This is a genomic window from Amycolatopsis sp. NPDC003865, assembly GCF_053605345.1.
This window is the reverse complement of the sequence record NZ_JBSGJA010000002.1, coordinates 281,266-396,231: the sequence shown is the minus strand read 5'-3', so window position 1 is coordinate 396,231 and position 114,966 is coordinate 281,266. Positions and strand designations below refer to the sequence as shown.

General features: G+C 71.3%; 101 protein-coding genes and 1 pseudogene (1 of these 102 only partly in view). 55 read left to right on the top strand and 47 right to left on the bottom strand.

Annotated elements, in window-relative coordinates:
- Positions 1-29 precede the first annotated feature (29 nt).
- The 3 genes from ACWEVP_RS06755 (at position 30) to ACWEVP_RS06745 (ending at position 2,860) form a co-directional block, all read left to right on the top strand.
- On the top strand, positions 30-1,649 hold the full coding sequence (locus ACWEVP_RS06755) for an alpha/beta hydrolase (protein ID WP_452061641.1): 1,620 nt from the start codon (positions 30-32) through the stop codon (positions 1,647-1,649).
- 113 nt (positions 1,650-1,762) lie between these two features.
- Positions 1,763-2,035, top strand: coding sequence for a helix-turn-helix domain-containing protein (locus ACWEVP_RS06750; protein WP_452061640.1), 273 nt, complete (start codon positions 1,763-1,765; stop codon positions 2,033-2,035).
- A 9-nt stretch (positions 2,036-2,044) separates the two neighbouring features.
- A complete protein-coding gene (locus tag ACWEVP_RS06745) occupies positions 2,045-2,860 on the top strand; it encodes a GNAT family N-acetyltransferase (protein ID WP_452061639.1) in 816 nt (271 codons plus the stop codon).
- Here ACWEVP_RS06745 and ACWEVP_RS06740 read toward each other — a convergent pair.
- The 13 genes from ACWEVP_RS06740 to ACWEVP_RS06680 form a co-directional block, all read right to left on the bottom strand.
- Positions 2,857-3,435 carry an EndoU domain-containing protein gene (locus tag ACWEVP_RS06740; protein ID WP_452061638.1) on the bottom strand — a complete coding sequence of 193 codons (579 nt, stop codon included), beginning with the start codon at positions 3,433-3,435 and terminating at the stop codon, positions 2,857-2,859. The genes ACWEVP_RS06745 and ACWEVP_RS06740 overlap by 4 nt on opposite strands.
- A gap of 30 nt (positions 3,436-3,465) precedes the next feature.
- Positions 3,466-4,743: a hypothetical protein gene (locus tag ACWEVP_RS06735; RefSeq protein WP_452061637.1), complete on the bottom strand. Its 1,278-nt coding sequence runs from the start codon at positions 4,741-4,743 to the stop codon at positions 3,466-3,468.
- Positions 4,737-5,342: an ABC transporter ATP-binding protein gene (locus ACWEVP_RS06730; protein WP_452061636.1), complete on the bottom strand. Its 606-nt coding sequence runs from the start codon at positions 5,340-5,342 to the stop codon at positions 4,737-4,739. Before ACWEVP_RS06730 ends, ACWEVP_RS06735 begins: the two co-directional genes overlap by 7 nt.
- Positions 5,339-6,220 (bottom strand): LLM class F420-dependent oxidoreductase, encoded by an 882-nt coding sequence (locus tag ACWEVP_RS06725; protein WP_452061635.1) that lies wholly within the window; start codon positions 6,218-6,220, stop codon positions 5,339-5,341. Before ACWEVP_RS06725 ends, ACWEVP_RS06730 begins: the two co-directional genes overlap by 4 nt.
- A gap of 14 nt (positions 6,221-6,234) precedes the next feature.
- On the bottom strand, positions 6,235-7,077 hold the full coding sequence (locus ACWEVP_RS06720) for a TIGR03621 family F420-dependent LLM class oxidoreductase (protein WP_452061634.1): 843 nt from the start codon (positions 7,075-7,077) through the stop codon (positions 6,235-6,237).
- Between the two features lie 83 nt (positions 7,078-7,160).
- On the bottom strand, positions 7,161-8,984 hold the full coding sequence (locus ACWEVP_RS06715) for a phosphoenolpyruvate carboxykinase (GTP) (RefSeq protein ID WP_452061633.1): 1,824 nt from the start codon (positions 8,982-8,984) through the stop codon (positions 7,161-7,163).
- A gap of 349 nt (positions 8,985-9,333) precedes the next feature.
- Entirely contained in the window at positions 9,334-10,035 is a 702-nt protein-coding gene (locus tag ACWEVP_RS06710) for a hypothetical protein (RefSeq protein WP_452061632.1), read from the bottom strand.
- Positions 10,036-10,140: 105 nt separating this feature from the next.
- Entirely contained in the window at positions 10,141-11,979 is a 1,839-nt protein-coding gene (locus ACWEVP_RS06705) for a dynamin family protein (RefSeq protein WP_452061631.1), read from the bottom strand.
- On the bottom strand, positions 11,976-12,362 hold the full coding sequence (locus ACWEVP_RS06700) for a nucleotide exchange factor GrpE (RefSeq protein ID WP_452061630.1): 387 nt from the start codon (positions 12,360-12,362) through the stop codon (positions 11,976-11,978). The genes ACWEVP_RS06705 and ACWEVP_RS06700 overlap by 4 nt, the downstream gene beginning before the upstream one ends.
- A gap of 18 nt (positions 12,363-12,380) precedes the next feature.
- Complete coding sequence (locus tag ACWEVP_RS06695) at positions 12,381-12,995, bottom strand: TetR/AcrR family transcriptional regulator (RefSeq protein WP_452061629.1); 615 nt, start codon at positions 12,993-12,995, stop codon at positions 12,381-12,383.
- Positions 12,992-13,471 carry a YqeB family protein gene (locus tag ACWEVP_RS06690; protein WP_452061628.1) on the bottom strand — a complete coding sequence of 160 codons (480 nt, stop codon included), beginning with the start codon at positions 13,469-13,471 and terminating at the stop codon, positions 12,992-12,994. Before ACWEVP_RS06690 ends, ACWEVP_RS06695 begins: the two co-directional genes overlap by 4 nt.
- Before the next feature lie 45 nt (positions 13,472-13,516).
- Positions 13,517-14,164: a hypothetical protein gene (locus ACWEVP_RS06685; protein WP_452061627.1), complete on the bottom strand. Its 648-nt coding sequence runs from the start codon at positions 14,162-14,164 to the stop codon at positions 13,517-13,519.
- 59 nt (positions 14,165-14,223) lie between these two features.
- Positions 14,224-15,741: a dynamin family protein gene (locus tag ACWEVP_RS06680; RefSeq protein ID WP_452061945.1), complete on the bottom strand. Its 1,518-nt coding sequence runs from the start codon at positions 15,739-15,741 to the stop codon at positions 14,224-14,226.
- 191 nt (positions 15,742-15,932) lie between these two features.
- Here ACWEVP_RS06680 and ACWEVP_RS06675 point away from each other — a divergent pair, with 191 nt between their 5' ends.
- Positions 15,933-17,099: a sensor histidine kinase gene (locus ACWEVP_RS06675; protein WP_452061944.1), complete on the top strand. Its 1,167-nt coding sequence runs from the start codon at positions 15,933-15,935 to the stop codon at positions 17,097-17,099.
- Positions 17,096-17,752, top strand: a complete 657-nt coding sequence (locus tag ACWEVP_RS06670) for a response regulator (RefSeq protein ID WP_452061626.1) — start codon at positions 17,096-17,098, stop codon at positions 17,750-17,752. The genes ACWEVP_RS06675 and ACWEVP_RS06670 overlap by 4 nt, the downstream gene beginning before the upstream one ends.
- A 3-nt stretch (positions 17,753-17,755) precedes the next feature.
- On the opposite strand, the gene ACWEVP_RS06665 is transcribed toward ACWEVP_RS06670, so the two are convergent.
- Together ACWEVP_RS06665 and ACWEVP_RS06660 are read right to left on the bottom strand one after the other, a co-directional pair.
- Positions 17,756-18,667, bottom strand: coding sequence for an SDR family NAD(P)-dependent oxidoreductase (locus tag ACWEVP_RS06665; protein WP_452061625.1), 912 nt, complete (start codon positions 18,665-18,667; stop codon positions 17,756-17,758).
- Entirely contained in the window at positions 18,664-19,251 is a 588-nt protein-coding gene (locus ACWEVP_RS06660; RefSeq protein WP_452061624.1) for a TetR/AcrR family transcriptional regulator, read from the bottom strand. Before ACWEVP_RS06660 ends, ACWEVP_RS06665 begins: the two co-directional genes overlap by 4 nt.
- Before the next feature lie 197 nt (positions 19,252-19,448).
- Between ACWEVP_RS06660 and ACWEVP_RS06655 the strand changes: the two genes are divergently transcribed.
- The 6 genes from ACWEVP_RS06655 (at position 19,449) to trmB (ending at position 24,343) form a co-directional block, all read left to right on the top strand.
- Positions 19,449-20,387, top strand: coding sequence for an ABC transporter ATP-binding protein (locus ACWEVP_RS06655; RefSeq protein ID WP_452061623.1), 939 nt, complete (start codon positions 19,449-19,451; stop codon positions 20,385-20,387).
- A gap of 17 nt (positions 20,388-20,404) precedes the next feature.
- Positions 20,405-21,157, top strand: a complete 753-nt coding sequence (locus ACWEVP_RS06650; RefSeq protein WP_452061622.1) for an ABC transporter permease — start codon at positions 20,405-20,407, stop codon at positions 21,155-21,157.
- A gap of 91 nt (positions 21,158-21,248) precedes the next feature.
- Positions 21,249-22,154, top strand: coding sequence for an ABC transporter ATP-binding protein (locus tag ACWEVP_RS06645; RefSeq protein WP_452061621.1), 906 nt, complete (start codon positions 21,249-21,251; stop codon positions 22,152-22,154).
- Complete coding sequence (locus ACWEVP_RS06640; protein WP_452061620.1) at positions 22,151-22,912, top strand: hypothetical protein; 762 nt, start codon at positions 22,151-22,153, stop codon at positions 22,910-22,912. Before ACWEVP_RS06645 ends, ACWEVP_RS06640 begins: the two co-directional genes overlap by 4 nt.
- 174 nt (positions 22,913-23,086) lie before the next feature.
- Positions 23,087-23,638 carry a hypothetical protein gene (locus ACWEVP_RS06635; protein WP_452061943.1) on the top strand — a complete coding sequence of 184 codons (552 nt, stop codon included), beginning with the start codon at positions 23,087-23,089 and terminating at the stop codon, positions 23,636-23,638.
- A gap of 9 nt (positions 23,639-23,647) precedes the next feature.
- The gene (trmB, locus tag ACWEVP_RS06630; RefSeq protein WP_452061619.1) at positions 23,648-24,343 is read left to right on the top strand and encodes a tRNA (guanosine(46)-N7)-methyltransferase TrmB; all 696 of its coding nucleotides are present in this window, start codon (positions 23,648-23,650) and stop codon (positions 24,341-24,343) included.
- 39 nt (positions 24,344-24,382) lie between these two features.
- Here trmB and ACWEVP_RS06625 read toward each other — a convergent pair whose 3' ends face one another.
- Together ACWEVP_RS06625 and ACWEVP_RS06620 are read right to left on the bottom strand one after the other, a co-directional pair.
- The gene (locus ACWEVP_RS06625) at positions 24,383-26,626 is read right to left on the bottom strand and encodes an FtsX-like permease family protein (RefSeq protein WP_452061618.1); all 2,244 of its coding nucleotides are present in this window, start codon (positions 26,624-26,626) and stop codon (positions 24,383-24,385) included.
- Positions 26,623-27,324, bottom strand: a complete 702-nt coding sequence (locus ACWEVP_RS06620; RefSeq protein ID WP_452061617.1) for an ABC transporter ATP-binding protein — start codon at positions 27,322-27,324, stop codon at positions 26,623-26,625. Before ACWEVP_RS06620 ends, ACWEVP_RS06625 begins: the two co-directional genes overlap by 4 nt.
- 172 nt (positions 27,325-27,496) lie before the next feature.
- Here ACWEVP_RS06620 and ACWEVP_RS06615 point away from each other — a divergent pair, with 172 nt between their 5' ends.
- From ACWEVP_RS06615 to ACWEVP_RS06605, 3 genes are read left to right on the top strand one after another with little or no spacing between them, the layout of a single operon-like run.
- The gene (locus ACWEVP_RS06615) at positions 27,497-29,284 is read left to right on the top strand and encodes a sensor histidine kinase (RefSeq protein ID WP_452061616.1); all 1,788 of its coding nucleotides are present in this window, start codon (positions 27,497-27,499) and stop codon (positions 29,282-29,284) included.
- A complete protein-coding gene (locus ACWEVP_RS06610) occupies positions 29,281-29,931 on the top strand; it encodes a response regulator (protein WP_452061615.1) in 651 nt (216 codons plus the stop codon). Before ACWEVP_RS06615 ends, ACWEVP_RS06610 begins: the two co-directional genes overlap by 4 nt.
- A gap of 23 nt (positions 29,932-29,954) precedes the next feature.
- Positions 29,955-31,262: an amidohydrolase family protein gene (locus tag ACWEVP_RS06605; protein WP_452061614.1), complete on the top strand. Its 1,308-nt coding sequence runs from the start codon at positions 29,955-29,957 to the stop codon at positions 31,260-31,262.
- Here the strand turns inward: ACWEVP_RS06605 and ACWEVP_RS06600 are convergent.
- The 5 genes from ACWEVP_RS06600 to ACWEVP_RS06580 all read right to left on the bottom strand — a co-directional run bounded on the left by ACWEVP_RS06600 (position 31,259) and on the right by ACWEVP_RS06580 (position 37,468).
- Positions 31,259-31,936, bottom strand: coding sequence for an SDR family oxidoreductase (locus ACWEVP_RS06600; protein ID WP_452061613.1), 678 nt, complete (start codon positions 31,934-31,936; stop codon positions 31,259-31,261). The genes ACWEVP_RS06605 and ACWEVP_RS06600 overlap by 4 nt on opposite strands.
- Positions 31,937-31,949: 13 nt before the next feature.
- Complete coding sequence (locus ACWEVP_RS06595) at positions 31,950-33,545, bottom strand: DUF7850 domain-containing protein (protein ID WP_452061612.1); 1,596 nt, start codon at positions 33,543-33,545, stop codon at positions 31,950-31,952.
- A gap of 86 nt (positions 33,546-33,631) precedes the next feature.
- Positions 33,632-35,692: a PhoX family protein gene (locus tag ACWEVP_RS06590; RefSeq protein WP_452061611.1), complete on the bottom strand. Its 2,061-nt coding sequence runs from the start codon at positions 35,690-35,692 to the stop codon at positions 33,632-33,634.
- A 110-nt stretch (positions 35,693-35,802) separates the two neighbouring features.
- On the bottom strand, positions 35,803-37,020 hold the full coding sequence (locus tag ACWEVP_RS06585; RefSeq protein WP_452061610.1) for an MFS transporter: 1,218 nt from the start codon (positions 37,018-37,020) through the stop codon (positions 35,803-35,805).
- Positions 37,010-37,468: a MarR family winged helix-turn-helix transcriptional regulator gene (locus ACWEVP_RS06580; protein WP_452061609.1), complete on the bottom strand. Its 459-nt coding sequence runs from the start codon at positions 37,466-37,468 to the stop codon at positions 37,010-37,012. The genes ACWEVP_RS06585 and ACWEVP_RS06580 overlap by 11 nt, the downstream gene beginning before the upstream one ends.
- Before the next feature lie 67 nt (positions 37,469-37,535).
- Between ACWEVP_RS06580 and ACWEVP_RS06575 the strand changes: the two genes are divergently transcribed.
- Positions 37,536-38,174, top strand: a complete 639-nt coding sequence (locus tag ACWEVP_RS06575) for an HAD family hydrolase (RefSeq protein WP_452061608.1) — start codon at positions 37,536-37,538, stop codon at positions 38,172-38,174.
- Here ACWEVP_RS06575 and ACWEVP_RS06570 read toward each other — a convergent pair.
- The 4 genes from ACWEVP_RS06570 to ACWEVP_RS06555 all read right to left on the bottom strand — a co-directional run bounded on the left by ACWEVP_RS06570 (position 38,167) and on the right by ACWEVP_RS06555 (position 41,192).
- Entirely contained in the window at positions 38,167-38,865 is a 699-nt protein-coding gene (locus tag ACWEVP_RS06570) for a hypothetical protein (RefSeq protein WP_452061607.1), read from the bottom strand. The two genes, ACWEVP_RS06575 and ACWEVP_RS06570, sit on opposite strands and share 8 nt — an antisense overlap.
- Positions 38,862-39,392 carry an RNA polymerase sigma factor gene (locus ACWEVP_RS06565; protein ID WP_452061606.1) on the bottom strand — a complete coding sequence of 177 codons (531 nt, stop codon included), beginning with the start codon at positions 39,390-39,392 and terminating at the stop codon, positions 38,862-38,864. Before ACWEVP_RS06565 ends, ACWEVP_RS06570 begins: the two co-directional genes overlap by 4 nt.
- A gap of 96 nt (positions 39,393-39,488) precedes the next feature.
- Complete coding sequence (locus ACWEVP_RS06560) at positions 39,489-40,577, bottom strand: inositol-3-phosphate synthase (RefSeq protein ID WP_285457198.1); 1,089 nt, start codon at positions 40,575-40,577, stop codon at positions 39,489-39,491.
- A 69-nt stretch (positions 40,578-40,646) separates the two neighbouring features.
- On the bottom strand, positions 40,647-41,192 hold the full coding sequence (locus tag ACWEVP_RS06555; RefSeq protein WP_086679623.1) for a PadR family transcriptional regulator: 546 nt from the start codon (positions 41,190-41,192) through the stop codon (positions 40,647-40,649).
- Positions 41,193-41,437: 245 nt separating this feature from the next.
- On the opposite strand from ACWEVP_RS06555, the gene ACWEVP_RS06550 reads away from it, so the two are divergent.
- The 4 genes from ACWEVP_RS06550 to ACWEVP_RS06535 all read left to right on the top strand — a co-directional run bounded on the left by ACWEVP_RS06550 (position 41,438) and on the right by ACWEVP_RS06535 (position 49,636).
- Positions 41,438-41,836, top strand: a complete 399-nt coding sequence (locus ACWEVP_RS06550) for a DUF5318 domain-containing protein (protein ID WP_452061605.1) — start codon at positions 41,438-41,440, stop codon at positions 41,834-41,836.
- Positions 41,837-41,903: 67 nt separating this feature from the next.
- A complete protein-coding gene (locus tag ACWEVP_RS06545; protein WP_452061604.1) occupies positions 41,904-44,645 on the top strand; it encodes a transglycosylase domain-containing protein in 2,742 nt (913 codons plus the stop codon).
- Between the two features lie 323 nt (positions 44,646-44,968).
- On the top strand, positions 44,969-47,224 hold the full coding sequence (locus ACWEVP_RS06540) for a transglycosylase domain-containing protein (RefSeq protein WP_452061942.1): 2,256 nt from the start codon (positions 44,969-44,971) through the stop codon (positions 47,222-47,224).
- Positions 47,225-47,302: 78 nt separating this feature from the next.
- Complete coding sequence (locus ACWEVP_RS06535) at positions 47,303-49,636, top strand: transglycosylase domain-containing protein (RefSeq protein WP_452061603.1); 2,334 nt, start codon at positions 47,303-47,305, stop codon at positions 49,634-49,636.
- Positions 49,637-49,678: 42 nt separating this feature from the next.
- Here ACWEVP_RS06535 and ACWEVP_RS06530 read toward each other — a convergent pair whose 3' ends face one another.
- Positions 49,679-50,722, bottom strand: a complete 1,044-nt coding sequence (locus tag ACWEVP_RS06530; protein ID WP_452061602.1) for a Gfo/Idh/MocA family oxidoreductase — start codon at positions 50,720-50,722, stop codon at positions 49,679-49,681.
- Between the two features lie 56 nt (positions 50,723-50,778).
- On the opposite strand from ACWEVP_RS06530, the gene ACWEVP_RS06525 reads away from it, so the two are divergent.
- Together ACWEVP_RS06525 and ACWEVP_RS06520 are read left to right on the top strand one after the other, a co-directional pair.
- Positions 50,779-51,837, top strand: a complete 1,059-nt coding sequence (locus ACWEVP_RS06525; protein ID WP_452061601.1) for an ROK family transcriptional regulator — start codon at positions 50,779-50,781, stop codon at positions 51,835-51,837.
- A 49-nt stretch (positions 51,838-51,886) separates the two neighbouring features.
- On the top strand, positions 51,887-53,437 hold the full coding sequence (locus ACWEVP_RS06520) for a glycosyltransferase family 87 protein (RefSeq protein WP_452061600.1): 1,551 nt from the start codon (positions 51,887-51,889) through the stop codon (positions 53,435-53,437).
- Here the strand turns inward: ACWEVP_RS06520 and ACWEVP_RS06515 are convergent.
- On the bottom strand, positions 53,434-54,207 hold the full coding sequence (locus ACWEVP_RS06515) for a deoxyribonuclease IV (protein WP_452061599.1): 774 nt from the start codon (positions 54,205-54,207) through the stop codon (positions 53,434-53,436). The genes ACWEVP_RS06520 and ACWEVP_RS06515 overlap by 4 nt on opposite strands.
- 114 nt (positions 54,208-54,321) lie before the next feature.
- Here ACWEVP_RS06515 and ACWEVP_RS06510 point away from each other — a divergent pair, with 114 nt between their 5' ends.
- The 12 genes from ACWEVP_RS06510 (at position 54,322) to dnaB (ending at position 64,054) form a co-directional block, all read left to right on the top strand.
- Positions 54,322-55,113: a hypothetical protein gene (locus tag ACWEVP_RS06510; RefSeq protein WP_452061598.1), complete on the top strand. Its 792-nt coding sequence runs from the start codon at positions 54,322-54,324 to the stop codon at positions 55,111-55,113.
- Between the two features lie 121 nt (positions 55,114-55,234).
- The gene (locus tag ACWEVP_RS06505; protein WP_452061597.1) at positions 55,235-56,137 is read left to right on the top strand and encodes a hypothetical protein; all 903 of its coding nucleotides are present in this window, start codon (positions 55,235-55,237) and stop codon (positions 56,135-56,137) included.
- Between the two features lie 81 nt (positions 56,138-56,218).
- Positions 56,219-57,100: a hypothetical protein gene (locus ACWEVP_RS06500; protein ID WP_452061596.1), complete on the top strand. Its 882-nt coding sequence runs from the start codon at positions 56,219-56,221 to the stop codon at positions 57,098-57,100.
- A gap of 102 nt (positions 57,101-57,202) precedes the next feature.
- Positions 57,203-57,529, top strand: a complete 327-nt coding sequence (gene rpsF / locus ACWEVP_RS06495) for a 30S ribosomal protein S6 (protein WP_176173898.1) — start codon at positions 57,203-57,205, stop codon at positions 57,527-57,529.
- A gap of 17 nt (positions 57,530-57,546) precedes the next feature.
- Positions 57,547-58,056: a single-stranded DNA-binding protein gene (locus ACWEVP_RS06490; RefSeq protein WP_125309235.1), complete on the top strand. Its 510-nt coding sequence runs from the start codon at positions 57,547-57,549 to the stop codon at positions 58,054-58,056.
- Between the two features lie 43 nt (positions 58,057-58,099).
- The gene (rpsR, locus tag ACWEVP_RS06485) at positions 58,100-58,348 is read left to right on the top strand and encodes a 30S ribosomal protein S18 (protein WP_003098744.1); all 249 of its coding nucleotides are present in this window, start codon (positions 58,100-58,102) and stop codon (positions 58,346-58,348) included.
- 14 nt (positions 58,349-58,362) lie between these two features.
- Positions 58,363-58,821, top strand: coding sequence for a 50S ribosomal protein L9 (gene rplI / locus ACWEVP_RS06480; RefSeq protein WP_257926071.1), 459 nt, complete (start codon positions 58,363-58,365; stop codon positions 58,819-58,821).
- Between the two features lie 129 nt (positions 58,822-58,950).
- Entirely contained in the window at positions 58,951-59,304 is a 354-nt protein-coding gene (locus ACWEVP_RS06475; RefSeq protein ID WP_452061595.1) for a hypothetical protein, read from the top strand.
- Positions 59,301-59,903: a DUF3558 domain-containing protein gene (locus ACWEVP_RS06470; RefSeq protein ID WP_452061594.1), complete on the top strand. Its 603-nt coding sequence runs from the start codon at positions 59,301-59,303 to the stop codon at positions 59,901-59,903. The genes ACWEVP_RS06475 and ACWEVP_RS06470 overlap by 4 nt, the downstream gene beginning before the upstream one ends.
- A 1-nt stretch (position 59,904) precedes the next feature.
- Complete coding sequence (locus ACWEVP_RS06465) at positions 59,905-61,257, top strand: hypothetical protein (protein ID WP_452061593.1); 1,353 nt, start codon at positions 59,905-59,907, stop codon at positions 61,255-61,257.
- A gap of 87 nt (positions 61,258-61,344) precedes the next feature.
- A complete protein-coding gene (locus ACWEVP_RS06460) occupies positions 61,345-62,133 on the top strand; it encodes an ESX secretion-associated protein EspG (RefSeq protein WP_452061592.1) in 789 nt (262 codons plus the stop codon).
- Positions 62,134-62,635: 502 nt separating this feature from the next.
- Positions 62,636-64,054, top strand: coding sequence for a replicative DNA helicase (dnaB, locus tag ACWEVP_RS06455; RefSeq protein ID WP_452061941.1), 1,419 nt, complete (start codon positions 62,636-62,638; stop codon positions 64,052-64,054).
- On the opposite strand, the gene ACWEVP_RS06450 is transcribed toward dnaB, so the two are convergent.
- The gene (locus ACWEVP_RS06450) at positions 64,051-64,503 is read right to left on the bottom strand and encodes a MarR family winged helix-turn-helix transcriptional regulator (RefSeq protein WP_452061591.1); all 453 of its coding nucleotides are present in this window, start codon (positions 64,501-64,503) and stop codon (positions 64,051-64,053) included. The two genes, dnaB and ACWEVP_RS06450, sit on opposite strands and share 4 nt — an antisense overlap.
- Positions 64,504-64,570: 67 nt before the next feature.
- On the opposite strand from ACWEVP_RS06450, the gene ACWEVP_RS06445 reads away from it, so the two are divergent.
- Together ACWEVP_RS06445 and ACWEVP_RS06440 are read left to right on the top strand one after the other, a co-directional pair.
- Positions 64,571-64,951, top strand: a complete 381-nt coding sequence (locus ACWEVP_RS06445) for a MarR family winged helix-turn-helix transcriptional regulator (protein WP_452061590.1) — start codon at positions 64,571-64,573, stop codon at positions 64,949-64,951.
- A 68-nt stretch (positions 64,952-65,019) separates the two neighbouring features.
- On the top strand, positions 65,020-65,790 hold the full coding sequence (locus ACWEVP_RS06440) for a dioxygenase family protein (protein WP_452061589.1): 771 nt from the start codon (positions 65,020-65,022) through the stop codon (positions 65,788-65,790).
- Between the two features lie 189 nt (positions 65,791-65,979).
- Here the strand turns inward: ACWEVP_RS06440 and ACWEVP_RS06435 are convergent, their stop codons facing one another.
- Both ACWEVP_RS06435 and ACWEVP_RS06430 read right to left on the bottom strand, forming a co-directional pair.
- Positions 65,980-69,180, bottom strand: a complete 3,201-nt coding sequence (locus tag ACWEVP_RS06435) for a beta strand repeat-containing protein (protein ID WP_452061588.1) — start codon at positions 69,178-69,180, stop codon at positions 65,980-65,982.
- A gap of 186 nt (positions 69,181-69,366) precedes the next feature.
- Complete coding sequence (locus ACWEVP_RS06430; RefSeq protein ID WP_452061587.1) at positions 69,367-70,338, bottom strand: hypothetical protein; 972 nt, start codon at positions 70,336-70,338, stop codon at positions 69,367-69,369.
- 233 nt (positions 70,339-70,571) lie between these two features.
- Between ACWEVP_RS06430 and ACWEVP_RS06425 the strand changes: the two genes are divergently transcribed.
- Genes ACWEVP_RS06425 through ACWEVP_RS06415 form a run of 3 tightly spaced genes read left to right on the top strand, consistent with a single transcriptional unit; the run spans position 70,572 to position 73,560 of the window.
- Positions 70,572-71,771: an AI-2E family transporter gene (locus ACWEVP_RS06425; protein ID WP_452061586.1), complete on the top strand. Its 1,200-nt coding sequence runs from the start codon at positions 70,572-70,574 to the stop codon at positions 71,769-71,771.
- Entirely contained in the window at positions 71,768-72,904 is a 1,137-nt protein-coding gene (gene macS / locus ACWEVP_RS06420; protein WP_452061585.1) for a MacS family sensor histidine kinase, read from the top strand. Before ACWEVP_RS06425 ends, macS begins: the two co-directional genes overlap by 4 nt.
- Complete coding sequence (locus tag ACWEVP_RS06415) at positions 72,901-73,560, top strand: response regulator transcription factor (protein ID WP_364448436.1); 660 nt, start codon at positions 72,901-72,903, stop codon at positions 73,558-73,560. Before macS ends, ACWEVP_RS06415 begins: the two co-directional genes overlap by 4 nt.
- Positions 73,561-73,563: 3 nt before the next feature.
- On the opposite strand, the gene ACWEVP_RS06410 is transcribed toward ACWEVP_RS06415, so the two are convergent.
- Positions 73,564-74,442 carry a hypothetical protein gene (locus ACWEVP_RS06410; RefSeq protein WP_452061584.1) on the bottom strand — a complete coding sequence of 293 codons (879 nt, stop codon included), beginning with the start codon at positions 74,440-74,442 and terminating at the stop codon, positions 73,564-73,566.
- Between the two features lie 216 nt (positions 74,443-74,658).
- On the opposite strand from ACWEVP_RS06410, the gene ACWEVP_RS06405 reads away from it, so the two are divergent.
- A complete protein-coding gene (locus tag ACWEVP_RS06405; RefSeq protein ID WP_452061583.1) occupies positions 74,659-75,318 on the top strand; it encodes a DUF1707 SHOCT-like domain-containing protein in 660 nt (219 codons plus the stop codon).
- Between the two features lie 70 nt (positions 75,319-75,388).
- On the opposite strand, the gene ACWEVP_RS06400 is transcribed toward ACWEVP_RS06405, so the two are convergent.
- The 9 genes from ACWEVP_RS06400 to ACWEVP_RS06360 all read right to left on the bottom strand — a co-directional run bounded on the left by ACWEVP_RS06400 (position 75,389) and on the right by ACWEVP_RS06360 (position 84,816).
- Positions 75,389-76,801 (bottom strand): MFS transporter, encoded by a 1,413-nt coding sequence (locus ACWEVP_RS06400; RefSeq protein WP_452061582.1) that lies wholly within the window; start codon positions 76,799-76,801, stop codon positions 75,389-75,391.
- Between the two features lie 269 nt (positions 76,802-77,070).
- Positions 77,071-78,738 (bottom strand): phosphoenolpyruvate--protein phosphotransferase, encoded by a 1,668-nt coding sequence (ptsP, locus tag ACWEVP_RS06395; protein WP_452061581.1) that lies wholly within the window; start codon positions 78,736-78,738, stop codon positions 77,071-77,073.
- The gene (locus ACWEVP_RS06390; RefSeq protein ID WP_452061580.1) at positions 78,731-79,468 is read right to left on the bottom strand and encodes a hypothetical protein; all 738 of its coding nucleotides are present in this window, start codon (positions 79,466-79,468) and stop codon (positions 78,731-78,733) included. Before ACWEVP_RS06390 ends, ptsP begins: the two co-directional genes overlap by 8 nt.
- A gap of 28 nt (positions 79,469-79,496) precedes the next feature.
- Positions 79,497-80,366 (bottom strand): ribokinase, encoded by an 870-nt coding sequence (locus ACWEVP_RS06385; RefSeq protein ID WP_452061579.1) that lies wholly within the window; start codon positions 80,364-80,366, stop codon positions 79,497-79,499.
- A gap of 258 nt (positions 80,367-80,624) precedes the next feature.
- Entirely contained in the window at positions 80,625-81,716 is a 1,092-nt protein-coding gene (locus tag ACWEVP_RS06380; protein ID WP_452061578.1) for a hypothetical protein, read from the bottom strand.
- Between the two features lie 4 nt (positions 81,717-81,720).
- Entirely contained in the window at positions 81,721-82,797 is a 1,077-nt protein-coding gene (locus ACWEVP_RS06375; RefSeq protein ID WP_452061577.1) for a hypothetical protein, read from the bottom strand.
- Positions 82,794-83,951: a WXG100 family type VII secretion target gene (locus tag ACWEVP_RS06370; protein WP_452061576.1), complete on the bottom strand. Its 1,158-nt coding sequence runs from the start codon at positions 83,949-83,951 to the stop codon at positions 82,794-82,796. Before ACWEVP_RS06370 ends, ACWEVP_RS06375 begins: the two co-directional genes overlap by 4 nt.
- Before the next feature lie 3 nt (positions 83,952-83,954).
- Complete coding sequence (locus tag ACWEVP_RS06365) at positions 83,955-84,269, bottom strand: hypothetical protein (RefSeq protein ID WP_452061575.1); 315 nt, start codon at positions 84,267-84,269, stop codon at positions 83,955-83,957.
- Positions 84,270-84,291: 22 nt separating this feature from the next.
- Complete coding sequence (locus ACWEVP_RS06360) at positions 84,292-84,816, bottom strand: YbaB/EbfC family nucleoid-associated protein (protein WP_452061574.1); 525 nt, start codon at positions 84,814-84,816, stop codon at positions 84,292-84,294.
- Positions 84,817-85,246: 430 nt separating this feature from the next.
- Here ACWEVP_RS06360 and ACWEVP_RS06355 point away from each other — a divergent pair, with 430 nt between their 5' ends.
- The 5 genes from ACWEVP_RS06355 (at position 85,247) to ACWEVP_RS06335 (ending at position 89,182) form a co-directional block, all read left to right on the top strand.
- Positions 85,247-86,626: a hypothetical protein gene (locus ACWEVP_RS06355; RefSeq protein ID WP_452061573.1), complete on the top strand. Its 1,380-nt coding sequence runs from the start codon at positions 85,247-85,249 to the stop codon at positions 86,624-86,626.
- A complete protein-coding gene (locus tag ACWEVP_RS06350) occupies positions 86,623-87,366 on the top strand; it encodes an ESX secretion-associated protein EspG (protein ID WP_452061572.1) in 744 nt (247 codons plus the stop codon). Before ACWEVP_RS06355 ends, ACWEVP_RS06350 begins: the two co-directional genes overlap by 4 nt.
- Complete coding sequence (locus ACWEVP_RS06345) at positions 87,363-87,764, top strand: hypothetical protein (protein ID WP_452061571.1); 402 nt, start codon at positions 87,363-87,365, stop codon at positions 87,762-87,764. Before ACWEVP_RS06350 ends, ACWEVP_RS06345 begins: the two co-directional genes overlap by 4 nt.
- Positions 87,761-88,372: a DUF3558 domain-containing protein gene (locus ACWEVP_RS06340; RefSeq protein WP_452061570.1), complete on the top strand. Its 612-nt coding sequence runs from the start codon at positions 87,761-87,763 to the stop codon at positions 88,370-88,372. Before ACWEVP_RS06345 ends, ACWEVP_RS06340 begins: the two co-directional genes overlap by 4 nt.
- Before the next feature lie 72 nt (positions 88,373-88,444).
- A complete protein-coding gene (locus ACWEVP_RS06335) occupies positions 88,445-89,182 on the top strand; it encodes a TetR/AcrR family transcriptional regulator (protein WP_370969741.1) in 738 nt (245 codons plus the stop codon).
- On the opposite strand, the gene ACWEVP_RS06330 is transcribed toward ACWEVP_RS06335, so the two are convergent.
- From ACWEVP_RS06330 to ACWEVP_RS06320, 3 genes are all read right to left on the bottom strand, one after another.
- A complete protein-coding gene (locus ACWEVP_RS06330; RefSeq protein WP_452061569.1) occupies positions 89,179-89,916 on the bottom strand; it encodes an SDR family oxidoreductase in 738 nt (245 codons plus the stop codon). The two genes, ACWEVP_RS06335 and ACWEVP_RS06330, sit on opposite strands and share 4 nt — an antisense overlap.
- 90 nt (positions 89,917-90,006) lie before the next feature.
- Complete coding sequence (leuS, locus tag ACWEVP_RS06325; protein WP_452061568.1) at positions 90,007-92,853, bottom strand: leucine--tRNA ligase; 2,847 nt, start codon at positions 92,851-92,853, stop codon at positions 90,007-90,009.
- 155 nt (positions 92,854-93,008) lie between these two features.
- Positions 93,009-94,169, bottom strand: a complete 1,161-nt coding sequence (locus ACWEVP_RS06320; protein WP_452061567.1) for an esterase-like activity of phytase family protein — start codon at positions 94,167-94,169, stop codon at positions 93,009-93,011.
- Positions 94,170-94,234: 65 nt separating this feature from the next.
- On the opposite strand from ACWEVP_RS06320, the gene ACWEVP_RS06315 reads away from it, so the two are divergent.
- The gene (locus ACWEVP_RS06315) at positions 94,235-94,654 is read left to right on the top strand and encodes an SdpI family protein (RefSeq protein WP_452061566.1); all 420 of its coding nucleotides are present in this window, start codon (positions 94,235-94,237) and stop codon (positions 94,652-94,654) included.
- Here ACWEVP_RS06315 and ACWEVP_RS06310 read toward each other — a convergent pair.
- The gene (locus ACWEVP_RS06310; RefSeq protein WP_452061565.1) at positions 94,651-95,232 is read right to left on the bottom strand and encodes a YqgE/AlgH family protein; all 582 of its coding nucleotides are present in this window, start codon (positions 95,230-95,232) and stop codon (positions 94,651-94,653) included. The genes ACWEVP_RS06315 and ACWEVP_RS06310 overlap by 4 nt on opposite strands.
- Before the next feature lie 203 nt (positions 95,233-95,435).
- On the opposite strand from ACWEVP_RS06310, the gene ACWEVP_RS06305 reads away from it, so the two are divergent.
- The 10 genes and pseudogenes from ACWEVP_RS06305 (at position 95,436) to ACWEVP_RS06260 (ending at position 113,836) form a co-directional block, all read left to right on the top strand.
- Entirely contained in the window at positions 95,436-96,728 is a 1,293-nt protein-coding gene (locus tag ACWEVP_RS06305) for an MFS transporter (protein ID WP_452061564.1), read from the top strand.
- Positions 96,729-96,870: 142 nt separating this feature from the next.
- Positions 96,871-97,404, top strand: coding sequence for a YbaB/EbfC family nucleoid-associated protein (locus ACWEVP_RS06300; RefSeq protein ID WP_452061563.1), 534 nt, complete (start codon positions 96,871-96,873; stop codon positions 97,402-97,404).
- Complete coding sequence (locus tag ACWEVP_RS06295; protein WP_436383964.1) at positions 97,404-97,727, top strand: WXG100 family type VII secretion target; 324 nt, start codon at positions 97,404-97,406, stop codon at positions 97,725-97,727. Before ACWEVP_RS06300 ends, ACWEVP_RS06295 begins: the two co-directional genes overlap by 1 nt.
- Positions 97,728-97,736: 9 nt before the next feature.
- Positions 97,737-98,120: pseudogene (locus ACWEVP_RS06290) on the top strand (WXG100 family type VII secretion target); the annotation flags it as partial.
- A 2,631-nt stretch (positions 98,121-100,751) separates the two neighbouring features.
- A complete protein-coding gene (locus tag ACWEVP_RS06285) occupies positions 100,752-104,957 on the top strand; it encodes a toxin glutamine deamidase domain-containing protein (RefSeq protein WP_452061940.1) in 4,206 nt (1,401 codons plus the stop codon).
- Entirely contained in the window at positions 104,957-105,391 is a 435-nt protein-coding gene (locus tag ACWEVP_RS06280) for a hypothetical protein (protein ID WP_452061562.1), read from the top strand. The genes ACWEVP_RS06285 and ACWEVP_RS06280 overlap by 1 nt, the downstream gene beginning before the upstream one ends.
- Entirely contained in the window at positions 105,388-106,803 is a 1,416-nt protein-coding gene (locus ACWEVP_RS06275; RefSeq protein ID WP_452061561.1) for a TNT domain-containing protein, read from the top strand. The genes ACWEVP_RS06280 and ACWEVP_RS06275 overlap by 4 nt, the downstream gene beginning before the upstream one ends.
- The gene (locus ACWEVP_RS06270) at positions 106,804-109,047 is read left to right on the top strand and encodes an ADP-ribosylglycohydrolase family protein (protein WP_452061560.1); all 2,244 of its coding nucleotides are present in this window, start codon (positions 106,804-106,806) and stop codon (positions 109,045-109,047) included.
- Between the two features lie 16 nt (positions 109,048-109,063).
- On the top strand, positions 109,064-111,892 hold the full coding sequence (locus tag ACWEVP_RS06265; RefSeq protein WP_452061559.1) for an ADP-ribosylglycohydrolase family protein: 2,829 nt from the start codon (positions 109,064-109,066) through the stop codon (positions 111,890-111,892).
- Between the two features lie 36 nt (positions 111,893-111,928).
- Entirely contained in the window at positions 111,929-113,836 is a 1,908-nt protein-coding gene (locus ACWEVP_RS06260; protein ID WP_452061558.1) for a TNT domain-containing protein, read from the top strand.
- Here ACWEVP_RS06260 and ACWEVP_RS06255 read toward each other — a convergent pair.
- Complete coding sequence (locus ACWEVP_RS06255) at positions 113,823-114,665, bottom strand: class I SAM-dependent methyltransferase (protein WP_452061557.1); 843 nt, start codon at positions 114,663-114,665, stop codon at positions 113,823-113,825. The genes ACWEVP_RS06260 and ACWEVP_RS06255 overlap by 14 nt on opposite strands.
- Before the next feature lie 12 nt (positions 114,666-114,677).
- On the bottom strand, positions 114,678-114,966 hold the 3' portion of the coding sequence (locus ACWEVP_RS06250; RefSeq protein ID WP_452061556.1) for a sensor histidine kinase. The gene runs 1,040 nt beyond the window's last position; only the last 289 of its 1,329 coding nucleotides appear in the window; the start codon falls outside the window, past its right edge; the stop codon is at positions 114,678-114,680.

The window sequence follows — 114,966 nt, the reverse complement described above, 5'->3', positions numbered from 1 at the left end:
CACGCGAAAACCCGATAAGGGGCAACCGTATGACACGACTCCGCTACGCGGTGGTGATCCCGGCGATCGCCGGCACCCTGCTGGCCGGGTTCACCCCTGCGTTCGCAGGCCAGGATGCCGCGGCCGGCAAGCAGCCGCTGAACTCCACGAACATCCCGGCCCAGTACGCGAACCAGAAGCTGGACTGGCACAAGTGCGCCGTCCCCGCCGAACTCCCGACGGCCCCGCCCGCGGGCGCCGAGGACATGGAGTGCGCGACCTTCAAGACGCCGCGCAACTGGTACCAGGCGAACGCCCAGATCGACCTGACCATCGCGGTCAGCAGGCTGAAGGCGACCAAGGACGCGACGGCCAGCGTCGTCACCAACCCGGGCGGCCCGGGGGCGCCCGGGCGCAACTTCCCGGCCCGCCTGCGCAACCAGCCCAAGCTGCGCGAGCACCAGGAGATCGTCGGGTTCGACCCGCGCGGCACCGGCAAGAGCACGAACATCACGTGCGGTGGCGCCATCGGCACCGGCTCGGACCTCGACCCGCGTGACCGCAGCAAGCAGAACCTGAACCTGATCCTCCAGGCGACGAAGTACGCGGCGCTGTCCTGCCAGCAGAAGTCCGGTGAGCTGGGCCCGCTGATCAACACCGACCAGACGGTCAAGGACATCGACCTGCTGCGCGTGCTGCTCGGCCGCGACAAGATCAACTGGGTCGGCTACTCGGCGGGCACCTGGATGGGCGCGCACTACGCGCAGGCCTACCCGGCGCGCACCGGCCGGTTCGTCCTCGACTCCTCGACGGAGTTCACCACGACCTGGCAGAAGTCGTTCGACTGGCAGCCGCTCGGCTTCGAGCGCCGCTGGCGGCAGGACTTCCTCCCGTGGATGGCGAAGTACGACAAGCTCTACCACTTCGGCACGACCGGCGAGGCCGCCCGCCAGACCTACGAGCAGGTCCGCTACGCCCTGACCCAGGGCGCGGTCACCCTGCCCGACGGCTCGACCGTCTCGGCCAACGGCCTGGACTCCTTCATCGCGTCTTCGATCTATTCGAAGCGGTCGTTCCCGGGTCTGGCCGACTACCTGGTCAGCGTCCGCACGCTGACCCAGGGCACCGCGTCGGCGCAGGCCAAGACGTCGGCCGCGCAGAAGGTCAAGGCCGCCGACAAGAGCAACGAAACCTCCGGCGCGCAGCCGCTGATGGTCCCGACCGACGGCGACGCCTACGACGCCTCGTTCTGGACGATCCCGTGCAACGAGGGTCCGTGGACCGGCTCGACCCAGAGCGCCATCAAGCAGTCGCAGAAGCTGATCGACCAGCAGCTGCCCCTGCTCGGCGCGGGCTGGTTCATCCAGCCGTGCCTGTTCTGGAAGCGGCCGCCGGTTCCGCTGCCGGTGCTCAACGGCAAGGGTGTCCCGCCGGTCCTGATCGTCGAGTCGGAGCACGACCCGGCGACGCCGATCGAGGGTGCGCGGCGCGCGCACAAGGCGTTCGACAACTCGCGGATGCTGACCATCACCGGTGAGGGTGACCACGGCATCTACGCCGGCGGCAACGCGGGTGTGGACAAGGTCGTGGAGGCCTACCTCGTCGACGGCGTCGTGCCGAACGACCAGAGCCTGCCCGGCATGCCACTTCCGGTGCCCGCGGGCGCCTGAGGGCACTAGATGTGGTGGGGCCCCGCCGATCTCCGGATCGGCGGGGCCTTTTCCACACCTGTGCACAGAGTTGTCCACCACCTGTGGACAACTCTGGTATTAGAATCACGGTCATGGTGCGCGTACCGCTTACGGACGAAGAGCGCGAACGGGGCGAGCGCCTCGGCCAAGCGCTGCGGACGGCGCGGGCCGGCCGGAGCATGGTCGACGTCGCCGCGGAGGCCGGGATCTCGGTCGAGACGCTCCGCAAGATCGAAACCGGGCGGATCCCGACACCGGCGTTCTTCACGGTCACGGCCATCGCGGACGCCGTGGGCCTGCCGCTGGACGAGCTGCGCGCGGCGGTCGCGGAGACGGCGTCCCCACCGCTTTCCCAGGCGAGCTGATCCCGGGACATGAGCTGGCACTTCACCGAGGACATCGACGACTTCCTCGCCCGGACCGACGACTTCCTGCGCTCGCGGCCCGCCTTGCACACCTCGCAGCTCACCCGGCTCGAGAAGCTGCGGAAGCAGGCCGAAGAGGGCACGCTCTTCGGCCGCCTGGAACAGGACGGCGAGGTCCGCGCGATCTGCTACTGCCGCTCGGAGCAACGCCTGATCCTCACCGAAGTCGACCCCGCCCAGGCCGACGCCCTCGCCGCGGACCTGGCCGGCCGTCCGCTGTGCGGAGTGACCGCGCCGGACGATTCGGCCGCCGCGTTCGCCGAGGCGTGGCAGCGGCGCACCGGCGCCGCGCCGGTACCCGGGGTGCGGGTCCGCCTCCACCGGCTCGGCATCCTCGTCCCGCCGGAGCCGATGCCGGACGGCCAGGCCTCGGACGCGCCGGACCGTGCGGAAATCGTCCGCTGGTGCAGTGAGTTCGCCACCGCGGTCGGGCAGGCGCCCTTCGCCGACGAGCGGGCGTGGGCCGCTTCGAACTTCGCCGACAAGCAGTTCACGTTCTGGGCGACCGACGTCCCCGTCGCCATGGCCGGCGCCACTCCGATGGTGGCCGGCATGGTCCGGGTCGACCCGGTCTACACTCCGGCCCGCTTCCGCGGCCGGGGCTACGCGGGCGCGGTGACGTTCGCGGTGAGCCGGGCCGCGCTGGCGGCGGGCGCGACGGACGTCGTCCTCTACACCGATCCCGCCAACGTCACCAGCAACGCCCTGTACCGGCGCCTCGGCTACCGCCCGATCGCGAACTTCACCGGGTACGACTTCGGCTAGAGCGGGCGGAGCTGGTTCAGGATGTGCTCGCGGTCGTTGAGGAACGCGCACGCCGGGACCGGCAGGTCGTAGCTGTTCAGCAGCCGCTCGAAGTCGGAGAACTCGTCCGTCGAGAAGCCGAAGCCGATCTTGACCGCGTGGGCCGCCAGGACGTCGGCCAGCTCCTCCCACTCGCCGGACCACAGCAGCGTCCGGTAGTGCGTGTAGTCCGCCGGGGACAGGCGGTCGGCCAGCTGGGTCAGGACGCTGTCGCCGAAGAAGCTGATCCGGTTCTCCTTGAGGTCGGCCACCGTCGGGTTCGCCGGGTCACGGGCGGCGTCGGGGTTTCGGACGACACCGGGACCCGCCACCGGGTACGCCGTGTGGACGTGGCCGTTCTCCTCGACCAGCACGATCAGGTGCACGTTGTACCGCTCGCCCGCGCAGCGCCAGCGGCCGTTGGGCTGGCGGCGCCGGGCCTCGCTGGGGTCGTTCGCGACGTCCTTGACCACCGAGATGATGTGCTCGTCGGTCCAGCCGGGCGGGAACTCACTGGTCGCCCGCCGCCCGACGCCCGGTGCGTGTCCGCCGCCCACCGCTGCTCCCTTCGACGCAACGAGCGTAGGTCAAACGGCGGCCGACAGCACCACGATGCCGAGCACGAGCAGGTCGGGGCCGCGGAACAGCTGGCGGGTCAGGTTGGCCGGCATCGGCCCGACCGGGGTGTCCACGAAACCCGGATTCGCGTAGTCAACGGCGGTGCGCGTGACCGTGCGCAGGATGGAGAGCACCGCCAGCGGCACGGCGAGCCACGCGCCCGACCCGAACGACGTCCCACCCGCGAGGGTGACCACCGCGAGCACGCCCGCCCAGAGCAGGCCGGTGCCGGCGAGCACCACGCCGTGGGCCAGGACGAGGTCGCGGTCCGACGACCCGAGCCAGCGGCGGCGGCCCGGGTTGCGCCACAGCTCGCCGAGCCCGGCGCCGAACGGCGTCAGCGCGACGTACGCGCCGATGCCGGCCAGCACCGCGCCCGGCAGCGTCGGCAACGCGATGTGCGCGACGACGACCGCGAAGCCGACCAGCACCGCCGCGCCCGCGTACCGCGACCGGCCGAGCGTGCCCGCCACCGCCAGCCGCAGCGGCGTCGGCCGCCGGACCGAGAGCCCGATCGGCGCGGACGGCGGGAGCAGCATCATCGGGTCGAGGAAGGTGACGGCGACCGAGCGCAGCACCCGGCCGTCCCACCCGGCGAGCAGCGCGGACCGGCCCGCGCGGGAGACCGGCTCGCCGCCGAAGGCCAGCGGCAGCGCCGCGACCAGCACGCCCGCCGCGGCGAGCTCGACGGTCACCGGGCCGAGACCGAACGCGGCGATCGCCAGCCCGAAGACCGCCAGCACCAGCGGGCCGGACGCGTCCGACCGCAACGCCGTCCGACGTGCGGAAGCGAACGCGACCACCGCGGTCGCGGCGACGACGGCGACGCCCGCGCGCCACTGGTCCAGCCCGGCGCCGCCGACCGCGAGCAGCAACGCGGCCAGGTAGCCGGTCACCGCGACGACGCCGGTCCAGGCGCCGAGCAGCCGCAGCGTGACGACGCGGCCGCGGTCCACCGGCGCGAAGTCGAGCCAGGTCAGCTCCGCTGGTTCGACCCAGGCGAACCCGCGGCGCAGCAGGCCGCGCCAGCCCACCGCGCAGCAGAGCGTGAGCAGGCCGAGCACCGCCGGGAAGTTCACGTCCGCCGAGCCGTAGACGGCCTGGCGCCAGCCGTCGACGTGGAAGAACGCGGTGAACAGGAACCCGAAGGCGAACAGGAAGAGGAACGACGCCGAGTCGCCGCTGAAGATCCCGCCGAACCGCTTGCGGCCCGGGATCCGCATCCGGCGAGGCGTCAGAGTCACCACAGCTCGAGCGTGCTGTCCGCGGCTTCCAGCAGCGGCGGGTGGTGCGTCGCCACCACGACCGCCGCGCCGGCCGCCGTCGACCGGGCGATCAGCTCGACCAGCCACTCCTTGCCCTCGACGTCCAGCGCGCGCTCGGGCTCGTCGAGGAGCAGCAGCTGGTGCGGCCGCGCGGTGACGCCGAGCAGGAGCAGCCGGCGGCGCTGCCCCGCGGAGAAGTGCCCGGACGTGACGCGCATGCGGTCGCCGAGTCCCGCGTCGCGCAGCAGTTCCTCGTGGTCGCCGAGGTCGGCGCCGAACGAGCCGGACAGCAGTTCCAGGTGCTGCAGCGGCGTCAGCTCGGCGAAGAAGTCCGAGTCGTCGAACAGCACGGACACCTTGCGGCGGAACTCGACGTCCCGTTCGTCCGGCGCCTTGCCGTCGACGAGCACACGCCCCCGCTGCGGCTTCTGCATGCCGTAGAAGCAGCGCATCAACGTCGACTTGCCGACCCCGTTCGGCCCGACGATCGCGGCGCACTCGCCGGGGTCGACGGAGAAGTCCAGGTCGTCGAACAGCCACAGTTCGCCGGCCCGGACCCCGATGCCCCGCGCGTCGATCATCGGAGGTGCTCGAGCACCGGGGCGAACTCGTCGAGGAACATCTCGAGGATGGTGAAGTAGGTGAAGCCCCACCGCTCCCGGTGCCCGCGGAGCTGGTCGGCGATCTGCGCCGGCGTGCCGACGAGCGCGATCGGCAGCTCGCCGATCTGCTCGGCGCTCATCCCGCCCGGGACGAGCCGCTCGAGCTCGGCCAGGCCGGCCGCGCGGTCGTTCGTCACCTTCACGAACTGGCAGAGCAGGTTGAACTCCACTTCGGACGCGCGCTCGCCGAGCTTCCCCCGGACGAACGCCACCCGCTCGTCGACGTCCGCGGGGGTTCCCAACGCGATGGGCGCGCCGTCCGGCGTCTTCGCCGTGCCGGTGAAGCCGATGATGTCGGCGTGCTCGACGGCCAGGCCGAGCACGCGGTCGCCGCGGCCGCCGAGCAGCAGCGGCGGACCTTGGGGGCGAACGGGCGCTGGCTTGTGCTCGGGGTCGGCGTACAGCCGCTTCAGCTCGAGGATCGTGCGTTCGAGGTGGTCGACGCGCTCGCCGGCGGACGGGAACGGCATCCCGGCCGCTTCGAACTCCGCCTTGACGTACCCGGCGCCGAGCCCCAGCTCCAGCCGGCCGTCGGTGAACTGGTCGGTGCCCGTGACGTCCCGGGCCAGCAGCACCGGGTTGTAGAAGGGCGCGTTGAGCACGAACGTGTTCAGCTTGACGCGGGAAGTGGCCTCGCCGGCCAGCACCAGCGACGGGAACGGCGTGGCCATGCCGAGGTGGTCGGCGACGGACAGCACGTCGTAGCCGAGGTCCTCGACCCGGCGGCACTTCTCGACCCACGCGGTGCGGCTGTCCGGAACCACCATGTTGACGCCGAAGCGGAAATCCCCAGTCATGATCCCCAAAATACTCACCGCAGTTTTTCGATCACCGGCGCCAGCCGCGTCAGGTCGTCTTCGAGCACCGTGAAGTAGCTGATGCCGAACGTCTCGCGGGTGCGCAGCAGCTGTTCGGCGACGGCTTCGGCGGACCCGGCGAGGACGGTCGGGAGGTCGCCCAGCTCGTCGACGCCGAGGTGCGGCACGAGCCGGTGCGCCGCTTCGAGCGCCGTCCGCCGGTCACCGGTGATCCGGACGACGTGGACCATCAGGTTGAGCTCGGCGTCGCGGCCGCCGAGCGCCCGGTTCGCGAATCCGATGCGCTCGGCGAGCGCGGCGGGACCGGCCAAGGCCAGCCGCCCTTCGGCCGCGCCGGGCGCGGTGCCGGTGAAGGCGATGGTGTCGGCGTGCTCGGCGGCGAAGGTCAGCATGCGGTCGCCGCGGCCACCGAGCAGCAGCGGCGGGTGGGGGCGGCCCTCGAAGGCGCGCCCGATCTCGGCGACCGCGCGGACGACCCGCTCGTACCGCTGCCCGGGCGTGCCCCACTCGATCCCGGCGGCCTCGAACTCGGCGCGGACGTACCCGGCGCCGATGCCGACCTCGAGGCGGCCGCCGGTGAACTCGTCGAGCCCGGCGAGATCGCGGGCCAGCAGCACCGGGTTGTGGAAGCTCGCGTTGAGCACGTAGGTGTTCAGCCGGACCCGCTCGGTGGCCTCCGCGGCGAGCAGCAGCGCGGGCACCGGCGCGGCCCGCCCGAGGTGGTCGACCACGCCGACGACGTCGTATCCCAGATCCTCGGCCTGGCGGCATTTCGCCACCCACTCGGCGCGTGAGCCCGGCACGTACATCGCGACGCCGAAGCGGAACGGTCTCATGTTCGTGAAACTACCCCGGAAAAGGTAGAAGGGGACGCCTCCCGGATGCGGCCGGAAGGCGTCCCCTTCTGTCTCGGGGAGCTTTACGCGAGGCGCTGGGCCAAGGCGTCGAGCTCGTCACGCAGCGACGTCGGGACCTTGTCGCCGATCTTCTCGAACCACTCCTCGATCAGCGGCAGCTCCTCGCGCCACTCCTCGGGCTTGACGTCCAGGGCGGCCTGGATGTCCTCGATCGGCTCGGTCAGGCCCTCGGTGTCGAGGTCCTCGGCGCGCGGCACGAAGCCGACAGGCGTCTCGACGGCGTTGCCCTTGCCCTCGACGCGCTCGATGACCCACTTCAGGATCCGCGAGTTCTCGCCGAAGCCCGGCCACAGGAAGCGGCCGTCGTCGCCGCGGCGGAACCAGTTGACGTAGAAGATCTTCGGCAGCTTGTTCGCGTCGGCGTTCTTGCCCAGGTTCAGCCAGTGCTTGAAGTAGTCACCGGCGTGGTAGCCGAGGAACGGCAGCATCGCCATCGGGTCGCGGCGCACGTTGCCCACCGCGCCGGCCGCCGCGGCGGTGGTTTCCGACGACATCGTGGCGCCCATGAAGACGCCGTGCTGCCAGTCGCGGGCCTCGTTCACCAGCGGGACCGTCGTCTTGCGGCGGCCGCCGAACAGGATCGCCGAGATCGGCACGCCCTTCGGGTCGTCCCACTCGTCGGCGAGGATCGGGCACTGCGACATCGGCGTGCAGTAACGCGAGTTCGGGTGGGCGGCCTTCTCGTCCGAGTCGGGCGTCCAGTCCTGGCCCTTCCACGAGGTGGCGTGCTCGGGCTTGTTCTCCATGCCCTCCCACCAGATGTCGCCGTCGTCGGTCAGGGCGACGTTCGTGAAGACCGTGTTGCCCTTCTCGATCGTGCGCATGGCGTTCGGGTTGGTGTGCCAGTCGGTGCCCGGCGCGACGCCGAAGAAGCCGAACTCGGGGTTGACCGCGTAGAGGCGGCCGTCTTCGCCGAAGCGCATCCACGCGATGTCGTCACCGAGGGTCTCGGCGCGCCAGCCCGGGATGGTCGGCTGCAGCATGGCGAGGTTCGTCTTGCCGCAGGCGCTCGGGAACGCGGCCGCCACGTAGTGGACCTTGTCCTCGGGCGAGATCAGCTTGAGGATCAGCATGTGCTCGGCGAGCCAGCCCTCGTCGCGGGCCATCACCGAAGCGATGCGCAGCGAGTAGCACTTCTTGCCCAGCAGCGAGTTGCCGCCGTAGCCCGAGCCGTAGCTCCAGATCGCGCGTTCCTCGGGGAAGTGCGAAATGTACTTCGTTTCGTTGCAGGGCCAGGAAACGTCCTTCTGGCCCGGCTCGAGCGGGGCGCCGACCGAGTGCAGGGCGGGCACGAATTCACGCTCGGTGCCGTCGGGCGCGATGAACTTGTCGAGGGCCGCCTTACCCGCGCGGGTCATCACGCGCATCGAAGCGACAACGTAGGCGAAATCGGTGATTTCGATACCCAGCTTGGGGTTCTCGTCACCGAGCGGGCCCATGCAGAAGGGGATGACGTACATCGTGCGGCCGCGCATCGAGCCCCGGAAGAGCTCGGTCATGGTGGCCTTCATCTCGGCCGGGTCCATCCAGTTGTTCGTCGGCCCGGCGTCCTCGGGGCGCTCCGAACAGATGAAGGTGCGGTCCTCGACGCGGGCGACGTCGTTCGGGTCGGAAGTGGCCCAGAAGGAGTTGGGCTTGGACTTGAGCTGCACGAACGTGCCGGCCTCGACCAGTTCCTGGTTGATCCGGGCGGCTTCTTCGTCGGACCCGTCGACCCACACCACGCGGTCCGGGGTGGTCAGCTCGGCGACCTCCCGGACGAAGGACAGCACGCCAGTGTGCGTCGTCGGCGCGGTGTCCAGTCCGGGGATGGCGACTGCGGTCATCTCTACTCCTGACTTCCGACGACAAAAGAGCCCACACCGGAACGACGCTGTTCCGGCGCGGGCCACATTGCCGACGACCGAATGGCTTCGCGCACCGGCTGGCGAACCGGTGTGCGTGATTTGGGATTTCCCGAGAGTAGCCGCATGACCGGCAAGTAACCGAGAGCTGACGTGTAGGTTCTCTCACAAGAACGATAAGGGAATCGATTCAGACGTCACTTGATCGGTGTATTAGCTGAAAATCTTCCGGTGCGCTGGCTCACAGCTGTGACCTGGTCGTTTTCATTGACGACATGAAGAAAGCCCGAGGCCGGAGCCTCGGGCTTTCAAACTATGACCTGAGTCACGTTCAGTTCGGCGAAATCCACTGACCCGTGCCGGAGTCGATGCGCGCGACGCCCTCCAGCGTCTGCGTGCCGGCGCCGCCCCATTCGGCGTCGCCCGCCGGGTCACCCTCGCCGCCGGCGTCCATCAGTCCACTCGAGACCTCGGTCCACTGGCCCGGTCCGGTGTGCTCGAACGTCGTGGTCGTGCCGTCCGCGTCGGTCTGCACGGCGATGTCCGCTTCGCCGTCGCCGTCCTTGTCGGTGAAGGCGATCGTGCCGCCGCTCTTCGTCTCGACGATCGCGGTGTCGTTGTGGCCGTCGTGGTCGGTGTCGATGGTCGCGGCACCCGCGTCGACCTCGCCGTCCGGCATGTCCGCGTGGATGTGGCCACCGGAGCTGTCGTCGTGACCGCTCGTGCCGGAGTCGTCGTGGCCGCCCCCGGAGGCCTCGACCCACTGGCCGCTGGCCTCGTCGTAGACGGCCTGCTCGACGACCTTGCCGTTCTCGTCCAGTACGGCGTACTGGTCGGCCTCACCGTCGTGGTTCGTGTCGATGAAGGCCTGGGCGGTGCCGTCGTCGTGCTCGACGATCGCGGTGTCGTTGACGCCGTCGTCGTTCACGTCGTAGTTGACCTCGGCCTGGTACTCCTGGCCGTCGACGTGGACGGTCATCGCGTTCGTACCGCTCGCGTCGGTGTCGCTGCCGCCGCTCTCGTCGACCCACATGGGAACTGCCCCCTTAGAACCGGGTACCGCCGTCTCTGACCTGCTGTCGGAAGGTATGACTCACCGTAGGCCCGTTCGGTTCCGCTCCACAACCGGACGCTTCGGTCAGGCCGTCTTGTCCCGGAGGGCCCGGATGCGGGTCAAGAAAGCTTCGGCCCGGTCTCGGCCTTCGGAAACCTCTTTGAGCCGCTTCGCCACGATGGCGATCTTCTTGGCGCGTTCCTGGGCGCCCATCTTGATCGTCTTGTCGACTTCCTTCAGCTCGGCCTCGATGGCGTCGATGCGCCGGCCCAGCGCCTCGTCCAGGGCCATCGACAGCTGCTGCTCGGCCTCGATGAGCTGCTCGGCGACGAGCTGGTCGAGCGTGGAGCGGGCGTCCGCGATGGCCTCGACCAGCCACTGCTTCATGTGCTGCTTGTCGGCCGCGTGCTTGCGGGTGCGGGCCATCCACCAGCCGGCGCCCAGGCCGATGATGATCGTGGCGGGCAGCACGACGGGGTTGAGGATCGCGACGCCTGCCAGCGGCAGCGCGGCCACCTTGCCCGCCCCGACGCCGCCGGAGATGCCCATGAAGACGAGCAGCTTGTCCTCGGCCGTCGGCGGCTTCTTGTCCGGCGGGCGCAGCACCACCGGCGGGCCGCCGGCCCGGGCGAACTGCGCGCGGATGACGTCGAGCTCGTCGGGGGAGAACAGCTCCGACAGCGAGACGTTGGTGACCTGGTTCAGGCGTTGCGAGAGCAGCATCGAGATCCGCTGCGACGTCGTCTGCAGCGCGATGTCGACCTGCTGCGGCAGCGCGGCCAGCTCGTCGCGCTTCGCACCGTCGATCAGCTGGCGGAAGTGGGTCTGCGCGTCCCGCATCTGCCTGCTGCTCTCGTGCCCGACCTCGACGCGGGTGCGCTGGACCTCGCCGCGCAGCTTCAGCTGCCAGCCGCGGGTCGACGTCCGGCGCTCGGCCTGCAGCTGGTCACGGCGTTCGCGCAGCTGCTCGGCCTCGGCCTCGCCCGCGGACAGCGCCCGGCTCTCGGCCTGCAGCTTCGCCTTCAGTTCGCCGAGCGCGCTGGAGAGCGCACGCAGCGTGTTCGCCTCGCCGAGCATGGCCGAACGGCCGACGAGGAGCTCCTGCAAGGCCATCTGGACCGCGGCGACGCCGGACTTCTCCCGCAGCATCGCGGCCATCTGCTCGTTCGGCGCCTTCGCGGCCGTCTCGAACATCCGGGCCGACACCGGGTGGAACACGGCGTCGGCGAACCGGGGCGCGTGCTCGCGCAGCAGCTGCTTGTCGGCCTCCATGACCTCACGCCAGCCGCGGAACATGTCCACCTTGGTCAGCGCGAACACCACGGTCTCGACGCGCTCGCCGACGTCGCGCAGGAACTGCAGCTCGGTCGAGGTGAACGGCGCCGAGGCGTCGACGACGAACAGGAGCGCGGTCGCGCCCGCGGCGGCTTCCTTGGCGAGCTCGCCGTGCAGCGAGTCGAGCCCGCCGACGCCCGGCGTGTCGACCAGCGAAAGCCGTTCCAGCAGCGGCACCGGCCCGGTGACCTCGACGTACCGCGGCGGGATCTGCCCCGGCGGCAGCTCGTGCGCGGCCGACACCCAGTTGATCAGCTGGCCGAGGTCGATCGGGACCGGCGCCAGCTGGCCGGGGTAGCAGGCCTGCGCGCCCCACGCGTCGGCGTGGTCGAACACGAGGTAGGTGGCGGTGGCGACATCGGCGTCCACAGGGGACAGTCCCGGCCGCGCGAGCAGCGCGTTGACCAGCGAGCTCTTGCCGCGGTTCGTCTCGCCGACGACCACCACCGACGGCTTCTTCGGCCGGGCCCTGCGGACCTCTTCGACCCACTTCGCGGCGTCCGGGTCGGCGTCGCGGACGACGGTCAGCAGCTGGTCGCGGGCCGCCTGGACCTGCGCGGGCAGGCTCGGCGCGGTCGGTGCGCTCACTGGTTCTTCTTCGCGTAGACGGTGACGATCGGGGCACGCAGCAGCCGGTCGTGGTCGGCGAAGCCGGTGACCTCGGTCTCGGCGACGACGCCGTCGAGCGCGGGGTCGTCGGTCGGGACCGCGCCGCCGGCCTCGTGGCGGGCCGGGTCGAACCGCTCGCCGTCCGGCCGCAGGGCCTGCACCCCGATCGCGGCCAGCCCTTCTTCCAGGCGTTCGACGACGCCGCCGCTGCGGGCGCGGTCCAGTGCGTAGAGGCACATCTGGATCAGTGCCTGGCGATCCGCGAGTGCGCGCTCGAGATCGGTCACCTGCTGCAAGGGGTGCACATCGGTGTCCGACGCGGTGGGCCCGCCGTCGGTTCCGTCCTTGCGAAACCACGCCATGCGGACAGTCTGTCGGACTCACGCACCTTCCGGGAGCGAAACCGGACGAAGGAACCGGATCAGGATCGTCCGGAGGATCGCCTGTTCGGCCGCGAGATCGAGGCCGGGGTCGAGGCTCGCCCGCGAAATGATCGCGTCGAGCAGGCCGGCGACCCAGCCGGCGGCCGCGCGCGAAGGGAGGCCGGGGTCGATCAGGCCGGCGTCGACGGCCCGGTCGACCAGGACGGCCAAGCCGTCGCGCAGGGCGCTGTCGTTGCGGTGGATCAGCTGGGCGAACTCGTCGTCGCGGGCGGCCTGCGCGGCGGCCTCCAGGACGAGCCGGCCGACCGCGGGGTGGGCGAGCTGGCCGGCCAGCTCGGCGACGACGTCGAGCAGCGCGGCCCACGGGTCGTCGGCCCGCGCGGCGGTTTCGAGCCGCGCGGCCGTATCGACGGCGTCGTCGGTGAAGATCGCCGTGAACACCGCGCGCTTGTTCGGGAAGTAGTGGAAGAGGCTGCCGGAGCTGATGCCCGCGGCCCGGCAGATGTCCGCGGTCGTCGTCCGCTCGAAGCCCTTCTCGGCGAAGCAGCCCGCGGCGGCGTCGACGATCGAAGCGCGCTTGGCCGCGTGCTTGGCCGGGTCGACGGTCCTCATCGCTCGACCGGCGGTTCGTCGCGCCAGGGGTAGCCGTGCTCGGCGAAGGCGGGCGCCAGTTCGTGGTTGCGCAGATCGGTCTTCTCGCGGGCGATCTCACGGCCGTCGGTGGTGCGCAGGACGAGCTCCTTGCCGTCGAGGTAGACGGCTTCGAGGTCGGCCTCGATGCGCCGCGTCTTGTCGCCGCGGACGAGCGTGACGCGGGTCGGCGACACCGTGACGACCAGCCGTTCGACCGCCCAGACCACGGCGAACACCAGCCCGAGCACGAGCCCGCCGGCGACCGCGGCGAGCGTCGCCCACGGCTGGGGCAGCTTCGTGAGCACCTTGAACACGCCCTGGAACGGGAAGGCGTCCAGGCCGCTGACCCACGCGGCGATGGCCCACACGCCCACGCCGAGCGCGCCGCCGAGCAGCGGGCAGCCGATCCAGGACGCGGTGCGCAGCCACGATGGCTCGTCGACGGTCGTCTCCATGCCGCCTATTATTAGACCGCGCGCTCGGTTTATGAAAGCCGGGGCTCAGACGAGCTGGTCGATCACCTCGCGGAGCACGGCTTCGAGGCCGGGGCCGTCCTCGGCGAGCCGAGACGAGACGAGCAGCTGGTCCTCGGCCGTGCGCAGCCAGATCGACCCGGCGACGGAGATCTCGATGACGTTCAGCCGGAACGGGTACGCGCGGCGGCCCAGCCGGACCTCGGCCTCGCGCACCAGCTGGCCGAGGCGTTCGCCGGCGACGATCTGCCGCCGGTAGAAGCCGGGCGCCCACGGCGTCCCGCCGGCCGGCTCGCCCGCGCCGCGCAGGGCGGGCCCGCGCGCGTTGGCGAAGTGCCGCGCCGCGGCCGGGCCGAAGAACTCGAGCGCCTGCCGGATCGCCGAGCCCTGCGCGAGCGCGGGCCTGCCGTAGCGGGTGCGCGTGCTGCGCGGGTCCGGGTCCTCGCGGTTGCGCAGGAAGGCCAGCAGGTCGACCCACCAGTCGGCCCACTGCGCCTGGACGGCCGCGCGGTCGATCTCGGGTGGGACGTGCACCGGGACCTGCGGCTCCACGGGCGGCAGCACCTGTCCTTCGGAAACGGACAGCGCGAGGGCGTCACGGATGTACAGCGCGACGTCGATCTCGTTCTCGCTGCTCCAGCTCGCTCGCCACGATGTCGTGTTTTCTAGGCGCACGAGTCAACAGTACGCGGGAAAACGCGCTCACCAGGCGAAGTCGGCAAGCAGAAACAAACTCAGGTTTCGCGGACCTGTTGCCAGATCAAGAAGTACGCCCGGTGGACGACGTGCGCGACGCGGCTCTGCGCGGGCGTAGCCCCGAAGGACGCGAAGGACCGCCACCACCCCGCGCGCTCGAGCGCGTGGGCGGCGAGGTCCGGCCGGGGCGCGCCGGGCTTGCCGAGCTGGGCCCCGATGTCGGCGTTGCTGCCGACGCGCAGGACCTCCTCGGCCAGGTCTTCCGGCATGTCGACCGCGCCGGAGGCGACCAGCGTCAGCGCTTCGAGCAGCCGCAGCTGGTGGGCCTCGGGCTTGGCGAGCAGCACCTCGATGGCGTCGTGGACGCGCTGGCGTTCGGCCGGGTCGCCGGAGGCGTGCGCGAGCGCGGTGACCGACGCGAGCGCGGCGGCCGCCTTGATGCCGTCGGCGCGGGCGGCGAACACGATCGACAGGCGCTGCCGCACGGCTTCGAGGCCGGACGCGTCGAGCAGCGACCGCCGCAGCGCACCCGCCGTGATCTCCGGTTCCTTGCGGATGACCTCGACGGCGTGGGAGACGCCGAACAGGTCGAGCTTCTCCAGCAGCCGCAGCCGGGTGCCCGACGGGACGTCGCACTCCCAGGTCGTGAAGATGTCGGCCGAGATCAGCATGGTCTGCAGGATGTCGTCGTCGAGGTCGGCGAGCTGCCGCAGCGCCTCGGCGTCGGCGGAGGTGAACCCGCCCGACTCGGCGGACTCGGCGATCAGCCCGATCACCGGCAGCACGTCGGCCACGCGCGGCTTCAGCGTCGACGCCTGCTTCTCCGCGAGCAGCGTCGCGGCCTTCCAGACGTCGCCGTCCGCGCCGTCGACCGACTCCGGCGCGATGGTGTCGGCCTTGTTCAGCACGGCGATGGCGTTGACCGGGCCGGCCTCGCGGCTCGCGGTGGCCGCGGTGAAGGCGGCGAGGGCCTGCTGGTCGTCGGCGCGGACGCCCTGGGTCACGACGTAGAGCACGGCTTCGGCGCCGGCGACGGCGTTGCGCGAGGTGTCGTCGAGCTCGTCGGAGCCCTCTTCGTCTTCTTCGTCCTTGCGGTGCCTCGCCGCGCCCAGCAGCTGCTCGGTCCGCGACACCGAAGCGGCGTCGAGCGAGCCGAGGCCCGGGGTGTCGATCACCGTCATGCCCTGCAGGACGGCGTTGGTCAGGTACGCCTCGATGTGCGACACCTTTTCGATGTCGACGCCCAGCTCGGCCGGGATCGACCCGTCGGCGGCGAAGGGGAGCACCTGCTTGCGGCCGTCGGTGAAGACGATCTCGACGCGGTCGACCGTGCCGTACTGGAACCGGGTCACCAGCCGGGTGCACTCGCCGATGTCCGTCGGCGCGACCCGGCGCCCGATCAGCGCGTTGACCAGCGTCGACTTGCCCGACTTGATCCGCCCGGCGACCGCCACCTGCAGTGGCGCGCCGAGCCGGCGCAGCACTTCGGCGAAGCCGGCCGCGGTGCGCGCGGAGACCTGCGACTGCAGCCGGTGGCACAGGTTGGCCACCGACATCGACAGCGGTCCCGCGAGCCGGCCCTGCTCCGGTGACGTCACGGCCCCCAGCCCTCCCGGTCGTAGGCGACAACCCCGTGAATCGTGCCATGCACGTCATCCCCGGGTCGCACCGAAGGTGGTACCGGCGACCGACGCGCGATCCCGCGGCCGGGACCTAGTGTTGTCTGGTGCGACGGCTGAGCCTCTGGATGCGTGCCCACCCCATGGCGGGCGACACGGTGCTCGCCGTCCTGCTGGGCTTGGTCGACCTGCTGCTGTTCGTCGCCGACCAGTTCGCCGAGCTGCCGGAGCTGCCGCCCTGGTACGTCGCCGTGCCGATCAACATCGCGATGGTCGCGCCGCTGGTGTTCCGCCGGCGGTCGCCGCTGTGGTCGGCCTACGCCGTGCTGGTGATCAGCATCGTGCACGCGACGCTGATGCTCGGCATCGGCAGCGCCGCCGGGCTCGCGATGAGCATCTATTCGGTCGTCGTCTACGCCGGGCGACGGCAGGGGCTGATCTTCGTCGGCGCGGTGATCGTCTCCTCGGCCGTGCAGCTGGCGCTGGAGCCGCCGGACGACGAGCTCGTCATCGCGATCCTGTTCCTCGCGTTCGGCATCGCGCTGTGCTGGACGCTCGGCGAGTTCGTCGGCGCCCGGCGCGCCTACGACGTGGAAGTGGAGGCCAGGTTGCACCTGCTCGAGACCGAACGGGACCAGGCCACCCGGATCGCGGTGGCCGAGGAACGCGGGCGGATCGCGCGCGAGCTGCACGACGTCGTCGCGCACGCGGTGAGCGTCATGGTGGTGCAGGCCGACGGCGCGTCCTACGCGATCGAAAGCAACCCCGAGCTCGCCCAACGGGCCCTGCAAACGATTTCCGAGACCGGCCGCGGCGCGCTCGGCGAGCTGCGGCGCCTGCTCGACGTCCTCCGCAGCGACGACGCCGACGGCGAACCCCGCGTCCCGCAGCCGGACGCGCACGCCATCGCCGACCTGGCCGAGCGGATGCGCACCGCCGGGGTGCCGGTCGAACTGGAGACCGACGACCTCGGCGACCTGCCCGCCGGCGTCTCGCTCGGGATCTACCGGATCGTGCAGGAGTCGCTGACCAACACGCTCAAGCACGCCGGCCGCGGCGCGACCGCGGCGGTGCGGGTGCACCGGACCGGCGACGTGGTGGAGGTGCTGGTGTCCGACGACGGCGCCGGGCGCGTCCCGCAGCTGGCCGGTTCCGCGCAGCGCCTGCCGGGCGGCAACGGCTTGATCGGCATGCGCGAACGCGCGCACGTGTACGGCGGGACGCTCGACGTGGGCCCCGCTCCGGGCGGTGGGTGGCAGGTCCGCGCGGCCCTGCCGGTTAGGTTGGACAAGTGATCCGGGTGGTGGTCGTCGACGACCAGGAACTGATGCGCGTCGGGTTCCGGATGGTGCTGGGCGCGCAGGCCGACATCGACGTCGTCGGCGAGGCGGGCGACGGCGCGCAGGCCATCAAGATGGCCGAAGAACTGCGCCCCGACGTCGTGCTGATGGACGTCCGGATGCCGGTGCTCGACGGCGTCGAGGCGACCAAGCGGATCGTCGCGGCCGGCACCGCGCGCGTGCTCGTGATGACGACGTTCGACCTCGACGAGTACGTCTACGCGGCGCTGCAGGGTGGCGCGAGCGGGTTCCTGCTCAAGGACACCCAGCCCGGCCACCTCGTGTCGGCGCTGCGAGCGGTCGCCTCGGGCGACGCGGTGGTGTCGCCCTCGGTGACCCGCCGGCTGCTCGACCGCTTCGTCGGCACCGGCGGCGCCCCGATGCGCGACACCGCGGAGCTGGACGTGCTGACCGACCGCGAGCGCGAGGTCCTCGTGCTGATCGCGAAGGGCATGTCGAACCTGGAGATCGCGGAGGCGCTGTTCCTCTCGGAGGCGACGGTGAAGACGCACGTCGGGCGGATCCTGGCGAAGCTGGAGCTGCGGGACCGGGTGCAGGCCGTGGTGCTGGCCTACGAAACCGGTCTCGCCCGCCCCGGCCTCGGCTGAACGTCAGCGGAAGTCGTCCGGCGGGGTGGTCGCCGGGTCCTTGCCCGCGTTGCGGACTTCGGTGAGCCAGCGGCCGAAGTCCGGGCGGTCGCCGTCGATGTCCGTGTAGCCGTACTCCTTCATCAAGGTCCAGGAAGCGAGCGTCTGGCCGGCGAAGCGGGACACCGAGGGGTCCTGTGCCAGGGCCGCCACGCCGCGGGCGAGCAGGTACGGCGTCTCGGAGATCTTGAAGTCGACCGGGGCGAGCTTGCCGACCGCGTCGCGCCAGTTGTCCTCGGTCACCTCGAAGTGGTCGAGCATCGACTCCGAGCGCAGGAAGCCCGGTGTCACCGCCAGGCCGACGCAGTCGTTCTTCTTCAGCTCCACGCCGAGAGCCCGGCCGAGCGCGCGGATGCCGCACTTCGCCAGGTAGTAGGGCAGGCCCGCGCCGACGTAGTCGTCGTTGTCGCCGTCGGTCACCTCGAGCACCAGGCCCCGGCGCGCGACCACCAGCGGCAGCAGCTTGTGCAGCGCGATCAGGTGCGTGTCGAGCGCGTTGTGCGTCAGGTTCAGCGCGTCTTCCAGCGGCGTCTCCCAGAACGGCGCGTCGAAGTGGAAGTACATGTCACCGCCCCAGACGTCGTCGACCAGGATGTCGATTCCGTCCACTTCGGACTCGATGCGCGCCTTCAGTGCGTCCACATCGGACTGGGAAGAGAAGTCGCAGCGGACGACCACCGCTTTGCCGCCGGCCGCTTCGACCAGTTCGCCCGTCTCTTCGATCGTTTCGGGGCGCTTCAGCGGCGACGACGTCTCGCGCGTCGTGCGGCCGGTGACGTACACCGTCGCGCCCGCGCGGCCCAGCTCCACCGCGATCGCCCGCCCGCAGCCGCGGGTCGCCCCGGTGACCACGGCGACCTTGCCCGCCAAGCTCATGAATCCTCCTGTCCCCGCCACGCGGTCAAAACCGCGTCGACGTCCTCCGCCAGCCGGTCGGCCAGCCGCCCGTGCGGCCGGATCGACCAGTCGATCGACACCCCGTTGATCACGTCCAGCACGACCCGGGCCGCCCGCGGCACGCTCGGCGCGCGCGGCAACGACGAGGCCGCCGCCCGCACCAGCCGCCGCAGTTCTTCCTCGACCGCCGTGAAGTGCTCGCCCAGCAGCGCCCGCAGCACCGGGTCGCCGATGTCCACGCCGAGCTGGCCCAGGTGGTTCGCCGCCTCTTCGGCGTCACCCAGCAGGGCGTAGACCGCGACCGCCGCGGCGCGCAGGCCGTCGACCGGGTCGTCCGCCCGCTCGGCGCACTCCCGCATCTGCTCGACCGCCCGCCGCGTGGCCCGCCGGCTCATCGCCTGCAGCAGACCGCTCTTCGACCCGAACCGCTGCGCGACCGTGCCGACCGAAACCCCGGCCTCCGCGGCCACCTGCGCCAGCGTGAAACCGGGGCCGCAGCGGCCGATCACGGTCTCCGCCGCACCCAGCAGCCGCTCGTCGGTGATGCTCCTCGGCCGGGCCATGTCATTATTGAACCACAGTTCATTAATGACGTCGAATCAGGGTCGTCTCAGGGTCATCACGGATCGCGCATCGGCCGAAGAGCCAGCAAGGTACTACTCAGGTAGGGGGCGCGGTTCGGTCTCCAGGGTGACGCGCGAACCGGCTCCGACCCGCGACGATGAACACGTCGTAAGCGAGGGGCGGAAGAGGAGCAGCCATGATCGAGGCAACCGGCCTCACCAAGCGGTACGGGAAAACGCTGGCGGTGAACAACCTGTCGTTCTCCGTGTCCGCGGGTCAGGTCACCGGCTTCCTCGGCCCGAACGGGGCGGGCAAGTCCACCACCATGCGGATGATCCTGGGCCTGGACAACCCGACGGGCGGCCAGGTCACCATCGGGGGCAAGAAGTACCACGAACTCAAGGAACCGCTACGCACGGTCGGCGCGCTGCTCGACGCGAAGTGGGTGCACCCGAACCGCTCGGCGCGCGCCCACCTGCTGTGGATGGCGAAGTCCAACCGCATCCCGGCGAGCCGCGTCGACGAGGTGCTCGAGACCGTCGGCCTGACCAGTGTCGCGGGCAAGCGCGCCGGCGGGTTCTCGCTCGGCATGTCGCAGCGGCTCGGCATCGCGGCCGCCCTCCTGGGCGACCCGGAAGTGCTGCTGTTCGACGAGCCGGTGAACGGCCTGGACCCGGAGGGCATCCTCTGGATCCGGAAGTTCATGCACCGCCTGGCCGAGGAAGGCCGCACGGTCTTCGTGTCGAGCCACCTGCTTTCGGAGATGGCGCTGACCGCGAGCAACCTCGTGGTGATCGGGCGGGGACAGCTGATCTCGCAGTCCTCCACCGAGGACTTCGTCTCCCGCGCCGCGGAGAACACCGTCAAGGTCCGTTCGCCGCAGCTGGCCGAGATGCGCGACGCCCTGCAGCGGGCCAGCGCCGGGGTCGTCGAAGAAGCCAACGCGCTCGTGGTGTCCGGGATGGACAGCGACAAGATCGGCGAGATCGCCGCCGCGAACCGGATCGTGCTGCACGAGCTGAGCCCGCAGACCGGCTCGCTGGAGCAGGCCTTCATGCAGATCACCGGCGACTCCGTCGAGTACCACACCGGCCTCGAAGCCGAGGCGCAGCACGTGCTCGAGTCCGCCAAGTAACCGGGGAACCCAAGACCATGAACCTGCTCGCAGTCGAACGCATCAAGCTGTTCAGCACCCGATCGCCGTGGTGGTGCGCGCTCATCACCCTGGCCCTGACCATCGGCTTCGCCGCCATCATCGCCGGCGCGTCGCCCGCCGACGAGCCGCTCTCGGTGGCCGCCACCCAGTTCGGCGGCTCCCAGTTCGGCATCGCCGTCGTCATGGTGCTCGCCGCCCTCGCGGTGACCACCGAATACCGCTTCAACACCATCCGCACGACGTTCCAGGCGGTGCCGCACCGCTCGCCGGCGCTGGTCGCGAAAGCGATCGTCGTCGCGCTGGTCGCGCTGGTCATCGGCGAGATCGCCGCGTTCGGCGCCTGGGGCCTCGGCCTGCTCATGCGGCCGAACGACAACCTGGGCCTGCACACCTCGCAGGACTGGCTGAACGTCGCGGGCCTCGGCCCGGTGTTCGCCCTCAGCGCCGTGCTCGCCGTCGCGCTCGGGATCCTCATCCGGCACAGCGCCGGTGCCATCGCACTGCTGCTCATCTACTACTTGGCCGTGGAAGAGCTGGTGCAGCTGATCCCGAAGATCGGGCACACCATCCACGAGTGGCTGCCGTTCAACGTGGCGAACAAGTTCCTGCGCGGCTCAGCCGTCGGGGGCGACGGCCCGCCGGTGTCGGACTCGCCGCTGAGCCCAGGCTGGGCGCTGGCGTACTTCGCCGGCATCGCGATCGTGTTCCTGCTCGTCGCACTCGGGGTTGCGAAGAAGCGGGACGCATAAGGGGGGAACAAGGGGATAAAGGGGAAAACGGGAATCCGGGTCGCGCTGTCGGGGGGCGACCCGGATTCCCGTTTCTCGGTACGCTCCCGGGGTGATCGAAGCGAACGCGCTGACCAAGCGGTACGGCGCCACGACCGCGGTCAACGAGCTGACGTTCACCGCGCGGTCGGGCCGCGTCACCGGCTTCCTCGGGCCGAACGGCGCCGGCAAGTCCACGACCATGCGGCTGGTCCTCGGCCTCGACACCCCGGACGCGGGCACGGTCCTCGTCGACGGTGTCCCGTACCGGGAGCTGAAAGATCCACTCAGGACGGTCGGCGCCATGCTGGACGCCACCTGGCGCCACCCCGGGCGCAGCGGGCGCGACCACCTGCGCTGGCTGGCCGCGACCAACGGCATCCCCGAGAAGCGCGTCGACGAGGTGCTCGCGCTGGTCGGCTTGACCAGCGCCGAGGGCCGCCGCGCCGGGCAGTACTCGCTCGGCATGCTGCAGCGGCTCGGCATCGCGGCCACGCTGCTCGGCGACCCGCGCGTGCTGCTGTTCGACGAGCCGGTGAACGGCCTCGACCCCGAGGGCATGGCCTGGATCCGCCGGCTGCTGCACGCGCTGGCCGCCGAGGGCCGGACCGTCTTCGTCTCCAGCCACCTGCTGCCCGAGATGGCGCAGACCGCCCAGGACCTGGTCGTGATCGGCCGGGGCAGGCTGATCTACCAGGGCACGATGGACGACTTCGTCGCGAAGACGAGCGAGCACGGCGTGCGCGTGCGCACCCCGCACGCCGACGAGCTGCGGGCCGCGCTGACCGGGCAGGCCGAGTTCACCGAGTCCGACGGCGCCTTCGTGGTGTCCGGTTTGGACAGTGACCGGATCGGCCAGCTGGCCTTCGACGCCGGGGCCACGCTGCACGAGCTGAGCCCGATCACCGGCTCCCTGGAGCAGGCCTACCTCGACCTCACCCACGAGGCCACCGAGTTCACCGCGGGAGCCGGCCGATGACCACCACCGCCAACCTGCTGCGCGCCGAGCGCATCAAGCTCTTCAGCACCCGGGCGCCGTGGTGGTGCCTGCTGCTCGCGCTGGCCGCGCCGCTCGGCTTCACGGCGCTGTTCTTCGCGCTGGCCGGGCCCGAGATCCCGCCGACGGTCGGCAACACCCAGCTCGCGAGCGGCAACGGCCGGACCGTGCTGGTCGTCCTCGCGATCCTCGCGACGGCGTCGGAGTTCAACTGGGGGACGATGCGGCTGACGTTCCAGGCCGTGCCGAGCCGGGTGCCCGCGCTGCTGGCGAAGGTGGCCGTCGTCGGCGCGGTCGGCGCCGTCCTCGGGCTGCTCGTCGGCTTCGGTTCGTGGGGCATGGCGACGGTCGTGGCGCCGGACGCCGACCTCGCGCTGCACTCGGGCGCCGAATGGCGTTCGGTGCTCGGGCAGAGCCTGGTCTTCCTGCTCGCCGCGGTCGCCGGCGTCGGCGTCGCCCTGCTGCTGCGCAGTGTCGCCTTCGGGCTGACGGTGGTGCTCGTCTGGACGCAGGTGCTCGAGGGCGTGGTGATCTTCATCCCGGGCGTCGGCAAGCACCTCTACCAGTGGATGCCGTTCCACGCGGCCGACCAGTTCGTCGGCGCCGGCGGGATCGGCGCGGGACCGGTGCAGCTGCCGGCCGCCCCGCTCGGGCCGTGGGGGTACCTCGGTTACTTCGCGGCGATCTGCGTTGCACTGTTCGTGGCCGGGGTCATCACGACGGCACGCCGCGACGCCTGAGCGTGACGGCGCTGTCAATACCGCAAAAATTCGTGTTAACAAAAGATGAAGAGGCTGTGGCTTCTCTCACAGGCACCGGACATACTGCTATGACCAGGCAATATTCGTAAGTGAGCACCGGACCCGTCTGCGCTCCCCTGGAGGTGATCCTTGACGGTGAACACCGGGCAAGAATTGGGCGGCACCATTCCCCGAGCTCGCGTCGAAGACGACGTACCCCGGCTCGAACCCATGCTGGACCTCGAATGGTCGCGGGCGATCGAGCTTCCGCAGGCCGCGATGACGGCCTCGACTCCGGCCGAACTGCGCCGGGCGTGGGTGCACCGCGCGCCCGAAGACAGCGTCCTGGCCCTGTTCCGCGCCTCGGCGGGGATGGCGGGGCCGATTCCCGCGCCGTGGTGGCTGCGCGCGGTGGCCGACGGCACCCTCGATTCGCGGGAACAGGGTTTCCGCGTCGAAGACCGCATCGCCCAGCTGCTGGGCAGGCGGCCGGGCTGGGAATTCGTCCCGTGGGCGGCGGACGGCGAATCCGGCTACTGGGAGTTCATGCCGTCCGAACGCGGGAAATCGGGACACGCGATTCCCACGACGGTGATGAACACCGACCGGCACCCCGGCTGGATCGACGTCCTGCCCGCCCACAGCGGCCGGACGCCGGACCCGATCGCCATCGCCGGGCTGGCGGGGCTGCGGTCTCGGCTCGGGGAGCTCGAAGCCGTTCGTTAACCTCGGTGGGTGGAGAACCAGGACCAACCCCGCTTGCGCAGCGTCGTCAGTTACGTGAAGCGCGGCGGCCGGATGACCGTCGGACAGCAACGCGCGTGGGACGAACTGTGGCCGAAGCTCGGCCGCACGGTGGGTGAGCTGCCCGAGGGGAAGCTGGACTTCACGGAGTGGTTCGGCCGAGAGGCGCCGGTGATGCTGGAGATCGGCTCCGGCATGGGCGAGACGACTTCGCAGCTCGCCGCCGCGGCGCCGGAGCTGAACTACGTCGCGGCCGAGGTCTACGACCCGGGCCTCGGCCAGCTGATGCTGCGCGCCGAAAAGCTGGGCGTCGAGAACCTGCGGCTGCTGCACGGCGACGCCGTCGTGCTGCTGACCGAGCACGTCGAGCCGGACACGCTGCACGGCGTCCGGCTGTTCTTCCCGGACCCGTGGCCGAAGAAGAAGCACCACAAGCGGCGGATCGTGTCGCCGTCGTTCGCCGCGCTCGTGGCTTCGCGGCTCGCGCCCGGCGGCACCTTCCACATGGCGACCGACTGGGAGAACTACGCCGAGCAGATGCTCGAGGTCTGCTCGGCGGAAGCGGCGTTGAAGAACCGGTACGACGGCTGGGCGCCCCGGCCGGAGTGGCGGCCGGTGACCAAGTTCGAGCAGCGCGCCGACGTCGAAGGCCGCGTCTCGCACGACCTCATCTTCGAAAAGCGGTAGGAGTTCGCCCCTCCCCCGACAGAGGGGCGAACTTCCTCCCTATTCCTCGGCCAGCGGCTCGGCCTGGACCCGCTTGAGGGCGGGTGTGCAGACCGACGCGCCGAGCAGGGCCACCCCGACGCCGAGCACCACCGGCGCCAGCAACCACGGGCTGAGCACGATGCCACCCGGGTCGACCATGCTGTACAGCCCAACACCGACCAGCACCCCGACGATTCCCGCGCCGACGGTGGCGACCAGCGCCGGCAGCGCGGCCTCCATCCGCAACGCCCTCGCCAGCACCCGCACCGGCGTGCCCGCCGCCATCAACGCCCCGAACGTGCGACGGCGGTCCATCACCGAGCCCGCGGTCGCGACCGCGGCGCTGCACCCGGCCAGGACGCCGGCGGCGATCAGCCCGATCACCGTGACGCGGCGCAGGTCGCCGAGCTCGGTCTGCTGGTTGAACAGGTACTGGTCCCGGCTGCCGATCTCCTCGCCGGCGGCCGGCGCGGCCAGCGCCGTCCGGACGATCTCGCGGTTGGCGTCGGTGGTCGGCGCGACCACGGTGACCCACTTCGGCGTGAAGCCGGCCGGCAGCGCGGCCGGGTCGATGATCGCCGTGCTGGACAGGTCCGAGTCCCGGGGCGGCACGGCTTCCGCCCGCGTCCCCGAGTTCACCGCCACCGCGGGGGCCTCCCACTCGGTGGCGATCTTGTACTTCGCCAGGTCCAGCTGCTTGTCGCCGAAGACGGCCGGACCGCCGGTGCAGTTCGCCGGGGTGAGGCCGTACCGGGTCAGCTTGACGGCGTCGGCGCAGGTCATCACGAGCGCCCGGTTGCCGTTGCGCTCCCGGCCCTCACCCTGGACCAGGTAGACCTCGCCGACCGCGACGGCCTGCTCGGACTGCCCGTACTTCCGCAGGGACGCGTTGGCCTGGTCGACGATCTTGCCCGCGTGCTCGGCGTCGGTGTCGACGTAGAGGACGGAGTCCTGGAAGGACCGCCCGCCGCCGGCCATCGACTCGAACGTCGGCAGCAGCGTCAGCGCCATCGAGCCGGCGAACACGGCGAGCACGATCCCGGCGGAAGCCCGGTAGGCGCCCTTGGGGTCGTCGCGCAGGCGGCGGCCGGCGAGCAGCGCCGAGGGGCGCCGCCAGATCCGGACGAACGTGCCGCCCACCGCCGACGTCACCCACGGCCCGACGACGGCGGCCGAGCCGACCAGCAGGAACAGGCCCGCCATGACCATCGTGATGCCGCCGGACTCCTTCGCCGTCGTCACCGCGACGAGGAAGAACAGCCCGGCCGCGGGCAGCGCCAGCAGGCGCCACCACCGCAACGGCTTCTTCGTGTGCCCGCCCGTCGCGAACAGCGGGTTCTTGAGCACGCGGCGCAGGCCGAGGACACCGGCGAGCACCACCAGCACTGGGATGGCCACGACGATGAACACCGTCAGGCCGACCGGCAGCGCGAAGTCGGACGCGAGCCAGGTGCCACCGGCCCACGGCACGAACGACGCGAGGCCGTGCAGCGCCGGGCTGATCAGCAGCCCCAGCAGCGCGCCGATGCCCGCGGACAACGTCGTCTCGGCGGCCACCATGTTCGTGACCTGCCCCGGCGTCGCCCCGGCCAGCCGGATCGCGGCCAGCCGCCGCTCCCGCCGGGCCGCGGTCAGCCGCGCCGAGGACGCGACCAGCACCAGGCTCGGCACCAGCAGCACGATGATCCCGACCCAGGACAGCAGCATGAGCAGGGGATCCGGGCTCGCCTTGCCGCTGGGGAAGCCCGCCAGCGGGTAGGCGTTCTCCGGCATCGCCTCCGGCGTGTGCCCGACGAGCGCGACGAGCTGCTCGGGGAAGCGGAGGGCGTCGTCGCCGAGCGCGCCGACGGGCTTGCCGAACCGGTCGCCGAGCTGACCGGCCGGGTGCGCCTGCAGGAGCCGGCCGAGCGCGGGCGACACGACGGTCTCGCCCGGCCCCGGCAGCTGCGGCACGCCCGGCGGCAACGCGATCGAGCCGGCCCCGGCGACCGGCGCGACGTCGACACGGACGATCTGCTGCCCGTCGAAGTAGTCCGTGGCGGAGTTGAACAGCAGCTGCCGCTGGCCGTCGAGCTGGAAGCCGACGTGGTGTTCGCCCTGCCAGATGGCGCGCTGCTCGCGGTTCTGCGTGGCGAACGGCAGCGTCGCCAGCAGCAGCACCAGCCCGGTCGCGACGGCCACCCCGATCGCGGTGAGGATCGCCGACGTCCGGGTCCGCCGGTCGACCTTCAGCACCCGCAGGGCGATCTGGAGGGAGTTCACGCCGCCAGCCTCGTCGCGATCAGGCCGTCGCGGATGGCGACGGTCTTCGGCATCGACTCGGCCAGCTCGCGGTCGTGGGTCACCACGATCACCGCGGCGCCCGTCTCGTGGGCGGCGCCGAGCAGGGCGTCCATCGTGTCGCGGCCGGTGCGCGTGTCGAGCGCGCCGGTCGGCTCGTCGGCGAAGATCACCTTCGGCCGGTGGGTCAGGGCCCGCGCGATCGCGACGCGCTGGGCCTCGCCGCCGGACAGCTCGCCCGGGCGCCGCTTCTCCTTGCCGGCCAAGCCGAGGCGCGAAAGCCACTGGCGGCCGGCCTCGATGGCCTCCTTGCGGCCGAGCCCCGCCAGCAGCGACGGCAGCGCGACGTTCTCTTCGGCCGACAGCTCCGCGACCAGCATCCCCGACTGGAAGACGAAGCCGAACTCGGTGCGGCGCAGCTCGCTGCGCTTCTTCTCCCCGAGGTGGTCGATCCGCTGCCCGGCCAGGAAGATCTGCCCGTCGTCGGCCTTGAGGATGCCGGCCAGGACGTGCAGCAGCGACGTCTTGCCCGAGCCCGACGGCCCGACGATGGCGACGGCGTCCCGCGGCTGGATGTCGATGTCGATGCCGGCCAGGGCGTGCTGCGCGCCGTAGCGCTTCACGAGCCCGCGGCCGGAGAGCACCGGCCCATTGGTCCACTGTGGAGTGTTCGGGTCCACCACGTTCTCCTGTCGGTTCGGATCTTGACGACGACGAGCTTCGCGGAGATCGGGGGCGGTCCACTTCGGGCAGACGGCCAGTCACGGCCGGTGCCGCATCGGCCGATCGGCCGAGGGAGCGCGGGCCACTCGGCCAAGGTGCGGACGCGGGCGAATCCTCTAACGTCACGTTGTGACCGCCGCGCCCCCGCCGAAAACGCTGTACGCCCGCGCCGCCGCACTGGTGCGGCGCATCGGCGTGCCTTCGGCCGTCCTGTTCGCCGCTCTGCTCTTCGACGTCGTCTTCACGACGCAGGCGGCGCTCGACGACCACGGTCCCAAGTTCATCGACTTCGGGCTGCTCCCCGGCATCTTCGCGATGGTCGCCTGCGCGCAGTGGGCGCAGAAGCGCGCCGCGGTCGCCGGCGTGGCCGGCGGCACGGTGCTGGTGTTCTCGACGCTGTGGATCTACGCGTTCCGCATCCCGGCGTACTCCAGCGTGCTGCCGAAGATCACCATCACCGAGGTCGTGGCCGGGGTGCTGATGGTCTACTACGTGACCCGGCGGGCGCGGGCCGGCGTGGCCTTCTGCGTGGTCAGCTTCCTGGTCGTCGGCGGCCTGGTCGCCCTCTTCGGCCGGTACCGGGGCATCGACGACATCGACGGCGGCACGGCGACCCAGGGCCTGGTGTTCGGCCTGCTGCTGCTCGTCGGACCGGTCGTGCCCGCCATCACGCTGCGGGACCGCCGGCCGAAGGCCGATCCGCGGAACCGGAAGCTGCAGCGGGTGAACGAGCTGGCCCTCGGCCAGTGGCCGCTGATCGGGCTGCTCGGCTTCGCGCTGATCTTCGAGTTCGGCTACACGTACTCCAGCAACGCCCGCGGCTTCCCGATCCTGTTCTGCTCGCTGGTCGCGGCCATCATCGCCGTGCTGGCCCCGCGGCGGCCCGCCGACGCGCTGCTCGGCATCGCCGGGATGCTGCTGCTGTCCACGGTCGTCACGCCGTTCCTGCACCTGCGCTACGACTACCCGATGCCGGGCGGGGTGCCGTTCGCGCAGGTCATCGCCGCGATGGGCGTGATCGTCACGCTGACCCGCGCCCGCGGGCTGAGCCAGTCGTGGCCGCGGATCGGCATCCTGTCGGCCGTCGTGGCGCTGGCCGCGATCGTCAACTCGAACAAGCCCGCCGGCCTGCAGACCGACCCGCAGACCCTGTCGATCCTGGCCTTCGCCGCCGCGCTGCTGCTCGGCATCTCGATCGCGGTCGGCCTGATGCTGCGCTCGCGGGACTCCGAGCGCACCACGGTCGTCCAGTCGGCGGTGTCCGAGGCCCAGACCGCCGAGCGGATGGCGCTGGCCCGCGAGCTGCACGACGTCGTCGCCCACCACGTCACCGGCATCGTCGTGCAGGCGCAAGCCGCGCGGATGATGGCCTCGCAGAAGCCGGAGGTCGCGGTCGAGGCGATGGAACGGATCGAGAACGCGGGCGTCGAGGCACTCGCCGCGATGCGGCGGCTGGTCCGCTCGATGCGCGGCGACGCGCCGGCCGGGTCGAGCGAGTTCAGCGAGCAGGCCACCACCGACCTCGGCGCCGACCTGCGGAAGCTGGTCGAGAGCGCCAACCACGGCGTGCCGACGTCCATGCACCTCGACCTGCCGCCGGACCTGCCGCACGAGGTCGGCCGCTCGGCGCTGCGGCTGGTGCAGGAGTCGCTGACCAACGTCGGCAAGCACGCCTCGGACGCGACCGACGCGTTCGTGCTGGCCGAAGTGAGCGGCTCCGAGCTGCACTTGCGGGTGACCGACAACGGCCACGAGACGGCGCGGCGGCCCGCCGGCGGATCGGGCGGATACGGTCTGGTCGGCATGCGCGAACGCGTCGCGCTGCTCAAGGGACGGCTGTCGGCCGGGCGAGGACCGGACGGCGGCTGGCGGGTCGAAGCGTGGCTGCCGCTGGCCGCCGGGGAAGGGGACGAGTGATCCGGGTACTGATCGCCGACGACCAGGAGATGGTGCGGATGGGGTTCCGCATGATCCTGGACGCCCAGGACGACATCGAGGTCGTCGCCGACGTCGCGGACGGCGTCTCGGCGGTGTCGAAGGCCCGTGAGCTGCGCCCGGACGTCTGCCTGCTCGACATCCGCATGCCCGGCCTCGACGGCCTCGAGGTCACCCGGCAGCTGGCCGGCCCGGACGTGGCCGACCCGCTGAAGGTGGTCGTCGTCACCACGTTCGACCTCGACGAGTACGTGCACACGGCGTTGCGCAACGGCGCCCACGGCTTCCTGCTGAAGGACGCGGGCCCGGCGCTGCTGATCGAGGCCGTCCGCGCGGCCGACCGCGGCGACGCGCTGGTGTCGCCGCAGATCACCGTCCGCCTGCTCAAGCACTTCGACGGCGGGCCGGCCCGGTCGCAGGTCGCGCCGCCTTCGGAACCGCTGACCGCGCGGGAGATGGACGTCGTCAAGGCCGCGGCGCGCGGGCTGACGAACACCGAGATCGGCGCGGAGCTGTTCCTTTCGTTGTCGACGGTGAAGACGCACCTGGCGTCGGTGCAGGGCAAGATCGGCGCGCGCAACCGCGTGGAAATCGCGGCGTGGGCGTGGCGGAGTGGAGTCGTCTCGTAATCGAGGGTGCGTAGTATCCAGAGATGCAACGCCGTTTCCACGCCCCTGTCGTTCTCCCCGCCGACGCGTCCTGTTCGCTCCTGCGTGACGCGGTCGTCGACGTGGACGCCGACGGGCGCATCTCCTACTGCGGACCGGCGGCCACCGCCCCCGAGTCCGCCGCACCGGTCACCACCCTGACCGGCATCCTGGTTCCCGGCCTGGTCAACACGCACGCGCACAGCCCGATGACGCTGCTGCGCGGCATGGGCGGCGACCTGCCGCTGCTGCCCTGGCTCAACGAGATCATCTGGCCCGCCGAAGCGAAGCTGCGGCCCGAAGACGTCCGCACCGGCATGCTGCTGGGCTCGGTCGAGATGCTGCGCCACGGCGTCACGACCAGCGCCGAGATGTACTTCGAAGGCGAGCAGCTGGTCGACGCGGTCCTCACGACGGGCGGCCGCGTGCTGGTCGCGCCGCCGGTGATGGAGCTGCCGGGCCTCGACTGGCGCGCCCAGCTGGCGGCGATCGAGCGCTGGATCGACACGGACGGCCTGCGCTTCGGCCCCGGCGACCGCATCGAGCTGGGCTACGGCCCGCACTCGGCGTACATGCTGTCCGAGGAGGGCTTGCGGGCGACGGCCGAGTCGGCTGCCTCGCGTGGCGCGCTGGTGCAGATCCACGTCGCCGAGGCGGCCGCCGAGGATCTTGCCGTCCGTGAGGCGCACGGTTCGGTGCCCGCTCTGCTCCAAAAGCTCGGCATGCTCGGCGGCCGGGTGCTCGCGGCGCACGCGATCCACCTTTCCGACGCCGACATCGCGCTGTTCGCCCAGTACGGCGTCGGCATGGCGCACTGCCCGGGCTCGAACGCGAAGCTGGCTTCGGGCATCGCCCGTGTCGCGGACTTGCGTGCGGCCGGCGTGGCGGTCGGCCTCGGCACCGACGGCCCGGCGTCCAACGACGACATCGACCTGTGGGAAGAGCTGCAGCTCTCGGCGATGTTCGCCCGCCTGGCGACGGGCGATTCGACGGTGCTGACGGCCGCGGACGTGTTCCTGCTGGCCACCCGGGGCGGCGCCGCGGCGCTCGGCCGGGACGACATCGGGGTGCTGGAGCCGGGCCGCTGGGCCGACCTGGTGCACATCGACCTCGACGACCCGGCGTTCGCGTGCGGCTTGGACGTGCCGGACGTGCAGCTGCTCTCGAACCTGGTGTGGGCGGCCGGCTCCCGCCGGGTCCGGGACGTGTGGGTCGCGGGCGAGCAGGTCGTGGCGGCCGGCGAGGCGACGAAGGTGGACCGGGCGAAGGTCCAGGCCGGGGTGGCCGAGACCGCCGCCCGGCTGCGGGCCTAGTTCGGCCGCAGGATCAGCTCGGTCAGGTGGGCGTCCGGGGTGGCCGACACCGCCGTCACCACCGCGGTCGCCACCGAGTCCGCCCGCAGCAGGTGCGAGGTGTCGTAGTCGCGGCCTTCGCCCTTGAAGATCTCCTGCTGCATCTCGGTGTCCGTGCGGCCCGGGTACACCGACGTCACGCGGATCTGCGGCTCCTCCTCGCGCAGGGCGTCGGCGAACGCACGGACCGCGAACTTGCTCGCCGCGTACGGGGACCAGCCCGGGCGCGCGTTGCGGCCCGCGCCGGAGTTGATCACGACCACGTGACCGCGGGCCGTGCGCAGGGCCGGGAGCAGCAGGCGGGTCAGCTCCACCACGGCCAGGGTGTTGACCTCGAAGTTCTCCCGCCACGCCTCGGCGGACACGTCCTCGATGCGGCCGATGCGAGCGACCCCGGCCGAGTGGACCAGGACGTCCAGCGACTCGATGCCCGCGACGGCCTCGGCGAGCGACGACGGGTTCGTCAGCTCGACGGGCCACGGCTTCGCGCCCGGAAGCTCCTTCGCCAGCGCCTCGAGGGCGGCCGCGTCCCGGCCGCCGAGGAGGAGGCGGTGGGCCGGGGCCAGCTGGTGGGCGACCGCCTTGCCGATGCCGCGGGAAGCGCCGGTCACGAGGGCGAGGGGAAGATCCGTCATGCCCCCACCGTAGCTACGCGAAGCCGACGTCGACCGTGCGGTCTTCACGCTTGTCCGCGCCCAGCTGCCGCGGGTCCGCGCAGCCGGTCGCCGGGTCCGCGTCCGAATCCTTCGTGTCGTCGCCGGTGTCCTTGCCGGTCGGGTGCTTGCCCTCCGCGCTGAAGCAGACCTGGTAGCTGCCGTCTTCGAGGCCGGTGAAGGCGTAGGCACCGTCCGGGCCGGTGACCACGCTCGTGCCGTTGTCCAGGGTCGCCTTGACCCCGGCCAGGCCCGGCTCGCCCGCGTCCTGCAGGCCGTTGCCGTTCGTGTCCGACCAGGCGAAGTCGCCGATCCGGTTGGTCGGCGTGACCAGGCCGAGGTCCACCGCGAAGTCCTCGTGCGACGGGCCGCCGACCGTGCGGGGTGCGGTGCAGCCGTCCGGGCCCGCGTCCGAATCACGGTCGTCGGGCGCCGCGTCCTTGCTGGTCACCGCGTAGCCCGAGGGCACGGCGAAGCAGACCTGGTACGTCCCGTCCTTCAGCTTCTCGAAGCCGTACTTGCCCTTGTCGTCCGTCGTCGCGGTGGTGACCGTGCCGCCCGCCCCGTCCTTCAACGTCACCTTGACGCCCGCGACGCCGGGCTCGTCCGGGTCCTGGATCCCGTCGCGGTTGCGGTCCGCCCAGGCGAAGTCGCCGATCTTCGCGATCGCCGGTGGCGGCAGGACGGTGATCGTCGCCGACGCCGTCTTGTCGCCCAGCGTGCCGCCCGGGTAGTGCACGCCGGTCACCTTCGCCGTGTTGACGTGCCCGGTGTCGGCCACCGTCAGATCCGGGTGGTCGCAGGTCAGCGCCTTGTTCGCGCCCGCCGCCAGCGCGAACGGCTCGAACTTCCCGCTGCACCACGGGTCCGCCACCGTGATCCCGCTCAGGTCCTGCGTGCCGTCGTTCGTCACGGTGACGCGGTAGTGCGCGGTCTCGCCCGCGGTGACCGTCGCGAACGGGCCCCACGCGCCGGTCGCCGGGTTCTGCACTTCCTTCTTCACCGAGTACGCCGCCAGCTGCAGGTCGACGCAGTCCCAGCGCAGCCGCTCGGCGCTCGTCGTCGCGAAGAACTTCACCGCCGCCGCCTTCGCCGGGGCGGTCGCCGCCGGGAACTCCTGCTTCACCAGCCGGCCGTCCCCGGCGTCGTGGTCGGCGACCAGCTTGGTCTCCTGGACCTGGCCGCCGTTCACGTCGTAGAAGCGCAGGCCGGTCGCCGGTCCGGCGCCGGGCGCGTAGGAGCCGGTCGACACGCTGAGCGTGTAGACGCCGCCAGGGACGAACTTCTCGGTCGAATAGGCCGTGCTGGCCTTGCCGTCCGGCGTCTGGATCACCGCCGACCGCTGCCCGTCGACGGCGAAGGCCTGCTCGGTCAGCAGCTTCGGTGACTTCGCCGGCGGGGTACCGGGCGGCACGGGCGCGGCCGGCGTGAAGACGTAGGCGTCCGGGGCGCCGTTGCGCGCCGTCTCCTCGACGCTCGGGTTGGCCGCGATCCCGCCGCACGCGGGCGGCGGATCCGCGACGGCCGCGGGTACGACCGTTCCCGAGAACGCCACCACCGCCACTGCCACCACGCGCGCCGAACGGACCATGCCTCGACTATGGCGCGGTGCCGGGGCCCGCACCGGCCGAGAACCGTCCACTTAAGAGTGAACCTCGGCCGGTGCGGGTCAGGGCGTCAGCGTTCGCCGATGCGGCCGGGCAGGCCGAAGCGGCCCTTCTTCCACACCGAGACGATCGACGGCCGCGGCTGCGCGGTGCCGCCGTCGGGCCAGTGCGACGTCGGGTTCGCCGAGCTGGTCGCGTTCTCGCCCGGGTGCTGGACCGCGACGAGCACCAGGTTGTCCGTCACCACCGGGCCGCAGGTCTCCGCGCCGACCGGCACCGAGAGGAACTGCTTGACGTGCCCGCGCTCCGGTCCGGTGACCGGCACCGAGAACAGGCCGTCGTTCGCGCCCAGCGCGTTGCCGTCGGTGGCGATCCACAGGTTGCCGTGCCGGTCGAAGGTGACGTTGTCCGGGCACGAGATCGGGCTGACCTGGCTCTTGTCGAAGCCGCCGAAGTACGTGTCGGCCGCGGCCGGGTCACCGCAGACGAGCAGCAGCCGCCAGGTGAAGCGCGTCGAGGCCGCGTCGCCGCGGTTCTCCTCCCACTCGAGGATGTGCCCGTTCTTGTTGCCGTTGCGCGGGTTCACCTCGTCGACGCCGGCCTTGCCCGCCGCGCCGCGGTCGGTGTTGTTGGTCAGCGCCGCGTAGATCCGGCCGTTGACCGGGTTCGGCTCGATGTCCTCCGGCCGGTCCATCTTCGTCGCGGCGACCTTGTCGGCGGCCTGGCGGGTGAAGACGTAGACCTCTTCGGCGGTGAATCCGTCCACAAAGGACTTGTCGCCGCTCGCCAGCGGGATCCACTCACCGGTGCCGTCGAACTCGTGGTCCGCCGGGAGCTTGCCGGTGCCGTCGATCTCGCCGGGGCTGTCACCGGTGAAGCGGGCGACGTACAGCGTGCCCTCGTCGAGCAGAGCCGAGTTGTGCCGCCGCGCGTGGGCGCTGTTGCCCGGCTTGTACTTGCCCTTCGAGACGAACTTGTAGATGTATTCGAACCGGCTGTCGTCCCCGGAGTAGACGGCGACCCGGCCGTCCGCGGTGATCTTGACGTTCGCGGCCTCGTGCTTGAACCGGCCGAGCGCGGTGTGCTTGATCGGCGTCGACGTCGGGTCGTTCGGGTCGATTTCGACGACCCAGCCGAAGCGGTTCGGCTCGTTGGGCTCCTGCGAGACGTCCCAGCGCTTGTCGAAGCGCTCCCACTTGCGGGTGCTGGTGCCGGCGCCGACGGAGTAGCGCTTGAGCCGCGCCGCCGCGACCGGGTCGGTGACCTTGTCGGAGTTGGCGAAGTACTGGTCGAAGTTCTCTTCGCCGGAGAGCACGGTGCCCCACGGCGTCACGCCGCCGGAGCAGTTGTTCTGCGTGCCGCGGACCTTGGTCCCGCTCGGGTCGGCCGAGGTCTTGAGGTACTTCGAGCCGGCGGCCGGGCCGCGGACTTCGAAGATCGTGTCGAGCGTGATCCGGCGGCCGTACCGGCTCGGGACGACCTCGAGACCGCCGTGCACCGGGTCGCGGCGGGTCAGCAGCACCGACAGGCCGTGCGCCGCCCAGGCGATCTTGACCTGCTCCTCGGTCGGGTTGGCCGGGTCGTACTGGTCGGCCGGGAACATGTGGACCTCGGTCGTGTACTCGTGGTTGACCACGAGCAGGTTCGACAGCCCCAGCGGGTCCTGCGGGATCAGGCCGACGAAGTCGTTGTTGTAGCCGAACTGCTTCGCCTGCGCGGCCGCCGTTTGCTTGGTGAAGTCGAACTTCGGGGCGCCGGCGACGACCGGGTCGCCCCACCGGACGACGACGCGCTGGTCGTAGGCCGCGGGGACGCTGACCTGGTCGAGCTTGTTCGGCGGGACGGGGTCGAAGTCGGTGCCGGGCACCGGGCGCGGCGGCCGCGGCTTCTGGAGCGGCGCGGCCGCCGCCGTGCCGGACAGGGCGGCGAACCCACCCGCGGCGGCGGCCATCACGGCGCCGGCCTTGAACACCCGGCGGCGTGAGATGTCCTTGACGACGTCGCCGAAGTACTCGTTGCCGGATTCGTTGGCCTCGGGGTGGGCGCACGCGTTGCCGCAGCGGTACTCACAGGTGATCGGGGAGCGGCCGCCCTGGTGGGTGGGCAGCAGCGGGAGCAGGCGGTCGGGCACTTCGCCTCCATCGTGGGGAGTTCGGGAACTCACCGAACCTAGGCTCCCAAAACCAGCCATTCCCGACATACAGGTGAACGGCGGATGTACTGCTGCCCCGAACGGCCTCGTCAGAACTCTTCGCCGACGAGGACGGCCTCCTGCGGCACGGTGTGCGGGTCCACCTTCGTCTCCCGCAGCGAAAGCAGCCCGCCCGCCACGACGCACAGCACGGCGGAGGCGATGAACGGCGCCTGCGGCGAGCCGAACCACTCGGCGACGTGCCCGACGAGCGTCGCGGCGACGGCGCCACCGAGCCAGCGGCAGAAGTTGTAGCCCGCGCTGGCGACCGGGCGCGGCGCGTCGCTGATCGACATCGCGGTGCCGGTGAACAGCGTGTTCAGCAGGCCGGACACCAGCCCGGAGACGATGATCCCGGCGACCAGGACCGGCTTGCTCGGCACGGCGAGCACCAGCATCAGCACGGCGTAGCCGAAGACGGCGGCCGCGGCGGCGTGCCGCTCACCGAGCTTGGCGGCCAGCCGCGGCGCGAGGGCGACCCCGGCGACGGCGACGCACAGACCCCAGCCGCAGAAGACCAGCCCGACGGCGATGGCGCTCCAGCCGAGGACGAACGGCGACCAGGCCAGCACGGCGAAGAACGCGGCCGTGTACAGCGCCGAGGCGACGGACGTGCGCAGCAGGCCGGTGTGCTTGAGCGCGCGCAGCGGGTCGAGCAGCTTGATCGGCGCGCGTTGCTCGCCCTTGTCGCTCTTGAGGAACACCGCGCACAGCACGAGCGCGCCGGCCATCAGGATCGCGGTGCCCAGGAACGGGCCGCGCCACGAGATGCTGCCGAGCAGCGCGCCCAGCAGCGGGCCGACCGACAGGCCGACGCCGAGGGCGGCCTCGTAGAGCAGGATCGCGCCGGACTGGCCGCCGGTCGCGGCGCCGACGATCACCGAAAGCGCGGTCGCGATGAAGAACGCGTTGCCGAGCCCCCAGACCGCGCGCAGCCCGACGAGCTGCTCGATCGACCCGGCGGCCGAACACAGCGCGGTGGCCACGACGATCAGCGTCAGCCCGACCAGCACGGTCTTCTTGGGCCCGAACTTCGCGCTCGCCGCGCCGGTGACCAGCATCGCGACGACCTGGACGCCGAGGTAGGACGAGAACAGCAGCGTGACCTGCGACGGCGTCGCGTCCAGGCCCTTGGCGATGGACAGCAGGATCGGGTCGACCAGCCCGATCCCCATGAAGGCGATGACCGCGGCGAACGCGGTGATCCACACCTGCTTGGGCTGGCCCTTGACGGCGTCCAGCAGGCTCGAGTGGTGCTCAGCGCTCATCGCTGATCAGTTCCTCCTTCTTGGTGTCGATCAGGAGCTTCGCGAGGGCCGGGAGGGCGGCTTCGATCGCGGCGCGGTCGGTGTCGTCCATGGCGATGAGCCGCTCGCGGAGGAACTCCTCGCGGGCGGCGACCATCTCGGCGTAGAAGCGGCGGCCCTCGTCGGTGACGTCCACGAGCACGGCCCGCCGGTCGGCGGGGTCCGGCGCGCGGGTGGCGAGGCCGAGGCGCTCGAGCCGGCTGACGACGTCGGTCATCGACGGCAGCTTGACCCGTTCGAACTCGGCCAGCGCGCTCATCCGGCGCGGCCCGCCGTTGACCAGCTCGCTCAGCACCGAGCCCTGCGTGAGGGTCAGCGAGAGCTGCGGCGTCTGCCGGCGTACCTGGTGGTAGAGCCGGAAGACCAGCGGCCGCAGCCGGTGGGCGAGATCGGTGATCGCGGAAGTCACTTAGCTAGGCTAACAAAAATTAGTAAGGGTAGCTAAGTAAGTCTGCTCACAGGCTAGGCTCGGGGACATGGAAGCGGTGATCTTCGACCTCGACGGCGTCCTGGTGGACTCGGAGCGCATCTGGGACGAGGTGCGGCGCACGGTGGTCGCCGAGCACGGCGGCACGTGGCGCCCGGAGGCGACGCGCGCGCAGCAGGGGATGAGCACGCCGGAGTGGGCCCGGTACCTGGTGGAGGAACTGGGCGCGCGGCTGTCGCCCCCGGAGATCGCGACGCTGGTGGTCAAGCGGATGGCGGCGCGGTACGCGGCGGAGCCACCGTTGATCCCGGGAGCGGTGGAGGTCGTGCGGCAGGTGTCGGCGCGGTGGCCGGTGGCGATCGCGAGTTCGTCCCCGGTGATCCTGATCAAGGGGTTCCTGGACGTGACGGGATTGCCGGTGGGGGCGGCTGTGTCGTCGGAGCAGGTGGGCGCGGGGAAGCCGGCGCCGGACGTGTACCTGCGGGCGGCCGAGCTGCTGGGGGTGGCACCTGATCGGTGCGCGGCCGTGGAGGACACGACCAACGGCCTGCGGTCGGCGTTGGCGGCGGGGATGGCGGTTTACGCGGTGCCGAACCCGCACTTTCCGCCGGACCCGGAGGTGCTCGGGCAGGCGACCGCGGTGGTGGAGAAGATCACCGACCTGCCGGGAGCGCTGGGGCTCAGCTGACCTCGAAGCGAACCGGCGGCGAGCCGGGAGGCACATCGGCCACGAAGACCAGGAGATCCGAGGCGAGGTGCCCCACCGGGCGGGCCAGGGTCAAGTCACCGTTCGCCGCGTAGAGCCGCAGGGTCCGAACGGTGGAATCGGTGAAGAACGCGGCCTTGCCCGGCGGCAGCGGTCCGCTGGGTTCACCGAGGTAAGCGGCGCGCATCCCGCGGGGTGGCAGTTCCCCGGCGAGGGTGCATCGAGGTCCATCACCGTAGAGCGAGGCGCCGGTTGCGAGCTGCTGCCCGGCCGGCACCGAAGCCACGCAAAGCAGCCCCGTGAGCCCACCGCGCCCCCCTGAGGTGAAGGCGTAAGCGGTCCAAGGGTCCGTTTGACCGACGAAATCGGTCAAACGGACCCTGTCGTACAGCCCGAACAGGGAGTGCATGGGTTCCGGAGTGAACTCCGCCGAGGTCAACGGCACTCCAGGCTGCGCCGGCGGGGCCGAAGGCGTGTTGAGCTGCGTGGCCAGCAGCACGCTCGTCAGCACCACCAGCACCGCCGCCAGGGGCGCGACCACCACCGTCGACCGGCGGCGTCTCGGCCTCCGTTGCCTCCTCTGCTGCTCCGCCCACGCCGCGTCGAGGTTGGGCGTGACCTGCTCCGCCTGCCCCCGCAGGGCGTCGGCCAGCTTGCGTTCGAGGTCGGTCATCGCTCACCTCCCGGCTCTTCCCCCAGGTGCTTGCGCAGGTTCTCCATCGCGTGGTGGGTGGTCGCCTTGACCGTTCCCGGGGAGATGCCCAGCGTCTCCGCGATGCCCGCCGTACTGAGGTCCAGCCAATAGCGAAGCACCAGTACCTCGCGTTGGCGACGGGACAATTTCCCCACCACCTCGCGCAGCCGCTCGTGCTCCCAGTTGGCCACCGCCCTGACCTCGGCCGACAGCTCGTCCGGCGGTCTCTCCTGCGGGGTCCGCCGGACCACGCGCAGGTGCCGCGTGCGCGACCGCGACATGTTCACCACGGTCGTGCGCAGGTAGCCGGCCACCCGCGTGTGGTCGGACAGCGTGTCCCAGCGCTGGTGGAGCTTGACGAACGCCTCCTGTGCGACGTTCTCCGCGTCGTCCGCGCCGAGCAGGTGCGCCAGCCTCGTCATCTGGGCGAAGTGCTCGCGGAACAGGTCGTGGAACGTCGGCGCGCCCAGGTCCTCCGGCGCGCTTTCGCCCACGCTCGCACTCACGCCCCGCCAACGCGCACCCCGCCCCACCGGTTTAGTGGAGCACGCGAAGAAGGCCGCCACCAGCGGAGCGGTGACGGCCTTCTTCTCAGCGGAGGATCAGCGCTCGACCTCGCCGCGGATGAACTTCTCGACGGCGTCGCGCGCGGTGGCGTCGTCGTACTGCTCCGGCGGCGACTTCATGAAGTAGGACGACGCCGACAGGATCGGGCCGCCGATGCCGCGGTCCTTCGCGATCTTCGCGGCGCGGACGGCGTCGATGATGATGCCCGCCGAGTTCGGCGAGTCCCACACCTCGAGCTTGTACTCCAGGTTCAGCGGCACGTCGCCGAACGCGCGGCCCTCGAGCCGGACGTAGGCCCACTTGCGGTCGTCGAGCCACTGCACGTAGTCCGACGGTCCGATGTGGACGTTGCCCTTGCCGAGCTCGCGGTCGACCTGCGACGTCACGGACTGGGTCTTGGAGATCTTCTTCGACTCGAGCCGCTCGAGCTCCTTCATGTTCAGGAAGTCCATGTTCCCGCCCACGTTGAGCTGCATCGTCCGGTCGAGCTGGACGCCGCGGTCCTCGAACAGCTTCGCCAGCACGCGGTGCGTGATGGTGGCGCCGACCTGGGACTTGATGTCGTCGCCGACGATCGGGACGCCGGCGTCTTCGAACTTCTTCGCCCACTCGGGGTCGGAGGCGATGAACACCGGCAGCGCGTTGACGAACGCCACACCGGCGTCGATCGCGGCCTGGGCGTAGAACTTGTCGGCCACCTCGGAGCCCACCGGCAGGTACGACACGAGCACGTCGGCCTGCGCCTCGCGGAGCGCGGCGACGACGTCGACCGGGGTCTCGTCGGACTCCTCGATCGTCTCGCGGTAGAAGCGGCCGAGCCCGTCGTGGGTGTGGCCGCGCTGGACGGTGACGCCGAGCGGCGGCACGTCGGCGATCTTGATGGTGTTGTTCTCGGAGGCGAAGATCGCCTCGGACAGGTCGCGGCTGACCTTCTTGGCGTCCACGTCGAACGCGGCGACGAACTCGATGTCGCGGACGTGGTAGCCGCCGAAGTCGACGTGCATCAGACCGGGGACGCGGGTGGCCGGGTCCGCGTCGCGGTAGTACTGGACACCCTGGACCAGCGACGCCGCGCAGTTGCCGACGCCCACGATGGCCACCCGTACGCGGCGGTTCTCGCCCATGGGGGTTTCTCCTTCAATCCGTCTGTTCAGTAGGTCTGGTGCCGCGACGCTGCGGCCCGGCCGCGCGGCTCAGGTCTCGGGACCCTGCCGTTCGGCTTGTTCGTGCGCGATCAGCTCGTTGAGCCAGCGCACCTCCCGCTCGCTGGTCTCCAGCCCCAGCCGGTGCAGCTCACGGGTGTAGCGATCGATCTTCTCCTCGGCCCTGGCCAGCGCCGCCCGCATGCCCTCACGGCGTTCCTCGACGCGGCGGCGGCGACCCTCGAGGATCCGCATCCGCACGTCGGCCGGGGTCCGCGAGAAGAAGGCCAGGTGGACGCCGAAACCTTCGTCGTCCCAGGTCTGCGGCCCGGCGTCGCCGAGCAGCTCCCCGAAGCGCTCCTTGCCCTCCGCGGTGAGCTTGTAGACCCGCCGTCCGCGCCGCGACCACGCCCGGTCGTCGGCCTCGTCCAGCTCTTCGACCAGGTACCCGGCCCGCAGCAGCTTTCGCAGGGTCGGGTACAGCGAGCCGTACGAGAACGTCCGGAACGTGCCGAGCGTCTCGTGCAGCCGCTTGCGCAGCACGTACCCGTGCATGGGCGCTTCGTGCAGAAGACCGAGGATCGCGAACTCCAGCACAGCGCACCCCCTTCCGGGAACAAACCGAGACGAACCGCGTTGCTCCGAATGATCGCCTCGATCCAACCTACTCAGCCACTATATCGCGCCGATACATCGAAGTGGCGAAGCTAACGGGCGCCCTCACTCTGGAGTGGGGGAAATTCACCGGAGAGTTATCGAACGTCCGGCGTGTCCGCCCCGGTCACGGGGCCGGTCGCGCTAGGGGGCGTGGACGACACAGGAAGAGCCCGTACTCTGTCCTGGTGATTAACCAGCGGCAGGTCGTGGACTACGCGCTGCAGCGCCGTGCGCTGCTGGCCGAAGTCCGCTCCGGGCGCGTCGGCAGCTACGAAGCCTGCGACGCGAGCCCGTACCTGCTGCGGGCGGCGAAGTTCCACGGCCGGGCCGGTGACCAGCCCTGCCCGATCTGCCGCCAGGAGCCGTTGACCCTGGTGTCCTGGGTCTACGGTGACGAACTCAAGCACGTCGCGGGCTCGGCGAGGACCCCCGAGGAGCTGGCCAGGATGGCCGGCCTGTTCGCCGAGTTCACCGTGTACGACGTCGAAGTGTGCCGGGCGTGCCACTGGAACCACTTGGTCCGGTCGTACGTCCTCGGCACGGGGGAGCCGGTCGACGGTCCACGAAGGACCGCAGGCCGGTGAGCTGGATCACAACCGCTGAAGAGCGCAGAACGGCGCACTACCGGGTGCCGGTCTGGGAGGCCCATTCGTGAACGACGACCGCAACCGCTCCTGGCCGGGCCAGGAGCCAGATGCACCTCGCCGTGCCCAGTCAGGCCCGTGGCCGGGGGAAGACCCCGGACCGGCGTGGCCCGGCGAAGAAGCCCCCCGCCGGCCCCAACGCGGCACGCCGCCACGCGGGAACCCGCGCGGCGGGTCGCCCGAGTGGCCGTCCGGTGACGAAGGCGGCCCCCAGTGGCCCGCCGGCGACGAGCCGCCGCGGCGGCCGCAGCGCCCGCGTCAGCAGGGCCAGCAGGGCATGACGGCGCGCCGCGCCGTCCCGCCCCCCGGCCAGCGCGCGCAGCAGGGTCCGCCCGGCTCGCCGCCGCAGGGCTTCCGCCAGCCGCCGGGTGGCCGGCGGCCCACGCCGCCGCCCGAGCGCGAGCCGGACCTGATCACCCACCACGCGCACAACGGCACCGACGACTTCGGCCGCGACCCGTACGACGACGGCTACGACGACGCCGCCTTCAACGAGTTCGCCGACGACGTCGAGCCCCAGGAGGAGCTCGACGAAAAGGGCAAGAAGGTCCTCACGCCGGCGCAGCGCAAGAAGCGCCGGTGGAAGATCATCCGGCGGGTGGGGTACGCCTTCGTCGGGCTGTTCTTCGTCGTCCCCGCGATCGCGTTCGTCATCACGTACTTCCTGGTCGACGTGCCGACGCCGGAGAGCATCAAGTCGCTGCAGAACCAGCCGATCACCTACTACGACGCCGGCGGCCAGGTGATGGGCCGCGAGCTCCCGCCGGGCGGCGACCGCCAGCTGCTGAAGCCGGGCGAGGTGCCCGAAGTCGTCAAGCACGCGGTGTACTCGGCGGAGGACGCGACGTTCGAGACCAACTCGGGCTTCGACGTCACCGGCATCCTGCGCGCGGTCTGGAACCAGGTCTCCGGCGGCCAGGGCGGTGGTTCGACCATCTCCCAGCAGTACATCAAGCAGGCGACGCAGAACGACGCCCCGACGCTGACCCGCAAGTGGACCGAGCTGGCCAAGTCGTTCAAGATGAACAACCAGCAGTCCAAGGAAGAGATCATCACTTCCTACCTGAACATCGTCTACTTCGGCCGCGGGGCGAACGGCATCCAGGCGGCCGCGAAGGCGTACTTCAACAAGGACGCCAAGGACCTCAACGCGTCCGAAGCCTCGCTGCTGGCCGGCCTGATCCAGGGTCCCGGCCGGTCGGAGAACCAGGCGTACGCGCAGAAGCGCTGGGCGTACGTGATGGACCAGATGGTCGCCAACAAGTGGCTGCGCGCGGACGAGCGGGCGACCTTCCAGTACCCGACGCCGATCCCGAAGAACGCCAACAAGGAGCAGAACTCCGGCAAGCTCACCTACCAGGTCCAGCAGCGGATCAAGGACGAGCTGGCGGCCAAGGGCTACGACGAGAACAAGCTGTTCTCCAGCGGCGCCAAGATCTACACCACGATCGACCCGGCGGCCCAGGACGCCGCGGAGAAGGCCACCGCCGACGGCATGAAGGGCCAGACCGACGAGAACCTGCTGAACGCACTCGTCGCGGTCGACCCGAAGACCGGCGGGGTGCTCGCCTACTACGGCGGGCCGGAGCTCGTGAAGGACGCCAACGGCAAGGACCAGATCGGCCAGGACCGCGCCAACCAGGCGCGGAACCCGGGTTCGTCGGTGAAGGCGTTCGACCTCACGGCGTTCCTCAAAATGGGCAAGGGCCTCGGCGAGACGTTCGACGGCTCCAACAACCGGGTGCTCGGCGGCCGCACGGTCCGGAACGCGGGTGACAGCGCCAGCTGCGGCAAGGACTGCACCGTCGCGAAGGCGATGGAGATCTCGGCGAACACCGTGTTCTACGACATGGTCCTGAACGTGACGAAACCGTCCCGGGTCGCGGAAGCGGCCAAGGAGGCCGGGGTCAAGGTCGCGCCGGACGGCAAGAGCGTCCTCTACACCGACGACAACAACATCTCGCTCGGTGGTGGTGGCACGGCCGTGACCCCGGAGGACATGGCGGCCGCGTACGCGTCGTTCGCCAGCGGTGGCACCTACCACGAGCAGCACTTCGTCGCGAAGCTGACGAACAACCAGGACGAGGTCGAGTTCGACCAGAACAACATCAAGACCAACCCGGCGTTCGACGACGACGCGTCGAAGAGCCAGCAGATCGCGGGCAACGTCACCGAGGCGCTGAAGCCGGTCATCGACCACTCGAAGCTGAAGTGCCCGACCGGCCACGAGTGCGCCGGCAAGACCGGTACGCAGCAGTACACGGCGAAGCCCGACGACCCGAAGGCGTACGCCGACCGCAACGCGCAGACGTGGATGGTGGGCTACACCCCGTCGGTGTCGGCCGCGGTCTGGGTCGGCGGCGACGGCAACAAGCCGCTGCACGACCCGAAGAACAAGCCGATCTTCGGTGCCACCATCGCCGGTCCGACGTGGCAGAACTTCATGAACCTCTACCTCAAGGGCAAGCCCGCGGAGAAGTTCGACAAGGTCCAGCCGATCGGCAAGGACGTCAACGACGTGACGACGACGCAGTCGAAGCCGTCGGACACGCCGACCACGACGACCCCGCCGTCCACCACGGAGACCCCGCCCAGCACCGAGCCGACCGACACCGAGACGAACACGACGTCGCGCACCGGCCGGCCCACGCGGCCCGGCCCGGGTGACACCCCGACGTTCCCGCTCGGCAACACCTCGGGAGGTGGTGGCGGCGGGGTCGCCCAGCCACCGGGCGCCGGGCCCGGGTAGCGACGTCCTCCTTCAGGGCCCTCCGCGAACGCGCGGAGGGCCCTGAAGCGTTTCGGGAACCCGGACGGCTCACGCGCGTCCCTTCCAAGAGGGGGCGGCGACCGATGCTGCCCGCGATTCCTGGAGGACAGCCCGTGCCCGACGATCGATCCCGCTCCTGGCCCGGCCAGGGTCCCGATCCGCGCCGTCGCGCACCCCAGGGTCCGCCCGGACAGGGCCCGCACGGCCAGGGTCCGCGCCGCCCGCAGCAGCCGTGGCAGCAGCAGCCACCCCAGCAGCCGCCGCGGACGCCGCCGCACGGATACCGGCCCGAGCCGCCGCCGATGAGCGGCGGCCCCGAGCTGATGACGCACCACGCGTACGAGGAGCCGGACACCCACGACGTCGAGCCCGAGGCCGACGGCAAACCGGTCCTCACGCCGGAGCAGAAGAAGAAGCGGCGCTGGAAGATCATCCGGCGGTGCGCCTACGCGTTCGTCGCGGTGTTCTTCGTGCTCCCCGCGATCGCGTTCGTCATCACGTACTTCCTGGTCGACGTGCCGTCGCCGACCGAGGTCGCGCAGAACCAGAGCCAGGCGGTGACCTACCTCTACGCCGACGGCTCGCCGATGGGCAAGGACGTCCCGCGCGGCGGCAACCGCGTCCTGCTGACCCCGGAGCAGATCCCCGACGTCATGAAGCACGCGGCGATCGCGACCGAGGACGACTCGTTCGAGACGAACTCCGGCTTCGACGTCGGCGGTCTGCTGCGCGCGGTGTACAACCAGGCCACCGGCGGCACGGGCGGTGGCTCGACGATTTCGCAGCAGTACATCAAGAAGGCCACCGACAACGACGCCCCGACGTTGACGCGCAAGTGGACCGAGCTCGCCAAGTCCTTCAAGATGAACCAGACGTACGAGAAGAAGGACATCATCACCGCGTACCTGAACATCATCTACTTCGGGCGCGGGGCGTACGGGGTCGGCGCGGCGTCGCAGGCCTTCTTCCACAAGGACGCCAAGGACCTCACCTTCTCGGAGGCCGCGCTGCTGGCCGGGCTGATCCAGCAGCCGGGCCGCTCCGAGAACCCCAAGGTCGCGCACGACCGCTGGAACACCGCGCTCGACCGGATGGTGAAGAACAACTACATCACCGCGGCCGACCGCGCGGCGGCGCAGTTCCCGACGCCGATCCCCCTCGAGGACAGCAAGCAGCAGGCCGGCGCGCCGCCCGCGTTCGTCGTCCAGCAGGTGAAGAACGAGCTGGCCGCGCACGACATCCCGGAGGACCGCTACTACTCCGGCGGCTTCGTCGTCCAGACGACGATCGACCCGAAGGCGCAGGAGGCCGCCGAGAAGGCCGCCACCGAGGCGCTCGAGAACCAGGTCGACGACAACCTGCTCGACGCGCTGGTCGCCGTCGACCCGAAGACCGGCGGCGTGCTCGCCTACTACGGCGGCAAGCCGATCGTGCAGGTCAACGGGCAGGACCAGGCCGGGCGCGACTGGGCGGACACGCCGCAGAACCCGGGTTCGTCGATGAAGCCGTTCGACCTCACGGCGCTGCTGAAGAAGGGCCAGGGGCTCGACAAGACCTACGACGGTTCCAACAACCGCACCTTCGACGGCCGCGTCGTCCGCAACGCCGGCCCGGGCAGCTCCTGCTCGCAGCAGTGCACGGTCGCCGAGGCGATGATGCGCTCGGCGAACACGGTGTTCTACGACATGGTCCTCAACGACACCAAGCAGGGCCCGGTCAAGGAAGCCGCGAAGGAGGCCGGGGTCGAGGTCAAGGAGGACGGCGGCCAGTCGATCATCTCCACCAAGGACAACAACATCTCCCTCGGCGGCGGCGAAACCCAGATCACGCCGCTGGACATGGCTTCCGCGTACGCGACCTTCGCCGCGAACGGCCAGCAGCGGCAGCGGCACTTCGTGCTCAAGGTGAGCAACGGCCAGAACGAAGTCGCGTACGAGGCGTCGACCGACGCGAAGGCCGCGTTCGACAGCGACTCCGACAAGAGCCGCCAGATCGCCGGGAACGTCACCGAGGCGCTGAAGCCGGTCATCGACTTCTCGCACCTGAAGTGCCCGAACGGCCACGAGTGCGCGGGCAAGACCGGGACGCAGCAGCACACGAAGGTCGCGGGCGAGCCGTCGTGGGCGGCGAACGCGAACTCGCAGACCTGGATGGTCGGGTACACGCCGTCGGTCTCGGTGGCGGCCTGGGTCGGCGGCGACGGCAACAAGCCGCTGCACGGCAAGAACAACTCGCCGATCTACGGCTCGACCATCGCCGGCCCGATGTGGCAGAAGTTCCTCTCGCTGTACCTGGCGGGCAAGCCGGGCGAGCGCTTCGACAAGGTCGACCGCATCGGCGGCGAGGTCCCGCCGCCGTCGTCCGAGGTGGTCACGACGACGGACGCGATCCCGCCGGGCGAGAACCAGGACAACGGCGGCGACCAGGGCGACAACGGCGGCAACAACGACAACGGGAACAACCAGTCGTCGTCGAAGGAGAGCACGCCGAAGCACACGAAGACGCCGACGTCGACGCCGAAGGAGACGCCGACCTCGACCGGCGACCCGGGGAACTGACGGCCTGAACCGCGGTGGGCCGCGGTACGTGTCCTCGACGAGAGGACTGCGTCCGCAGCCCACCGTGGAGGACGGCCCGTGAACCACGACCGCACGTCACCCGGCCGGCAGCACGTCCCGCGTCGACGGACCCGGCGGCCGGTGCCGCGCCCCGGACTGCTGGGCGCCGAGCCCGAGCTGATCACCCACCACGCGCACAACGGCACCGAGCCGGACGAGCCGCCCACCGTGCCGATCCGGCGGCCGCGCCCCGGTGAGCCGCCGCGCCGGCCACGGCCGCTCACCGGCCAGGACCTGCGGCGACGGCGCTGGCGGCGGGTCCGGCGGATCGCCTACGTCGTCGCCGGGCTGTCCTTCGCCGTGCCCGCGATCGCGTTCCTGATCACCTACCTCGCCGTCGACGTCCCGTCGCCGGAGACCGTCGCGCAGGCGCAGGGCCAGGCCGTGACCTACCTCTACAGCGACGGCACCGAGATGGGCAAGGACGTGCCCACCGGCGGCAACCGCCAGATCCTGGCGGCGAACCAGATCCCGGACGTCGTCAAGAAAGCCGTGATCGCGACCGAAGACGCGTCTTTCGAGACCAACTCCGGCTTCGACGTCGGCGGCATCCTGCGCGCGGCGTACAACCAGGTCACCGGCGGGTCCGGCGGCGGGTCGACGATTTCGCAGCAGTACATCAAGAACGCTTCCGGCGACGACGACCCGACGCTGAGCCGCAAGTGGGTCGAGCTCGCGAAGTCGTTCAAGATGAACCAGACCTACGAGAAGGCGGACATCATCACCGCCTACCTCAACATCATCTACTTCGGCCGCGGCGCCTACGGGATCCAGGCCGCCGCGCAGGCCTACTTCGGCAAGGACGTCGGGCAGCTCGACTACTCGCAGTCCGCGCTGCTGGCCGGCCTGATCCAGCAGCCGGGCCGTTCGGAGAACACCGCCGTCGCGATGAGCCGGTGGAACACCGCGCTGGACCGGATGCAGAAGAACGGCTACCTGACGCCGGCCCAGCGCGCGGCGGCGAAGTTCCCGGCGCCGATCCCGCTGAAGGAGAGCCGGGAAGCCGGTGCGCTGAACCCGTTCATCAAGAAGCAGGTCAAGGCCGAGCTGGCCGCGCAGGGCATCGACGAAAAGCAGTACTACGCCGGCGGGTTCCAGGTGTTCACCACCATCGACCCGCGGGCCCAGGAGTCGGCGGAGAAAGCCGTCGCCGAGGGCATGGCCGACCAGACCGACGACCGGATCCTCAACGCGCTCGTCGCCGTCGACCCGAAGACCGGCGGGGTGCTCGCCTACTACGGCGGCGACGCGATCGTGAAGGGCCCGAACGGCGAGGACCTGGCCGGCCGCGACTGGGCGGACGAGCCGCACAACCCGGGTTCGTCGATGAAACCGTTCGACCTGGCCGCGTTCCTCAAGCTCGGCCGCGGCCTCGACGCGCGCTTCGACGGCACTTCACCGCGCACGTTCCCCGGCGTCGACCTGCCGATCCGCAACGCGGGCGACAGCAGCAGCTGCTCGCAGCAGTGCACGGTCGCCGAAGCCATGCAGCGGTCCACCAACACCGTCTTCTACGACATGGTCCTCAACGTGACGAAACCGTCCGGCGTGGCGGAAGCGGCGCAGGAAGCCGGGATCCGGACGTCGGAGAACGGCGGCCGCAGCAAGCTGTTCACCGGCGACAACAACATCTCCATCGGCGGCGGTGGCACCCAGGTGACGGCGGCCGACATGGCTTCGGGGTACGCGACCTTCGCCGCGGGCGGCGTCCAGCGCGACCGCCACTTCGTGCAGAAGGTGACCAACGCGAACGGCGAAACCGCCTACGAAGCCAAGGACCGCTCGATCGACGCCTTCGCCGACAACGACCCGCAGAAGAGCGCGCAGATCGCCGGGAACGTCACGGCGGCGCTGGCCCCGGTGATCCAGTTCTCGCGGCTGAGCTGCCCGGCCGGGCACGAGTGCGCCGGGAAGACCGGGACGCAGCAGCACACCCCGCAGAACGACGAACCCGCGTCGGCGGCGAACGCGAACTCGCAGACGTGGATGGTGGGCTACACGCCCTCGGTGTCGGCGGCGGTCTGGGTGGGCAGCGACGGCGACAAGGCGTTGCGCGGCCCGAACGGCGCCCCGCTGTTCGGCTCGACGCTGGCCGGGCCGATCTGGGACCGGTTCATGCAGCTGTACCTGTCGGGACGGCCGGGCGAGCGCTTCGACCGCGTGGCGGCGATCAGCTCGCCGCAGGACCGGGTGCAGGTTCAGCTCCAGCAGCCCCAGCAACAGCAACCGGACCAGCGCGACCAGCGGATCCAGGTCGGGCCCGGCAACCAGCAGCAGCTGGACCAGTTCCGCCAGTTCCAGCAGCGGCTGCAGGAGCTGCAGGACCGGCAGCGGGGGAGGAAGAGGCCGTGACGTCGGCGCTGGGGGTCACCGGCGTCACGGCCAGTCTGGGGGTCAGAGCTTGATGACCGTGCCTTCGACGCCGGAGCGGTGCGCCGCTTCGATGACGCGCAGCGCTTCGACCGACGACTCCGGGTCGACCGGGAAGGCGCCTTCGCCGCGCAGGGCGTCGCGCACCTCGGCGTAGAACTGCTCGTAGCGACCCGTCTCGGTGGGGACCGTCTTGACGTCGTTGCCGACGCCGATCCGGCCCGCGTCCGACGCGGGTTCGACGGCCCAGCCGTCGTCGCCGGGGCGCATGCCCGCCTTGATCTGGGGTTCCTGCACGTCGAGGCCGTACTTGGTGAACGTCGCCTGGTCGCCGAGCACCCGGAACCGGGGGTTCAGCGTGCCGGCGAGCGCGGACGCCCAGAGGTGCGACCGGACGCCGCCCGAGTGCTTCAGCGCGACGAACACGTCGTCGTCGACCTGGACGCCGGCGCGGCGGCGGTCGGTCTCCGCGTAGACCTGCGTGACCGGGCCGAACAGCTGCAGCGCCTGGTCGACGATGTGCGCGCCCAGGTCGTAGAGCAGGCCGCCGGCCTCGGCCGGGTCGCCGAACTCGCGCCAGTTGTCCTTCGGCTTGGGCACCCAGCGGTCGTAGCGGGACTCGAAGCGGAAGACCTCGCCGAGCTTCCCGGACTCGAGGACCTTCCGGACGGTGAGGAAGTCGGAGTCGAGCCGCCGGTTCTGGAAGACCGTCAGGCCGACGCCCGCCGCCTTCGCCGCGGCGACGACCTGCTCGGCCTCGAGCGCGGTCGGCGCGAACGGCTTGTCGACGACCACCGGCAGGCCGGCCTCGATCGCCCGCAGCGCGAGCGGCACGTGGGTGCGGTTGGGCGTGCTGACCACGACGAGGTCGAGGTCGGCCGCCCGCGCGAAGAACGCGTCCGCGTCCGGGACGATCTCCGCGCCCGGGTGGTCGGTGCGCGCCTGGACGGCACTGCTCGAAGTCGAGATCAGCGCGGGAGTGAGCCCGGGAGTAGCCGCCACCAGCGGCGCGTGGAAGACGCGCCCGCCGATGCCGTACCCCAGGATGCCCACGCGCAAGTCACTCATGGCCCTCATTAAACAACAGTGTTGCTTAATTGGCCAGGCATGGGAAGATCCTGTCCATGGCGGACACCGGGGTGAACCTGCGCACCGTGCGCGAGCACAACCGCGCCTTGCTGCTCACGCACATCCTGCGCGCCGGTGGCCTCAGCCGCGTCGAGCTCGCCGAACGCACCGGGCTGACCCAGCAGGCCGTCTCCAAGATCGTGCCCGAACTCCTCGAAGCCGGCTTGCTGGACGAAGAGCGCCAGCCGTCGGCCGGGGTGGGCAAGCCACGCACGCAGCTGACCATCCGGGCCGGCGCCCGGCACGCGCTCGGCGCCCGCCTGGACCGTGACGAGTACCGCGTGCTGCGCACCAACCTCATCGGCGAGGTGGAGGAGACGGCGGGCGGCCCGCTGCCCGTCGGCTTCACCCCCGAGCAGGCCGTCGAGGCCATCGGCGCGACCGCGCTCGAACTCGCCGACGGCTTCGACGTGCTGGGCCTCGGCCTCGGCGCGGTCGGCCCGCTGGACCACCTCGCCGGCCTGGTCCGCGACGCGACGAACATGCCCGGCTGGCACGACGTCCCCCTGCGTGACCTGCTCGAGAAGCGCACCGGGCTGCCGGTGACGCTCGACAAGAACACCAACGCCGCCGCGTTCGCCCAGGTGTGGCCGGACGGCGAGCCGACCGCGACCGCGGTGGTGCTCGTCGGCACCGGCATCGGGGTCGGCCTGGTGATCGACGGCCGCCTGTACCGCGGCCCGCGGACCAACGCGGGTGAGTTCGGGCACACCACCATCGCCTTCGACGGGCCCGTCTGCGCCTGCGGGCGACGCGGCTGCGTCGAGATCATGGCCAAGCTGGCCCCCGACACGCGGACCGCCGCGGGCTTCCTCGGGATCGGCCTCGCCGACCTCGTGCAGGTGCTCGACCTGGAGCGGATCGTGCTGGCCGGGCGCGCCGTGCGGGACGAACCGGACACGTACCGTGACGCCGTTTCGGAACGGCTGGCGGAGCTGCTGCCGCTGCCCCAGTGGCAGCGGATCGAGGTCATCGAGGACGACGGCGGCGAGGAGATCGTCACGCGCGGGGCCGCCGCGGAGGTCCTGGCCTCGTACTACGCGAATCCGGCATGATCACCGGCTTCACCACCGCTGCCCCCGATCACCGCTAACATCCGCACTCGTGCCAGAGGAGACCACGCGCGAGCCGGACCCCGGCCCCGTGACGCTTACCCGGGCGGAACGGGTCGTCCCGAGCTGGAACGAGCCCCTCGCCGCGGCGGTCACCAGACCACTCGGCGGCCCGCTGGGCGAGCACGCGGCGGTCGGCAGGCACTGGTTCTGGTCGCCGCAGCGCGTCGGCCTGCTGCTGGCCACCCTCGCGCTGATGCTGTGCTGGCTCGGCAAGGGCTCCTGCATCCAGCAGTACCAGGACTCCAGCGGCGCCAACCAGCTCGACTGGCGGGCGGGCCGCCCGTTCGTCGCGATGTGCTACTCCGACATCGTGCCGCTCTACAGCTCCGAGCGGCTCGACCGGCCGGGCACCTTCCCGTACTACACGTCGTGGAAGGAGAGCTCGCAGACCGCGGAGAACGACACCCGGTACATGGAGTACCCGGTGTTCACCGGCCTCTTCCAGTGGGCGAACGCGAAGCTCGCGGCGGGCTGGCTGGACGTCGCCGAGAGCGGCTGGCTGCCCGGCGCGCTGCCGGTCGCCGTCTACTTCGACCTGACGGCGTTGTTCCTGGCACTGGCCTGGCTGGTCACCGTGTGGGCGACCGGCCGGACGGTGAAACGCCGGCCGTGGGACATGGTGCTGGTGGCGGCCTCGCCGCTGGTGCTGGTGCACGCGTTCACCAACTTCGACGCGATCGCGACCGCGTTCACCGCGACCGGCCTGCTCGCCTGGGCGCGCAAGAAACCGCTGCTCGCCGGGCTCCTGCTCGGCCTGGGCGCGACGGCCAAGCTCTACCCGCTGTTCCTGCTCGGCGTGCTGTTCTTCCTGTGCCTGCGCGCCGGGAAGCTCACGCCGTTCTGGAAGACCGCGGCCGCCACCGTCGTGACGTGGCTGGCGGTGAACGCGCCGTTCATCCTCACCGCGACCCGCGGCTGGTGGGAGTTCTTCCGGCTGAACACGCTGCGGCCGATGGACCCGGACTCGCTGTACAACGTCTTCTCGTACACCACGGGCTGGGCGGGCTTCGACGGTGTGCTGCAGAAGAACCAGACACCGACCTACCTCAACCTGACCGTCGCCGTGCTGTTCCTGGCCTGCTGCGCGGGCATCGCCTACCTGGCGCTGGCCGCACCGCGGCGGCCGCGCGTCGGCCAGCTCGCGTTCCTCGTCGTGGCCGCGTTCCTGCTGACGAACAAGGTGTGGAGCCCGCAGTACTCGCTGTGGCTGGTGCCGCTGGCCGTGCTGGCGATCCCGCGCTGGCGGCTGCTGCTGGGCTGGATGCTGATCGACGCCCTGGTCTGGGTGCCGCGGATGTTCTACTACCTCGGCGTCGACCACAAGGGCCTGCCCGAGGGCTGGTTCCTCGGCACGGTCGTGGTCCGCGACCTCGCCGTGGCCGCGCTGTGCGTGCTGGTCGTGCGCGAGATCTACCGGCCGGGCACCGACCTCGTCCGGGCCGCGGGCGACGACGACCCGGCGGGCGGCTTCCTCGACGGCGCCCGGGACGTGGTCGTCCCGAACGCCGTCCGGCGCCGCCGCAAGGCCGTGGCGGCCTAACCCAGCTTTTCGCGCAGGTAGGCGATGTCGGTGGCCTGACCGTCGGCCGGCGTCTCGACGACGACCGGCGCGCCGGCGGCCCTGGCCACCTCGACCAGCGCCTCGGGGTCGATCGTGCCTTCGCCCTCGACGACGTTGGCGTGCCGGTCGCGGGTCGAGCCGAACTCGTCGCGGGAGTTGTTGAGGTGCACCAGGTCGATCCGGCCGGTGATGGCCTTGACCTTTTCGACGGCGGTCGCGAGGTCCCAGCCCGCGGCGAACGCGTGGCAGGTGTCCAGGCAGAACCCGGCGCCGAACTCGCCGACCTTGTCCCACAGCCGGGCGATGACCTCGAGGTCGCGGGTGATCGCGTTCTCGCCGCCGGCGGTGTTCTCGATCAGGATCGGGACCTTGAAGCCGCCCTTCTCCTGTTCGCGCTCGAAGAGCTTGCGCCAGTTGTCGAGGCCGACCTCGACGTCGTCGTTGTCGCCGACGTGCCCGCCGTGCACGATCAGGCCCTTCGCGCCGATCGCCGCCGCGCCGTCCGCGTGCTGCGTGACGTTCTTGCGGGAGGGGATGCGGATCCGGTTGTTCAGCGAAGCCACGTTGATGAGGTAAGGAGAGTGGATGAACACCTCGACGGGGTCGGCCTTGATGGCCTCGCCGTGGGGGTGTGGCTTCGGGGCCTTCCAGCCCTGCGGGTCGGAGAGGAAGAACTGGACGACGTCGGCTTTGCGCTCGGCGACCGCGGTCAACGGGTCGTCGTCACGGACATGGGCGCCAATCAGCATGCCGAGCACGCTACTCCGGGTGCATCTTCGGCCTGTGGGACCGGTTGGTGACGCTCGTGGAGTACCGTGAGCGCGTTCCGTGATCCAGATTGGTCCGACTGCCGGAGGGCATCGATGGGGAAGCAGTTCACCCGGATCACCGCACTGGGATTCACTTTCGCCGCTTCGGCCGCGTTGCTCGCGCCGGCGGTGGCGAGCGCGGACACCAGCCCGACCCTCGGCGGCGACTGCTCGGCCACCCTGCAGAACGGCGAAGCGCGCGACGCGAAGACCGGTCTGGTCCTCGACGCCGGCGCCCCGCTGAACGCCCCGGACCGGCTGACCGTCGGGCTCGACTCGACGTCCCGGAACACGAACGGCTCGGCCCCGCTGCTCACCCTGCCGGTGGGCGACACCGTGCGGGCGCTCGGCATCGGCGACGTGCCGGTGGTCGGCGACGCGGCGGCGAAGACGGTCTGCCCGACCGCGCAGACCGTCGTGAACACCGTCGGTGGCGTGACGCAGGGCGTGGCCGAGGAGCTGCCCCCGCTGCCGCTCCCGCCGGCCCCGAACCCGCCCGCGCCGCCGGCTCCGCCCGGTCCGACGCCGCCGGGGCAGAACCCGCCCGGCGACAGCACCGGCCCGGTGACCACCGGACCCGGCAACGCGGGCCTGCCCGGAGACGCGATCTCGGGCATCTTCAGCAACGCCTCCCTGCTGCCCGGCAGCCTGGTGCAGGCGCCGGTGATCGCGCAGATCATCCCCGGCCAGCAGGTCCCGACGGTCGACGAGCAGAAGTCCGGCACGGCCGAGGCGCTGCCCGGCGTGACGCCGCCGGCGAAGCTGCCGATGCTGCTCGCGGTGCTGGCGCTGGCGATCGTCGCCGCGGCCCTCGTCCGGGCGTGGATCCGCCGCAAGCCGGCCTGAGTTGACCGAGGGTGACGCCCGCTTCCACTCGAATGCCGGACATTTCTGAGCGAGCGGGCGTCACCGTGCTGCCTTAACGTCGTTGTCCTGGGGAGAGGCGACGAGACAAGGGGCGGCGAGCATGCAGGATCGGACACGGAGGGCAACGGCGGTCGGAGCGACGGCGTTCGTGCTCGCGGGTTCGGCCGTGCTCGGCATGCCCGGCACCGCCTCCGCCGACACCAAGACCGTGCCCTGCGGCAGCACCGTGGAGGCGAAGCCGGGCGACACGATCAAAGCCACGACCCCGCTGCTCGGTCTCCCGCTCAACCTCGGTGTCGTCACCGAGGGCACCAAAGTGCTGACCGGAACCATCAACGCGATCCTCGGCACGCTCTGCCAGGTCACCGTCAAGGTGGTGGACACGGTCGTGGCACCGGTGCCGGTGGTCGGCGCGCCCGCGGCGAGCGCGATCAACCAGGGCGTGCAGGGTGTGACCAGCGGCGCCCAGCAGGGCGTGAGCGCGCTCAGCGGCGGCGGGCAGCCCGCGCCCCAGCAGCCCGGCGGCAACCCGCAGCAGCCGCCGTCCGGCGGGACCGGCGGCAACCAGCAGGGTGGCACCCCCCAGGGTTCCGGCGGCATCCCGGAAGCGAACAGCCCGCTGCTCCCCGGCTTCTCCGGCGGCGGCGCGAGCCCGGCGTTCGGCGGCTTCCCGTTCAGCATCGGTACGGGCTACGCGCCGATGCGGGACTACAGCGGCATCCCGTTCGCGACGGCCGGGCTCTTCACGCCGTCGCCCGCCCTCCGGTACGGCAGCCAGATCCCGGGTTACGCGCCCCAGTACGGGCTCACCGGGCCCGACCAGGCCGCGGCGGGCAACTCCGGCATCCAGACGGCGGGCCAGGCCCAGGCGCTACCGTCGGTGTCCGACGGATTCACGGACGGGTCGAATCTGCCGCTGCTGATCGCGGTGCTGGCACTCTCCGGAGTCAGCGCGGGCCTCGTGCGGACCTGGGTGCTCCGCCGAATGGCCGCTGCAAATTGATCCGACTGCCGAGTACCTTTCACGTATCTTCTTCGTTGATCCTGTTGCCCGGGACGACGCCCCCGTAAAGCTTTGGAGGACATGCACGTGCGGAAGATCCTGACCGCCACCGCCCTCGCCGCGTTCTTGGCAGGCGGCGCGTTCCTTTCCACGGGCACGGCTTCCGCCGCGACGACGCTCGCGGGCACGTGCTCGGGCGCGGTGAACGGCAGCATGGGCGACACGGTCGCGATCCAGGGCTCCTCGGTGAAGGAACTGGTCCGCAAGGGCGCGCGGGACTACGTGAACTCGCACCTGTGGACCGCGCTCTCGGTGTGGCCGGACTCCCTCGCCGACACGATCGCCGCCAAAGGCGCGCTGCCGGTCGGCCAGGTGCCGAACGCGGCGGGCGGCACGATCGCCGGCCCGGCGATCGGCGGCGTCGTCGCGACCGCGCTCAAGGGCGCCAACGGCCTCGGCGTGCTGGACAGCACCAAGAACGAGGTCCTCAGCTCGATCTCCGCGCACGTCGCGCAGGGCTGCGGCCTGACGACGGTCGCCACGAACTACGTCGCACCGGGCCAGCAGGGCACCGGCACCACGCCGGGCGGCACCGCGACCGTCCCGGGCGGCACCACCGGCAACCTCTCCAACCTGAACCCGGGCACCGCCGGCGGCACGGGCGGCAGCGCGCCGATGCGCGACTACAGCGGCATCCCCACGGCGACCGCCGGCACGGCCGTCGCCCCCGGTGCGCGGTACCCGGCAAACGGGACGCTCCCCGGTGACGCTTCCGCCCCGCAGGCCGGCCAGGGCGACCAGACCGGCCAGAGCGCCGGCATCCGCGACGCGGGCAACGCGCAGTCGCTCGCCTCGAACAGCGCGTCGAACGACGTCCAGCTGCCGATGCTGCTCGCGGTGATCGTGCTGGCCGGCGTCACGGCGGCCCTCGTCCGCACGTGGGCGCTGCGCCGCGCGAGCTGACCCCGGCGTCCGGCCCCGAAGGCACCCCCAGGTAGCCTTACCTGGACAAACCCTCCTGCCACGGACAGCCCGTGGCCGCGAGCCCATAGGAGGTGAGTGGTTGTGTCACGCCATTACGAGGTAATGGTCATCCTGGACCCCACGCTCGACGAGCGCACGGTCGCCCCCACGCTGGACAACTTCCTCAACGTGATCCGCACTTCGGGCGGTTCCGTGGAGAAGGTCGACGTCTGGGGCCGTCGTCGCCTCTCGTACGAGATCAAGAAGCACGCCGAGGGCATCTACGCGCTGCTCGACCTGAACTCGTCTTCGGACGCGGTGAAGGAGCTGGACCGCCAGCTGTCGCTGCAGGAGACCGTGCTCCGCACCAAGGTCATGCGTCGCGAGGTCAAGCGCGCCGCGGCCAAGCCCGCTGCCGCCAAGGCCTGAGCCCGAGGGGAACCCCGATGGCTGGAGACACCGTCATCACGGTGGTCGGCAACCTGACGTCCGACCCGGAGCTGCGCTTCACCCCGTCCGGTGCGGCGGTCGCGAACTTCACCGTCGCGTCCACCCCGCGCACGCTCGACCGGCAGTCCGGCGAGTGGAAGGACGGCGAGGCGCTGTTCCTGCGCTGCAACATCTGGCGCCAGGCGGCGGAGAACGTCGCCGAGTCCCTGACCCGCGGCGCCCGCGTCGTCGTGCAGGGCCGCTTGAAGCAGCGGTCGTTCGAGACGAAGGAAGGCGAGAAGCGCACCGTCGTCGAGCTCGAGGTCGACGAGATCGGCCCCTCGCTGCGCTACGCCACGGCCAAGGTCAACAAGGTCAGCCGCGGTGGCGGCGGCGGTGGTGACTTCGGCGGCGGCGGTGGCGGCGGCAACCGCGGTGGCGGCGGCGCTCCCGCCGACGACCCGTGGGGTTCCGCGCCGGCCGCGAGCAGCGGTGGCGGCGGCTTCTCGGACGAGCCCCCCTTCTGATCTCGTACACATCCACAAAGATTTGAATTACCAGGAGTAGACAGTGGCCAAGCCACCCATTCGCAAGCCCAAGAAGAAGGTCTGCGTGTTCTGCAAGGCCGAGAAGAAGGGCCGCCCGGAACTGATCGACTACAAGGACACCAACCTGCTGCGGAAGTACATCTCCGACCGCGGCAAGATCCGTGCCCGTCGCGTCACCGGCAACTGCAGCCAGCACCAGCGTGACATCGCCATCGCGGTCAAGAACTCCCGCGAAATGGCGCTGCTGCCCTACACCTCGACCGCGCGCTAAGGGAGGGCACTGACATGGCGAAGATCATCCTCACCACGGACGTGGCCAACCTGGGCGGCCCCGGCGACATCGTCGAGGTCAAGGACGGTTACGCGCGCAACTACCTGCTTCCGCGGGGCTACGCGATCGTGGCCTCCAAGGGCGCGGAGAAGAACGTCCGCACGATCCAGCGCGCGCAGGAGAGCCGTCGCATCCGCGACCTCGACCACGCCAAGGAGATCAAGGCGACGCTGGAGGGCCTCGGCGCCATCCAGCTCACCGGCAAGGCGGCCGAGGGCTCGAAGAAGCTCTTCGGTTCGATCACCGCCGGCGAGATCGTCGACGCGATCAAGGCGGCCGGTGGCCCGCTGCTCGACAAGCGCGTCATCGAGCTGCGCGACCACATCAAGACCGTCGGCAAGCACTCGGTCGGCGCCCGGCTGCACCCGGACGTCAAGGTCGACGTGCGCCTCGAGGTCAAGGCCTCGCAGTAAGGTAGTACGCCGTGCACAAGGCGGGTCGCTCCCTGGTGGGCGGCCCGCCTTCACGCGTTTCGGGGGAACCCCGGACACGCGGCCGTCGTCGTAGGACAATGGAGCGGGACGCGAAGGGAGCGCACTCGGATGGGTAACGAGGTCAACATGTCCGCGCCGTCCGGCGGAGGGGGATTCACGTTCGACGCCGACAAGATCGACGGCGTGATCAAGAAGTGGCAGGACCTCCAGGCCGACCTCAAGCGCGACTACGACGACGCCAACCTGATGGCGAACGTCAAGGCGCCCGGCAAGGAGTTCGCCAGCGGCGACTGGGAGAAGCTCGCGAACCCGTCCGGCAAGGCGTTCCTCGAGCAGAACTCCAAGATGCAGGAGTACGTCAAGAACTACATCGAGGCGCTGACGGCCGCGAAGAAGAAGATCACCACCAAGGAGTCGGACACGCAGGCCGACCTCTCGAAGACGGGGAACCAGGCCACGTGAACCGACGACTCCTCGCCGTTCCGGCTCTGGTCTTCGCCGTGCTCGCCGTCGCGGGGTGTTCCGGCAAGACCCGCGGAACCGCCAACCCGGCTTCGACCGAAGAGACCAGCGGCAGCGAGACCTCGTCGTCGGCCGCCGGCTCCGCGCCGCGGGTGCCGCAGCCGTTGAACACCGCGAGTATCACCTCCGACGCGTGCACCACGATCAACGCGGCCGGGCGTTCCACGCTGAGCCTCGGCGACGGCACCCCGCGCAGCACGGGCAACGGCCCGAGCTGCACGTTCCAGGAAGCCGCCGACCCGGGCAACCAGATCGACGTGACCACGGTGACGGCGAACAAGAACGGCCTGCAGGACGTCTACGACACGAAGGCGAACGACGCCTACTTCGAGGAGTCGCAGTCCTCCGGGTACCCGGCCGTCTACGCCGCCGCGCTGGACGACCGCAAGAACGGCAAGTGCGGCCTGTTCGTCGGGGTGACCGACGAACTGGCGGTCAACATCCTGGTGCAGTACGACAACGGCGCGGGCGCGTCGGACCCGTGCTCGGTCGCGGGGAAGTTCGGCGAAGCGATGATCCAGACCTTGATGGGGGGCTGAGATGCTGGAACTGGTCCTGCTCGGCGGGTTCGCCGCATACAACATGGCCACCACGCACTCGGACGACCACACGTCGGTGCAGGGTGACCGCAAGATCGACTGCTACGACATCTGGCACCAGATCACCACCGGCCCCGGCACCGGCTCGATCCAGAACGGGCAGGCGGCGGCGAGCCGGCTGAAGGGCGCCTACGCGGACCGGCTCACCACCATCGACACCCTGGCCAAGGAGATGGACGCGGCCTGGACCGGCGGCGGCGCGGAAGCGGCGCAGAACGCCGGCGCGCACCCGCTGCGCGTGTGGATGGAGGACTCGGGCACCAAGCTCACCGACTCCGACAAGTACCTCGGCGAGCAGAACACCGCCTTCACCACCGTGCACGCGCAGGTGCAGGAGGTCCCGAAGGACCCGCCGAAGAACAACCTGCTCAACGCGATCACGCCGTGGACGACCGACACCGACCGGGCGATCCGCGACTACAACACCAAGGGCCAGGCCAACGTCGACGCCTTCAACACCTACTACAAGGCGAGCAACGACAACGGCCAGAAGATGCCGACGTACTCCGCGCTGAAGGGGCAGCAGGAGAACGTCAACATCGACAACGGCAAGGACGGCAAGAAGAAGCCGGGCGACGGCAACGGAAACGGGGACGGCGAGCGCGGAGGTGCCCCCGGCACCGGCCCCGGTGGCGTGAACATGCCCGGCCCGGGCGGCGTGCCGTCGTTCAACGGCCAGCCGCCGAACATGCCCGGCGGCGGCTTCGACCCGTCCAAGGTGCCGGGCGGTGGTTACGACCCGTCCAAGGTGCCGGGCTTCGACCCGGGGAAGGTGCCGAGCGGGAGCTACGACCCGTCCAAGCTCCCCGGCGGCGCCAACTACACCCCGCCGAACTTCAACGACGGCACGCACTCGTCGGGCTTCTCGCCGTCGGACGTGCCGGGGATGCCGGGCTTCGGGCCCGGCGGCGGCACGCCGAACTTCTCCGGTGGTGGCGGCGGCTTCGGCCCCGGTGGGTCGGGCGGGATCGGCGACCCGACGGCCGGCTTCGGTCCGGGCGGCGGCGCGGGCTTCGGGCCCGGTGGCTCGACCGGCGCGGCCATGCCGGGCGGTGCGGGTGCCGCCGGCGCGGGCCGGGGCGGCATGGGGGCCGGCGGCGCGATGGGCGCGGGCGGCGCGGCGGCCGGGCGCGGCGGTGCCACCGGGATGGGTGGCATGGGCGGCATGGGCCACGGCGCGAAGGGCCAGGGCGGCGGCGACGAGGAACGCACGTCGAAGTACCTGCTCGGCGACGACCCGAACGACATCTTCGGGACCGACGAGCTGACGGCTCCGCCGGTCATCGGCGAGTAGCACACGCGGGACGGCCGGGCGCGTGCCAAGATGAGCGCGCCCGGTGGTTTCCGCTGCACCGGGTTCGGATTCCTACTGGGGGAAAGCGTGCTGGACAGGCAGGTCACCATCTCGACCGGCACCCTGATCAACCTGATCAGGCGCCGCGGCGGCGAGCCGCACACGGTGCTGTCCGAGACGCCGACCTGGTACAGCGACGAGGCCCAGCGCGCCGAGGACGAGCGGGCCAACGCCGAGCTCGCCAAGGCCGGGCTGTTCGGCTCGCGCGGCATGCACCCCGGGTTCGTCGCGACGGTCGAAGCGATCACCCGGCCGCAGCTGGAGTACTACGGCTGGGTCGACGGCGGGTTCCAGGGCAAGCCGGTCAGCTACCGGCTGCTGGCGGGCAGCGCCGGCGGTGAGGCGTTCGTGCTGGCCAAGCACGAGGAGCTGGACGTCGTCGTGCTGGAGTCGTCGCGGCCGGGCGAGCTGCTCGACGACTTCCTCGGGCAGATCCCGAAGCTCGCGCCCGGGCGCGGGACGCCGCTGGCGGTGCCGAAGAGCCAGCTCGAGGGGACCGCCCGCGGGGACGACGGCGGGTACGCCGTCCTCCGCAACGACCGTCCGGCCGAGGGCTCGCAAGAGGTCGAGGAGCTCCGCCGGATCCTGGCGCTACGCCGAATGGGAAGCGGCAGCCTGTACGTGGCGGCCCGCAGCCGCACCGGCGCCCGGCACCGGATCGAACGCCCGGTGAACTACATCGATACCTCGGAAGGCCGATGGCTGACCGAGGAGGTTCCGGGGCGCGGGGAGAACCGGATCGCCTTCACCCCGGCCGACCAGCGCGTTCTCGCTGACCGGTTACGCAGCGCACAGGGCAGGCTCACCGCGGCCTGACCCGCCGGCCGTTCAGCCCTCCGGGTTACTGCTCTACCCTCCGTGATATTCATCCACAGGGCGTGCGGTCCAATGGTCTCCGGCTGGCCCACGACACGCCGAACAACGGGTTTCCCGCGACACGCCGAACGAGTTTCCGGGAAGTTCTCCACACCTTGTTCACAGGGTTTGACCAGCGGGTTTGTCGAAGCCGATCAACCTTGTCCCCAACTTGTCCACAGCTCTCGCGTCACCTGTGACTGGTTACCCCCATTCATCCCCAGGTTGTCCACAGAAGGGTCCCCATCCTGAATTGCCATCCGCCTTCCGGGGGATCTAGCGTGCCCGCTCGGGCCTGTACTCACGGTGGCGCTCCGCGTGTCTGCGACAGCTGACGGACGTCGTCGCCGATCATCGGGGAGGGCCCCGGGAACGGGTGACGCGGATCGAGCCGCGTGCTTCGAGAGCGAAGATCCGGCATACTCGAACGGGTGTTCGACACGATGAGGAGGTGTCCGGGGCGGTGGCGCTGACCGACGACCGCAGTCCGATGTACGCGGAGTCCGACCCGGGTCCGAGCGACCCCGGCCCCGGGGGCCCGGGGGGCGGCGGGTTCGACCGCCAGCCGCCGCAGGACCTCGCGGCCGAGCAGTCCGTGCTCGGCGGCATGCTGCTGTCGAAGGACGCGGTCGCCGACGTCATCGAAGCACTCGGCCCCGACGACTTCTACCGGCCCGCGCACCAGGCGATCTACGACTGCATCCTCGACCTCTACGGCCGCGGCGAGCCCGCCGACCCGATCACGGTGTCGGCGGAGCTGGAGCGGCGCGGCGAACTGGGCCGCGTCGGCGGCGCGCCCTACCTGCACACGCTGATCGCGACGGTGCCGACCGCGGCGAACGCGGGCTACTACGCGGAGATCGTCTCGGAGAAGGCGGTGCTGCGCCGGCTGGTCGAGGCGGGCACCCGGATCGTGCAGTACGGCTACGGCGCGGCCGCGGCCGACGGCGCGAACATCGACGAGGTGGTCGACCGCGCGCAGGCCGCGATCTACGACGTCACCGAGCGCCGGACCAGCGAGGACTACGTCGCGCTGGAAGAGCTGCTGCAGCCGACGATGGACGAGATCGACGCCATCGCCTCCCGCGGTGGCCAGTCGCAGGGCATCCCGACCGGGTTCACCGACTTCGACGAGCTGACCAACGGCCTGCACCCGGGCCAGATGATCATCGTCGCCGCCCGGCCCGGTGTCGGCAAGTCGACACTGGGCCTGGACTTCGCCCGCTCGGCGTCGATCCGCCACGGCATGACCAGCGTCATCTTCTCCCTGGAGATGAGCCGGACCGAGATCGTCATGCGCATGCTCTCGGCCGAGGCCAAGATCCGCCTCGCCGACATGCGCGGCGGCAAGATGTCCGACGACGACTGGACGCGGCTGGCCCGCCGGATGAGCGAGGTGTCCGAGGCGCCGCTGTTCGTCGACGACTCGCCGAACATGACGATGATGGAGATCCGCGCGAAGGCCCGGCGGCTGAAGCAGCGCAACGACCTCAAGCTCGTCGTCCTCGACTACCTCCAGCTGATGACGTCCGGCAAGCGCGTCGAGTCGCGGCAGCAGGAAGTCTCGGAATTCTCGCGGCAGATGAAGCTGCTGGCGAAGGAGATCGAGGTCCCGGTGATCGCGATCAGCCAGCTGAACCGTGGTCCGGAGCAGCGGACGGACAAGCGCCCGATGCTGTCGGACCTGCGTGAGTCCGGCTCACTGGAGCAGGACGCCGACCTCGTCATCCTGGTCAACCGCCCGGACGCCTGGGAGCGCGACGACCCGCGCGCGGGCGAGGCGGACCTGATCATCGCGAAGCACCGCGCCGGCCCGACCGCGACGATCACCGTCGCCCACCAGCTGCACTACAGCCGGTTCGTCGACCTTTCGCACGACTAGCCGAGCGCGCTGTACCCGCGGACGAACGCCGTGAGGAGCCTGCCGAAGTTCTCGCGGTCCTCCTCCGGCCAGTCCGCCATCACCTCGGCGAACACCGAGCGCCGGAACGCGTGCAGTTCGTCGAGGTGCGCCTGGCCGGCCTCGGTCGGCACGAGCACCGCACGCCGTCCGTCGCGCTGATCGGCTTCGCGGCGGAGCAGGCCCTGCTCGACCGCGCGCGCCACCAGCCGGCTCGCGCGCGGCTGGTCCACGCCCAGCGCCGCGCTCAACGCGGTCACCGTGCCGGCTTCGCCGCGTTCGGTGAGTTCTTCGACGACGTCGAGCAGTTCGTGCACGGGGTCGTGCGCGCCCTGGCCGCGGGCCTTGCCGATCCGGCTCAGCGCTCGCCGCTGCTGGCTGCGGCGGATCGCGATCATGGCGCGCTCGACGTCGGCCACCGCGTCCGTCATGGTTGCCCCACCTCCGAACTACATGTACTTTTACATATAGTTGTTCATTGACATATCCGGAGTACCCATGAAACCCCTCGGGTGGCACCTGCGCCACGTCCACGAGCTCCTCGAATCCTCCATGGCCCGAGCCCTCGACGCGGAGTCGCTGAGCCGCCGGCACTGGCAGGTACTCAACACGATCGCCCTCGGCGCTCGCACGCCGGAGGAGGTCGACGCGGCGATGGCTCCGTTCGGCGCGACCACTCGGCAGGTGGCCGATCTGCGCGCCCGCGGCTGGGTCGCCGGCACCGGCGAGCTCACCGACGCCGGCCGCCGAGCCCACACCCGGGTCGAGGCGCGGGTCCGGGCGTTTCGCGCCACGGCGACCGACGGCATCAGCGACGACGACTACCGCACGACGATCCGCACCTTGGAGCGCTGCGCGGCGAACCTCGAGCGCGGCTGACGGAATATCCCGGACGGCGGCGGCGTCAGGTATCCTAGTAGTTGAACTTTCAAGCACTGGAGCCGTCGATGACCCGCACCCCGGTCCTCTACCTCAGCCACGGAGCGCCGCCGCTCGCCGACGACACCACGTGGACCCGCCAGCTCGCCGCCTGGTCGGCCGACCTGCCCAAGCCCCGCGCGATCCTGGTCGTGTCGGCGCACTGGGAGGAGGCGCCGCTGACCATCGCGGCCACGACGACCGTGCCGCTCGTGTACGACTTCTGGGGCTTCCCCGAGCGCTACTACCAGGTGAAGTACGCGGCTCCGGGCGCGCCGGAACTGGCGGAGAAGGTGCGGAAGCTGCTCCGCTCCACCGACACTCCGGTGCACGACGCGCCGGAGCGCGGCCTCGACCACGGCGCCTACGTGCCGCTGGTGGAGATGTACCCGGACGCCGACGTGCCGGTGCTGCAGGTTTCGATGCCGTCGCTCGACCCGCAGGAGCTGTTCGACCTCGGCCGCAAGCTCGCGCCGCTGCGCGACGAAGGCGTGCTGATCATCGGCAGCGGCTTCTTCACCCACAACCTGAGCGGGATGGCCCGCGCGACCGACGGGACACCGCCGGCGTGGTCGGCCGAGTTCGACCACTGGGGCGACGAGGTCGTGCGCAGCGGAGACGTCGACGCGCTGCTCGACTTCCGGCACAAGGCGCCCGCCGCGACCCTCGCGCACCCGCGGATCGAGCACTTCGCGCCGCTGTTCGTCTCGCTCGGCGCGACCGCGGAGGAGAAGTCCGGCCGCACGGTGATCGACGGCTTCTGGCACGGGCTGGCGAAGCGGTCCCTGCAGTTCTCCTGACCTGTCCCCGAACACGAACGAGCCCCAGGAACCTGATCGGTTCCTGGGGCTCGCCGTCTCCAGGGAAGGAGCGTTTTCCATCGATCGCCAGGCGCTCCGTGCGAGGAGAACCTCGCGGCGCGGTGGAGCGCCTGCCGGGGGTTGGGGGCCGGGTGAGGCTCTGGCTGAACCTCACCCGGCGTCACCGAACTACTTGCGCTTCACCAGGCCCAGCAGCTTCGCGAGGAAGCCGGTGGAGTCCAGGCCCGACATCGCCGGGACCTGCGCGGCCGGGGCGGCGCTGTCCAGCACCGGCAGCTTGGCGTTCACCGGCAGGGCCGGGGCGGCCGGCAGCGCCGGGGCGGCGGGCAGGGCCGGGGTCACCGGGAGGGCGACCGGCAGCGTCGGGACGCCACCCACGGCGGGCAGGGCCGGCAGCGCGACGGGCAGGCCGCCGGTCGGCAGGTCCGCACGCTCGGAGCCGGGCAGCGCGCCCAGGGCCGGCACGGCCGGCAGGGCCGGGGCCGCGATCGGCAGGCCCGCGGTCGGCAGGTCCGCACGCTCGGTGTGACCCGGCAGGGCACCACCCAGCGCCGACAGCCCGGTCACGGCGGGCAGCGCCGCGGTGTTGGGCAGGGTCGGCTTCGGCATCGCGGCGACGCCACCCAGGTGCGACAGCTGGGTCAGCCCGGCCAGCGGGTTCCCACCGGTCGGCAGGTCGGCGCGCTCGGCACCGAGCGGCGCGGCGGTCGGCAGCGCGGGCAGGCCCTGGGTGGGCAGCCCCGCCGTCGGCAGGCCGCTGGCGAGCCCGGTCAGCGAGGGCAGCTCGCCCGCGCCCAGCTCCGAACCCTCGACCGGGTTCGCGATCGTCTCGGCCACCTCGGTGGCTTCGCCGTCGATGCTCGTCATGTCGGTCGCGTCCGCGGTGGCCACCCCGAGCAGCTCGAGGGGCACGCCGAAGATCTGCACCGGCGCCACGATGTCGTGGTAGAAGTTGTACCCCGACAGGGCCGACCCGTCGCCCTCGGTGACCGGCTCGCCGCCGTTCTCCGTGGTCAGCGAGTTGTCGCCGACAGCGTGCGCCACGCCGCCCACGGTCACCGCGTCGCCGAACAGCTGCGCGATCGCCGTGGCCGGGATGTCGAGGATGTTGCCGGAGATGGCGCCCTCGACACCCGAGGTGGTGTCGTCGCCCGCGTTCTCCACGGACGTCGTGTTGATCCCGGTGCCGCTGGCGACACCCGCCGCGCTCACCGCGTCGCCGAAGACCTGCGCGACCGGCAGCGCGTCCGCGCCGACGATGTTGCCGGCCACGGCGCCACCGTCACCGTTGGTGGTGGCGTCGCCGCCCGCCTCCGACATGGTGTCGCTGGTGCCCAGGCCGTGGCCCAGGGCCGCACCCGCGACGCCGTCGCTGAAGACCTGCGCGACACCCGCGACCGGGGCCTTCACGATGTTGCCGGTCAGCGCACCGTCCTGGCCGTCGGTGAGGGCGTCGCCGCCCGCCGAGGAGTCGGTGATGTTGTCGTTCTCACCGGTGCCGATGCCCGCGAGGGCGGCACCGCTGCCGGCGGCCAGCACCGGGAGCGAGACCGGGGCCTCGATGATGTTGCCGGCGCCGGCGCCCGCGGGGCCGTTCGCCGTGACGTCGCCGCCCGCGTTGGACGTCGTGTCGGTCGAGCCCTTGCCGTGGCCCTGGCCGACGAACGCGCCACCGATGTTGGCGACCTGCACCGGCAGCGACGCCGGCACGGTGCCCAGGTTCGAGCTCAGGAAGCCGTTGTCGTCGTGGGTGCTGCCACCGCCGCCGCCGGAGACGACCTTGGTCTCGTCGGCCGAGCCGGAGCCCTGGCCGATGAACGAGCCGCCCACGCCGAACACCTCGGCGGGCAGGCCGACCGGCACCTGGACGACGTTGCCCGAGCCGGACGAGTTGTCGCCCTGGGTGCCGTCGTACGCCCCGGCGGTGACCGTCTTGTCCTCGGTCGCCGTGCCGGTCGCGTTGCCGATGTGGCTGCCGCCGATGCCGAAGACCTCGGGCGCGCCCGCGGTCTGGGTGTTGACGATGTTGCCGCCGAGGACGGAGCCGTTGCCCTTGGTGTAGCTGCCGTTGCCCGCGTTGGCATCGGTGGTGTTGTCGTGCGCCGCGTTCGCCTGGCCGATGTAGGTGCCACCGATGCCGAAGGCCTCGACCGGCAGCGCGACCGACGGGTTCAGGACGTTGCCCGAGCCGCTGGCGTCGTCGCCGGCGGTCTTGACGAAGCCACCCGAGTCGACCGTGCTGGAGGAGCTGCCGGTCTCGGGGATGCCCGCCGTGGCGTTGCCGATCCACGAGCCCGCGACACCCGCGACGTTCGCGATCGGGGAGAGCGAGGCCGCCCCGCCGTTGCCGGACAGGAACGAGTCGTTGCCGGACGTCTCGACGTAGGTCGGGATGCCCAGGCTGCCTTCGCGGGTGTCCCCGGCGGTGGCGTCGGCCGAGGTGTTGCAGCCGTCGGAGTTCGACAGCGAGCCCCACACGGCGCCCGAGTTGCAGTTGAACTTGACCGGCAGGGCGATCGGCGCGCCGACCACGTTGCCCGATCCCGCGCTGTTGTCGCCGGAGCTGAACAGCGAGCCGCCGGAGGTCGCGACGGTGTCGGCCGTGTAGCCGTGGCTCTGCCCGTTGCCGAGCAGGTACGAAGCGGCGTTGCCGGTCACCTGCACCGGGGTGGCGAACTGGCCCGCCACCACGTTGCCGGAGAGGGCCGAGCCGTCACCGTTGGTGTCGACGTCGCCGGTCTCGGTGGCGCTCTGGCTGGCCGACCCACCGGTCACGCGCCCGGTGCCGCCGGCGACACCGCCGCCGTTCCCGGCGATCTGGACGGGGAGCGCCCAGTCGAGGGCGACCGCGTTGCCCGCGAGGCTCGAGTCCTCACCGGTGGTCGCGATGTCCTGGTTGTGGTCCCAGGTCTGGGTGTGGTTGCCACCCTGGACGGTCGCGTCGCCGAGCACACCGACCGCGTTGTCCACGATCTGGATCGGGACGACGACGTCGCCGGTGACCTTGTTGCCCTTGAGGTTGTTGTGGCTCGGGGTGAACGCGCCCGCACCGTCGGCCTTGGTGACACCGCCGAGGGTGCTCTGGCTGATCGGGCTCGCTTCGTCGAGCTGCTGGGCCGCCTGGTTGGCCGCCTGGGTGACCGGCTTCGCGCTCAGCTCCGTCTGCCCGGCGGGCAGGTCCAGCTGGCCGAAGGGGGTGCCGACCGCGTTGTTGGCTTCCTGGATCGGAACCGTGACGTTCAGGTCGAGCGGCGAGGCCGGGGTGTCGGGGTTGACGTTCTCGTCAGCCGAGGCGATGCCGGTACCCAGCATCAGCAACCCACCCGTGACAAGTGCGGTCTGGAGTCCGCGCTTTGCCCACGTCTGCATGGGGTTTTTCTCCTTTATTTCGGGTTCCCTTGCGGGCTTATGGGGGTGCGTCGATACGCACCGAGGGGGAAGGAACTTCTTGCGGGCGCGACAAAGCGCACCGCCGTGTCACGGGTATTTCGCGGACGCAGGAGCCGTCAGATGAAGACGGACTTGGGCGCGTCAGCGACCCGTGAAGGGAGGTGTTCAGTCAGGAGTGACACCGGGCTGCTCGCCCGGGGTGCGCATCGCGGTGCGCAGGCCGGCGCGGCTCATGGCCGCGACGGCGGAGTCGACGGCTTCGGTCGTCCAGAACGGGACACCGAAGTTGAGGCCGTCGAGGTGACCACCGGGGGCAGTGCTGCCACCCGGGGCGGTGGGGACGGACGGCGCGACCGGAAGCTGCGCCGGGGTCAGCGGGGACGGCAGGTCACGGTGCCCGTCGCGGGACGAGCCCGCGGCACCGGGGCCGTCGTTCTGGTGGGACGCCTTTGCCAGCGCGAGCGCGGCTCGCACGGACTCGGGGAGTTCGACGGTCGTGACGGCGACCGAGTCGGTCGTCTGGCCGATGCCGGTGGTCACCGGCTCCTGCTCGACCGGGGCGAGACCCGGGAGCTGGGGGAGCAGGTCGCCACGGTCGGCCGGGTCGAGCAGCTGCCACACCTGGTGGCCGAAGTCCTGCGCCGGCGCCGGGGTGACGGTCTCTTCGAGAACCTGACGGGTGTCCGCCGGCTGGCGGACGATGTGCTCGACCGCGCCGAGGGTGCGCTCCGCCGGGCTCAGCACCGCGTCGTCGGCGAGGTCCGCCACCGAGTCGCTGACGCGCTCGGAGACCTCGTGCTCGAGGGTGCGGGCGTCGGTGTGGCACGAGCGCTGCGGCTCGCTCCACGTCGTCGCGTCCTGGTGGCAGTTCGCCGCTTCGGCGAGACCGCCGGCGGCCTCGCCCGCCAGGTTCGCGGTGCCGTGGTTGACGTCGCCGAGGCTGCCGGCCGTGGCGTCGGTGACCGGGGTGACGGAGACGGTGCCGTCGGAAACGGTGTCCGCGGAAGCGGCCGCACCGGAGACGAGCCACGCGGCGGCGGTGCCGGCCACGGCGCCGCCCAGCACCAGCAGCGCACGCGACACGAGACGGCCGGCGCGCTTGGCGCCCTGCCCCTCGTTCGTCGCGTGGTCCGCCACTGGTGCGTCTCCTTCGAAATCCGGGTGCTCTCCGGCGATTGCCGGTGCGGAAGCGACCTAACCAAATTCGCGACGCGGCTCGCATCCTCGACGCGGCTTGATGCCCCCATCGTGTGAAGAACACAGCGTGCGATCGGCTTTTACGGCGAGTGATCACGGCTGGCCGTCCAGCGTGTCGGACTCGGCCCGCGGAAAGCGGCCGAATCGGGCGGAGTTGCCAGTACGGTGATCCGGTGAGCCACGCGCGACGCGAAGACCCGTTCCTGCCGGAGCACGAGGACATCACCGGGCTGATCCCCCGGGGCCTGCGCATCAGCGCGGCGCTGGCGTGGCGGTTCATCGTCGTGATCGCCGCGCTGTACGCCGTGGTCTGGGTGATCGGCTACCTGTCCGTCGTGATCATCCCGCTGTCCATCGCCCTGCTGCTGTCCGCGCTGCTCGCGCCCGCGGTGCAGAAGCTGGTGGCGGTGAAGTTCCCGCGCGGGCTGGCGACGGCGATCGTGCTGATCGCGGGGCTGGCGGTGCTCGGCGGGCTGCTGACGTTCGTCATCACCCAGTTCTCCTCCGGCCTGCCGCAGCTGCAGAAACAGCTGAACGACAGCCTCAACCAGATCAAGGAGTGGCTGCTCAACGGGCCGCCGCACCTGCGCCAGGAGCAGATCCAGGACTTCATCAACCAGGCGATCGGGTTCATCCAGAACAACCAGGCGTCGATCACGACGACCGCGCTGACGACGGCGAGCACCGTCGGCGAGATCCTCACCGGCTTCCTGCTGACGCTGTTCATCACGATCTTCTTCCTCAGCGGCGGCGACGGCATCTGGACGTTCCTGTGCCGCGCGGTGCCGCGCCGGGTCCGCAACCGCGTCGACGTCGCCGGGCGCCGCGGGTTCGCGTCGCTGGTCAGCTACGTGCGGGCGACGGCCGCGGTCGCGGTGGTCGACGCGGTCGGCATCGGCATCGGCTTGTGGATCGTGGGCGTGCCGCTGGTGATCCCGCTGGCGACGCTGGTGTTCATCGGCGCGTTCATCCCGATCATCGGCGCGGTCATCACCGGCGGCGTCGCGGTGCTGATCGCGCTGGTGACGAACGGGTTCATCGGCGCGGTGATCGTGCTGGCCATCGTGATCGGCGTGATGCAGCTGGAGAGCCACATCCTGCAGCCGCTGCTGCTCGGACGGGCGGTGAAGCTGCACCCGCTGGCCGTAGTGCTCGCCATCACCGCCGGCCTGGTCGCGGGCGGGATCGCCGGCGCGCTGCTGGCCGTGCCGCTGCTGGCGGTGCTCAACGCCGGCGTCCGGTCGCTGCTGCACGAGACCAATCCGGACCCGGCCGAGGTGGACGTCCTGAAGGACCAGGCCGCGCAGCCGAACGACGCCGAGCCGGGCTCGCCCAAGGCGGAGGTCCCCACGCGCGGCGACGAAGACGCATGACCCCCGCGCGGACGCCCGACCCGATCACGCCGATGTGGCGCGGTGTGCTCGCGTTCCGCGTGCTCACCTGGGCGTTCGCCTTCGGCACCGTGATCGTCCAGAGCGGGCACTACCAGCGCGAGTGGCTGGCCTGGACGGTGCTCGGCGTGATGGCCGCCTGGTCGGTGGTGAGCAGCTTCCTCTACCTGCGGGAGCGGACGCGGCCACCCGCGCTGGTCGTCTTCGACCTGGTGCTGACGACCGCGCTGCTGCTGACTTCGCCGTGGGTGCTCAGTGACGCGCAGTTCGCGCTGAACGTCCCGCTCATCACGACGGTGTGGGCGGCCGTGCCGCCGGTCGCCGCGGGCGCGCGCTTCGGCGCGGGCGGCGGGGTGCTGGCCGGGCTGGTCGTCGGCGTGGCGACCGGGCTGGCGCGGGAGAAGTTCGACCTCGACGTCGCCCGCGACGGTGTCCTGCTCGCCGGGGCCGGGCTGCTGGTCGGCATGGCCGCGACGATGGGCCGCCGGTCCGCGGCGCGGCTGGAGCAGGCGCTGCGGAAGGAAGCGGCGACGGCCGAGCGGGAGCGGCTCGCGAGGTCGATCCACGACAGCGTGCTGCAGGTGCTGGCCCGCGTCCGCAAGCGCGGCAACGAGGTCGGCGGCGAAGCGGCCGAGCTGGCGAAGCTCGCCGGCGAGCAGGAGATCGCGCTGCGGTCGCTGGTGACGACCGAACCGCTGACGCCGAACGACCGCGGCACGGCGAGCCTGCGCGCCGCGCTGCAGCTGCTCGCGACGTCGTCGGTGCAGGTCTCGACCCCGGCGGACGACGTCGAGCTGCCGGCCCACGTCACCGGCGAACTGGTGGCCATCACCCGCGAAGCGCTCTCGAACGTCGAGAAGCACGCGGGTCCCGAAGCGCGGGCGTGGGTGCTGCTGGAGGACCTCGGCGGCGAAGTCGTGATCAGCGTCCGCGACGACGGACCGGGCATTCCGGACGGCGTCCTCGAGCGAGCGGCCGCGGACGGGCACCTCGGCGTGGTGGAATCCATCCGGGGGAGGGTCCGCGACCTCGGCGGGAGCGCGACCCTCGACACCGGGCCCGGCCGGGGCACGGAGTGGGAGGTCAGGGTGCCGAGCACGAGGGGTGCGAGATGAGCGACGAGCCGCGGATCTCCGTGATGGTGGTCGACGACCACCCGATCTGGCGCGACGGGGTGGCCCGCGACCTGACCGAGCACGGCTTCGACGTGAAGGCCACCGCGCCGGACGCCGACGCGGCGCTGCGCATCGCGCGGACCGTCCGGCCGGACGTCGTGCTGATGGACCTGAACCTCGGCAGCACGTCCGGCGTCGACGCGACCCGCGAGATCACCTCGGCACTGCCGTCGACGAAGGTGCTGGTGCTGTCCGCGAGCGGCGAGCACAAGGACGTCCTCGAGGCGGTGAAGGCCGGCGCGTCCGGCTACCTGGTCAAGTCGGCGTCCGCGGCCGAACTGGTGGACGCCGTGCACCGGACCGCGGCCGGCGACCCGGTGTTCACCGCGGGTCTGGCCGGGCTGGTGCTCGGCGAGTACCGGCGGATGGCCGACGCGCCGGCCGAGGGCGCCGAGCCGCCGCGGCTCACCGAGCGCGAGACCGACGTCCTGCGCCTGGTCGCGAAGGGGCTGACCGCGCGGCAGATCGCCGAGCGGCTGGTGCTGTCGCACCGGACGGTGGAGAACCACGTGCAGTCGACGCTGCGGAAGCTGCAGCTGCACAACCGCGTCGAGCTGGCCCGCTACGCGATCGAGCACGGCCTCGACGAGGAGTGAGCGTCACGGCTGGACCGCCAGGCCCGACCAGCTGCCTTTCGGCAGCTTGGCCTGCCCCAGCCGCCACTGCGGTTCGCCGGGGTGCCAGGCGGCGAGCACGTCGTCGGCGAGCACGAGGTCACCGGCTTCCGACCAGTCGAAGCCGCGTGGGAGGTGCTCGGTGACGAACGGCATGCCGGGAGCGTGGTCCCAGGTCGGCCCGTCCGGGCGGAGCAGCCAGAGGTCCCGCGTCTGCGTGCTGGTGCCGCGGTAGGCGGAGTTGGCGAAGTCGACGGCCCAGATGGCTCCTTCACGCGAGGGCACGACGGTGGGTGCCGCGCCGATCGAGGGCCGGCTGAGCTTCTTGCTGCTGTTGTCCCGCAGGTCGACCAGGGTCAGGTCGGTCAGGCCGTCGAGCAGCAGCCAGTCGCCGGCGGCGCCGAGGATGCGCGGCGCCTGCCGGACCGTGCGGCCGGTCGCCGGTTCGATCAGGGCGTCGGTCGATTCGGCGGCGTCGGCGTTGATGGTGATCAGCAGGCCGTGCCGGGTCTCGGCCCGCACCGCCGTGCGGCAGCTGGCGGGCCGGCCGCGGCCGAGCTCGCCGTTCGCGAACGAGACGTGCTGGAGGCGGCAGTCGTCCGGCGCGTCCTGCCGGACCAGCCAGACGCCCTCGCCGTCGGCGTCCGGACCCGCCGACCGGGCGCGGCCGAGGGACCGCGGCGGGCTCGCCGGCCCGGTGTACTCGAGGATTTCGGAGGGCTCGTCGTCTTTCGGGTATTGCGGGCGGGCCGTCAGGACGAGGTGCTTCCCGACCCGCACGACGTCGAACCGGACGTCGCCGCCGGGGTAGCCGGGCAGGGTGGCCGCCGGGCCGCGGTCGGCGTCGAACAGGGTGGGGGCCACGGTCGGCAGCAGCGCGGTGACGCCGATGCCGCCGGTCGCCTGGACGCCGGAGAGTTCCGCCAGCGGACCCGGCGGCGGAGGCGGCGGCTCCGGGAGTTTGTTCGTGCACCCGGACAGCAGAACGGCGGCCGCGACGGCGGCCGCGGCGCGGAATACGGGTCCGTTCAGGGTTTTCCCCCGATCTCCCTGGTGAAATCCGGTTCTACCATCGTGGGCATGGGCGAGGAAGAGACCGCGGCGGCGGAACCGGTGACCGAAACCAAGCCGTTGAGCGAGCGCGATCTTCGGGTGTCCGACGACGAGCGCGAGCACGTCGTCGGGGTGCTGCAGAAGGCGATCGGCCGCGGGATGATCGACCTCGACGAGTTCACCGAGCGCACCGACCGCGCGCTGGCGTCGCGGACCCGCGGCGAGCTCAACGCCGTGCTGGCCGACCTAGCCGGGCTCTATCACCCGGCGGCGGCGATGGCCGCCGCGCCGTCGTACGCGGCGCCGCCGGCGCCGGGCTTCTCGCCCGGACGCCGGTTCGAGCTCAACGCGAAGTACTCCTCGCTGGTCCGCAGCGGGCCGTGGGTGGTGCCGCCGGAGATGGTCGTGCGGAACAAGTACGGCTCGACGAAGCTCGATTTCACCGAGGCCCAGGTCCAGTCGCCGGTGGTGCACATCGAGCTGGACGCCAAGTGGGGTTCGGTCGAGGTGATCATCCCGGAGCACGCGGCGGTCGACGTCAACTCGATCACCGACGTCAAGTTCGGTTCGCTGGAGGACAAGACGCGCAGCAACGGGCACATGGGGAACCCCCGGTTCGTGCTGAGCGGCCGGGTCCACGGCGGCTCACTGGTCATCCGGCACCCGCGGCGCGGGTTGTTCGGCTAGCCGGGGCCCCTCTGCCCCCGGCGTAAAGAAGGCCTCCCCGCCCAGGCATCGGGTGGGGAGGCCTTCGCTATCACGCGGTCCGGAGGTTCCGCGCGACGAACCAGACGAGCGCGGCGAACGCGACGGCGGCGAGCGCGGCGACGACGTGGAGGCCGGCAGCGAAGCCGTAGGTGCGGACGACGGCGTTGCCCAGGGTGCCGACGGTCGCGATGCCGATGGCGTAGCCGAACTCGTTGACGGTCTGGGCCAGCGAAGCGGCGGCGCCGGCCTTGCGCTCCGGCACCGAGCCGACGACGAGATCGGTCCCGAGCGCGACCATCGGCCCGACGCCCAGCGACGTCACGGCGAACCCGAGCGCGGGCCACCCCGGCCCGGCGGCGGGGTCGGCGAGCGCGAGGATCGCCATGCCGGCCGCGGCGAGGCCGACCCCGCCGGCGATGAGGACGTGCGTCTTGACCCGGCGCGCCAGGTGCGGCGCGGCGAGGAAGCTGACGGTGGAGGCGGCCATCCCGGGCAGCAGCCCGAGCGCGGCCCCCACCGGCGAGAGGTGCTGCGCGACCTGCAGGAACTGCGCGGTGAACAGCATCGTGGTGCCGCCGAGCATGCTGAACAGGAGCATCCCGCCGAGCGTGGTGCGGAACGCCTTCGCGGCGAAGAGGCTGAAGTCGACGAGCGGGTCCTTCAGGGCGCGTTGCCGCTTGTAGAAGACGTACCCGACGGCCAGGCCGGCGAGCAGCGCCGCTGCCGGAACCAGGTGGACACCGTCGCGGGCGAGCTCCTTGACGCCGTAGACGGCGGGCAGGATGGCGGCGAGGGAGAGGAAGACGCTGGGGAGGTCGAGCCGTCCGGCGTGCTCGTCGCGGTATTCGGGCAGCAGCTTCGGGCCGATGACCAGCAGCAGGACCATCGCGGGGACGCCGAGCAGGAACACCGAGCCCCACCAGAAGTGCTCCAGCAGGAGCCCACCGACCATCGGCCCGATGATGGCGCCGACGGTGAAGCAGCCGGCCCAGATCCCGATGGCCTGCGCCCGCTGCTGCGGGTTCTTGAAGAGGGTCCCGATGAGGGAGAGGGTCGAGGGCGCGAGAGTGGCACCGGAGATCCCGAGCACGGCCCGCGCGGCGATGAGCATCCCGGCGCTGGTGGCGAAGGCGGCCCCGACGGAGGCGAGCCCGAAGGCGGCGGCGCCGATGAGCAGCAGCTTCCGCCGCCCGATCCGGTCGCCGAGTGTCCCCATGGTGACCATGAACCCGGCGACCATGAAGCCGTAGGTGTCCATGATCCACAGCTGCTGGGTCCCATCGGCGTGCAACCCGGCGGCGATCTTCGGCAGCGCGAGGACGAGGACGAAGACGTCGAGCGAGACGAGCAGGGTGGGCAGGGCGAGCACGGCCAGCCCGATCCACTCCCGGCGCCCGGCCTTCGCCGTCTCGGCCGGCGCTCCGCCCGGGGCTCCGGCCGGCGCTTCGGCGGTGATGGTCATGGCTGCGTCCTCTCGGCTCGGTGGTGCTTCCACCACTGCGTCGAGCGGGCGAGGCCGAAATCGACAGGCGCCGGTTCTTTCCCGGAAAGCCGTGAAGGCCACCTCGTGGTCGAGGTGGCCTTCACGGGGTTGTGTCAGGTTGTCCACACCCCTCGTGCATTGGGGACAACTCCGCGAATCCAGGTTCGCACAATCCAGCACTGTCGGTCACGACCGATAGACTGAAAGTGGGGGGCGCCCCCGGGAAACAGCCAGTCAGCGAGTCCCGGTCAGGGGCGGGCCGCCGCGCGGGCCGCGGCCGGGTCCGACGTCGCCAGCGTCGCTTCCGCCAGCGCCTCGCACTCCGCGAGCGTCGCCGACGCCAGGCTCGCGCCCACGGAACGGACCGCCGGGGCGTTCATCGACAGGCTCGTCAGGCCCAGGCCCGCGAGGACCAGCGCCAGCCGAGGGTCTGCCGCCGCTTCGCCGCACACGCCCGCCGGCTTGCCCGTGGCCTTGGCCGCGTCGCCGATCAGCTTCAGCAGGCGCAGGAGCCCCGGCTGCCACGGGTCGTTGAGCTTGGCGACCGCGCCGAGCTGGCGGTCCGCCGCGAACGTGTACTGGGCCAGGTCGTTCGTGCCCACCGAGACGAAGTCGACGACGTCGAGGATCTCGCGGGCGCTCAGCGCCGCCGCCGGGATCTCGATCATCACGCCGGCCCGGGCGATGCCCGCCGCGCGGACGCGCTCGGCGAACCAGGCGGCTTCCTCGACCGTCGCGACCATCGGCGCCATCACCGAGACCTCGGCGCCCGAGTCCTCCGCCGCGCCGGCGATCGCCTCGAGCTGGCGGTCCAGCACCTCGGGGCGGTCGAACGCCACGCGCAGCCCGCGCACGCCGAGCGCCGGGTTCGGCTCGGCTTCCGGCGAGAGGAACGCCAGCGGCTTGTCGGCGCCCGCGTCCAGCGTCCGGACGATCACCGGCTTGCCGCGGAACGGCGAGAGCACCGCCGTGTACGCCGCGCGCTGGTCGGCGACGGACGGTTCGTCCGAGGCGTCCAGGTAGCAGAACTCGGTGCGGAAGAGGCCGACGCCCTCGGCGCCCGCGTCGGCCGCGGCCTGCGCGTCGGCCGGGGAGCCGACGTTGCCGTAGACCTTCACGCGGTGGCCGTCGGACGTCGCGCCCGTGCCGTTCCAGTCAGCGAGCTGGGCGACCGTCGCCGTGACGACCGGCGCCGACGGGTCGGCGACCTCGACCGTCCCCGCGTCGCCGTCGACCGCAAGCGCTTGCGCGTCCAGGGCCAGCAGGCCGCGCACGGCGACGACGGCCGGGATGCCCAGCGCCCTGGCGAGGATCGCGGTGTGGCTCGTCGGGCCGCCCTCCTCGGTGACCAGGGCGAGCACCTTCGCCGGGTCGAGGCCGGCGGTGTCGGCCGGGGCGAGGTCGCGGGCGACCAGCACGCTCGGCGAGGCCAGCTCGGGCACGCCCGGCGGCGCGATGCCGAGCAGCTCGGCGATCAGCCGGTCGCGCACGTCGCGCACGTCGCGGACTCGCTCGGCCATGTACCCGCCCGCGGCGGCCAGCGCTTCGGCGAAGCCTTCGGCGGCTTGGTAGACGGCACGCGCAGCGGGCAGGTTCTGTGTCTTGACCAGCGTCTCGGCCTGGGCCGCGAGCGCCGGGTCGGCCGCCATCGCGGCGGTGGTGATGAGGATCGTCGCGGCCTCGCCGGTGGCCGTCTCGGCCTGCTTCTCGAGCCGTCCGGCGACGATGGCGGCGGCGGGCGTGATCCGGGCGGCTTCGGCGGCGGGATCGGCCGGGGCCGGGGTGGCGGCGGGCTCGCCGAGCGGCTCCGCGACGCGGACGACGGGACCACTCGCACGGCCGGGGCTGACGGCGACCCCGGACAGAGGCTCCGCCGACGCACTCTTCCCCGCGGAGGCGGCATCAAGCTCAGACATGGTCTAGACCATAGCTCAAGTAGGTCTGGATATCTCGTGGTGGCGGGCACAAGCCTCGCTGACGCACCTGTTCGAGCACCGGCCGGACCTCCTCGTGCCACCAGGCTTCGGCCAGTTCGCCGCGGCTGCGCACCGGCTGTCCGGCCAGCATACGGCGGAAACCCCAGGCCTCGGCCGAATCGGCGAGCCGGAACCAGTCGGCCGGGTCGTCGAGCCAGAGCCCGAGCCGGACGTCGTCCGGGAGCGGGACGCGCTCGAGGAACATCCGCTCGGCGGTCTTCGACGGGAGGTCGGCGAGCGTCAGGCAGCGCAGCGCGCAGGCGACCGTGCTGATCCAGCGGACCCGCGCGCGGATGGTCGTGGCACCGCGGGCGCGCGCGATGGCGACGCGGTGGTGGCCGTCGTCGACGAAGAACATGTCGGAGAGGCGCGCGAGCCGCACCGGCGGGAGGTCGGCGGTCGTCCGCGTCAGCCGTTCCCAGCGGTCGCGCAGCGCGCGGTTGCGCGGCCGGAACTCGCGGTCGAAGTCGCCGGCGCGGGCGACCGTGCCGACGATGCCCTCCAGCGGGACGTCGTAGACGCCTTCGTCGACCTCGGTCTGCTTGCCGAGCGCCCGCAGGGTCTCGTCGAGCGGCATGATCGCGAGGTCGTCGGGGCGGCGCGCCTCCGCGATCGCCCTCAGCTGTGCGGCGTAGCCGCGCCACCAGGCCGAACCGAACGAATCGCCCATGTGATGGGCAACACGGGCTGCCGGACGATCATTCCCCCAGGTCGGCGGAGGTGGGGTAGGACGGCTGCGCGCCGGGCCGGGTGACGCTGAACGCCGCGACGCGCACCGCGCGCTTCGCCGCGGAGACGAGGTCGACGCCCTCGGCGAGCGACGCGGCGAGCGCACCCGCGAAAGCGTCCCCGGCGCCGGTGGTGTCGACGGCCTCGACCGCCGGCGAAGTGACCTCGGTGGTGCTGTCCGCTTCGACGACGACCGCGCCGGCCGCGCCGAGCGTGACGACCGCGGCCCGCGGCCCGAGCCCGAGGAGCTTCCGGAAGTCCGCGCCGGGCCCGGTCAGCCACGCGGCTTTGTGTTCGTTGACCAGCAGGACGTCGAGCTTGGCGAGCGTCTCCGGGGACAGCTTGGCCGCCGGCGACAGGTTCAGCAGGACTTTGACGCCCTTTTCGGCGGCCCGCGCGACGGCGTGTTCGACGGTCGGCAGCGGCACCTCGAGCGAGGCGACCATGATCTCGACCCCGTCGAAGACGGCGTCGACGTCACCGGGCGCCAGGCTCGAGTTGGCGCCGGGCGAGACGAGGATGGCGTTCTCGCCGTCGGGCGTGACGGTGATGTAGGCGATGCCGGTCGGCCGTTCGCTGGTCCGGACGAGCCCGGTGTCGACGCCCGCGGCGCGCAGCGAGTCCAGCAGCAGCCGGCCGTAGGGATCGTCGCCGACGGCGCCGAGAAGGGCGACGTCCGCCCCGAGCCGCCCGGCCGCGACCGCCGTGTTGGCCCCCTTGCCACCCGGCGAGAGGACGGTGTCCCCGCCCAGCACGGTCTCGCCACCCGCCGGCCGCCGGTCCACGGCGACGACGAGGTCGGCGTTGGCGGATCCCACAACGAGTACGTCGGAGTTCATACCGAACTGTCCCACGAAAGCCGTCCGACCAGGTCGGGAAGGGCGCCGAAGAGGAAAGTGAAGGTTTTTGTAACTTATCCGGCGTTGAGTGCGACAATCATGCGAGCAGCGGATACCCGTCACTCGATCGGGGGATGTCCGTCCCCCGGCCGTCACTTCCCGGACCGGTCCCGCTCTCCAGGTGCGTCATCACGCAAGACGTGGTGACGGTGTCCCAACCGGCGCAAGCCGGGCGGAGCATCATGTCGCCGGCGCCGATCACGTAGCCCCCCGAGTGATCGGCGTCGGCGGCGCCCCCACCTCGCGCACGAGCACTGCCGCGGCGCCAGGCGACAGCTTCGGAACCACGGTCCGTTCCTCGCCCTCCGGCGAGATAAAGTGGAGAGCAACGTATCGGCGGGTGGCCCGGCTCCCCGCCGGCGTGACGACCAGCCGAGCGACGTCCGTGCGCCGGATGACGACCGGTTGACCACCTCGGGGGCGCCAGGTGATCGAGTCGCTCGTCAGCACGAATTCGCCGTCCTCACCCCGATAGCGCGTCAGGTACAGCGACACCCAGACCACGACGGCGACCGGCAGCGGAATCCCCGGCGGAATGGCGAAGAAAGCCGGGGCCGCGAAGTCGATGACGACGACCGACCAGCCGGCCCACAGGAAGAACCTCCGGCGGGCCGTCGACCGACCGGCCCACACGACTTGCGAGGTCGCGGGCTTCTTGCGCGCACCCCACCGCAGGATCAGCCGCTTCGCCGGCCTGACGACGCCGAGGCCGCCGCGCCGGATCTCCCGGTCCGGCCAGCGGACCAGCCCGGGCCGGGCAGCCTCGATCGCGTCCGCGGCCTTCTCGGCGTCAGCCTGCGGCAGGGCGGCCGAAAGGACGTAGCCGTACTTCGATTTGCTGTGGAACGCGGCGGCCAGGTGCTTCACGGAAGCGTCGTCGAGCAACGCGACCGAAACGAAAACCCGTTCGCCGGGCTGCCCTTCGTCGAACACCACCTCACGGACCTCGTCCCACGGAAGAACGAGCAACCGGCCGTCATCCATCAGTTGCCCGAGCCCGTCCGTGCCGAGCTGCACGGTGGCCGTACCCAGTCCGCCGTCACGACGGATGCGCGCCGCCAAGAGTGGCCTCGAGAAGCACATGGCCAACCCCACCAGCGCGATAGCCGGCGCGATCCACCAGGCGACCGGATCATGGCTCCGGTGCCAGAGCAGCAATCCGGCCAGCGCGATCACCACCGGTCCCAGCAGCATCGTGCAGCCGGCGAAGGCGCGCACCGCTTCAGCCGGGCTGTAGAGCGGGATTTCGATTCGGACAGCTGCCGGCGAAACGCGCGGCCGGTCGGTCACGTGGTCACCGTTGCCGCCACGCGATACCGCCCGGCAACACTCCCCGAATGTGCGCGGCGAATTCTTTCGCCGCCGTCGCGCTCAGCGTGGCCGGTAGCCGGTACCAGCCGTCGGTCTGCCGGAGTTCGTCCAGCTCCGGGCGGCGGAGCGGGAAGTCGTCGCTCGCCGGCCGGAACTCGATGAGCCGCGCCGGTGTCCGCAGCTCGGCGATTTCCGGCCAGGACACCACGATCTGCCGGTAGTAGGTCTTCCAGCGGAGACCGGCGCCCGACAGCTCCAGTGTGATCCGGACCTTCCGGGAGCGGCTCTGCTGCCAACCGATCTCGTGCCAGGACATCCCGACGAAGACCGCGATGAACACGACGACACAGGCAGTGCGGAGCCCGTTGCGCGGCCCGAACTCGATCACGGCACCGAGTCCCAGCTCAATGGCCAGGACGAAGAACCGGAGCCACCAGTGCGTTGTCCGGTCCCAGCCGTTCACGTGGATCTCTACTACGGAATCGGACGACCGCAGCGGTGGCGGCCTCAACTCGGGTACCGCTGCCGTGTCCGGTGGCGGCGCAGGAACCTGACTGACACGCTCGCCCCGGACGCCGACGTGCTTCGCCAGTGCCTCGCGCACTCGCGGAATTTCTGGCTCGTACAACCCGATCCCGGCCACCAGGAAGTCACCGCCGCCGATGCGGACCAGGCTCCGGTGGGGGCTTTCGAAACCGTCCCGCGCCGGGCTGAGCACAACTTGGTGACGCTCGTGCTTCTGCCCGCCGTCGACGACCGAAGCGGCGGCGAGTTCGTCCCACCGCAATGCCCAGACGACGTCGCCGATCACCCGCGAGACACCGGTCGCGTCGATGATCAGCTCGTTCCGGACCGGCTTGCGCACCGACCGCCGGACCAGGTTCAGTCCGAGCAGCCCGGACACTCCGCTGAAAACCCAGCCCGCGGCGCCCGGGCTCCGCTGCGCAGCCAGCGTCAGCCAGGCGAACCCGCCGGCGACGAGGAGCAGCACCCCGGCGAGGATCCAGTGCCGACCCTCCGTCCGCGAGACGACGATGCGTCCGGTTTCCGTTTCGGTCACTCGATTGAACCAGAGATGCGCTGCGAGCCCGGCTGTTCGAACACCGGCGGCTGGACGGTCGTCTGTTTCTCCGTCGACTCGTCGTCGTCCCCGCTCACCAAGTCGTCGAGTCCCTCGGCCTTCTTCTTCCGGGACTCCTTGCGCCATTCCTTCTTGGCGTCGTCCCACAGGTCCTTGCCGAAGTTCTCCCCGAACTTCTCGCCGAACTCCTTCCGGGCATCGTGCCCGAACTCCTTCCCGACGTCCTTGAGGTTCTCACCGATCGACTTGTCCGACGAGACGACGTCCGTCCACTTCTTCCGGTCAGGGCGTTCCTCGCGGACCTTGTCGAAAAACGTCCGGGTGTCGCGCGGTTCGTTCTTGATCAGGCCGCCGACCTTCTTCAGCGGGCCCGGCAGGTTTTCCGCGCCGCGCTTCAACGCGCCCTTGACCCGCCGGAAGATGTCGCTGATGCGGTGGAACAGCTCCTGCGCCTTCTTGAAGGCCCTCAGCAGCTTCTTGATCCACTCCATGCACCTGCTGCCGGTCTTGACAGCTTCCGCGGTGCCTTCGGTGGCCATGCCCGCCGGCAGCGCCGGGCCGGGGTACCGGCAGGCGATGCTGATGAGCTTGCCGACGCATTCGGAGATCAGGTCTCGCACGATCGAACGCACGACGCTCAAGATCGTCTTGCAGATGTCGACCAGCTTCGAGATCGCGTTGGCTCCGGTCGCGACGCCCGCGTATGTCGCCGCGCGATCTTCGGCGAAGGCGCGGTAGGCGTCCGCTGAAGCGCCTTCCCAGGCCGCGCTGTCCTTCTTGACCGTGTCCTGGAGGTCGGTGCTGATCTTTTCCAGCTCCTTGCCGACGTTCTCCCAGGTCCCCACCATGTTTTCCAGAGCGACCTGGTCACCGGTCAGCCAGTCGAGCGGTTCCCGCAGCCACGGGAAGAACTCCATCGCCCAGCCGACGGCGGCCGAGGCGAGAGTCCCGATCGGGTCGGCGACCAATTCCGCGATGCCACCCGCGCCGAACGCGGCGTTCACCAGGCCCTCGGTCCAGTTGCCGTCGGCGACGGCGGTGCCCGCGTCCCAGAAGTCCTGGAAGAGACCGGCGCCTTCGAGCGCGCTGCGGTCGTCCGCCGCGTCCGTCTTGATCAACGAGTTGTCGGCCACGGCTCAGTCCTCCACCTTGAACAGGTCCTTGAACTCCGCCTCGTCGGCTTCCTTCATCTGCTGCCAGAGCTGGATGCGGGTCGAATGGTCGTACGACGACGTCGACGCGGATTCGATCGCGATCTCCGCCACCTGTTGAGCGATCGCGCAGATCGCCGCGAGCGGGATGCCGAGCAGGCCGAACGCTTCGGGGTGCTCGGTCGCGCGGGCGGCTTCCTTGCACTTGTCGATGCGGTCGGTGATCGCTTCGATGTTCTCGCGGTGTTTCTGCAGCTCCTGCGGGTCGACCGCGAAGCCCGGGCCGCCTGGTCCGGCCATGGTTCCCTCCCTCGCCCGCGCTTCAGCGCAGGTAGTCGCCGTCGCTGAAGTAGTCGTCGTCGCGGCCGTCGTCGGACGACGGGCGCGGCGCGCGCGGCGGCTCCGGCGGTTTCGGCGCTGTGGGCAGCTGCCGCTCCGCTTCGGGCACGAACCGGTCGCCCTCGTTGCGCGGCGGCTCCGGCGGCGAGGCGAAGCCCTCCGGTTCGGGTGCCGGGAACGCCTGCTCCAGACGGCTGACCAGCTGATTCATCACTTCGGGCCCGACCGGATCGGTGACCCCCGCCTGCATCGCCCCGGCGAGCTTGCTCTGGGCGGACTTGACGGTGCGGAGGATCTCCTCGGCGAGGTCCGGCTTGTCACGCACGCTCATGCCGATTTCCAGGCCGACGAGGTTTCCGGCGTGGTCGACCTTCACGCCGATCTGGCCGTCCTTGCTGCGCTCGGAAACCGACACCGCTTCGATTTCGCTGACCATAAGATCAGCTTTCCGCTGGGACTCCGCCATCCGGGCTTCGAAGTCCGCGATCAGCTGCTCAGGGTTCGACACGCGAACCTCCCCGTTCACGTCAGTAGCCGTACGGCGACCGAGTGTGGCACACCGGCCCGACAGTTTCGGACGACTTCCGGTTTTCCCCACCCTTCCGGGCGGTAAGCCCGGTGTTCTCGCTGGTCAGCGGCTCGTAGCGTGCTTTGTGGTCCGACAGCGCGGGGGGCGGCTCGCGCGGCGGTGGCTCGGCGCCGTCTTGGCCTTTCCGCTCGGCTTGCTGGTCTGGTACCTCGCCGGGCGGATCGGGACATACGGGTGCACTTCTTCGTCGCGCTCGGCATGGCCGTCGTGTGCATGTAACTGCTGCGGGCCATTGGCGCGGTGGCAGGTGCGATCGCCTGACCTGGTCCATTACTCACACGGCCGGTAACCGGTGGGGTATTGTCCGTGACGCAAGAGGGGAGATCGAACGCGAGGGGAGCGCGGTTCGGTGGGGTTGTTCGGCGACATGCTCGACGCTGCCAAGCACGTCGGGTCGGAGATCGCGCACGCCGTCCAGTCGGGTGGTGAGCGGCTCGGCAACGTCTTGACCGGTGCGGGCGTCGGCCTGCTCGCGGGCGGGATACCCGGCGCGGTGGCGGGGGCCTACGTCGGCTCGCAGACCGGCACGGGGGCGGTGAACCCGCAGGCTTCCGGGCTGTCACCCGGTCAGCTGGTCCAAGCCGTGATGACCGGTCCCGGTACCGAGTCGCTGCAGCAGGTGCACCAGGCGGGCGTCGACCAGTCGGCTTACCAGCGCCGGCTCGAGCAGGGCACGCGCGAGCTGACTTCGGGTCTCGAATCCGCGTGGACGGGCGGTGCTTCGGACGCGGCACGGGCGCGGCTCCAGCCGTTGACGGCGTCGGCGACTTCGGCGTCGACGACGCTGGACCGCAACTCCACGCTGGCCCAGACGCAGATCGACCAGTTCCACCAGATGAAGAACTCGCTGCACCCGGACGTCACCGACCAGCCGCCGACGCGCAGCGCCTGGGACGTCGCGACGCCGTGGGACACCGACACCGAAGACAAGATCAACCAGTACAACCAGAAGGCCCAGGAGAACGTCGAGCGGTACACCGCGTACTCGCGGCAGTCCAGCTCGAACACCGCGGCCCGGACGATCGACTACGGCCAGCTCGGCGAGTACGACGGCGGCGACTTCACGGTGCAGGACCCGAAGAAGCCCGTCGAGCCGCCACCCCGGAAGCGGACGTCGACCGGTGGCGACGACGACCGCTCGATCGGCGCCCAGGTGCAGCCGCCACCGGCGGTCCACCCGCCGGTCGTGCAGCCGCCGCCTCCGGGGCAGGTCACGCCGCCAGGGCAGGTCACGCCGCCGGGGTCGCACACACCCGGCGTGGACGACAGCGTTCGCGCGCAGAGCTACGTGCCGCCGTCGACCCAGTTCCCGCCGGGCTACCAGCCGCCGGGGCCGGGTTTCGGCCCCGGCTCGGGTCCTGGTGGTGGGTCCGGTCCCGGCTTCGGGCCCGGTTTCGGCCCGGGTGGCGGCGGCTTCGGGCCGGGTTCGTCATCCGGCGCGAGCGGCGGCCCCGGCAGTGGCACCGGCGCGGGTGCCCGCGGCCCGGGCGCGGCGACGGGAGCCGGCGCCCCGGGCGAAGGACGTCCCGGCGCGGCGGGCGGAATGCGCGGCGGCGCGGCGGGCAAGCCGGGCTCGCCGGGGATGGGCGGCATGGGCCACGGCGCCAAGGGCGGAAAGGGCGAGGAGGACGCGGAGCACCAGCGCGCGTCGTACCTGGTGGAGGCGGATCCGGAGAGCATCTTCGGCGGCTCCGACGAGCGGACGGTGCCCCCGGTGATCGGGCTGTGATCTTCCTGCCCAAGGCGGCCCTGCTCACCGCGTGGGAGTGGGAACGGCACGGCGCACCACCCGCGGTCCTCGGCGCCGACAACCTCTGGCTCGGCGACGAGACCCGCAAGCGGCTCGAGGCGCAGGTCCTCGACGTCCTGGCCTCGCTGCGCCTCGCGGCGGGCGGCACGTTGACGCGGGAGTTCCGCGACGTCCTGCGCGTCCTGGCGAAGGGCGCCCACCAGTTCACGGCGTGGCTGGGCGACATCGAGGCGGGCGAGTCGGGCGCGGTGCTCGTGTCCGCGTCCGGGCCGGACACGCTCCGGCTGATCCGGAAGGACGACACGGTCCGGATCGACGTCGTGGAGCCGTCGCGGCTGGCGGAGTCGCTGGTGGACGTGCTGCCGCCGGTGCCGCCGGCGCGGATTTCGGCGGTGTCGATCCCGGAGGCGCGGTTCTCGGGCCGGGCGGTGGAGGAGTCCTACGACCTCGACGATCCGACCGTCGACCGGGGGCGGGACCCGCTGCCGTGGGCCCGCCGGCTGATGGCGGCCCGGCGCACGGGATTGCACCAGTGCTACGCCGTCAACCGGGGTTCTCGCAGCGCGCCGATCACGGCGGTGGACGTCGCTGGCACCGGACGGGTGCTGACGTACGTGTACCCGGGGCGCGAGCGGATGGTCAGCTTCCAGCCGGGGACCCGGGGTGCGCTGACGGACGCGCTGTACGCGACCCTGAACGGGCTAGGGGGAGGGCGATGACGGACTTCTTCAGCGGGATCGGCTTCTGGGCGACCGACCTGCCGAGCGGGGCAGCGGGTGGGCCTGCTGGTGGGCAGGGGTTCGCGATGAGCTCGGACGAGATGCGGGCGATGCTCCGGAAGGCCGAGGCTCAGCTCAACACCGTCAGTGAGCAGATCCGTGAGGCCGACATCTTGAGCCGGGCCAAACCGCCGGCGGAAGAGCCGGTCAGCCAAGCTGCGGTGGATGGCCCGAACGGCATCAATGAGTCCGGTCGGTACTACCAAGGCCATCTGCAGTATCAACTCGACTACTACACAGAGCTGACTCGCCGGATGAGGCAAGCGCTCGGCATCACGGAAGCGGCAGACCAGCAGGCCGCTGATTCGACCAAGAAGATCAAGGGGTCGCTCGAATGATCCGACGGACTTTCGCCACCACGGCTGCCGCGATCGCGGGGATGGCGGTGCTGGCTTCGTGCACGGGCGATCGCCAGACACCTGGTACCGCCACTCCGGCTCCGTCGAGCAGTGCGGAACTGCCGAACAGCGGAGCACCCAAGGTGGACAACCCGCTGCCCTCGAAGGTTCTGGAGGGAAGTCCCTGTGATTCGGCGCTGACCGACCAGCAGCTGACGGACTACCTCGGACAGCCCGGTGCGGCGAAACCCAAGGATTCGGAGCTGGGCCCCATGTGCGACTGGGCCAGCTCTTCCGGGAGCGGCGCCGGAATTCTGGTCGCTTACGAGACGAAGACCGGGCAAGGACTCAGTCTCACCTACAAGATCGAAAAGCCGAAGGCCACCCGGTGGGTCGACGACCTGGCTCCCGTCCAGGGCTATCCGGCCGTCGGCTACGTCGACGTGGGGGCCAGCGGTCAACGTAGCTGTGTGATCGTCGTCGGTATCGCGGACGACTTGGCCTATTCGGTCTCCTTGGTGCTGGGCAGCGACTCGGGGAAGGATGCCTGCCAGCTCGGGCGCGGAGTCGCCGACACGGTGCTGACCAACCTCAAGGCGCGCGCCTGAGCTGCACCTTTTCGTTACGGCCGAGATCGCGTTAATGCAAGACTTGTCGTAGTAAGCACCTAGACTGTTCGGATGAGCCACCCCACTCGGAGGGGTCGCGCGCGTGCGGCTACCGAACAGGACATCCGGCGGACCGCCCGGAAGCTGCTCGTCGAGCAGGGGCCGGAGGCGGTTACCCTGCGCGCCATCGCGCGGGAGCTGGGGATCACCGCGCCCGCGCTCTACCGGTACTACGAGTCGCGGGACGACCTCGTCGAGAACCTGCGGCTGGACGTCTGCGCCGATCTGGCCGACGACCTCGCCGAAGAGATCGCCGAGCTGCCCGATGACGGCATGCTGCAGCTGTTCGCCATCTGCAAGGGCTTCCGGCGGTGGGCGCTCACCCACACGAAGGAATTCACCCTCGTCTTCGCCTCGCCGACCGGGGGCGTGGGCTCGACCGCCGGGAGTGCGCTGAGCCGGGTCGACGAGCCGTTCGGGCGAATCTTCCTGGCCGCCGCGGGGCGGGTGCTCGCGCGGCACGACATCGTTCTCCCGTCGGCCAGCGGGGTGCCCGACGAGCTGCGGGACGACCTCAAGACGTTCCAGGAATCGCTGGTCACCGTGCTCGTCGAGTCCGACCAGGGCGTGCCGGTGGAGAAGATCGACCTCGGCGTGACGTACCTGATGATCCAGTTCTGGGCCCGGCTCTACGGGCACGTCACGCTCGAGGTCTTCGGCAACTACCCGATCCCCATGTCGAAGCCGGACGTCCTGTTCGAGGCGATGCTCATCGACCTCGCCCGGGAGATCGGGCTCTACTCCGGCTAGGCCGCGTGGCCGCCGTCCACCGACAGCACCGCCGCCGTCACGTACACGGCGCCGGGTGAGGCCAGGTAGGAGACGGCGGCAGCCACCTCGGACGGCTTCCCGTAGCGGTCGAACGCCGTCATCGCGGCCTGGTCCGCCGCGTACGGCCCGTCGGCCGGGTTCATGTCCGTGTCCGTCGGGCCCGGGTGGACCAGGTTGACCGTGATGCCGCGCTGCCCCAGTTCCCGTGCCAGCGCCTTGGTCAGGCCCACCATCGCCGCTTTGCTCGTCGCGTACAGCGCCATGCCCGGGCCGGGCACGCGGTCGGTGACGCAGCTGCCGATCGTGATCACGCGGCCGCCGTCGGCCAGGACGCCGGCCGCGGCCTGCGTCGCCGCGAACACGCCGCGGACGTTCACCGCCAGCACGCGGTCGACGTCTTCCAGCGACGTCTCGCCGAACGCGCCCACGAAGCCGACGCCCGCGTTGTTGACCAGTACGTCCAGCCGGCCGAATTCCGCCACCGCGGCCGAAACGGCCGCCGAAACCGCGGCGGCGTCCGCCGAGTCCGCCTGGATCGCCAGCGCGCGACGGCCGAGGTTCTTGATCTGCTCGACCACCTCGGCCGCCCGTGCGCCGTTGTGCACGTAGGTCAGCGCGACGTCCGCGCCGTCCTCGGCGAGCCGCAGTGCCGTGGCCGCGCCGATGCCACGGCTGCCGCCCGTCACCAGCGCCACCTTGCCGTCGAGGGTCATCCCCGGTTCTCCTTTGATCGAGCCGTTTTCGTTGACTGCTCAATCAAATCGGGGATGACCACCGAACACCGGCGGCTTTCCGACAGCGCGCTACAGGACGATGTTGACCAGCCGCCCCGGCACCACGATCACCTTGCGCGGCGAGCCGTCGCCGACCATCGCCGCGACCTTCTCGTCCGCCAGCGCCGCCGCCTGGACCTCGTCCTGCGATGCCGAAGCCGGCACCGTCACCCGGGAGCGGACCTTGCCGTTGACCTGGATCGGGTACTCGACCGAGTCCTCGACCAGGTACTTCTCGTCCACCACCGGGAACGGGCCCTGCACCAGCGAGTCCGCGTGCCCCAGCCGGTGCCACAACTCCTCGGCCATGTGCGGGGCCAGCGGCGCCAGCATCAGCACCAGCGGCTCGGCCAGCTCGCGCGGCGTCGACGCGGCCGCGCCGTACACCTTCGTGACGTGGTTGTTCAGCTCGATCAGCTTCGCGCCCGCCGTGTTGAACCGCATCTCCGCGTAGTCCTCGCGGACACCCGCGATGGTCTTGTGCAGCACCTTACGGTCCGCTTCGGAAGCGTCCTCATTGGACACCCGCAGCTCGCCGGTCGTCTCGTCGACGACCAGGCGCCACAGCCGCTGCAGGAACCGGTGCGCGCCGACGACGTCCTTCGTCGCCCACGGGCGCGACATGGCCAGGGGGCCCATCGCCATCTCGTAGAACCGGAACGTGTCGGCGCCGTAGTTCTCGGCCATCTCGTCCGGCGTGACGACGTTCTTCAGGCTCTTGCCCATCTTGCCGTACTCCTGGGTGACCTCTTCGCCGTCGAAGAAGTACTTCCCGTCGCGCTCCTCGACCTGCTCGGCCGGGACGTAGACGCCGCGGGCGTCCGTGTACGCGTACGCCTCGATGTAGCCCTGGTTGAACAGCTTCCGGTACGGCTCCTTGGACGTCACGTACCCCAGGTCGAACAGCACCTTGTGCCAGAACCGCGAGTACAGCAGGTGCAGAACTGCATGCTCGACGCCGCCGACGTACAGGTCGACGCCGCCGGTGTCGTCCGCGCCGTACTCGCCGGGCCGCGGGCCCATCCAGTACTGCTCGTTCTCCGGCGCGCAGAACGTCTCGGTGTTCGTCGGGTCGACGTAACGCAGCTGGTACCAGCACGAACCCGCCCAGTTCGGCATCGTGTTGATGTCGCGGCGGTACTTCTTCGGCCCGTCGCCCAGGTCCAGCTCGACCTCGACCCAGTCCGTCGCGCGCGCCAGCGGCGACGACGGCGTCGAGTCGCGGTCCTCCGGGTCGAACGTCACCGGCGAGTAGTCGGCGACCTCGGGCAGCTCGATCGGCAGCATCGACTCGGGGACGGCGTGAACTTCCCCGGCCTCGTCGTAGACCACCGGGAACGGCTCGCCCCAGTAGCGCTGGCGCGAGAACAGCCAGTCGCGCAGCTTGTACTGCACGGTCCCGGTGCCGGCGCCCTTCTCCGACAGCCAGTCGATGATCGTCTTCTTGGCTTCGGCGACGTCCATGCCGTCCAGGAAGCCCGAGTTGATGGCCGGCCCGTCGCCGGTGAACGCCTTGCCGTCGAAGCCATCCGAGGGCTGGACGGTCCGGATGATGTCCAGGCCGAACTTCTCGGCGAACTCCCAGTCGCGGACGTCCTGGCCGGGCACGGCCATGATCGCGCCGGTGCCGTAGCCCATCAGCACGTAGTCGGCGACGAAGATCGGGATCTGCTTGTCGTTGACCGGGTTCGTCGCGTACGCGCCGGTGAAGACGCCGGTCTTCTCCTTGTTCTCCTGCCGGTCCAGCTCGGACTTCCGCGACGCGGCGACGCGGTACTCCTTGATGGCGTCGGCGGGCGTCGCCGCCCCGCCGGTCCAGCGAGAATCGACGTCCGCCGGCCACTCCGCCGTGACCAGCTTGTCGACCAGCGGGTGCTCCGGCGCCAGCACCATGTAGGTGGCACCGAACAGGGTGTCCGGCCGGGTCGTGAAGACCTCGATCGCGTCGTCGCCGGCCTTGAAGGTGACGCGGGCGCCGTGCGAGCGGCCGATCCAGTTCCGCTGCATGGACTTGACCTTCTCCGGCCAGTCCAGCAGGTCCAGGTCGTCGACCAGGCGGTCGGCGTAGGCGGTGATCCGCATCATCCACTGCCGCAGGTTGCGGCGGAAGACGGGGAAGTTGCCGCGCTCGCTGCGGCCGTCGGCGGTGACCTCTTCGTTCGACAGCACCGTGCCCAGGCCCGGGCACCAGTTGACCGGCGCTTCGGAGATGTACACCAGCCGGTGGTCGTCGATCACCTTCTTCCGCTCGGACGCGCTCAGCGACGCCCAGTCACGGCCGTCCGGCGTCGGCCGGGAGCCGTCCGCGAACGCGGCCTCCAGCTCGGCGATCGGGCGCGCCTTGCCCGCCTCGGTGTCGTACCAGCTGTTGAAGATCTGCAGGAAGATCCACTGCGTCCAGCGGTAGTACTCGGGGTCGATCGTGGAGATGCGACGACGCTCGTCGTGGCCCAGGCCCAGGCGCCGGATCTGGCGCAGGTAGGTCCGGATGTTCTCCTCGGTCGTCTTGCGCGGGTGCTGCCCGGTCTGGACCGCGTACTGCTCGGCCGGCAGGCCGAAGGCGTCGAAGCCCATCGTGTGCAGCACGTTGCGCCCGATCATCCGGTGGTACCGGGCGAAGACGTCGGTGCTGATGAAGCCCAGGGGGTGCCCGACGTGCAGGCCGGAGCCCGACGGGTACGGGAACATGTCCTGGACGAACAGCTTGTCGCTGGGCACCGGCTGCCCCTCGACGGCGAGCGGCCCGACGGGGTTGGGCGCGTGGAAGGTGCCGTGGTCGGCCCAGTGGTCCTGCCAGCGCTGCTCGATCTGGCCCGCCAGCGCGGCCGTGTAGCGGTGCGCCGGGACGTCGGTGGGCGTCCCTGTCGTCTCGGTCATCGCCGTCATCCTTCGTTTCGAGCTACTCCAGAAACAACTCGACCCCTCAGCCACCAGGGCATGAGGGGTCGCCGCGCCGGCCGGGCCGGGCCCGGTCAGCGCGGCAGGCTAAGGAGCAGCCGAGCCGTGTTCATACCTTCATCGTAACTTGCTGGTCAAAGCCGTTCGGAGGGGACCGCCAGTGCGACGAACTGGGTGACCTGGGTCGCGGAGAAGTTGTTGTCGCTGACCAAGATCAAGCTGCGCTCGCCGTCCGGCAGCTTCGGGCCCCACGTCATGCCCTCGAGGTTGTCTACTGTGGACAGGCCGAGGTCGGCGGCGTCGAAGAGGAACCGCTTCTTCACCGGCTTCACGTTCTTGGCGTCGGCCAGCGACTTGACGTTCAGGACGTTCGTCGCGCCCTTCGTGTCGATCTCGTAGACGCGCACCTTGTTGCCGACGCCGGTGCTGAACGAGCGCTCCATCATGAGGAACTTCGTCGGGTCGGCTTGGTCGACGGCCAGCATCGACGACACGCCGGTGGTGGCGAACGCCGTCGACGGCACCGGCGCGGCGAACAGGGGCTCCTGCGGGTACGCGTACTGGGCCAGGACCGGCCCGAACCGGGACTGCAGGGTGATCCGCGAAAGGGCGCCGGACGTCGTGGTCGCCTCCGGACCGTCCTGCAGCAGCGGGCCCTCGACCTCGCTGGCCATCAGCGAGCCGAAGCCGGTGAAGGTGATGCCCTCGAGCACGAGGTTCTGCCGCGGGCCTGCTGTCGGCGTCATCTTCTCGTTCGCGGGGATCGGCAGGTCGCGGACGTATTTGCCGTCGCGGCGCGCCTCGCGGATCGACGGGTCGATCAACGTCGTCGCGGTCCGCTCGCCCTCCTGTGACCAGTAGTAATCGCCGGTCCACGGGTCGACGCGCAGCTCTTCGGGGTCGATCGTCTGCTCATTCTGCGGCAGCGTGGGGTCGTTCTGCGCGAGCGGCGGGTACGGCGTGCCGTCGGGACGCAGGAGCGGCTTCGTGCCCGTGAGCGTGACCGGGCCGACGCCGTTCGCGGACACCGGGAAGGTCGCCGTGTAGAAGCGGGCGGGGTTGATCGCCGACCGGTCGTCGCAGATCAGCGCGTAACCGCCGGTCCGCGGGTCGTAGTCGATGCTGGACAGGCCGCCGACCGTCGTGCCCTGGAACTGCAGGGAGTTCGGGACGATCTGTTCGCCGAGCAGCCGGACGGGTCGCTGGTGACGCTCGGTGGCGCTCGCCGGTGTCGCGGCGAGGATTCCCCCGATCAGGGCAGCGGTCAAGACGGTGGGCAGTACACGCGGTGACATGGCCTGTAGCACAGTCGATCAGGGTATCCGGCAGGTTGCCGGGACGTCACGCTTATCCTTGACCCGTGTTCGCTATCGCGCTGGTTCCGGTCGTGCTGGGTCTGCTCGTCGGTTTTGGTGGGTTCCTCGGGTTCCGCGAGCGCTTGACGCGCGAGGGCGGCACCGGGGTGCGCACGCAAGCGGCGTTGCGCAGTGAAGAGGCGTTCAAGCTGGCCAACCGCGTCGCGGGCCTGCCGACCATGGCCGGGGGCGCGATCGCCGTGCTCACCGGGCTGGCCGGCCTGGCGATGCCGACGACCGGGCTGCTGGTGTCCGCCGCGCTGGCGGGCGTCCTCGCGATGTTCGTGCTGGTCATGGGCGGTGGCGTGCTCGGCAACCGCGCCGCGCTGACTGTGCCCGCCCCGGCTCCCGCGGCGCCCGCCGGGTGCAGCGGCTGCGCGTGCGGCGCAGGCGGCTGCGGCGTCCTCAAGAAGGAAGACGCCTAATTCCGCTGGAGGTCGCCCGGGTGGGTGGCCAGTAGCGCGAGCGGGATGCCCTGGCGGCGCAGCACCTGGCTCCACAGGTCGCCGCTGGGCGAGGCCAGGATGTCGCTCGGCAGCGCGGGCACGATGACCCAGTCCTCACGCTCGATCTCGCCGGCCAGCTGACCGGAGTCCCAGCCCGCGTAGCCGGCGAAGACGCGGACGCCGCGGACCTTCGGCACCAGCACCTCGGGATCGGTGTCCAGGTCGACCAGCGCGACCGGGCCGCGGACCGCGATCACGCCCGGGACGCTCGCCGCCGTCTCACCGGTGCGCAGCGCGGCCAGGCACAGCGCCGTCTTCTTCTCGACCGGACCCCCGACGAACACCGCCTGCGGTTCGGCGACGTGCCCGCCCCAGTTCGGCAGGACGTCGTGCACGGCGACGTCGCTCGGCCGGTTCAGGACGACGCCGAGCGTGCCTTCGTCCCGGTGATCGATGACGAACACCACGGTCCGCTTGAAGTTGGGGTCGACCATCCTGGGGGCGGCGACCAGGAGCGTTCCCGGCTCAACCTCGGAGTCCGCTGGCACGCGACCCATGATCTCACCTCTGGCCCGGCGAATTACTTCGGCTCGGGAACAATCGCCCCACGAGCCTCGTTTGAAACATGTGGTCGGCGCACTCCGTGTCCCCCGGGCTCACTGAAGAACCGCCTTTGTGGAATACCGTCCGGCTGGAGCCACACTGCGCATAGCCGCCGAGAGGCGACCTTAGTGCGTCGGCCACCCATTACTCTGGCTTCGTGACGATCAGCTCCCAGACGCCGACAGCACGAAGAGGCCCTCGGGAACTGCTCAAGGACCCCGACTTCCGCCGGCTGCTCTTCACGCGCTTCGCCGCCAGCTGGGGTGACGGCGTCTTCCGCGCCGGCCTCGCCGGAGCCGTCCTGTTCAACCCCGAGCGCGCCGCCGACCCGCTGGCCATCGCGGGCGGGTTCGCCGCGCTGCTGCTGCCGTACTCCGTCGTCGGCCCCTTCGCCGGAGCCCTGCTGGACCGCTGGGACCGGCGTCGCGTGCTGATCTTCGCGAACCTCCTGCGCGGGCTGGCGATCGTCGCCGCGGCGGCCGCCGTCGGCTTCGGGATCGGCGGGCTCGGCCTGTTCACGCTGGCACTGGCCGCGGAAGGGATCACGCGCTTCATCGGCTCCGGCCTCTCGGCGTCGCTGCCGCACGTCGTCGAGGAAGAGAGCGTCGTGACGGCCAACGCCTTCGCCACGACGCTCGGCTCGGCGATCGCCGTCGTCGGCGGTGGCTGCGCGATCGGCCTCCGCGCGCTGTTCGGCAGCAACGACGTCGGCTCGGCCGAGACCACGGTGTTCGCGGTGCTCGGCACGCTGGTGTCGGCGCTCATCGCGCGTGGCTTCGCGCGGGGCGTGCTCGGGCCGTCGGTGGTCGACGAGCCGCCGAACCCCGTGCTGGCCGTCGCGCGCGGGTTGGCGGACGGCGCGCGGCACGCTTGGCGCGCGCCCAGCGTCACGGCCGGGTTCATCGCGCTGTTCGCGCACCGGGCGTCGTTCGGGGCGTCGCTGCTGGTCACCGTGCTGCTGATGCGGAACTACTTCACCGACCACGGCGTGTTCCGCGCCGGCCTGCCCGGGCTCGGGCAGATGGCCGCGCTCGCCGGGGCCGGCATCCTGATCGCCGGGCTGCTGACCGCGCGGCTGATCCGGAGGTTCGGGCGGCTGCGCGCGGTGCTCGGGTCGCTGCTGCTCGCCGCGATCGCGCAGTCCGCGCTGGGCCTGCCGATGGTGCTGCCGCTGGCGCTGCTGGCGTCGTTCGTCATCACCGGCGCGGGCCAGGTGCTGAAGCTCTGCGTCGATTCGTCGATCCAGCTCGACGTCGCCGACGAAGCCCGCGGCCGGGTCTTCGCGCTGTACGACACGCTGTTCAACATCACCCAGGTGGCGGCGGTATCGCTGGCCGCGCTCATCGTGCCCGACGACGGCCGCTCGCCGGGCCTGCTGATCGCGGCGACCGTCTGCTACCTGGTCGGCGGCGCCGGGTACGTGCTGGCGCGGCGCCGGGCGATTCGCTGACGCAAACACCCGAACCGGTCACGGTGGTTGCTCCATTGGCATTAGGGTGACGGCAAGTCATTAGTAGGTTCGAGGGACACCGGGGGCACCTGTGACCACCGCGGGCGACGACCGTGCACGGCTCGAAGCACGCAATGCCGCGATGAAGGACCAGATGGACACCCTTCTGGAGAACTTCGAGCGGCAGACGGCACAGCTGCGGGACGCCCAGTCCGCGGCGGCCCAGACCACCGCGCAGGTGAGCTCGCCGGACGGCCTGGTCCGCGCCACGATCGACGCCGGCGGCAACCTCGCGAAGCTCGAGATCGCGCCGAACGCGTTCGAACGCACGACGCCGGCGCAGCTCGCGAACACCGTCCAGACGGTCGTGCGCCAGGGAACCCTGCAGGTCAAGCAGAAGATCGCCGACCTGATGGCGCCGATCACCGAAGGCCTGCCCGACCTCGCGGACCTCGTCGATGGCGCACCGTCGCTCGCCGGGCTGGTGCCGCAGATCCCCGAGTTCGTCGAGGAGCCGGCGCCGCAGCCCGCGCCGTTCGAAGAAGGCGGCTCGATCCTGCGCAACGAGGCCGTGCCGCCGCCCGTGCCCGCCCCCAAGCCGGCCCCGAAGCGCGTCCGCCCGCCGCGTGACGAGGACGAGGAGCCACCGTCGTCCTGGATGACGAGGGGCGACTGATGCCCGACGGGGGCTCCGGTTTCACCGCGGAACCCGACGCCGTCCTGCGCGCGTCGAACGGCTTCACGACGGCGGCGGACGCGCTGGAGAGCGCGCTGAAGACGCTGCAGGGCGCTCTCGACGCGCAGGGCGAGTGCTGGGGCGGCGACGACTCCGGCAAGGAGTTCGCGAAGGACTACGTGCCCGGTTCGCAGGGAGCCGTCGAAGGGTTCACCAACCTCGTGCAGGGGCTGCGGGGGATGCAGCAGAACGTCGCCAAGTCGATGAAGGCGCTGTCGGGCGCCGACGAAGACGTGACTTCGCAGCTCGGCAAGGGGCAATGACCCGTGGGTATGGAGATGCCCGACGCGGTCAAGTGGCTGCTGCCGATCGTCGTCGGCGAGAGCTGGCCGGAGGGCGACGAGACCAAGCTGAGGGCCCTGCGCGACGCGTGGCACGCGGCGTCGGCGGCGGTCGGCCCGGTTTCGGAGACGGGTAACCAGGCGGCATCGGGCGTCCGCGACAACTGGACGGGCAACGGCGCCGACGCGTTCGTGGAGCAGTGGAAGAAGTTCGTCGAGGGCGACGAGGCGTACTTCAAGCAGCTGGCGGACGCGGCGAAGGCACTGGGCGACTCGTGCGACCAGACGGCGCTCGACGTCGAATACACGAAGTACATGATCATCATTTCGCTGATCGTGCTGGCCGCGCAGATCGCGGCGATGATCGCGGCGGCGGCAGTGACGTTCGGCGGCTCGACGGCGGGCATCGCGCCGGCCCAGATCGCGACCCGGATGACTGTGCAGATGCTGTTCCGGCAGCTGCTCGAGAAGCTGGCGCAGCAGGGGTTCAAGCAGGTCGCGAAGGAGCTGCTGGAGAAGCTGCTCAAGCAGGGCCTCAAGAAGATCGGCATGGAGGTCCTCAAGAACGAGGCCATCAACCTGGGGATGGACGCGGGGATCCAGGGCCTGCAGATGGCGAAGGGCGACCGCAAGGACTGGGACTGGTCGAAGACTTCGGACGCGGCGATTTCCGGCGCGGTCGGTGGCGTGGTCGGAGCGGCTTCCGGATCGATCGGGCGAGGGGCTACCGAGGGGCTCTCGCATTCTGCGGCGGGACAGGTCGCGGACGCGGCTCTGCGGGCGGGAGCTCGGGGGGCTGTCGAGGGGGTCGCGCAGACCGTCGGGCAGGCGGCGGTCACCGGGGATTTGGGGTCTCTGACGCCGGAGCAGCTGCTGACCGGGGCTTCCAGTGGGGCTGTGGGCGGGGCTGTCGGGGGCGCCAAGGAGCAGATGCATTCGGTTCACGAGGCGAACATTCCGCGGGATGCCGGGGAGTCGGGGGACTCTTCGTCGGAGCCGGAATCTCGGGGTGAGGCTTCGTCCGAACCCGAGTCGCGGCGGGAGTCGTCGTCCGAACCGGAGTCTCGCGGTGAGGAGCCAAGGCGCGAGGCGTCGCCGGAATCGCGCGGTGAGGCTCCGTCCGAACCCGTGTCGCGCGGGGAAGCACCTCGGCGGGAGGCGCCGAGCGAGGCTTCATCCGGACCGGAGCCACGGGCGGAGAGCGCGCCGAGCCGGGAGCCGGAACGTCAGACAGCCGAGCCTCTGCGCCCGAGTGCCGACCACGTCCAGCCGGCTGAGGCGCGCGCGTCGGCCGAGAGTGCGACGCCCGCGCAGCAACCCGAGGTCCGAGCGGCGGCCGATAGTCCGACCCCGCGGCAGCAGCCGGAGGTGCGGGCGGCGGCTGAGAGCCCGGCGCCCGCGCAGCAACCGGACGCAAGGCCCGCCGAGGCTCCGGCACCTCAGCAGCAGCAGTCGTCGGCTCCGGCTCCGGCTCCGGCTCCGGCTCCGGCTCCGGCTCCGGCTCCGGGGCAGCCTGGTGGCGGCTCCCACCCGATCGGCGGATCGGCGCCTTCGACGGGTAGCGGCCCGTCGCACGTGTCTTCCGGCGGGACGCCGAACGGCGGCTACGGCATGGCCCCGCCGGGTTTCGGGCCGGAACCGGGCCGCCAGACGGCCGGACGTCCCCAGGACAACGTCGGAGCGGCGGGTTTCACCGGCGGCACGAACCAGCCGTTCGCGGCGGAGGGCGGGCCGGCGACCTTCCAGAGCGGCCCGTCGGCACCGCAGCCCTCGCCCCCTGGCGGTTTCGCACCGCCTCCACCAGGGGGAATGCCACCCGGCGGCGGACCGGCTCAGCCGGGTACCGGCGGGCAGCCCCCACGGACGCACCCGCAGGACCCGCGCCAGCAGATGGGCGGACAGCCGCGGGGCGGGCAGCCACCAGGAGGTCTACCACCGCAGCCCGGCCAGCCACGCCAAGGCGCCCCCGCGCAACCTTCCCGCGGCGGCCGGCCTCCGCACGGAGGCGGACAGTTGCCGAACGGCGGCCAGCCACAGTTCGGACCGCCCCGCGGCGGCCAACCACCGCACCCCGGTCTCCCGCAGAACGGGCCGACACAGCCTCGCCAAACACCCCAGGGCGGTCCACCGCCGCACGGCGGGCAGCCAAGCGGGCCGGCTCAGGCCGGCCAACGCTCGCAGGGCGGCCAGCCGGTTGCGGGCGGTCAACCGCCGCACCGCGGCCTGCCTCAGCACGGGCCGGCACAACCCGGGCAAGCACCCCAGGGTGGGCAGCCCGCACCGGGCGGCCACGCACCGCACGGCGGGCAGCCGCAAAGTGGGCCGACGCAAGCCGGCCAAGCACTGCGCGCCGGGCAACCCCATGCTGGGCAGCCGATGCCGGGCGGCCAACCGCCGCGCGGTGGACAACCGCCAGGTGGGCCTGCACCTCACGGCGGGCAGCCACAGGGTGGTCCGCCGTTGCCAGGCGGACAGACGCAGGGCAGGTCGGGTCAGGCCAGCCCAGCAATTCACGGCGGGCAGCCACCGAGCCGCCCGCCGGCGCCAGGCGGTTCGGCTCATGGTGGGCAGGCCTTGCCGGGTGGGCAGCGGCCTTCAGCGGGGCAGGCTCCGCAGGGTGGCTTCTCGTCGCATGGTGGGCAGCCGCCGCAGGGTGGGCAGGCTCATGATCCGCGGCGGGTGCCGCCGCGGCCGCCGGTGGGGGGTCCGGCGCAGTCGGGGGTGCCGGGTGGGCAGCGTCCGGCGGGGTATCCGAATCAGCCGCGGGGGCCGCAGGGGCCTGGTCCGCATCCGGGTGGGCGTCCGCCTGGGCCGCCGCAGGATCCTCGGTTGGGGTGGGCTCGTCCGGCGGGGCCGCCGCAGGTTCCGCCGCCGCGGTTCGGTCCGCCGGCTGAGCAGCTGGGCCGGGGGCCGCAGAGTCCCTTTGATCCGCCGCGCGCGCCCGAACCTCCGCGGTCCGCGCCCGTTCCCGGGCAGCCGAACTCGCCCGTGGCCGAGCGACCTCCGGTGCCGGAGCGACCGGCCGGACAGGACGCGCCCGCAGCCGAACGCCCGACCGGGCAGCAGCCGGTCGCCGAGGAAAAGCCGGGCGAGCACCGGCGACCCGCCGGCGAACCGTCGGCCGGCCACGGCACCCCCGCGGCTGAGCCGGCTCCCACTCACCAGCACGAACAGGCGTCCGGTGGTGCGCAGGAGGGTCACCACGCCCCCGCGGAGCAGCACGAGCCACCGTCCGGAGCTGAGCAGGCCCACCAGACCGCCGAGGAGCCCTACCTCAGCGACCCCGCCTTCCACACCGACGACCCCGCCGGCGTGCGGCGGATCGAAGACACCTTCCTGGACTCTGGGCGGCAGAGCCCGGAAACCGGCGAGTGGCGGCACGAGCAGGTCCGCCGCGAGGCGCTCGCCAAGCGCGACGAGTTCCATCCCGGCATGTCCGACGACGGCGCCTTCGCCGTGCACGCCTACACGCGCCAGGAAATGGTCGGGCCGCTCAACCACGCTCTGCGGTTCGGCGGCCCCGAACTGCTCGACCTCGCTCCCCAGGCGGGCGCGCTCGTCTCCGGGCTGAACGAGCTGCCTCCGCACGTCGGGACCGTCTCGCGACGCGTCGACTTCCACGGGGATCCTTCGCGGCTTCAGGCCTTCCTCGGTCGCTTCCACGAGGGCGCACACATCACCGAACCGTCCTTCCTCAGCTCGTCGAAGGTCGACGCGGAGCATCCGCGCAGCACCTTCGCCGGTGAGGTCGAGATGCGGATCGAGTCCAAGACCGGGCGCGACGTCGAGTCCATGGCCAGCATCGGACGCGAGCGTGAGGTCCTCTTCAAGGCCGGGTCGCAGTTCGAAATCACCCGCGTCGAGATGGGGCCGGGGAACCCCGAGCACCCCGACTTCAAGAACGAGCCCGGGGCCCGGGACAAGCCACATTGGATCGTGCACGCCGAAGAGATCGCGCCGGGTGATCCGCGCTACCGCACCGATCAGCACGAGGCGATCGAGCAGCGGCGGGCCCAGGAACGCGCCGACGAGGAACGGTTCCAGCGCGAAGCCGACGCCGAGCTCGAGCAGTTCTACGCCGAGCATCCCCACCTCAAGCCGTCCAACGACCTCTTCAAGCTGCTCGGCGGGGACGAAGACGCGCCTCCGCCGCCCGTCCGGCCCGCGCCTGCCACGACCGCTCCCGAAGGTGGCTGGTCCCAGCTCGCCGAGCCGCTGACGCCGGGTGGCACGCCCGTGCTGCACGCCGGGTCCGTCGAGACGCCGCAGCAGCACGCTCGCCTCGTCCGCGACGCCGTTCCCGAACTCGCCGCCGTCAACACCCGCAACCACTACAGCCCCGGCGAACACGGCTTCCGGACCAACGCCGCCGAGTCGATGACGGCCTTCGACCGGCGGATGAACGGCGAGGACGTCGTTGCCGGGCCGGCTCGCGGCGAACCGCTCGACGGGCCGTGGAGCGGCAAGAACAGCTTCGACGACATCGCGAGCGGCCTTCAAGACCGTCCCGTCGGCGCGCGGTCCGCCGTCGCCTTCGAACACGGCGGGCAAGAACACCTGGTCGCCGCCGTGCACACCGAGCACGGGGTGCTCTTCGCCGATCCCGTCACCGGGCGCCTCGCCGAGCTGCCGCACGATGCCATCGGCATCCGCGAACTACCACTCGGCCACCAGGAAAGCATCGCCGACCGGCTCGGCCCGGCGACCGAACGGCCGCCGCACGACGAGGGCTACCTCTTCGACGGCGAGCACCGCGGGACCCCGGCCGACCACGAGAGCATCCGCCGCGCGGTCGGCGACGAGCACATCTACCAGGACATCCACGACCGCGCGCTGGCCCGCCGGGACGCGGCCGGGCTGCCGCTGACCGACGAAGGCGCCGTCGCGGTCCACGGCTACACCCGCGGCGAGTACGCCTACGACGTCAACGAGGCCCTTCGCCGCGGCCCCGGTCACCCCGGTTTCGACCTCGCGCAGGCGAACGCCCGCGCCATCGTCGACGGCCTCAACCAGGTCCCGCGCACGTCCGGCGAGACCATCCGCGCCTTCGACGTCGGCGGCGACCCGCGGCTCGCGGAGCTCGTCGCCGGGCCGTACAACCCGGGGGACGTGGTCGTCGAGCCGGCGTTCTCCAGCGCGTCGATCAAGACCGACGAGTTCTCGACCAGCAAGTTCGGCGACGACGTCGAGCTGCACGTCCGGTCGGACAACCTCCGCGACATCTCGAAGCTCGCCGAAAACCCGTCCGAGCGGGAGTCGCTGTCGCCGCCCGGCACGCAGCTGCTGGTGCACGAACGGCGGCTCGAGATCACGCCCGAGGGCCGCCGCAAGTGGGTCATCGAGGCCGAGGAGATCGGTCCCGGCCACCCGCGCTACCTCGACCCCGAGGCCGCGCGGCAGAAGATGGCCGAGCGCCGCGCGGAGAACGACCACAACGCCGCCGAGTTCGAACGGCGCCGCCAGGCCGCCCTCATGGAACGCCTCGGCGGCCTGACCGAGCCCGACCACGTCGCGCCGCCGCCGGAGCACCCGACGGTCCACGACGCCGTCGACACCCCGGCCGAGCCGCCGCCCGTCCCCGAGCCGGGCCCGGACTACTCGCGGCTGGCGCGTTCGACGAACCCGCCGGCCGAACCGGCCATCCACGCCGGCGGGACGACGCCCAGCGAGCGCGCGGCCTACGTCCTGGACCGGCACCCGCACCTGCGCGAGGTCAACCCGGGCTTCCACGAGCCGGGCGCGCTCGAGAACGGGTACCTGTCCAACTGCACCCGCGGCCCCGGCGCGTACTGGGACCGGCTGCACGGTGGCGACGCGACGGCCGAGCCGATCCCCTTCCACGAGATGGGCACGCGCGGCACGCTCGAGCACATCGAAGGCCGGTTCGGCGAGACGTTCTCTGCACGCGGCAGCTACGACGACGTCATCCGCGAGATGCGGGACATGCCGGTGGACCACCACGCCGTGGTCGCGGTGAAGTACGAGGGCCCGAACGGCGCCGAGTACGGGCACGTCGCGATGGTCGTGCACACCCGTGACGGCGTGGCCTTCATCGATCCGCAGTCCGGCGACCTCATGCACCTGCCGCAGCCGCCGAAGGACATCAAGCTGCTGCACGTCGGCACGCCGGGCACCGAGCACGTCCAGACCGAGCACGTCGAAACCGCGGAACACGGCGGTTACGGCCACGCCCCGCAAAGCCGGCTCGACGAGCTCCTCGCCCAGCCGCGCGTTGCCGAGGCGCTGGCCGGCGCCACCACCGACCTCGTCGTCAAGGACCACGAGGGCAACCCGCAGAACCTCGGGCCGGTCGGCGAATTCGTCCGGACGCGACTGGCCGAGCACCCGGAGCTGGTCGAACTCCTCCACGACCCGGCCAACGAGTTCCTGACGCGGTCGCTGCTGCGCAAGCCGGAGACGATCGCCAGCCTCCTGGTGCACGACGAGGCCATCCCGATCCTGGCCGACGCCGTGCACGAGGTGCACCACCCGGATCCGGACGCCGAACCGGTGGCACCGCACCCGGACCCGACGCCGCTCACGCCGGAGCAGGCCGAGACGTCGCGCGAAGTCGTCGACCAGGCGGACGACCACCCTGACGAGCACCGCGCACAGGCGCCGTTCGACCAGAGCAGGCTCGGGGACGAGGCGTACACCCGGGAGTACCTCGCCGAGCGCTACCGCGAAGCGGCGCGGGCCGACCTCAAGCTGAAGGAGATCCTGCCGCCGCTGGCGGAGGAGACCGGCGGGCACGCCGGGTTCCGGCCCGGGCCGAAGTCCGAAGGCCGGGCGATGGACAAGATCAGCACCAACTACAACGGCGACGCTTCGCTGCTGGTCGACCTCGCGGGCGCGATGATCCAGTTCGAGCGCGTGCAGGACGCCTACGCCGCGTTGGCGCGGATCGCGGATCACCCGGACCTGGAGATCGTCGATTTCGACGACCGCTTCGCGAACCCCGCCCCGGCGGGTTACCGCGACCTGCAGATGAGCGTGCGCATCGACGGGCACGTCGCCGAGCTGCGCCTGCACCTCAAGGCGCTGGACGACGTCTCGGCGTACGAGCACTCGCTGTACGAGGTCCGCCGTGATCTCAAGGCGCTCGCGAAGGCCGAGGGCCGCAGTTACACCAACGAGGAACAAGCCCTGATCGACGGGCTGGTCAAGCGCGAACGAGAGCTGTTCTGGAACGCGCTGCAGGGGAGTCTCTAATGGTCCAGACGCCGTCGTACTTCCTGTACTTCGCCCACAGCTACGTGGTGGACAGCACGCCCGGCGGCGGGTTGACCGGTCACATCCTGAACTGGGAGACCGGGGCGTTCGAGGAAAACCCGGAACACGTCACCGACGTGCTCTTCGACCACAGCCCGGACATCCGGAGCCTCGACCGGGAGCGGTTCATCCGCCGGACCGAAGAGCAACGGCAGCGCTACCTCCGCGGTGACGGGCCGATCTTCGCGCTCTACCAGACCATCGACGCGATCTGGGCCGGCGTGAAAGAGGAGAACCGCAAGATCACCAAGGAGGAACGCGCCTTGATCGAATCGCTGTACCGGCGCACCTTCAAGATGTGGGAGGACGAGTTCGCCCGCCGCGACGCCGGCGAGGCGCCGACCTTCACCTTCACCTCGGTGTTCGAGCGATGATTCACGTGGAACATCGGCTTTCGCCCGAAGAGCAGCGCACCCTGTTGGTGCAGCTGGGAAAGCTCGTCCGCGAGCTCCGGATCGACGCCGCCGGGCCGGCCGCCGTCGACTTCCGGCAGGTCAGCGGGCACACGGAACTCGTCGGCCACAACGCGACGACCTCCGACGCCGTCGCCGAGCTGTTCTCCGAGCTGCGCAAGGGAATGGCCGCCGAGGGCCGCGGCACGTGGCTGCAGGCGCGGTTCACCCTCAACCCGGACGGCACCTTCGACTTCGACTTCGCGCTCGACGACGATCCGGTGTGGACGGACCCGCCGCCCGCGGCCGCCTACCCGGAGGAGCTGGCCGCGTTCCCGCGCGCCGACGAGCACATCCCGGACTGGTGGCGGCTGCGGGCGCAGCTGCCGCTGGGCGTGGTGTTCCGGCACGCCGAGGTCGGTGGCCCGGACGTCGAGCGCCCACCGCTGACCGACACGGAGGTGCCGCTCGTGCTGCAGTACCTCGAGCGCGAAGCCGTCGTGCACGAAGACGGCGACGAGCGCTTCCACACCGACGGCGCCTGGATCTGGTCGTCGTCGGTCGCCGCCTTGCTGGCCGAAGCCGGCGTTCCGCCGGAACCGGACCTGGTCGCGCACATCCGGCGGCACCACTTCCAGCCGCCGTACGTCGAGCCGCTGGTGCGCCGGACCGCCGCGGCCGACCTGCGGGGCGAGCCGCGGCCGAAGCCGAGCCGCGCCGACGTGAAGAAGACCAGCGGGGACGTCGTCGCCGAGCTGGAGACGACCCCGGACCCGCGGCTCGCCGACGAAGAGCTGCTGATCGTGCTGGTCCAGCGGCTGGGCGAGCACGGCGTCTGGCCGGAGGCGTACCGCGTCGGCGACCGGGCCGACGGCACCTGGTGCCTCAACTTCACCGCCGACGGCTGGGAAGTCGCCGCGTACGCCGGCGGGAAGCCGCGCGAGCCGAAGTACTTCGACCGGCTCGAGGACGCCGCCCAGCAGCTGCTCGGCGCGTTGCTGCTGCACCCCGCCCGGATGACCGCCGGTCACGAAACGCCGCTGGAGACCGCCAGGGAGCTCGACGACTGGCCGGTCCACCCGGCGCCGGGTGAGCCTCCCCTCACCCTGCTCCGCAACAAGCGCATCACCAGGCTGGTGGCCGGTACGGTCGTTCTGCGCTTCGGCGAGGAACCCGGCAATCTCGTTCACCACGGCGAGGTACGGTTCGCCACGACGTCGCTGCCGCTCGAACGGGAGCGGGTGCGGCGGAGCTACCGGCTCAGACGCCCTCTGCACGTGATCACCGGCATCACGGTTCCGTGGGCGAACCTGCCGGGTGGCGCGGTGGCCTTCGTGCTGCCGAAGACGATCGCCGAGCACGAGTCCGACGGAAGCCTGGAGAGGATCGATTAGGTGGAAGCGGCGGAAGCGATTGCCAAGGTCGGCCAGTGGCTGCGCGCGGTGCACGGCCCGGACGTCTCCGGTCCCGCGGGCCTGCGGGTGGACACCGAGAAGGTCCTGCGCATCCCCGAGGGCTGGTCGGTGCCCTACAACACCATCGCGTTCCTCGACGAGGGACGGCCGGAGAAGGAGATCTTCCCGCCGCCGTCGGTCGTCGTCCGCGAGCCCGACGGCGAGCTGCGCCAGGCGCACCCGCACCCCGGCGGGCTGTCGGTGCCGGTGGCGTTCCCCGGCCAGGAGAACTGGCGCGAGGTCGTCGACCCCGAGTACGTGAAGGCCGGGCTCGGCGAGCTGGGCGTGCCGCTGCAGGCGGTCGCCGGCTGGGTGAAGGTCGACGCCGAGGGCAACCAGACCGGTGAAGAGCGCGAGAACCCCGAGTACAAGGCGGGGCCGATCCGCCGCGGCTACCCGAAGCCGGAGAACACCCTCGAGACGCTGCTGTCCTTCGGCAGCGTCGGCTGGCTGACCCGGGAGCTGCTGCTGATCGGGCTGATCCGGTGCGAGGTGTACGTCCCGCTCGACCTGGAGACCGGCAAGACCGACCGGTTCTACTTCGCCGAGGAGCGCAACGAGCTCAAGGTGTTCAGCTCGACCCGGCACCTGCCCTCGCGCGAGCACGGCTGGTGGAAGGTCGACGTCGCGACGCTCGCCGAGTTCGAGCACCCGCCGAACCTGGTGATCAACGGCGGCCCGACGACCATCGAGGACGTCTCCAGCGGCGAGCTGGCCGAGATCGTCCAGCGCTTCCCGCGGCACGAGCCGCGCATCGACGTCCACGGCCGCTGCCCCGAGGCCGAGGAGGACCTGATCCGCGTCGCCGCCGACACCGCGGCGCGGATGGGCCTGCCGGACCCGGTCAAGCCGCCGCTGCTCGCGGCCGAGAAGGCGCGGCGGCGCGGCTTCGAGCTGACCGCCGAGGAGTGCGCGAAGACCGTGCTCGGCGAGTCGTGGCTGAAGCGGCTGCAGATGCCGGAGCCGCCGCGCAGCAAGCCCAACGACCTGCGCGCGAACGGCCTGGCCCCGACGTACGACAACGCCGGCCGCACGACGCCGCGGCTCGACACGTTCGGCAAGTACTTCGAGCGTGACCTCGACGGCTTCAGGTACGGCTGGCAGCGCGTCACGGGCGCGTACGTCGGCTTCGCGCTCGGAGAGGCCCTCGGCGCGGCCGTCGACCGCATGATGCTGCACGACATCCACGCGAAGTACGGCATCGAAGGCGTCACCGACCTGGTGCCGGCGTTCGACCAGCCGGGCCGGATCGGCTCGCTGACGCAGCGGCTGCTGTTCTACACCGAGGCGACCATCCGCAGCCCGCACCGCGAACAGCCGGAGTCGCGCGAGGCCGAGCAGCTCTTCCCCGGCGTCGTCCGCGGGGCGCTGCAGCGCTGGCTGCGCACGCAGGGCGCGCCGATGGAGAACGCCGACGGCTGGCTCGTCCAGGTCGCGGACCTGCACGCCCGCCGCGACGCCGACGACGCCGAGCTCAACGCCTACCACCAGCTCGCCACCGAAGCCGGGGGCGCGCCCCCCATGACCGGCCCGGCCGCGCTGATCCCGGCACTGCCGGCCGCGCTGACCATGGCCGGGCCCGGCAGCGGCCTCTCCGGCGGCGCGCGCCAGGCCGTGCGGGAGCTGGCCGGCGTCACCCACCCGACCGAGCCCGACCTGGCCGCCGCGACCTACCTGACCTGGCTGTTCGAGCACGCGCTGACCAAGGACGCGTTCAGCTTCCCGATCTGGAACACCAGCCGTGAGGTACTCAACCCGGACAACCAGTTCCAGCAGGGTCCGGAGTGGACGGCGATCGCGGAGATGGTGGCCGAGTCGGTGCCGTTCTTCGGCGAGCACGGGCTGCCGGACCTGCGGATGCCCGAGCTGATCGGCGACGGCAAGACGACGCTCTCGGTCCTCGGCCGCGCCTTCGCCGCGTTGTCCGGCTTCGAGAACTACCCGGAGCAGGCGCTGCTTCGCGCGGTCAACCACTCCGGCCGCAGCGCGCTCACCGGCGCGATCGCCGGTGCCCTGCTCGGCGCGCGCACCGGGATCCCGGGGCTGCCGCAGAAGTGGGTCGACCAGCTGGAGCTGCGGTACCTGGTGGAGAACGTCGCTTCGGACGCCTACTGGCACTTCGACCGCCACTCGGCGCTGAGCGCGCTCGGCGACCAGTGGATCGAGCGGTACCCGCGGCGGTAGCCCGAGGATGGGGAGCATGACTGAAAGCGACGACGGCTTCGTCGAGTGGCGGCCCGACGTCGACCCGGAGTTCGACGAGAAGGCGTTTCCCGAGCTCGGTCTCCCGGTGCGCGCCATCCGCGGCTGGGCGCAGTACACGCTGTTCGGGGAGCCCACCGGCCCGCGCCGCGCCAACGAGCAGTACACGCCCGGCCCGGTCTGGCGCGGCTTCCCGGTGCCGTCGACCGACGCCGGGAAGCTGCTGAACTACCTGGGCGCGAACTGGATCAGCCGCACGGAGTTCGCCCGTGCGCTGCTGGACTGCGAACTGCTGGTTCCGGTCCAGAACGGCGAACCGCTGGTCCGCCCGGTGTCCGGCGGCCGGGAGGTGATCGCCTACAGCTCGTCGGCGAAGGTGCCCGGGCGGTATCCGAACCGGTGGCGGGTGACGGTCCGCGACCTGCTGGCGGACCTGCCGTCGACCGGACTGACGCTCGACCCCGGCACCGGCATGGTCCGCAGCCTGGCCGCGGCCGAGCTGGCCGGCCCCGGGCCCGCCGAACGGGGACCCAAGGTCGACGAACCCGCTCCCGAAGCGGGCCCCGAGGTCGCCGAGGCACTGCCCGTGCTGGTCGCGGAGTTCGGCGTCGAGCCTCCGGACCTGCTGGAACGGCACCTGCGGTACGCCGTCGACCACGCTCGTGACCACCACTTCGAGCTGACGCCGGAGGAGTGCGTCCGGTACCTGCGCGGGTTCGCCTGGCAGTACCGCAACGGCGTCCGGCGGCGGGCGGGCCACGAGCCGGAATGGCCCGCCGACCTGGGCGCGAACGGCCTGATCGCGCACGTCGGCGAGGACGCGCAGCCACGGCCGGTGCCGTGGACGTTCGGAAAGTTCTCCGCCTTCGGCACGCCGGCCGCGCGCTTCGCGTGGCACCGGATCGTCGGCGCGTACGTCGGCTTCGCCATCGGAGACGCGCTGGGCGGCGGTGCCACCGGTCCGCTGCCGATGGGCGGGCTGACGCGGCACCTGCTGTTCCACACCGACATCGTGCTGCGCGGATTGCCGCCGGTGCCGACCGGCGAGGTGCCGTCTCCGCTGCCCTTTCCCGACCCGGTCGGCTGGCTGGCGGTCGCGACGCGGCACGCCGGGCTCGCGCCCGACGACTCCTCGGCGTTGTTCGCCACCGCGCTGGCCGCCACCCCGGCCGGCGCGGTCGCCATCGACGGCGTCGATGCCGAGCAGTATGCGAATGACGTGGCCCGCGAGCTGGCCGGTGGTGACGTCACCGAGGGCGTCGACCTGCTCATCGCGCTGTTCCAGGCCCTGCTCACCCGGGACGCCTTCGCGCTGCCGGTGCACCTGCGGCTGCGGGAGATCGGCGGCGACCTCGCGGAGCAGGTGCTGGCGTTGCGCGAGGACCGCGACGCCGACGACGTGACGCAGCTGGAGAGCATCGGCGACGGCCGGGACGTGCGGTCGGTGCTCGGCCGGGCGCTGTTCGCCGCGGCCAAGCGCGGCCACGACCCCGAAGCCGCGATCACGCTCGCCGCGCGGTCCGGCCCGGTCGCGGGCGCCATCGCGGGCGCGCTCGTCGGGGCCCGGGTCGGCGTGCCGGGCCTGCCCTGGGTCGCCGCCCTGCCCGACCTCGGCCTCCTGGAGGACGTCGCCAGCGACGTCTTCTGGTACTTCAACCGCAACGGCCTCCAGACGGAGACCGCGGAACACGCCCGCTGGGAGCGCCGGTACCCGAGTGGCCGGTTCACCCCGAAACCGAAGGGACCCGACTTGCGATCGCGACTGCGCGGAAGCCTGCTCGCCGGGGCGATCGGCGACGCGCTGGGCGCGAAGACCGAGTTCGACTCCATCGACCGGATCCGCGAGATCGCCGGGCCGGCCGGGATCACCGACTTCATCCCCGCGTACGGCGGCGTCGGCCGGATCACCGACGACACGCAGATGACGCTGTTCACGCTCGAAGCGCTGATCCGGGCGCACGCCCAGCAGCGGAAGACCGGGGCCGCGGACGTCGTCCACTCGCTGCAGCTGGCCTACCAGCGCTGGCTGCACACGCAGGGCGTCGCGTGGGACCGGGCGCGCGGCCCGCAGTCGGCCGTCGAAGCGCCGGACGGCTGGCTGATCACCCACCAGGAGCTGTTCAGCCGCCGCGCGCCGGGGCTGACCTGCTTCGGCGAACTGGAGGCGTACGGCCGCGCGGGCGTCCGGGGCAGTGTCGAACGGCCCGTGAACAACTCGAAGGGCTGCGGCGGCGTGATGCGCGCGGCGCCCATCGCGCTGTGGTCGGACGACCTCGCCGAGGTGTTCCGGCTCGGGGCCGAGAGCGCGGCGCTGACCCACGGTCACCCGAGCGGGTATTTGTCCTCGGGCTGCTTCGCGGTGCTCGTCCACGGGCTGCTGCACGGGAAACCGCTGCTCGACGCCCTCACTGCCGCCCGGCGCGAGCTGGTGAAGCACCCCGGGCACGAAGAGCAGAGCGCGGCGCTCGACGCGGCTCTGGCGCTGGCGGAGCAGGGACCGCCGACACCGGAGAAGCTGGAGCAGCTCGGGCAGGGCAACGTCGGCGAGACCGCGTTGTCGATGTCCGTGTACGTCGCGCTGACCACGACGGACGCCGACACGGCGTTGCTCGCGGCGGTCAACCACAGCGGGGACAGCGACTCGACCGGGTCGGTCTGCGGCAACCTCGTCGGCGCGATGTACGGCGAGGAAGCGCTGCGGAAGAGCTGGCTGGAGCAGCTGGAACTCCGCGACGTCATCGTCGGCCTGGCGGACGACGCGCTCACCGAGTTCGGCCCGGACGCACCGGGTGACGACCGGTGGTTCGCGCGGTACCCGGTCGACTAGATTTCGGGTGTCACTGGGGTCAGGGGAGGACGAAACGTGCGTTACCGGGTAGAGGTGGCCGAACGCCCGGACGGCCTGTACGCGACGTGGGGCGAGGGGACGTTCCGCGCGCAGCGTTCGACGACCGACGGCACCGTGCTGCTGTCGGTGCTGCCGGAGGAAGAGGCGCCGGAGGGCTTCGACAAGGAGTTCGAGGGCCGGCCGGCCAAGGTCGTCCCGGCGAGTGAGGTGCCGTCGACGTTCACGCTGCGCACCTTCGCCGCGTACGACGACGAGATCTTCGAGGTCGCGCCGGGCGCGCGGCCGGAGCTGACGCTGCGCTGGGTCCGCGACGACGCCGCCCGCGCGGCGCAGCTGGGCCTGACCGACTTCTCGGTCACGGTGCCCGCCAAGCAGGTCACCGCGTTGTGGCAGACGCGGCTGGACTTCACCGAGACGCTCCAGGCGCGGCCGCAGCCGGGCACCGGCGACCAGAACGCGCTGCTGCGCGCCATCGGCCGGACGCTGCTGCACACGGTGCCGGGCGGCTGGGCCCGGGTCGGCGCGCAGTTCCGGCAGGTCGGGGACTACTCCGAGATCGAGGTCCGCGCGGTCGGTGACGAGGACGGCCCGGTGTCGGTCTCGCTGCCGGCGGTGCCGCGGCTCGGCGGGCTCTTCGCGCGGCTGCGGGCCGCGATGTTCCAGCCCGAGACCGGCACGTGGTTCCAGGGCACGTTCACGCTCGACGCCGAGTCGCAGTTCGACTTCGACTTCGACGCCGACCGCGAGCCGGACTGGCGGGTGCCGCCCAACGACGGCGGCCGCCCGTCGACCGCGGCCTACGAGCTGGAGCTGGCGACCTTCCCGCGGACGCCGAAGCACGTCCCGGCGTGGCTCACCGCGAAAGCCGGCCTGCCGCTGGACGTCTCGTTCCGGCTGGCCAGGACCGCCGACTCGCACTCCGAGGGCGAGCGCCCGGTCGTCAACCGGCCGCCGGTGCCGCCGGACCAGGTCCGCGGCGTGCTCGACTACCTGTTCCGCGCGCCGGTCGCGCTGCACCGGCCCGCGCCGCTGCCGGACATCTTCGGCGCGCCGGGCGCGAAGCCGGACGTGCCGAACGCCTTCCACACCGACGGCACCTGGATCTGGCCCGCCGCCGTGCCGCACTACCTGCGCAAGTACGGGGTGCCGCCGGAGCCGGAGCTGGTCGAGCACATCCGCGCCGCCGGGTTCCGGCCGCCGTTCGTCGGCGAGCTCGTCCGCGCGACCGCCGAGGCCGAGGTCCTCGGCCAGCCGCGGCCGCCCCAGACCGACGCGGACCTGCCGGACGAGCGCGCGCTCACCCGCGTCGCGCGCGGCGAGCAGGTGCGCAACCTCAAGGGCGCGGAGACGCTGGAGCTGCTCCAGCAGCGGCTCCACGAGCACGGCGTGCCGTCCTCGGCCTACCGGATCGGCGCCAACGAGGTTCCCGCCGACGACGTCTGGACGCTGCGGCGCGCGGAGAACGGCTGGGAGGTCGCGCGGCCGCCGTCCGACGAACCGGTGGCGTTCGGCTCGCTCGCCGACGCGGCCCGGTTCCTGCTCGGCGCGCTGCTGATGCAGCCGCCGCGGCCGGCGGAGGAGTCCGACCAGCCCGCCGACTGGCCGATCCTGCCGATGCGCGGCGAGCCGCCGTTGAACTTCTACCGCGGCAAGCGCGTGCTCGTGCTGACGCCGGGCACGACGGTCGTCCGGTTCGGCAACGAGACCGGCAACCTCGTGCACGCCGACGGCTCGCGGTTCGTCGAGACGTCGCTGGCGTTCGAGCGCGAACGCGAGAAGCGGCTCTACCGCGTGCAACGCTCGCTGCGGGTGCTGACCGGCGTGACGGCGCCGTGGAACGGGATGCCGGGCGGCGCGGTCGCCTACCTGCTGCCGCGGCCGCTCGCCCAGCACGTCGAGACGGGCTCGCTCAGCAGGCAGTGATCAGGACGGCGGGCGACCACCAGTAGTCGGCGAGCGGTTCGACGCCGACCTGCGTGAAGCCCGCCGTCCTCAGCTGCTCGGCCCACACCGCGGCCGGGTGCTCCCAGTTCGTCCGCTCTTCCCCGGAGACGATCCCGAGCAGAACGGGCAGCAGGAAACCCTGCGCGACCAGCGACGCGTCCGCGCCGTACTCGGCGACGCCGCGCTCGTAGCGCGCGACCAGCGAGCGCAGGTGGTCCATCGACCCTTCGACGTACTCGGGGACGTCGAACTCGGCGAGCACCAGCGTCCCCGTGCGTGGCTGCAGCGCGCGCAGCACCTCCGCGCGCTGCTCCGGCTCGATGGACTGCAGGGCGAACGTCGACTGCGTGAAGTCCCAGCCCAGGTCGTCGCGGGCCAGGAACTCCTGCGCGGTGGCCTGCCAGCAGGTCGCCGTCGGCACGCGCTCGCGGAGGCCGTCGAGCAGCGCGGCCGACGGTTCGACCAGGTCGATCCGGCTCGGCACGTGCGTTGCCTGCTCCAGCGCGGGCACGACCGCCAGCCCGTCGCCGCAGCCCAGGTCCAGCAGCGATTCCGGCTTCCCGCTGTCGTAGCGCGCGGCCAGCTCCTCGCTCAGCCGCCGGTAGAGCTCGACGTTGCCGCCGCCGCGGATGAACGCCGTGAACGCCTCCGGCTGGTCGTACACCGCCGCCGCGCCGTCGCCGGCGAGGTGGATCCGCAGTTCGCCGGCCAGCGGCGAACCGGCGCGGCGGGCGAGTTCGGCGGCGCGGTCGCGGTCACCGGAGCGGTAGGCGGCGAGGGCGTCGGCGAGCAGCTCGATCGAGGTCATGGGTCGGGGATATCAGAACGGCACCCACAACGTCACCCGCGTGCCGCCCCCGGCGAGTCCCGACTCGACCCGCGACGTCCCGCCGACCTCGGCGAGGCGCGCGGTGATCGACTCGCTGATGCCGAACCCGGCCGGGTGGTCGGCCGCGCTGAAGCCGCTGCCGTGGTCGCGGGTGATCACCGCGATCCCGCCGTCGCGCTCCTCGACGCGCACCACGACCCGGTCGGTGCCGGAGTGCTTCATCGTGTTCCGCATCGCCTCGCGCACGGCGTCGCGGATGGCGATCTGCCGGACCTCCGAC

Excerpts from the sequence above, each read along its gene's own strand:
- ACWEVP_RS06755 (WP_452061641.1), top strand. The coding sequence starts at position 30 with ATGACACGACTCCGCTACGCGGTGGTGATCCCGGCGATCGCCGGCACC.
- ACWEVP_RS06750 (WP_452061640.1), top strand. The coding sequence starts at position 1,763 with ATGGTGCGCGTACCGCTTACGGACGAAGAGCGCGAACGGGGCGAGCGC.
- ACWEVP_RS06745 (WP_452061639.1), top strand. The coding sequence starts at position 2,045 with ATGAGCTGGCACTTCACCGAGGACATCGACGACTTCCTCGCCCGGACC.
- ACWEVP_RS06730 (WP_452061636.1), bottom strand. The coding sequence starts at position 5,342 with ATGATCGACGCGCGGGGCATCGGGGTCCGGGCCGGCGAACTGTGGCTG.
- ACWEVP_RS06725 (WP_452061635.1), bottom strand. The coding sequence starts at position 6,220 with ATGACTGGGGATTTCCGCTTCGGCGTCAACATGGTGGTTCCGGACAGC.
- ACWEVP_RS06720 (WP_452061634.1), bottom strand. The coding sequence starts at position 7,077 with ATGAGACCGTTCCGCTTCGGCGTCGCGATGTACGTGCCGGGCTCACGC.
- ACWEVP_RS06715 (WP_452061633.1), bottom strand. The coding sequence starts at position 8,984 with ATGACCGCAGTCGCCATCCCCGGACTGGACACCGCGCCGACGACGCAC.
- ACWEVP_RS06710 (WP_452061632.1), bottom strand. The coding sequence starts at position 10,035 with ATGTGGGTCGACGAGAGCGGCGGCAGCGACACCGACGCGAGCGGTACG.
- ACWEVP_RS06700 (WP_452061630.1), bottom strand. The coding sequence starts at position 12,362 with ATGGCGTGGTTTCGCAAGGACGGAACCGACGGCGGGCCCACCGCGTCG.
- ACWEVP_RS06695 (WP_452061629.1), bottom strand. The coding sequence starts at position 12,995 with ATGAGGACCGTCGACCCGGCCAAGCACGCGGCCAAGCGCGCTTCGATC.
- ACWEVP_RS06690 (WP_452061628.1), bottom strand. The coding sequence starts at position 13,471 with ATGGAGACGACCGTCGACGAGCCATCGTGGCTGCGCACCGCGTCCTGG.
- ACWEVP_RS06680 (WP_452061945.1), bottom strand. The coding sequence starts at position 15,741 with ATGTCGGTGGCCAACCTGTGCCACCGGCTGCAGTCGCAGGTCTCCGCG.
- ACWEVP_RS06675 (WP_452061944.1), top strand. The coding sequence starts at position 15,933 with ATGCGTGCCCACCCCATGGCGGGCGACACGGTGCTCGCCGTCCTGCTG.
- ACWEVP_RS06665 (WP_452061625.1), bottom strand. The coding sequence starts at position 18,667 with ATGAGCTTGGCGGGCAAGGTCGCCGTGGTCACCGGGGCGACCCGCGGC.
- ACWEVP_RS06660 (WP_452061624.1), bottom strand. The coding sequence starts at position 19,251 with ATGGCCCGGCCGAGGAGCATCACCGACGAGCGGCTGCTGGGTGCGGCG.
- ACWEVP_RS06655 (WP_452061623.1), top strand. The coding sequence starts at position 19,449 with ATGATCGAGGCAACCGGCCTCACCAAGCGGTACGGGAAAACGCTGGCG.
- ACWEVP_RS06650 (WP_452061622.1), top strand. The coding sequence starts at position 20,405 with ATGAACCTGCTCGCAGTCGAACGCATCAAGCTGTTCAGCACCCGATCG.
- ACWEVP_RS06640 (WP_452061620.1), top strand. The coding sequence starts at position 22,151 with ATGACCACCACCGCCAACCTGCTGCGCGCCGAGCGCATCAAGCTCTTC.
- ACWEVP_RS06605 (WP_452061614.1), top strand. The coding sequence starts at position 29,955 with ATGCAACGCCGTTTCCACGCCCCTGTCGTTCTCCCCGCCGACGCGTCC.
- ACWEVP_RS06600 (WP_452061613.1), bottom strand. The coding sequence starts at position 31,936 with ATGACGGATCTTCCCCTCGCCCTCGTGACCGGCGCTTCCCGCGGCATC.
- ACWEVP_RS06595 (WP_452061612.1), bottom strand. The coding sequence starts at position 33,545 with ATGGTCCGTTCGGCGCGCGTGGTGGCAGTGGCGGTGGTGGCGTTCTCG.
- ACWEVP_RS06585 (WP_452061610.1), bottom strand. The coding sequence starts at position 37,020 with ATGAGCGCTGAGCACCACTCGAGCCTGCTGGACGCCGTCAAGGGCCAG.
- ACWEVP_RS06575 (WP_452061608.1), top strand. The coding sequence starts at position 37,536 with ATGGAAGCGGTGATCTTCGACCTCGACGGCGTCCTGGTGGACTCGGAG.
- ACWEVP_RS06570 (WP_452061607.1), bottom strand. The coding sequence starts at position 38,865 with ATGACCGACCTCGAACGCAAGCTGGCCGACGCCCTGCGGGGGCAGGCG.
- ACWEVP_RS06560 (WP_285457198.1), bottom strand. The coding sequence starts at position 40,577 with ATGGGCGAGAACCGCCGCGTACGGGTGGCCATCGTGGGCGTCGGCAAC.
- ACWEVP_RS06540 (WP_452061942.1), top strand. The coding sequence starts at position 44,969 with ATGAGCGGCGGCCCCGAGCTGATGACGCACCACGCGTACGAGGAGCCG.
- ACWEVP_RS06530 (WP_452061602.1), bottom strand. The coding sequence starts at position 50,722 with ATGAGTGACTTGCGCGTGGGCATCCTGGGGTACGGCATCGGCGGGCGC.
- ACWEVP_RS06525 (WP_452061601.1), top strand. The coding sequence starts at position 50,779 with ATGGCGGACACCGGGGTGAACCTGCGCACCGTGCGCGAGCACAACCGC.
- ACWEVP_RS06515 (WP_452061599.1), bottom strand. The coding sequence starts at position 54,207 with ATGCTGATTGGCGCCCATGTCCGTGACGACGACCCGTTGACCGCGGTC.
- ACWEVP_RS06510 (WP_452061598.1), top strand. The coding sequence starts at position 54,322 with ATGGGGAAGCAGTTCACCCGGATCACCGCACTGGGATTCACTTTCGCC.
- ACWEVP_RS06505 (WP_452061597.1), top strand. The coding sequence starts at position 55,235 with ATGCAGGATCGGACACGGAGGGCAACGGCGGTCGGAGCGACGGCGTTC.
- ACWEVP_RS06500 (WP_452061596.1), top strand. The coding sequence starts at position 56,219 with ATGCACGTGCGGAAGATCCTGACCGCCACCGCCCTCGCCGCGTTCTTG.
- ACWEVP_RS06490 (WP_125309235.1), top strand. The coding sequence starts at position 57,547 with ATGGCTGGAGACACCGTCATCACGGTGGTCGGCAACCTGACGTCCGAC.
- rplI (WP_257926071.1), top strand. The coding sequence starts at position 58,363 with ATGGCGAAGATCATCCTCACCACGGACGTGGCCAACCTGGGCGGCCCC.
- ACWEVP_RS06475 (WP_452061595.1), top strand. The coding sequence starts at position 58,951 with ATGGGTAACGAGGTCAACATGTCCGCGCCGTCCGGCGGAGGGGGATTC.
- ACWEVP_RS06465 (WP_452061593.1), top strand. The coding sequence starts at position 59,905 with ATGCTGGAACTGGTCCTGCTCGGCGGGTTCGCCGCATACAACATGGCC.
- ACWEVP_RS06450 (WP_452061591.1), bottom strand. The coding sequence starts at position 64,503 with ATGACGGACGCGGTGGCCGACGTCGAGCGCGCCATGATCGCGATCCGC.
- ACWEVP_RS06445 (WP_452061590.1), top strand. The coding sequence starts at position 64,571 with ATGAAACCCCTCGGGTGGCACCTGCGCCACGTCCACGAGCTCCTCGAA.
- ACWEVP_RS06440 (WP_452061589.1), top strand. The coding sequence starts at position 65,020 with ATGACCCGCACCCCGGTCCTCTACCTCAGCCACGGAGCGCCGCCGCTC.
- ACWEVP_RS06435 (WP_452061588.1), bottom strand. The coding sequence starts at position 69,180 with ATGCAGACGTGGGCAAAGCGCGGACTCCAGACCGCACTTGTCACGGGT.
- macS (WP_452061585.1), top strand. The coding sequence starts at position 71,768 with ATGACCCCCGCGCGGACGCCCGACCCGATCACGCCGATGTGGCGCGGT.
- ACWEVP_RS06415 (WP_364448436.1), top strand. The coding sequence starts at position 72,901 with ATGAGCGACGAGCCGCGGATCTCCGTGATGGTGGTCGACGACCACCCG.
- ACWEVP_RS06405 (WP_452061583.1), top strand. The coding sequence starts at position 74,659 with ATGGGCGAGGAAGAGACCGCGGCGGCGGAACCGGTGACCGAAACCAAG.
- ACWEVP_RS06400 (WP_452061582.1), bottom strand. The coding sequence starts at position 76,801 with ATGACCATCACCGCCGAAGCGCCGGCCGGAGCCCCGGGCGGAGCGCCG.
- ptsP (WP_452061581.1), bottom strand. The coding sequence starts at position 78,738 with ATGTCTGAGCTTGATGCCGCCTCCGCGGGGAAGAGTGCGTCGGCGGAG.
- ACWEVP_RS06390 (WP_452061580.1), bottom strand. The coding sequence starts at position 79,468 with ATGGGCGATTCGTTCGGTTCGGCCTGGTGGCGCGGCTACGCCGCACAG.
- ACWEVP_RS06385 (WP_452061579.1), bottom strand. The coding sequence starts at position 80,366 with ATGAACTCCGACGTACTCGTTGTGGGATCCGCCAACGCCGACCTCGTC.
- ACWEVP_RS06365 (WP_452061575.1), bottom strand. The coding sequence starts at position 84,269 with ATGGCCGGACCAGGCGGCCCGGGCTTCGCGGTCGACCCGCAGGAGCTG.
- ACWEVP_RS06345 (WP_452061571.1), top strand. The coding sequence starts at position 87,363 with ATGACGGACTTCTTCAGCGGGATCGGCTTCTGGGCGACCGACCTGCCG.
- ACWEVP_RS06340 (WP_452061570.1), top strand. The coding sequence starts at position 87,761 with ATGATCCGACGGACTTTCGCCACCACGGCTGCCGCGATCGCGGGGATG.
- ACWEVP_RS06335 (WP_370969741.1), top strand. The coding sequence starts at position 88,445 with ATGAGCCACCCCACTCGGAGGGGTCGCGCGCGTGCGGCTACCGAACAG.
- ACWEVP_RS06330 (WP_452061569.1), bottom strand. The coding sequence starts at position 89,916 with ATGACCCTCGACGGCAAGGTGGCGCTGGTGACGGGCGGCAGCCGTGGC.
- leuS (WP_452061568.1), bottom strand. The coding sequence starts at position 92,853 with ATGACCGAGACGACAGGGACGCCCACCGACGTCCCGGCGCACCGCTAC.
- ACWEVP_RS06320 (WP_452061567.1), bottom strand. The coding sequence starts at position 94,169 with ATGTCACCGCGTGTACTGCCCACCGTCTTGACCGCTGCCCTGATCGGG.
- ACWEVP_RS06310 (WP_452061565.1), bottom strand. The coding sequence starts at position 95,232 with ATGGGTCGCGTGCCAGCGGACTCCGAGGTTGAGCCGGGAACGCTCCTG.
- ACWEVP_RS06300 (WP_452061563.1), top strand. The coding sequence starts at position 96,871 with ATGAAGGACCAGATGGACACCCTTCTGGAGAACTTCGAGCGGCAGACG.
- ACWEVP_RS06295 (WP_436383964.1), top strand. The coding sequence starts at position 97,404 with ATGCCCGACGGGGGCTCCGGTTTCACCGCGGAACCCGACGCCGTCCTG.
- ACWEVP_RS06280 (WP_452061562.1), top strand. The coding sequence starts at position 104,957 with ATGGTCCAGACGCCGTCGTACTTCCTGTACTTCGCCCACAGCTACGTG.
- ACWEVP_RS06275 (WP_452061561.1), top strand. The coding sequence starts at position 105,388 with ATGATTCACGTGGAACATCGGCTTTCGCCCGAAGAGCAGCGCACCCTG.
- ACWEVP_RS06265 (WP_452061559.1), top strand. The coding sequence starts at position 109,064 with ATGACTGAAAGCGACGACGGCTTCGTCGAGTGGCGGCCCGACGTCGAC.
- ACWEVP_RS06255 (WP_452061557.1), bottom strand. The coding sequence starts at position 114,665 with ATGACCTCGATCGAGCTGCTCGCCGACGCCCTCGCCGCCTACCGCTCC.